Here is a 115,343-nt window from a genome sequence, read left to right as displayed (position 1 = left end):
GACGAGGGCTGCTCCGGGATGGGCGGCCACGCCCATGCCGGAGACACGGCCCATGACGCGGACCGGGGGAACGACGGCACGGCGCCGTACGGCAGGAGCGAATCCTTCGGGGGGTACGGCGACGAGTCGGGCCCGGTGTACGGCGATGAGCCGGGCCATGGCGCGACAGAGAGCGAAGCGTGGGCGGAGGGCGGTTCGGCGCACGGCGCCGGTGCGCCCGGTGGCGGCTCACGCCGCGGTCGCGGCGAGGCTCGGGGCGCGGACGGCTCCCGTGGGCGTCGCCGGCGCGGCCGCACGGAGCCGTCCGGACAGGACGGAGGCGTCCCTGCCTCGTCGAGGGCCGAGAAGGGGGCGCCCCCAGGGGACCCGGTGGAGCAGGCGCGGGCGATCTGTCTGCGCCTGCTCACCGGGACCCCGCGCACGCGGAAGCAACTGGCGGACGCCCTGCGCAAGCGGGAGATCCCGGACGATGCCGCCGAGGAGGTGCTGTCGAGGTTCGAGGAGGTCGGCCTCATCAACGACAGTGCGTTCGCGGACGCCTGGGTGGAGTCCCGGCACCACGGCCGGGGGCTCGCCCGACGCGCGCTCGCCAGGGAACTGCGTACGAAGGGCGTCGACTCCACACTGATCGACGCGGCTGTCTCCCAGCTCGACTCCGAGCAGGAAGAGGCGACCGCACGCGAACTCGTCGACCGCAAACTGCGCTCCACACGCGGCCTCGACCGCGACAAACGCCTGCGCCGCCTCGCGGGCATGCTCGCCCGCAAGGGCTACCCCGAGGGCATGGCCCTGCGAGTGGTCCGGCAGGCACTGGAAGAAGAGGGCGAGGACACGGAGTTCCTCGAGGACGAGGGGTACTGATCCCGACGGCCGCGGAACCGCAGAGGGCCTGGCAGCGGGCGACGGCCGGTGCCGGTGGGACTCCGGCCCCGGACACGGTGGACGCGCGGGGGCGCCCATCGCGTTCGGGGCCGGGCAGTGATCACGCGCCCCTGTTGGGTCCGATGCGCGATCCGATTGCGACCCGATGCCCGATGTGCGGCACGAGACGGTCGACAAGGTCGTGGTCGCTGCGCAGGCCCTGTCCGCTGCCCGGAAGCAGTGTCTAAGCCTGAGTTCCTGCTCCGGCGCCCGACGTCACCGGAAGTCCTTCGGTCCGCCACGCCTGGAAGCCCCCGACCAGGTCGGTGGCCCGGTGCAGCCCCAGTCGCCGTAGCGACTCGGCCGCCAGGCTGGACGCGTACCCCTCGTTGCAGATCACCACGACCCGCAGGTCGTGACTCGTCGCCTCGGCGGCGCGATGGCTGCCCTGTGGATCGAGCCGCCACTCCAGTTCGTTGCGCTCGACCACGAGGGCACCCGGTATCAGACCGTCCCGCTCACGCAGGGCCGCGTACCGGATGTCGACCAGCAGAGCCTCGCCGGACCGGGCGGCCTCGTACGCTTCCTGCGGCTCGATCCGCGTGTAGCCCGCGCGTACCCGCTCCAGCAACTCGTCGATGCCGACCGGCTGTTCAGACACGTTGCCCCCGCCCTCGCTCACTTTCGGCTCATCCCCGCTGCCCGGTCGCTCGGTCAGGCCGCTCACTGCCAGTCCTCCGGGCTCTCCACCTGCTCCAAGCGCAGGATCGGCCCGCTGCGGCTGAAGCGGCGGATCCGCGGCAGGGGCGGGTAGTAGGCGTGAACGGAGATCGCATGCTGGTCGGAGGACTCGTTGAGGACCTCGTGCACATGGTGACGGCCGAAAGAGCGGCCCTTTCCCGCCGACAACCGCCGTTCCCGGTCCACGTCGTCCGTCAGTTCCAACGTCTTCCAGCCGTCGGCGGGCAGCCGGACCGCGAGCGCGTTCTCCTTGAGCTCGCCGGCCGCGGTGACGAAGGCCCCGACCGAGTCGGCATGGTCGTGCCAGCCGGTGCCCGTCCCGGGCGGCCAGCCGATCAACCAGGCCTCGCTGCCGCCGGGGCCCTCGAGCCGTACCCAGGTACGGCCCTCTGGGTCGAGCGGGAGCGAGGCGATCAGATCGGCGTCGGCGGCCGTGCGCCGTACGAAGTCGAGAAGGTCCGCCTGCGTCGGCGTGGAGCTCGACGTGGAATTCGGCGCAGCAGGCGTGGTCACGGGTTGAGAAGTGGCAACGGCGGCAGGAGAGACAGACACGGGCACCGTCCTGAAGTGAGTTCGCGAAGGGTGCGCGACAGCACAGGCGACAGGGATCAGGTGTCGGGAGTGGCGCGCGAGAAGAAAGAAGGCGAGTTCAGCAGGACGGGCGACACACGCAGCCCGCATAGCGGACGAGGTCCATATGGACCCTCCGCCACAGGCGCACACAGGTGTCGGTCACGATCCGGAGTACACCATGCCGGTGCGGGCCGGTCAACTCACTGTCACTATGCGGACCGCACAGTGACAGTGAGTGCCGCTTCGGGGTGAGGATCTGTTCACTTCGGGGTGAGAACCGGTTCCATACGACGGCATCAGCGCGACCCTGCCGGAGCCCCCGCCTCCTCGGTTGCCTCGGCAGCCTTGTCGGACCGCGTCGACTGGGCCGACTGGGCCGGTCCACCCAGCGCCGCCACGGCCGCCGCGTACAGATCGGTCGGCCGCACCCCGCTCAACGCCGTCACCAGGTGACCGTCGGGCCGCACCAACAGGACCGAATGCGCGGACGCCCCGGGGTAGCTCTCCGCGACCAGCAGTTCGGCCGGATACGGCAGCGCCGTCACCGCGGCCGCCAGCCGCGGCATGATCCCCGCGGTCGCCCAGTGCTTGCGCTCCCACACGCCCGTGCCCGGAGCGATCAGCAGGACCAGCAGCGCGCCACGCCCGAGCCGGTCCCGCAGCCGTACGAAGGAGCCGTCCTCCGCCGTGACACGCACGTCCATGATCGGCGCACCGCGCGGCGTGTCCACCGGAACCTCGCCCTCCAGGTGCCCGGGCGCGAGCGGTGAGTCGGCGTACGTCCCCGGCGCACCGATCGCTCCCTGCCCCAGATGGCCATCCATCAACAGCGCGTCATGCCCCCGTGCGGAGCCGGGGACGTAGGCGCGCAGCCCTCCGCCGCCGCGCAGCAGCGGCAGCGCCTGGTCGGCGGCGCGCAGCCGGGCGGCGACGGCCGCGCGCCGCTCCACCTGATAACTGTCGAGCAGCGCCTCGTGCGACCCGTGGTGCCAGGCGGCCGCCAGCTTCCAGGAGAGGTTGTGCGCGTCCCGCAGCCCCTCGTCGAGCCCGTGCGTACCGAGCGTGCCGAGGCAGTGCGCCGCGTCCCCGGCGAGAAAGACGCGGCCCACGCGCCAGCGGCGAGCCAGGCGGTGGTGGACCGTGTGCACTCCGGTGTCGAGGAGTTCGTACGTCGGTGTCTCTCCGCCGGTCCAGCCGGCGAGTGTCTCCCGGATGCGGGCCACCAGCAGCTCGGGCGTGACCAGGTCCTTGCCCGGCGGCAGCAGCCAGTCCAGGCGCCACACGCCGTCCGGAAGCGGCCGTCCGGTGACCTCCCCGCCCGAAGGTCCGGACGTCCGCCACGGCGGCATCCGATGAAGCAACGCCTGGCCGTCCCACGGAAGTTCCGTGCGCAGCGCGGCCACGGCGTGTCGCTCCACCGCCGTACGGCCCGGAAAGCGGATGTCCTGGAGTTTGCGCACGGTGGAACGGGGGCCGTCGCAGCCGACCACGTAACTGCCGCGCCACCAGGTGCCCTTGGGGCCGCGGGTGTGCGCGGTGACGCCGGAGGCCTCCTGCTCGATGGCGTCCAGGCGGCTGTCCACGGCGACCTTCACGAGTCGTTCGTCGGCGAGGGCCGCGCGCAGGGCGCCGGTCAGTGCGTGCTGGGCGATGTGCAGGGGGGCGGGGTTCGCGACGCCTTCGCGCCCCTCCGCGTCCTTTGCGCCATCGTCGAACGTGACCTCGCGCATCACCTGCTTGCGCCGAATCGCCCGCCATCCGGCCCAGTGGGTGCCGGCCTCGGCGAGCGGCGCACCCGTCAGGCGTTCCACGAGGGCGGTGGTGTCCTCGCGCAGGACGACGGTGCGCGCGAGGCGGGGTTCGTCCTTGCCGGGCCCCTCGTCCAGAACGACGGACGGCACCTCCTGACGGGCCAGCGCCAGGGCGAGCGTGAGCCCGACGGGCCCCGCTCCGACGATGATCACCGGGTCCACGGCGCGGCGCCCCCTGCCCGCAGCGGTGTCCCGAGGGACGCGAGTGAACAGAAAGTTGGAGCAGGGTGCACGATCACAGAACGTATGCAACCCATTGCCGGTGCTTGCGTCAAGTGACGGAGGGCAGTGGCGATCATGCCACTGCCCTCCGTATCGTTCATACCACTTGACTGCTCATCAGATGGCAGCCCTCGGGCCGCTCATCACATGGAGGCGCCGCCCGCGCCGGCCCCGTAGGTGCCGCCCGTCGCCGCCGGGTTCAGCTCCTCCATGTCCTCGGCGCTGAGCACCGCGCCCGTGCTCTTCTTGCTGCGCCGCAGCCGCTTCTCCAGCCAGCTCGCGAAGCTGGTGAGGATGAAGTTGAGCACGATGTAGATGAGCGCCACCACCACGAAGCTGGCGATGGGGTTGCCGTAGAAGGCTGCCAGCGTGGCGCGCGAGTTGAGCAGCTCGGTGAACCCGATCATGACGCCGCCCAGGGCGGTGTCCTTCACGATGACCACGAGCTGGCTGACGATGGCCGGCAGCATGGCCGTGACGGCCTGCGGAAGCAGGATGGTCCGCATCGTCTGGTTCTTGCGCAGGCCGATCGCCATGGCAGCTTCCGACTGCCCCTTGGGCAGGGCGAGGATGCCGGCCCGGACGACCTCGGCGAGGACGGACGCGTTGTAGAGCACCAGGCCGGTGACGACCGCGTAGAGCTGCCGCTGTTCAGTGGTGACGTCCGCCCAGCGTTCGTAGGCCTCGTTGGCGAACAGCATCAGAAGCAGGACCGGGATCGCCCGGAAGAACTCGATCACCGAGGCGGCCGGCCCGCGCACCCAGCGGTGGTCGGAGAGTCGTGAGATACCGAAGATCGCGCCCAGCGGCAGGGCGATCACCATGGCCAGTGCCGCGGCCGTCAGTGTGTCGGCCAGACCCGGCAGTAGGTAGGTCGTCCAGGCCTCGGACTGGGTGAACGGCTTCCACAGGGCCCACTCGAGCTGCTTCTTCTCGTCCATGGCGTCCCAGGCGAACCACACGAGGAGGCCAAGCAGGGCGAAGAAGATCACCGAGATGAGCACATTGCGCCGCTTGGCGCGGGGGCCTGGAGCGTCGTAGAGAACGGAGCTCATCGCTTCACCGCCAGTCGCTTGCTCAGCCAGCCGAGGAAGAGGCCGGTGGGCAGGGTCAGTACCACGAAACCGAAGGCGAAGACGGCGCCGATGAGCAGCACCTGAGCCTCGTTCTCGATCATTTGCTTCATCAGGTAGGCGGCTTCGGCCACGCCGATCGCGGCCGCCACCGTGGTGTTCTTGGTCAGGGCGATCAACACGTTGGCCAGCGGGCCGATGACCGCGCGGAAAGCCTGGGGCAGGATGATGAGCCGAAGGGTCTGACTGAAGGTCAGCCCGATGGCGCGGGCCGCCTCGGCCTGGCCCATCGGCACGGTGTTGATGCCGGAACGAATCGCCTCACAGACGAAGGCCGCGGTGTAGGCGACGAGACCGAGGATCGCCAGTCGGAAGCCCCGGACCTGGAAGTCGGAGGCGCCCATCGTGACGCCGAAGACATCGGCGAGGCCGAGCGAGGTGAAGATGATGATGACCGTCAGGGGGATGTTCCGGACGATGTTCACATAGGCGGTGCCGAACCCACGCATGAGCGGGACCGGGCTGACTCGCATCGCGGCCAAGAGGGTGCCCCAGATCAGGGAACCGAGGCCCGAGACGACGGTGAGCTTCACCGTCATCCAGAAGGCACCCAACAGGGTTGGGTTGTGATAGTCAGAAAGAAAGTCGAACACGATCTCCCGCGCTTCCGGGTGGGTGGCGTATGTGGATAGCGCGGCGCGCCGCCGCCCTGATCGCGGTGGACGGCGGCGCGCCGGTGGATCCTTGCGCTACTTGACGATGACGCCGATCTTCGGCGCGGGCTCGTTCTTGTACTCGGCCGGACCGAAGTTGTCCTGGACCGCCTTGTCCCAGGCCTTCGAGCTGACCATCTTCTCGAGGGCGGCGTTGATCTTGTTCAGGGTCTCGGTGTCACCCTTCTGCACACCGATGCCGTAGTTCTCGTTGCTCAGCTTGAGGCCGGCGAGCTTGAACTGACCCTTGTACTGCTCCTGCGACGCGAAGCCGGCGAGGATCGAGTCGTCCGTCGTCAGGGCGTCCACGGCGCCGCTCTGCAGCGAGGAGATGCACTCCGAGTAGCCGCTCCGCTCCTGAAGGTTGGCCTTCGGCGCGAAGTCGTTCTTGACGTTCTGCGCCGAGGTGGAGCCGGTCACCGAACACAGGTTCTTGCCGTTGAGGTCGGTGGCCTCGGTGATGTCGGAGTCCGACTTGACCAGCAGGTCCTGGTGGGCCAGCAGGTACGGGCCGGCGAAGTCGACGGACTTCTTGCGCTCGTCGTTGATCGAGTACGTGGCCGCGATGAACTTGACGTCGCCGCGCTTCAGGGCGTTCTCGCGGTCCGGGGTCTTCGTCTCGACGAACTCGATCTGGTTCGCGTCGTAGCCGAGCTCCTTGGCCACGTACGTCGCCACGTCCACGTCGAAGCCGGAGAAGGAACCGTCGGGCTCCTTGAGACCGAGGCCCGGCTGGTCGTACTTGATGCCGATCTTGATCTTGTCGCCGCCACCGGAGCCGGAGTTGCTGTCGCTGCCGCCGTCACCACCACAAGCGGTGGCGGTGACGGAGAGGACGATTGCAGCGGCGGCCGCGGCGGAGACCTTGCGGAGCTTCATGGTGAACATCCTTTGTGTGAAGAAGAGATGCGTGCCGTCAGGAACGGCGGGTGACGCAGGTCGTCGGGTGCGTGAAGCAGTCCGTCGGAGGTGCGACCCCGTACCCCGTCAGTGGTGCGGGATCGCGCCCCGTCAGTGGTGCAGGATCTTGGACAGGAAGTCCTTCGCGCGGTCGCTGCGCGGATTGCTGAAGAACTGGTCCGGCACAGCTTCTTCGACGATCTTGCCGTCCGCCATGAACACCACCCGGTTGGCGGCCGAACGAGCGAAGCCCATCTCGTGGGTGACGACGATCATGGTCATGCCGTCGCGGGCGAGCTGCTGCATGACCTCCAGGACCTCGTTGATCATCTCCGGGTCGAGCGCCGACGTGGGCTCGTCGAAGAGCATGACCTTGGGGTCCATGGCCAGCGCACGGGCGATGGCCACACGCTGCTGCTGGCCGCCGGAGAGCTGGGCGGGGTACTTCTCCGCCTGGCTGCCCACGCCCACCCGGTCGAGCAGGGAGCGGGCCTTCTCCTCGGCCTTCTTCTTGTCGGTCTTGCGGACCTTCATCTGGCCCAGCATCACGTTCTCGAGCACGGTCTTGTGCGCGAAAAGGTTGAAGGACTGGAAGACCATTCCGACGTCGGCACGCAGCTTGGCCAGCGCCTTACCCTCTGCGGGCAGGGGCTTGCCGTCGATCGTGATAGCGCCGGAGTCGATCGTCTCCAGGCGGTTGATGGTGCGGCACAGGGTGGACTTCCCGGACCCAGAGGGTCCGATGACCACGACGACCTCGCCGCGGGCGATCGTCAGATCGATGTCCTGGAGCACGTGCAACGCGCCGAAGTGCTTGTTCACGTTCTTCAGGACGACCAGCTCGCCGGTCGCGGCCACATCTTCCTTGGCCACCGATACTTCGGTCATCGCTCTCAGGCTCCGTCCTCCTCGGTTTCGGAGGACAGTAATAACCGTATCCGACCTGCGTCATCAGTTCTGAGGGGAATCTGAGCATCACGATCCGATAGCAATCGGACACGTGTCGTAGCACTTGGGACCGGGCGCGTACCGGCTGGATAACGGAAGCCGTCGGCAACCGGAACCCACTTGACGGCGTCCTCGTCCATCAGCGTGACTTCCTTGATGCACGCGCGCGTGTGCACGCACTGTGTACCTACCTGAATCGTACGGCCGATGAACCGAAGGAGGCCGGGGTGAGACTGCTCCTCGTCGAGGACGACAACCATGTCGCCGCCGCGCTGTCCGCGGTCCTGGCGCGGCACGGTTTCGACGTCACGCACGCGCGTAGCGGCGAGGAGGCCCTCCAGGCGCTCGTCCCCGAGGGCAACGGCTTCGGTGTCGTCCTCCTCGACCTCGGCCTCCCCGACCAGGACGGATACGAGGTCTGCGGCAAGATCCGCAAGCGCACCAGCACGCCGGTGATCATGGTCACCGCGCGCTCTGACGTCCGTTCCCGCATTCATGGCCTCAACCTAGGGGCCGACGACTATGTGGTGAAGCCGTACGACACCGGAGAGCTGCTCGCCCGGATCCACGCCGTCAGCCGGCGCAACGTGCCGGAGGACGCGGGGTCGGGCAGCGACGGTGTGCTGCGTCTGGGCGCGGTACACATCGAACTGCCGACCCGCCAGGTCAGCGTGGACGGTTCGGTTGTCCAACTGACCCGTAAGGAGTTCGATCTCCTCGCCCTGCTCGCCCAGCGACCGGGAGTGGTCTTCCGCAGGGAGCAGATCATCAGCGAGGTGTGGCGCACGAGTTGGGAGGGGACGGGGCGCACTCTTGAGGTGCATGTGGCGTCCCTGCGCGCCAAGCTGCGCATGCCGGCGCTGATCGAGACCGTACGCGGCGTCGGCTACCGACTCGTCGCCCCGGCCGCGTAGCGGGTACGGGTGCGCACTCGTCTCCTCCCGCTGCTCATCGTCCTGATGGCGGCTGTGCTGCTCGCCCTCGGCGTACCGCTCGCCATCAGCCTGGCCTCGGCCCAGCAGCAGAAGGTGGTCGTCGACCGGATCGACGACACGGCGTACTTCGCGGCCATCGCGCGGCCCGCCGCCGACGCCGCGACCGGATCCCGCGACGACCTGCGCATCCTCAGCCGGGAACTCGAGAGCTACTACGAGGTCTACGGCATCCGGGCCGGTGTCTTCCTGCCCAACGACACGCCTCTGGCCAGCGGTCCCACGACCTGGCTCCTGCCCGCCACCGGCGAAGCGCGGGACGCCTTCAAGGAGTCGCTGCTCAGCCGGCGCAGCCACGACCCCAAGCAGGTGTGGCCCTGGCAGCGCAACCGCCTCGTCATCGCCTCGCCGGTCATCCGGGACGGTGACGTCGTCGCGGTCGTCGTCACCGACTCGCCCACCGGGCAGATGCGCTCGAAGATCCTGCACGGCTGGCTGATCGTCGGCGCGGGTCTGACGGCTGCGATGCTGGTGGCCGTCGGGGCCGCACTCAGGCTGACCGGCTGGGTGCTCAAGCCGGTGCGGGTGCTGGACGTCACCACGCACGAGATCGCGAGCGGCCGCCTCAAGTCGCGGGTCGCGGTGGCCAGCGGCCCGCCGGAACTCAGACGGCTGGCCCGGTCGTTCAACGAGATGGCGGACAACGTCGAGGACGTGCTGGAGCAGCAGCGCGCCTTCGTCGCCGACGCCTCCCACCAGCTGCGCAACCCGCTCGCGGCGCTGCTGCTGCGCATCGAGCTGCTCGCCTTCGAACTCCCCGAGGGAAATGCGGAGATCGCCTCGGTGCAGGCCGAGGGCAAGCGCCTGGCGCAGGTCCTGGACGACCTGCTCGACCTCGCACTGGCCGAGCACACCGAGGCCGACCTCCGGCTGACCGACGTGGGCGCGCTGACCGCCGAGCGCGTCGCGGCCTGGGCGCCGACCGCCGAGGCCAAGGGCGTACGGCTGGTGGCGGCCTGTCCGCCCACCACGGCCTGGGTCGACCCGGTGGCACTGTCCAGCGCGCTGGACGCGGTGATCGACAACGCGGTCAAGTTCACGCCGCAGGACGAGTGCGTCGAGGTGACCGTCACCTCCAACGGCAGGACGTCGACGATCGAGGTGGCCGACAACGGCCCCGGCCTCACCGACGAGGAACTCGCCCGCATCGGCGACCGCTTCTGGCGCAGCGGCCGGCACCAGAACATCAAGGGCTCCGGGCTGGGCCTGTCGATCTCGCGGGCGCTGCTCGCACCGGGCGGCGGCTCCATCGCGTACGGCCGTCATGAGCCGCGCGGCTTGCTGGTGACGGTGACGGTGCCCAGGTCGGGGCCGACGCCGTAACGGTCGGCGGGGGGCCCGCCGTGCGCTGCGCCCTTTTCCCGCGGCCTGTCCTACGTCCGGCCCTCCTGACCTCCGGCCCTCCTGACGGCCGGCCCTCCTCGCGGCCGGCTCGTCCTACGGCTTGACCGAGCGGTAGTAGCGCTTGGCGCCGTCGTGCAGGGTCAGCGGATCCGTGTAGATCGCCGTGCGCAGGTCGACGAGTTGCGCGGAGTGGACGTGGGCGCCGATGCCGTCGCGACTCTTGATCACCGTCCGGGTCAGCCATTCGGTGAGCCGGGGATCCATGTCCTTGCGGGTGATCAGCAGGTTGGACACGGCGATCGTCGGCACCGTGTCGCCGTCCTGGATGCTGGGGTACGCCGACTCCGCCATGTTGGTCGCGCGGTAGAAGTGGGCCGCGTCACCTTGGGCGTGCACCTTGGCCACGAGGGCCGCGTCGATCGGCACGAACCGGAACGCGGAGGTCTTGGCGATGTCCTCCAGCCCGCCCGTCGGCACCCCGCCCGACCAGAAGAACGCGTCGAGCTCGTGCCCCAGCCGCTTGGGCCCGGTGTCGATGCCGTCCGACCTGGGCGTGATGTCCTTCTCCGGGTCGATACCGGCGGCCTCCAGCACGCGGGTGGCGATCAGCCGCACGCCGGAGTTGGGCAGCCCTATGGCCACCCGCTTGCCCTTCAGGTCCGCGACGGAGTGGATGTCCGAGTCCGGCGGGACGACGAGCTGCACATAGTCGTCGTACAGGCGGGCGACGCCGCGCAGCCGGTCGGTGGCGGGCTTGCCGCCGATCCTGAACGTGTCCACCGCGTCGGCGGCGGCGATCGTGAAGTCGGCCTCACCGGTCGCCACGCGCTCGACGTTCTCCTGTGACCCGGCGCTCGTCGTCAGTCGCACCTTCAGCTGAGGCATGTCCTTGGCGAGCTCCTCGCGCAGGAGTTCGCCGTACTCCTGATAGACCCCCGCACGCGTGCCCGTACTGAACGTGATGGTCCCGCTGGGCGGCTCCTCACCCAGGGGCAGCAGCCACCACAGCAGCAACCCGAGGGTCACGAGCCCGGCGGTCCCGCCCTGGAGGGCCCGGCGCCTGCTGATGCGGGTGATTGCCTTGGACATGGCCGCGATCCTGCCAGCCGTACCTGGTGCTGACCAGGGCAGGGGTCACAGGAGGGGCCGCCGGAGCCGGTCACCGCCGTCGAGGAGGACTGTCGGACCCGGCCGATACAGTCGGCGCATGAGCTCCTCTCCCGCCGGCCTGGTCCGTGAATTCCACCTCGCGTTCGGCCTCGACGCCCGCAGCACGCCGACCGAGGTCTCCCCGGAACTCGCCGCCCACCGTGGAGAGCTGCTGGCAGAGGAGGCGGCGGAGGTCGCCGAGGTCGCCGTCGCCGGCCCGCTCGACAAGCTCGCGCACGAGCTGGCGGACGTCGTCTACGTCGCGTACGGCACGGCCTTGGTCCACGGCATCGACCTCGATGCCGTACTCACCGAGATCCACCGCTCCAACATGACCAAGCTGAGCCCCGACGGCCGGGTCGCCCGCCGAGCCGACGGCAAGGTCCTCAAGGGCGAGCACTACGAGCTGCCGGACGTGTCCGGAGTGCTGCGCCGGCAGGGGTGGGCGCCCGACGGGGCGTGAGCGATGCGGCCGCTCCCGGACCGGGGCGGCGGGCTGTCACGACCGCATACCCTTGTCGCATGAGCAGCGGTGACCGGAGCCAGGCAGTGGACGTGAAGACATACGAGGTGCGCACCTACGGGTGCCAGATGAACGTCCACGATTCCGAGCGATTGTCCGGGCTGCTCGAAGACGCCGGTTACGTACGCGCTCCCGAGGGCTCGGACGGTGACGCGGATGTCGTCGTCTTCAACACCTGCGCGGTCCGTGAGAACGCCGACAACAAGCTGTACGGCAACCTCGGCCACCTCGCGCCGATGAAGACGAAGCGTCCCGGGATGCAGATCGCGGTCGGCGGCTGCCTCGCGCAGAAGGACCGCGACACCATCGTGAAGCGGGCGCCCTGGGTGGACGTCGTCTTCGGCACGCACAACATCGGCAAGCTGCCCGTCCTGCTGGAACGCGCGCGCGTGCAGGAGGAGGCACAGGTCGAGATCGCCGAGTCGCTGGAGGCGTTCCCGTCGACGCTGCCGACCCGGCGCGAGAGCGCCTACGCGGCCTGGGTGTCGATCTCCGTCGGCTGCAACAACACCTGCACCTTCTGCATCGTCCCGGCCCTGCGCGGCAAGGAGAAGGACCGACGCCCGGGCGACATCCTCGCCGAGGTCGAGGCCCTGGTCGCCGAGGGCGTCAGCGAGATCACGCTGCTCGGCCAGAACGTCAACGCGTACGGCTCCGACATCGGCGACCGCGAGGCGTTCAGCAAGCTGCTGCGGGCCTGCGGGAACATCGAGGGCCTGGAGCGAGTCCGCTTCACGTCCCCGCACCCGCGCGACTTCACGGACGACGTGATCGCGGCAATGGCGGAGACCCCGAACGCGATGCCGCAGCTGCACATGCCGCTCCAGTCCGGCTCGGACACGGTCCTGAAGGCGATGCGCCGCTCCTACCGTCAGGAGCGCTACCTGGGGATCATCGAGAAGGTCCGCGCCGCCATCCCGCACGCCGCGATCACCACCGACATCATCGTGGGCTTCCCCGGCGAGACCGAGGAGGACTTCGAGCAGACGCTGCACGTCGTCCGCGAGGCCCGCTTCGCGCAGGCCTTCACCTTCCAGTACTCCAAGCGTCCCGGCACCCCCGCGGCCACCATGGAGGACCAGATCCCCAAGAAGGTCGTCCAGGCGCGCTACGAGCGTCTCGTCGCCCTCCAGGAGGAGATCTCCTGGGCGGAGAACAAGAAGCAGGTCGGCCGCACCTTCGAGCTCATGGTCGCCGAGGGCGAGGGCCGCAAGGACGGCGCCACCCACCGCCTGTCCGGCCGGGCCCCCGACAACCGCCTGGTCCACTTCACCAAGCCGGAGCAGGAGGTACGCCCCGGCGACGTGGTGACCGTCGAGATCACGTATGCCGCTCCGCACCACCTCCTCGCCGAGGGGCCCGCCCTCGACGTGCGCCGCACGCGCGCGGGCGACGCCTGGGAGAAGCGCAACGCCGCCGAGGCGGTCAAGCCCGCGGGAGTCCTGCTCGGCCTGCCCAGGGTGGGCGTGCCGGAGCCGCTGCCGGCCGTCACCGGGGGCTGCGCCGTCGACTGACCGGCCGCGATCCGGCGAGGCCGTCCCGGGCCGCCTCGGGGCGCCCGCAGTAGGCTGCCGATCATGCTTGTCGCTGCCGCAGTCTGCCCCTGTCCGCCGCTCCTCGTGCCCCAGGTCGCGGCGGGTGCCGCGCCCGAGCTGGACGCCGCGCGGGCCGCCTGTACGGATGCGCTGGGCCTGCTCGCCGCCGCCCGACCGGACCGGCTCGTCGTCGTCGGACCGGCGGAGGAGAGCGGGCGGTGGACGTATCCGCAGGGGACCCGGGGTTCGTTCCGGGGCTTCGGTGCGGACATCGACGTACGGCTGGGCCGGGCCGAGGGCGACCCGGCCGCCGCCCCGGCGCCGCCGGAGCTCCGGCTTCCGTCCTCGCTCGCCGTAGCCGCGTGGCTGCTGGAGCGGACCGGTTGGTCGGACGCCCCGATCGAGGGACTAGGTGTGGGGGAACCTCTTGGGGTCGAGCGGTGTATCGAAATCGGAAGGGACATCGCCGCCAGGGCCGAGCGGGTGGCCCTGCTCGTGATGGGCGACGCCAGCGCCTGCCGCACGCTCAAGGCTCCCGGGTACCTCGACGAGCGGGCGGCGCCGTTCGACGCGTCCGTGGCGCGTGCGCTGGGCAACGCGGACGTGGCCGCCCTGAAGGCGCTGGACACCGGGCTCGCGCATGAGCTGAAGGCTTCGGGCCGGGCTTCTTGGCAGGTCCTCGCGGGCGCCGCCGAGAAGGCGGGTCTGTCGGGCGCCTTGCTGTACGAGGACGCGCCGTACGGGGTGGGCTACATGGTCGCCACCTGGTCGTAGAGCACGCCGGAAGCCGCAAGCCGCACGTCAAGGTCGGCGACGAAACGGCGGACGGCCGGGAGCCGTCAAGCTCCGCGGCCGTCCGTCGATGTGCCGTTCAGGTGGTCGGCGGGGGTGCGTCCGGCGGCGGTGTGCTGCTGCCGGTCGCCGTGTCGTCACCCTTGTGCGCGAGTCGGTCCATGGCGCCCTTGGCCTTGCCCGTGCCCGTGTGGATCCTGTGGCTGTACTTGCCCTTGGTCCTCTCGTCGACCACCTTCGCGGCCTTGTCGAGGCCATGGTGGATCTTTTCCTCGTGCCGCTGCGCGAGGCCGGAGACCTTGTCCTTGGCCGGGACGAGCTTGGCTTTCAAATTGTCCTTCAGACCCATCGTTCACCTTCCCGCGCGGGGCAGTTACGTGCGGGCGCCCTCACCGGCCTCGCTGTCGGCCGCCTCGTCGGCGGACTGCTGCTTGGGGATCTCGACGCCGTCGTCGCCGTCGGCCTCGACGGACTCGGCCGCCGCCGACTCGGCCGCGTCCTCGGCTTTGGTCTCAACAGATCCCTTCGTCTCCGCCGCCTCTTCCGCCGCGGGTTCGGCCGTTGGTGTGTCGGCCTGGGCCTCGACGGTTGACGCCTCCTCCGTGGTCTTCGACCTCCGGAAAATTCGTGCGAAAACGCCCATATCCACTCCATACGTTACTCGTGCGGGCGAAATCCCGCGTCGTCCGGTGCGTCCGTTTGCGCCCCCGGGCCGCCGCCTCCGCGCAACCGGCGGCGAAAACCTCGCAACAGGCAACGACCCGGCACGCGTGCCGTCACGTAGCTCGTTCGAGTCCACCCCTTGAGGTTTGCGAGACTGGGGCGGTGAGTAGTGCACCCCTCGCCCCCCGTGTCATCGCCGTAGTCGGACCCACCGCGGCCGGAAAGTCCGATCTGGGCGTCTTCCTGGCCCGGCAACTCGGAGGCGAGGTCGTCAACGCCGACTCCATGCAGCTCTACCGACAGATGGACATCGGCACCGCCAAACTGACGCCCGAGGAGCGCGCGGGAGTCCCGCACCACCTCCTGGACATCTGGGACGTGACGATCACGGCGTCCGTGGCCGAGTACCAGCGGCTCGCGCGGGAGCGGATCGACGTGCTGCTCGCCGAGGGCCGCTGGCCGATCCTGGTCGGCGGCTCGGGGCTGTACGTCCGTGGGGCCGTCGACAACCTGGAGTTCCCCGGCACCGACCCCGAGGTCAGGGCCCGGCTGGAGGAGGAGCTCGCGCTGCGCGGCTCCGGGGCGCTGCACGCCCGCCTGGCCGCCGCCGACCCCGAGGCCGCTCAGGCGATCCTGCCCAGCAACGGCCGCCGTATCGTCCGGGCTCTCGAGGTGATCGAGATCACCGGCAAGCCCTTCACCGCCAACCTCCCCGGCCATGACTCGATCTACGACACGGTGCAGATCGGCGTCGACGTGGCCCGTCCGGAGCTGGACGAGCGCATCGCGCGCCGGGTCGACCGGATGTGGGACGCCGGGCTCGTGGACGAGGTCCGGGCGCTGGAGGCGCAAGGGTTGCGCGACGGGCGTACGGCCTCGCGCGCGCTCGGCTACCAGCAGGTGCTCGCGGCGCTCGCCGGGGAATGCACCCTCGAAGAGGCGCGGTCAGAGACCGTGCGCGCCACCAAGCGCTTCGCGCGCCGGCAGGATTCATGGTTCAGGCGCGACCCGCGGGTGCACTGGTTGAGTGGGGCTGCGGCGGATCTCACAGAACTTCCGCATCTCGCACTGGCGTTGGTCGAACGACCGGTTACAGCCTGATCACGTGATGGCATCGGGACGCTCCGGCCGTCATCCCGGCCTCCGGTGCCATGCCATCATCGAGCTTCGATCGACCAAGTGGAGTCCGAGTTGGGAGGGCGCGTGGCGATGGAGGCCGGCCCTCGCGACACCGCACAAGGCACCGAGAACGTCACCGCTGACCGGAGCGAACCGGAGCGGGACGGCGACCGTCTGAGCCCCGACGGGCCGGACGGGATCGACGAGACCGAGGGTGGCGTCACCGACGACGGACCCGAGCCCGAGGAGATGTACGCGAGCGGCCCGGAGGTCGAGGTCGAGCTGCGTCCGCAGCGCCGGCTGCGCATCTGGCAGCTCGCCCCCATCGTGTCCCTGGCCGCGGTCGGTTCTCTGATGTTCGCGTTCCCGCTGGCCTTCGACTTCGGCGACAGCGGGGCCGTGATCGCCATGCTGGGGCTGCTGATCTGCTCCTGCGCGGCCGGCTGGGGCATGATGGCCGCCCGCCGGGTCGGCTACACCTGGCCCGGGCTGCCCCAGCGGGGCTCCGGCAGCAGACCGGACTGGCGGGTCGTGGTGGCTTACGCCCTGGTCGTCGCCGCGATTGTCGTCCTGGCCGTGTGGCGGGTCGCCCGCCTGCGCTGAGGGCTCTCTTTGCGGGTCTGTCGTAGGGGCACCGTACGATCGAGGAATGAGCACGCGGATCGCCTTCCTCAAGGGTCACGGCACCGAGAACGACTTCGTGATCGTCCCGGACCCCGAGAACGTCATCGACCTGCCCCCGGCCGCCGTCGCCGCCCTGTGCGACCGCCGCGCGGGCATCGGCGGTGACGGACTGCTGCACGTGGTGCGGTCCGCGGCGCACCCCGAGGCCAAGGGCATGGCGGCCGAGGCCGAGTGGTTCATGGACTACCGCAACGGCGACGGCTCCATCGCGGAGATGTGCGGCAACGGCGTACGTGTGTTCGCGCGCTACCTCCAGCGCGCGGGACACGCCGCCGAGGGTGATCTCGCGGTCGCCACGCGCGGGGGCGTGAAGACCGTGCACATCGCCAAGACCGCGGCCAACGGCGGCTCCGCCGAGGGCGACGTCACCGTCGGCATGGGCAAGGCGCTGCTCCCCGAGGGGGACGTCACGGTCAGCGTCGCCGAGCGCAGCTGGCCCGCGCGGAACGTGAACATGGGCAACCCGCACGCGGTCGCCTTCGTGGACGACCTCGCGCACGCCGGCGACCTGTACTCCGCACCGCCCTTCAGCCCGGCCTCGGCCTACCCGGACGGGGTCAACGTCGAGTTCGTGGTCGACCGGGGTCCCCGGCACGTGGCACTGCGCGTGCACGAGCGCGGGGCCGGCGAGACCCGGTCGTGCGGCACGGGCGCGTGTGCCGTCGCCGTGGCCGCCGCGCGGCGGGACGGGGCCGACCCGGGGGTCACCGGCGCCCCCGCGACGTACACCGTCGATGTCCCGGGCGGCACCCTGGTGATCACCGAGCGGCCCGACGGCGAGATCGAGATGACCGGTCCCGCGGTGATCGTGGCCGAGGGTGAGATCGATGCGGAGTGGCTGGAAACGTTCGTTCGCTGAACGATTCCGTGACTTGGCGTCAGAGCCTCGGGCGGGCTGTTGCCTGAGGGCGAGGCGAACGAAGCCCTGGGGTGTTCGAAATCGCGAACAGTGACCCGCCGTGTGGCGCAAAAACGTAAACCCACAAACCCTCGCTCGAATGGGTGATCCGTTTCACGCTCGGCCAGAGGCGGTCAGTCGCACGTGATGGGCTCGGTAGCATCAAGCACCGGCCCGGACGGGGGAGATGTCGCCATCCCCTGAGCCGTGTCCGCCATGGGGCACCCCGTCCGCCGGTCCACGCAGCCGGAGGTGCCCATGAGTGCGGAGGCCACGAATCCCGCGACGCCAGGCCCGGTAGCAGGCGCTGTGACGCCTGCGGTGCCTCGCAGGAAGGCCCGCGCCCGCATCGACCTGCGCCGCCTCGGCCGGGCGGCGTTGCTCGGTCCCGCCTCGCGCGGTCGGCTGCCCGATGCGATCAGCCATGTCGTCGACGCCCACCGGGCCCACCATCCCGACGCGGACCTCGAACCGCTGCGCCGCGCCTATGTGCTGGCCGAGTCCTCGCACCGCGGCCAGATGCGCAAGAGCGGTGAGCCGTACATCACGCACCCGCTCGCGGTGACCCTGATCCTCGCCGAACTGGGCGCCGAGACCACGACCTTGACGGCCTCACTCCTCCACGACACCGTCGAGGACACGGACGTGACCCTCGATCAGGTCGGGGAGCAGTTCGGCGCTGAGGTCCGCTTCCTCGTCGACGGCGTGACGAAGCTGGAGAAGGTCGACTACGGCGCCGCCGCCGAGCCCGAGACCTTCCGCAAGATGCTCGTCGCGACCGGCAACGACGTCCGCGTGATGTCGATCAAACTCGCCGACCGCCTGCACAACATGCGCACCCTCGGTGTGATGCGCCCCGAGAAGCAGGCCCGCATCGCCAAGGTGACCCGTGACGTCCTCATCCCGCTCGCCGAGCGGCTCGGCGTCCAGGCGCTCAAGACGGAGCTGGAGGACCTGGTCTTCGCGATCCTGCATCCCGAGGAGTACGCCCACACACGGGAGTTGATCGTCCAGAACGCCTCGCGCGCCGACGATCCGCTGGCGGAGATGGCCGTCGAGATGCGCACGGTCCTGCGCGAGGCCGACATCCAGGCCGAAGTCCTCATCCGGCCACGGCACTTCGTCTCCGTGCACCGCGTGTCCCGCAAGCGCGGCCGGCTGCGCGGCGCCGACTTCGGGCGGCTGCTGGTGCTGGTGAACGAGGACGCGGACTGTTACGGCGTCCTGGGCGAACTGCACACCTGTATGACGCCGGTCGTCTCGGAGTTCAAGGACTTCATCGCCGTCCCCAAGTTCAACCTGTACCAGTCGCTGCACACGGCCGTCGCCCGCGCGGAGGGCCAGGTCGCCGAAGTCCTCATCCGTACCCACCAGATGCACAAGGTCGCCGAGGCCGGTGTCGTCGCGCTCGGCAATCCCTACGCTCCTCCTTCGGAGGAGCAGGTCGCCGCGAACGACGGCGAGCGCGCCGACCCCACGCGCCCGGGCTGGCTCTCCCGCCTCCTGGACTGGCAGGAGGCCGCTCCCGACCCGGACACCTTCTGGTCCACGCTGCGCGAGGACCTCGCCCAGGACCGCGAGATCACCGTCTTCCGGCCCGACGGCGGCACCCTGGGGCTGCCCGAGGGCGCGACCTGCGTGGACGCCGCGTACGCGCAGTACGGCGAGGACGCGCACGCGTGCATCGGCGCCCGCGTCAACGGCCGCCTGGCGACCCTCAGCACGGTTCTGCGGGACGGCGACACCGTCCAGCTCCTGATGGGCCAGGACCCGGCCTCGGAGCCCTCCAGGGAGTGGCTGGAGCACGCCCACACGGCCGCTGCCCGGATCGCGATCCAGCGGTGGCTGGCCGCGCATCCCTCGCACGGCACCCCCGAGGTCAAGGACGCCGGGGTGGCCTTCCGTGGGGCGGCGGACGGGTCCGTGCACCAGGCGGCTGCCTCGGAGGGGACGGCCCTGCGGCCGGGCGCGGAGGGGCCGGTCGGCCGGTCCGCCGGCGGCGACGTGCTTGTCGACCTTCCCGGCGCGACCGTGCGCCTCGCCGGTTGTTGCACCCCCGTACCCCCCGACGAGGTCACCGGATTCGCCGTGCGCGGGGGAGTGGTGACGGTTCATCGCGTCCAGTGCTCCGCGGTGGCGCGGATGAAAGGCGCTGGGCGCGCGGAGGTCGGCGTGCGCTGGGGGGACACCACCGAGTGCCGGGTCACCCTGGTCGCCGAATCGTTCGTTCGCCCCCACCTGCTGGCGGACCTCACGGAGGCCATGGCCCTGGAGGGCGCGGAGATCGTCTCGGCGACGGTCGAACCCCCGACCCAGCAGCGCGTACGCCACACCTACACGGTCGAGCTCCCGGACGCGGCGCAGCTGCCGGGGCTCATGCGGGCCATGCGGAACGTGGCGGGCGTGTACGACGTGAGCAGGGCGCAGCCGCAGACGCAGGGGGTGTGACGGGCGCGGGGAATCGCCGGGTGCGTCGGCCCGTTCAGCCGCTGCCGGCCCGTACCCCGGGTTGTTTCCCGAAGGCTGCACCCACCTGACATACCCGTTCGAGTGTGCTGGTCGCGCGTCGTCGATGCCTCGCACGCGCGCGCTGATAGCCGTGGTGCATGCTGCTCACCCCCCGCACCGAGGCTCAGCGACCAGTCCCTGGCGCTCCTCACACCCGTCCCGGATCCCGCCGACGGGCCACGGCGTCCGCCCTGGTCGCCGTCGCCGTCTCCCTCGGCCTCCTCGCCGCGAGCGCCCCCGCCGAACCCCTGGGCGTCGGCGACCGCCTCTTCCCGCACCTGGGCAACCCCGGTTACGACGTGGCGTCGTACGACCTCTCCTTCACCTACGCCGGCACCAACAGCAAGCCCCTCCAGGCCGTCACCACGATCGACGCCTGGACGACCAGGGCCCTGGACCGCGTCAACCTGGACTTCGCCCACGGCAAGGTCGAGTCCGTCGAGGTCGACGGGGCGCCCGCGACGTTCCGCAGCGCCGGTGAGGACCTCGTCGTCACCCCCGAGAAGCCGCTGTCCGACGGCAGCTGGACGCGGATCACCGTGCGGCACACCAGCGATCCCGTGTACGGGAAGACCCGGGACGGCGGCTGGGTGCGGACCTCGGACGGCCTCGCCATGGCCAACCAGGCCGACGCCGCCCACGTGGTGTTCCCGTGCAACGACCACCCCTCCGACAAGGCGATGTTCACCATCCGGGTCACCGCGCCCAACGGCTACACCGCCGTCGCCAACGGCCTGCCGACGGACGTGGACCGCGCGGGCGGCGCGACGACATGGACGTATCGCACCCGACACCCCATGGCCACCGAACTCGCCCAGGTGTCCATCGGCCGTTCCAAGGTGGTGCACCGCACCGGCCCGCACGGACTGCCCGTCCGGGACGTCGTGCCCGCCAAGGACCGCGACCTGCTGGAACCGTGGCTGAAGAAGACGCCGGGCCAGATCTCCTGGATGGAGAGCAAGATCGGGCGGTACCCCTTCGAGACGTACGGCCTGCTCATGGCCGAGGCCTCCACGGGCTTCGAGCTCGAGACCCAGACGCTCTCCCTCTTCGAGAGAGATCTCTTCACCCAGTCCGCCTTCCCGAAGTGGTACGTCGAGTCGATCATGGTGCACGAGCTGGCGCACCAGTGGTTCGGGGACAGCGTGAGCCCGGGCACCTGGTCCGACCTCTGGCTCAGCGAAGGGCACGCCACCTGGTACGAGGCGCTGTACGCGGCGGAGAAGGCGGGCAGGCCCATGGAGGCCCGGATGAAGGCCGCGTACGCCGCCTCCGACCGCTGGCGGGCGGCCGGCGGACCTCCCGCGGCACCCAAGGCGACCGAGGCGGGCAAGAAGAACGGGATCTTCCGGCCGAACGTCTACGACGGCGCCGCCCTGGTCCTGTACGCCCTGCGCCAGGAGATCGGGGCCCCGGCCTTCGAGCGCCTGGAGCGCACCTGGGTGCACCGCCACAAGGACCGTTCCCCGACGACCGCGGACTTCGTCTCGCTCGCGGAGGACATCTCCGGACGGCAGCTCGACGGATTCATGCAGGCCTGGCTGTACGGCGAGAAGACCCCGCCGATGCCCGGTGAGCCGGAGTGGAAGTCGGCGGACCTCCAGAAGCCGGCGGGGAAGAAGGCCAGCGGAAAGCAGCCCGCTGGGAAGAAGGCGACCGGGAACAGGGCCGGGAAATAAGGCGGTGACGAGACGTGCCGTGCCGTGCGACCATCTTCAGGTCGGCACGGTACGGCACGGGGCGCGGGAATCTCGCGGCGCACTCGTGCGTTGGGAGTAGTGACGGACAGTTTCCGGTGATGCGGACTCGCTCCGAAGGGCCGGACCGAGAACCAGAGCCACTGCCACCGTCGCCGCACACGGATTCCCCATCGACGTAAGGACCCAATGACCTCCTCTTCTTCCCCTTCCCAGGACACGCAGCGCTTCGCGCACACCTATCCCGAAGGTCTTCGGGCCGATGCCCTGATGGAAGAGGACGTCGCCTGGAGCCACGAGATCGACGGAGAGCGGGACGGCGACCAGTTCGACCGCTCCGAGCGCGCGGCTCTGCGCCGCGTGGCGGGCCTCTCCACCGAGCTCGAGGACGTCACCGAGGTCGAGTACCGCCAGCTCCGCCTGGAGCGGGTCGTGCTCGTCGGTGTCTGGACCACAGGGACCGCGCAGGACGCGGACAACTCCCTCGCGGAGCTCGCGGCCCTCGCGGAGACCGCGGGCGCACTGGTGCTCGACGGCGTGATCCAGCGCCGTGACAAGCCCGACGCGGCCACCTACATCGGCTCCGGCAAGGCCAGTGAGCTGCGGGACATCGTGCTGGAGACCGGCGCCGACACCGTCATCTGCGACGGTGAGCTCAGCCCGGGCCAGCTCATCCACCTCGAAGACGTCGTCAAGGTCAAGGTCATCGACCGTACGGCCCTGATCCTCGACATCTTCGCCCAGCACGCCAAGTCCCGAGAGGGCAAGGCACAGGTCGCGCTCGCGCAGATGCAGTACATGCTGCCGAGGCTGCGAGGCTGGGGTCAGTCGCTGTCCCGGCAGATGGGCGGCGGCAAGGGCGGCGGCCTCGCCACCCGTGGCCCCGGTGAGACCAAGATCGAGACGGACCGGCGACGGATCCGCGAGAAGATGGCGAAGATGCGCCGGGAGATCGCGGAGATGAAGACCGGGCGCGACATTCAGCGCCAGGTGCGCCGCCGCAACAAGGTGCCCTCGGTCGCCATCGCCGGCTACACCAACGCCGGCAAGTCATCCCTGCTCAACCGCCTCACGGGCGCGGGTGTGCTGGTCGAGAACGCCCTGTTCGCGACCCTGGACCCGACCGTGCGCCGGGCCGAGACGCCGAGCGGCCGCATGTACACGCTGGCCGACACCGTCGGCTTTGTACGGCACCTGCCGCACCACCTGGTCGAGGCGTTCCGCTCCACCATGGAGGAGGTCGGCGCGTCCGACCTGATCCTGCACGTGGTGGACGGTTCGCACCCGAACCCGGAGGAGCAGCTGGCCGCCGTGCGCGAGGTGATCAGGGACGTCGGCGCCACCGGCGTACCGGAGATCGTCGTGATCAACAAGGCGGACGCGGCCGATCCGCTGACGTTGCAGCGGCTGATGCGGATCGAGAAGCGTTCGATCGCGGTCTCGGCGCGCACCGGCCAGGGCATGGACGAACTGCTCGCGCTGATCGACAACGAGCTGCCCCGCCCGTCCGTCGAGATCGAGGCGCTCGTGCCGTACACCCACGGCAAGCTGGTCGCCCGCGCCCACACCGAGGGCGAGGTGATCTCCGAGGAGCACACCCCGGAGGGCACGCTGCTCAAGGTGCGGGTGCATGAGGAACTGGCGGCGGATCTCACGCCGTACGTTCCGGCGCCGACCGTCTGACCGGGCGTGACCCGACCCGCCTGACCGTCCTGGAACGGCGGCCCGAGTCACCGCGGAAACGACGAAGGCCCGCCCCTGTCGCAGGGGCGGGCCTTTCGTACGTGTCAGACCACGTGCGTCATCGACCGCCGTAGGTCGCGCCGCGCGTCACCGGCCGCCGTACGTCCTGCTCATGTGCTGGTACACCGCCTCTGCGCCCGCTCCCAGCTGCGGGCCCGCGAGCCAGGTGTTGTCCTCGGGGCCGATCGACGTGTTCGACACCAGCCTGGTCTTGCCGTCCACGACCCGGAACCAGCCGCCGCCGGACGAACCGCCGGTCATGGTGCAGCCGATGCGGTACATCGTCGGCAGGGTCGGGCTGAGCGAGAACCGGCCCGGCTGGTCGAGGCACTTGAACATCTTCAGGCCGTTGTACGGAGGTGCCGCCGGGTAACCCCAGGCACCCATCGTGCCGGCCTCGCTTGCCGACGGGGCCGAGAAGTCCACGTCCAGGGCGGAGCCGACCGTCTCCTCGAGCGACTTCGAGCCCTGCTCCGGCTTCACATGCAGCACGGAGTAGTCGTACGCGGCACCCGCGCCGCCGGTCTCCGATCCGCCCTGGATCCATTCGTTCGAGGTGGAGACCCAGTCCGCCCACCAGTTGCCGTACGGGGCGATCTCCGAGGCGTTCGCGTTGCTCAGCTGCGCCGCGGACTTGCCGAGATCGTTGTAGGCCGGGACGAAGACGATGTTGCGGTACCAGCCGCCGTCGCCACCGGCGTGCACACAGTGACCGGCCGTCCATACGAGGTTGGACTTGCCGGGGTGGTTGACGTCCTTGATGACCGTGCCGGAACAGACGGCCGGGCCGTCGGGGGAGTCGAAGAAGACCTTCCCGACCGGGGCGGCGTTCTCGTGGTACGGAGTCTTCTCGGCCGTGGCCTGGACGGGCGCCGGCTCCGGGTCACTCACGCCCTGGTCGGCCGCGGCGTCCTGGGTGGTGACCGTCTTGTTGGCCTCCTTGGCGGACTGCATCCGGTCGGGCTTCCAGAGGCCCTCGATCACCGGGTTGACGAAGTCCTTGGCCTCACTGAGCCACTTGTCCTTGTCCCAGTCCTGCCAGCCACCGCTGGCCCACTTGTCGACGTCGATGCCGTGCTCCTTGAGCTTGTCGGCGATGTCGGTGGGAATCTCGATCTTGCCGTTGCCGTTGCCGTTGCCGAGGTCGGCGGCCTGGGACGCGGCAGCGTCGGCCTTGTCGTTCGCCGCGTCCGCGACCGAGCCGCCACAGGCGGTCGCGGTGAGCGACACAGCGGCGACGAGGCCGGCGGCGGCGAGGGCGGAGCGCCGCCTGCGGCGTGGAGCTGTGGGCATGTGTGCGGAACGCATGGTGCGGTAACCCCCGTTGGAGCGTGCTGTGCCGTCATGCCTGACGTCAGGTGATGTCAGAGGCCGGCTGTGAAATGCAAGGTGCTGCCAGGTGTGCCAGTGCTGGTCACAAAGGGGGCGCGCACACTCTCGTGCGGCCCCCTCGGACGCGACACCCCACTATGCCCGTGGAGTTGAGGGCGAACGGCGGTGAGGCGGTGAAGGTTTCTCCCGCTCTCCACCGCCACCGCCGCCTATGGTGTTGTCACTGACCGGTATCCGGTGGACCTCACCGACCGGCGAACTTCTTGCTCACCCCGTCGAAGATGACCTTGGCCTCCTTGCCGAGCCGCGGACCTGCCAGCCAGCCCGACTTCACCGGTCCGATGGAGGTGTTGGACACGAGGGCCGGCTTGCCGTCCGTGCCCGTCGCGAGCCAGCCGCCGCCGGATGAACCGCCGGTCATGGTGCAGCCGATGCGGTACATCGTCGGGTCCGACGTCTTGAGCGACAGCCGGCCCGGCTTGTCCTGGCACTGGTACAGCTTCTGGCCGTCGAACGGCGCCGCCGCCGGGTAGCCGATCGCCTTGATGCTGTCCACCTCGGGGACGGCGGGGGCGTTGAAGTCCACCGGGAGGGCCGAACCGACCATCTCCTCCAGGGACTTGCCGTTGCTGCCCTCCTCCGGCTTCACATGCAGCACGGCGAAGTCGTACGAGGCGCCGTCACCGCCCGTCGCGCCACCCTGCGCGATCCACTGGTCCGAGGTCTGCGCCCAGTCGGCCCACCAGACGCCGTACGGGGCGACCTTCTCCCGCGTGGCGTTCTTGATCTCAGCGGCCGTCATGCCCGCGTCGTTGTACGACGGCACGAACGCGATGTTGCGGTACCAGCCGCCGCTCTTGCCGGCGTGCACGCAGTGGCCGGCCGTCCACACCATGTTGGACTTGCCGGGGTTGGCCGGGTCCTGAACGACCGTCGCCGAGCAGACCATCGTGCCTTCGGGGGAGTCGAAGAACACCTTGCCCGCCTCGGGAGCGTTGGCGTGATACGCGGGCGCCACCGCCTGTGCGTCCACGGGATCCGGCGTCGGATCGGTCACGCCCTGGTCACCGGAGAGGTCGCTGTCGTCGACACCCCGGTCCGGATCCTCGGCGTCCCGCATACGGTCCGGGTCCCACAAGCCCTCGATGATCGGGTTGATGTAGTCCTGGGCCTCGCGGAGCCAGTCGTCCTTGTCCCACTGCTTCCAGGCGCCGCCCTTCCACTTGTCGATGTCGATCCCGTGCTCTTTGAGCTTGTCCTTGATGTCGTCCGGGATCGTGATCTTGCCTTCGCCCTCGCCCCCGGCCGCCGCGGACGCGGTGGCCTCGCCGCCCGCCTCGGCGTCGCCCGACTCACAGGCCGTCGCGGTGAAGGCCAGCGCTGCGGCGAGCGCGACCACGGGCAGTGGGGAGCTTGTGCGGCGCGCGTTCCTCCCCCGACGAGCGGTGAACGACGGCCGTATCGATCGCATGATCTGACTCCCCCTGAGGTGGCGGTACTTGGCGCTGCGGCCGTGAACTTCCCCGGATCATTCGCTGATTCGGCGGGATGCCACGACACGTTGGAACGGCACCACACACTATGCGCTCGCTGTGGGGGAGTTCCGACGGAACGGCAACGGTTTCGCTACGGGCTGTCTGACCTGGCAATTCATCCAGGGAGATGCCGATTTGACGTCCTGTTGCGATCCGTGGCCGACAGGAGATCATTGACGGGGACCACCGCTCACCCACTCCGCGGGCACTTTGCCCGTACGGCTCAGCATCTGGGTCGCCACCACCCGCAGCGCTCCAGCGAAGATCGCCGGATGCCGCAGGAACTCCATGTGGATGCCGGGGAACTCCACCCAAGGCACACCGATCCGGCGGGCGATCTCGACCGAGGGCCGTGCGTAGTACGCACCGCGGTCGGCGGCGCCGGCGGCGAGCACGATCGGGAAGGGCACCGCCTTCAGCACCTCGCTGTCGGGACGGAAGCCCGCGAATCCGGGCCACTCCGTGCCGAACAGGTGGTCCTGGTTCCCCAGGAACCGCTTCCAGAGGTCGTCGGGCCAGCGGTACGTCCCCTCGCCGCGTGTCGTCTCCGCGAAACGGCGCCCCGCCGCCGGAGCGCCGCCCTCGGCGTACAGCGCGGCCATGTCGGCGAAGAAACCGCGGTCGGGGTCGTCGTCCGGCAAGACGTTCACGGCCGGCGGCTCGTGCGCGACGAGCCCGGTCAGTACCTGAGGGTGCAGTGCGGCCAGTGTGAGACCGATGATCGCGCCGCCACTGTTGCCGAACACAAGCGCACGTCCGCCCGCCACCGACTCGATCAGCCGGCGGGCGTCGGCCGCCTGCTGGGCGAGCTCCATCGGTCCGACGGAGCGGCCGGTGCTGCGGGAGTTGCCTCGCCGGTCGTATGTGATCACGGTGAAGGCATCGGCCAGTTCCTCGGCGACCCCCGAGTAGTATCCGGCGTCCCCTCCGGCCCCGCTGATCATCAGCAAGGCAGGCCCGCTACCGCGCACTTCGTGGTACAGCCGCGCTCCGTCGGCCTCGAAAACGTCGCTGCGCATCGCAGGGCTCCGTCTCATCGTGAAGTGTCGTTTCGTGTTCCTGGACGCGGTCGGCTCGTCGAACGCCCTCGACCTCACCCAGCCTGACAGCCGTGCCGCCGCCGTGTGACCGTCCCGGAGTCAGGACCGGGCCAGGCGAGGCATGAGGAGTTCGGCGTTGCCACGGTTGACGGCGTGGAGCTGTTCGGGCTCCCAGTGCGGGTAGTCGTCCAGTCCGCTGTCGAAGTCGGTGGCCCACTCCTCGGGAAGCATGGGGAAGTCGCTGCCGTACAGGACGTGTCCGGGCGCGGCGAAGGCGAGCAGTGACGGGAGGGCGGCCGGGCCGGCGGAGATGGCGGTGTCGAAGTAGAAGCGCCGAAGGCCGCTCAGCAGCCTCTCGGGTGTGGAGTCGGGGTGGAGCCTGGCGGCGACCGCGAAGCGGTGGGCGGCGTACGGCAGGAAGCCGCCGGCGTGCGGAAGGATCATCTTGATCCGGGGGTACCGCCCTGGCACACCGTTCAGGGCCAGGTGAAGGGCAGTGCGGGCGGTGTCGTAGGGGAAGTCCACCAGAGGGCTGGGAAGGCCGGGGATCGGAGCGACCGGCGGCGCGGTGGGGTGGACGAGGACGACAGCCGCACGGGTGTCCAGCTCGGCCCAGAGCGGTTCGAACGCCGGGTCGCCGAGGTAGCTGCCCTGGACGTTGGACAGAACCATCAGCCCGTCCGCGTTCAACTCGTCCAGCGCGTAGGCGGCCTCGGCGAGCGCGGCGTCCACGTCGGGCAGGGGGAGAGCGGCGAAGTGACCGAAGCGATCGGGCCGGTCCTTGACGACTTCGGCGGTGTATTCGTTCACACTCCGGGCGCCGGCGCGGGCCGCGGCGGGGTCGTCCGGGGCTGCGACCGGAGCGGGAAACGACAGGAGGCCAGTGGCAATCGACCGGCGGTCCATCATCGCGATCGCGCTCTGAACATCCCATACGGGAGCGGGCCAGCCCAGGGCCGTGGCTCGGTCGGCCATCGCACGGCTGCGGTCCGGTGGGACCAGGTGCTGGTGTACATCGATCCGCGCCGGGTCCGTCATGTCTGTCCGAGCCTCCTCGGGTCCGGGGTAGGGAGCATGGGGATGGGATGCGGGCAGCAGGCAGCGGCGGGGCCGCCCGCCTCCAAGAGGTACCCCCCCTGGGAGGGGCTGCGGGGGCGGGAGCTCGGTCTGGCCCCGGACAGCGGGTGTGGCCGACCGGGGAATCACCCGCGTGGGCGAGCCCGGGTCCGTGGTGGAGCCGTCGACCGCGTGGCCGGTAAGGATCTTGAAGCAACCCGTAACCCGGTGAACGGTCCGGGGTTGGTAGCGGTGGGGGGCCTGCTGTCTGTGTGCGGTCCTCCGAGCCCAGTTCCCCGGAGTTTCGAGTGGACGCTCGCGGGGCTTCGTATGTCGGGTCGGGCGAGGCTGCGAGAGACCTGCTCGCCCCTGGACAGCGGGAGGACAGGGAGCCATGGCCGTGACCGAATCTGTGCGTGGGGATACGTCCGAGTCGGCGGGTGCGCGCGCTGTGCACGAGGGGATCCTGCGGCGGCAGTCGGCGCGTGAGTCGGCGGCGCGCACCTACGCGCGTGCTCTGCCGATCGTGCCGGTGCGGGCGCGGGGATTGACCATCGAGGGAGCCGACGGCCGCCGCTACCTGGACTGCCTCTCCGGCGCCGGGACCTTGGCGCTCGGGCACAACCACCCCGTGGTCCTGGAGGCCATCCGCAAGGTCCTGGACTCGGGCGCCCCGCTGCACGTCCTCGACCTGGCGACCCCCGTCAAGGACGCCTTCATCACCGAGCTGTTCCGCACACTGCCGCCCGGCCTCGCCGACCACGCGCGCGTGCAGTTCTGCGGACCGGCCGGTACCGACGCGGTGGAGGCCGCCTTCAAGCTCGTCCGGGCCGCGACGGGGCGGACCGGAATCCTCGCTTTCAGCGGCGCCTACCACGGGATGACCGCCGGAGCGCTCGAAGCGTCCGGGGGCGCCTTCGACGTACGGGTCGCGCGCCTTCCCTACCCGCAGGACTACCGCTGCCCCTTCGGCGTCGGCGGCGAACACGGTGCCGAACTCGCCGCCCGCTGGACCGAGTCCGTCCTTGAAGACCCCAAGTCAGGAGTGCCGCATCCCTCGGGGATGATCCTCGAACCCGTCCAAGGCGAGGGCGGCGTGATTCCCGCGCCGGACGCCTGGCTGCGGCGCATGCGGCAGATCACGGCCGACCGTGCCATCCCACTCATCGCCGACGAGGTCCAGACAGGGGTCGGGCGTACCGGCGCCTTCTGGGCCGTGGAGCACAGCGGCGTCACCCCCGACGTCATGGTCCTCTCCAAGGCCATCGGCGGCAGCCTGCCCCTGGCGGTGATCGTCTACCGCGACGAACTCGACGCCTGGCAACCCGGGGCTCACGCCGGAACGTTCCGTGGCAACCAGCTCGCCATGGCCGCCGGAGCAGCGACCCTCGCGTACGTCCGCGAGAACCAGCTCGCCGAGCGGGCGGCCGAACTGGGCTCGCGGATGCTTCGCCGACTTCAGGGACTCGCAGGGGAGTACCCGTGCATCGGTGATGTACGGGGACGGGGGCTGATGATCGGGGTCGAGGTGGTGGAGCCTCAGGCCCCATCCGCGCGCGACCAGGGAAGCTCGGCGGGGCCGGCGGCGCCTGAGAGGGCAGGGAGCGAGCTGGGTGCCCTGGCTCCGGCGGGACCCGGGGGTGTTCCCGGCCGGCACGAACCGGGTGCCCAGGCCGATCGCGCTCGGCCTGGAGACGGTGGGGCCGGCGATCTCGTGAGTCGCGACCCTGCGCGCATCGCCGGCGCCTTCTCGGGCGTCGTGCCCGGCGGCGGAGGAGCAAGGGCGGCGGCAGTGCGGGAACCCGACAGTCACCCACGCCCAGCTGCGCCCGAACTCGCGGCCGCAATCCAGCGCGAGTGCCTTCGACGGGGCCTGATCGTCGAACTCGGCGGCCGCCACTCCAGCGTCGTACGGCTGCTCCCGCCGCTGACCATCAGCGACGAGCAGGCCGACGCGGTGCTGGACCGGCTCGCCGACGCGGTGGACGCGGTGTCCCGTGGCCGCACCGGTCACACCGGCCACGTCCAGGTTCACCAGCGGCACCCGGGCCACCGAGGACACGGCGATCGGGCCGGCAGGGCCGGATAGCGCGGCAGCCGGTGGGGGCGCGCCACCACCCACCCCGCCCCTTGCCGTCGCGTGGGTGTCCGTCGACCGACTCACTCCCGAACGCCCCCTCACTTCCCATCGAATCCTCACCGCCACCTGACACACCCCCTCCGAGCGCACCTTGGAACGCGGGCCGATCAAGGCCACGCCCCCACACACCGCAGCACGGCGGCTGTCGCCGTACAGCCGGGACCACTTCAAGAGGACCAGCCTTGACGACCACCCCCACAGCCGACGGCCGTACCGACACCCGCACACGGATCTCCTCCGCCCCACAGATCTCCCAACAGGAGCCGCCCGCGCCGGTACCGAAGACCGCCGCTGCTCGGATGCCGGTACTCGCGCCGATGAAGAGCGGTGCCACGGACACCGAATGCCTGCCCGGCGCCGCCCCCGACTTCCTGGAGCATCCCGACGCGCACATCGCAGCCCAGGCCGCCGCGGTGGAGAACCTGCTCCGCTGTTGGGTACGCGAGACCCACGTCCAGGCACCCGACAACGGGCTCCTCCGCATCGCCCTGCCCGCCACCGGCACCACCCTGCTGGTCCCGGTCCACTACTGGTCCCCGACGGGTTGGCACCGCTTCGGCCTCCCGTACCTGGCCGACGCCCCGGCTCAGTCCCCGCCGACCGACGCGGTCACCCTCGCCGCACTGCTCCTCAGGGAGACGCCCGGGAACGGCAACCCTTTCTCCTCCGTCTGCGACTCCTCTGCCGCCACCCGCGTCCCTGGCCTGTCCGTCTCGTCGGCAGCCGCCGGACCCCCGAAATCCGTCGTACCTCCGCCACGTCCCGTATCCGAATCGCCCGCTTCTCCGACGTCCGCAAACCTGGCCGCCACCGGGATCTCCGCCGCGTCCAACGACCTCGTCGCCCGCGTCGCCGACTCTGTCCGACGTACCGTCACGTTCATCAGCGAGCGCCGTGAGAACCCCGTCGACTGCGCCGACCGCTTCCTCGCGGCCGAGCAGGCACTCTTGCTGGGGCACCCGCTTCACCCGACGCCGAAGAGCCGCGAGGGTCTCTCCGAGGCCGAGGCACGGCGCTTCTCACCCGAGTTGCGCGGCTCCTTCCCCTTGCACTGGCTGGCTGTCGCTCCCTCCTTGCTCGCCACTGACTCGGCTTGGACAGAACGTGGCCGTGTCGTCCCCGCCGCCCGGCTCACGGCCCGACTCGCAGGCCCGCAGCTGCCGTTGCCCGACGGGTACGCGGCCCTGCCCCTGCACCCCTGGCAACAGCGCGAGGTCCTGCACCACCCCGACATCGCCGCCCTGGCCGAGGCCGGACTGCTCCGGGACCTCGGAGCTCACGGCGCCGCGTGGCATCCCACCTCCTCCGTACGAACCGTCCACGCATCCGGTGCCACCGCCATGCTCAAGCTCTCGCTGGGCCTGCGGATCACCAACTCCCGCCGTGAGAACCTCCGCAAGGAGCTCCACCGCGGCGTCGAGGTGCACCGACTCCTGCGCAGCGGCCTTTCGACCCGGTGGCAGGCCGCGCACCCGGGGTTCGACATCATTCGCGACCCGGCGTGGCTCGCCGTCGACGGACCCGATGGCGTTCCTCTGCCCGGCCTTGACGTGGTGATCAGGCACAACCCGTTCAAGCCTTCCGACAACGTTTCCTGCGTAGCCGGGCTCGTATCGCCCCTTCCTCGCGCAGAACCCGGCACGGCCTCCGATCAGCCTCGGTCCGGCAAGGAGTTCCTCAGGTCCCGCCTTGCCGAAGCCGTCACGCGTCTCGCCGGCCGAACGGGCCGCTCTCGCGGAGCCGTTGCCGCCGAGTGGTTTCTGCGCTACCTCCAACAGGTCGTCCGCCCAGTGCTGTGGCTGGACGCCGAAGCAGGAATCGCCCTGGAAGCGCACCAGCAGAACACGCTGCTCCTGCTGGACGGTGACGGCTGGCCCTCGGGCGGCCGGTACCGCGACAACCAGGGCTACTACTTCCGTGAGTCCCGCCGCGCGGAGCTCGACGCCCGGCTTCCCGGCATCGGTGAGCACAGTGACACCTTCGTCTCGGACGAGGTCACCGACGAGCGTTTCGCGTACTACCTCGCGATCAACAACGTGCTGGGCCTCATCGGCGCGTTCGGTTCCCAGGGCCTTGCCGACGAACAGCTGCTGCTGGCCGCCTTCCGCCGCTTCCTCGGCGACCTGGCCTCTGGTCCCACCCGGCTGAGCACATCACTGCCCGCGCGACTGCTCGATTCACCTGTGCTGCGGTGCAAGGCGAATCTGCTGACCCGCGTACATGGCCTCGACGAACTCGTCGGTCCGGTCGACACCCAGTCCGTCTACGTCACCATCGCCAACCCCCTGCACAGCTGAACGTCGCTGTCGCCTTGCCTCTCGTCACCCCGCGCTTTCGGGCCCGGTCACCGCGGTCGCTCGCCTCCGTCCCCCCGCTTCCTCGCCGCCTTCGGCATCCGCCGACTCCCTTCAGCGACCCCCTGCATCCCTGAGGAACATGACCCACCCCGCCTCCCGAGAGGAGCGTCACTGTGCCTCCCACCGACGCGAGTGCCGACGCCGGTACCGCCCCAGTCACCGACCACGACCCCAGCGCAGACAGCGAGGACACGCTGGACATGCCCCTGCCTGATGAGCTCGTCGCGCTCCTCGCGGAGGACGCCGCTGCCGGCAGGGAGGGGAACCCGGGCGCAGGCGCGGCCCCAACCTCAGCGCCCCGAGTCGTAGTCGCAACCCCGGCCGTCTCCGACCTGCCGCTCGCCGACGATCTGCTTGACCACATTGCCGACTGGGGGCCGATCAGCACCCCCGCAGGAGTGCTTCACCTCGTCCCCGTGCGGATCGAACGAGACCTTCCGATCATCGACCGGTGGATGAACGACCCCGCCGTAGCGGCGTTCTGGGGGCTCGCCGGACCCCAGAACGCGACTGAGGAGCACCTCCGGTCGCATCTCACCAGTGACGGACGCAGCGTCCCGTGCCTGGGTCTGTTGGAAGGCACGCCGATGAGCTACTGGGAGATCTACCGAGCCGATCTCGACCCGCTGGCCCGGCACTACCCGGCTCGGCCCCATGACACCGGTGTCCATCTCCTCATCGGCGCCGTCGGCGACCGGGGGAGAGGACTCGGCGGAAGTCTCCTGCGAGCCGTCGCCGACCTCGCGCTCGACAAGCGTCCCGCCTGCGCTCGCATCATCGCCGAACCCGATATTCGCAACACCCCTTCTGTCGCTGCTTTCCTGGACGCCGGTTTCCGGTTCTCCGCCGAGATCGACCTGCCCGCCAAGCGGGCTGCCCTCATGGTCAGGGACCGGACTCTGCGCCACCTGCTGTGACGCCATGTCGCAGCGTCATCACTTCTGGTACACCGCTCGGGCCGATCGGGGTTCCGCTGCCGACGAGAAGCCGGATTCAGGTCCCGGCGACAAAAGACTGGATTCAGGTCCCGACGAGAGAGACTGGACTCAGGTCCGGGCGGCAAACCTGATTCAGGCCGAGTCGATCCCGCCCGCGGCCAGGGCTGATGGTCCGAGACGAGGCGCTCAGAACCGGGCCCGCGGAATCCGTACCTGCCGACCCCTGCCACAGCCGAAACAGCCCCGCCACATCCCATCCGCCGGCCCCGTCCGAACCGACCTGGATCACAGGCGTACACCTCGTGACCTCAATCGATCCGATCCCACACCCACCCGAGCCGATCCGATCCCCAACCGAGGAATGCCGGGTCTTGATCCCGCCGCTCGTCCCCACCGTGAGGGCCCGATTGTCAGTGCCGGGCCGTAGGGTGGTCGCGCTATGACGAAGCCCTCACTCCCCGAACTCCTGCATGCTGCTGTCACTGCCGTCGGCGGTACGGAGCGCCCCGGCCAGGTGACCATGGCCGAATCCGTCGCGGAGGCGATCGACGGTGATTCCCATCTGCTGGTCCAGGCCGGCACCGGCACCGGAAAGTCGCTGGGCTACCTCGTGCCCGCGCTCGCGCAGGGGGAACGCGTCGTCGTGGCGACAGCCACCCTGGCCCTCCAGCGGCAACTCGTGGAGCGGGACCTGCCGCGCACCGTTGACGCACTGCACCCTCTGCTGCGCCGTCGCCCCGAGTTCGCGATGCTCAAGGGCAGGTCGAACTACCTGTGTCTGCACCGCCTGCACGAGGGTGTCCCGCAGGACGAGGAGGAGGGACTCTTCGACCAGTTCGAGGCGGCCGCACCCACCAGCAAGCTGGGGCAGGACCTGCTGCGGCTGCGTGACTGGTCGGACGAGACGGAGACGGGCGATCGCGACGACCTGACGCCCGGTGTGTCCGACCGGGCCTGGGCCCAGGTGTCGGTGTCGTCGCGCGAGTGCCTGGGTGCTTCGAAGTGCGCGTACGGCGCCGAGTGCTTTGCCGAGATGGCCCGTGAGCGCGCCAAGCTCGCGGAGGTCGTCGTCACGAATCACGCGCTGCTGGCGATCGATGCCATCGAGGGCGCCCCCGTCCTGCCGCAGCACGAGGTCCTGATCGTCGACGAGGCGCACGAACTGGTCTCCCGGGTCACCGGAGTCGCCACCGGCGAACTCACGCCCGGCCAGGTCAACCGTGCGGTGCGCCGCGCCGCGAAGCTCGTCAACGAGAAGGCCGCCGACCAGCTCCAGACCGCCGCCGAGGGCTTCGAACGGCTGATGGAGCTGGCCCTGCCGGGACGGCTGGAGGAGATCCCGGAGGATCTCGGCTACGCGCTCATGGCGCTGCGCGACGCCTGCCGCACCGTCATCTCCGGGATCGGTGCGACGCGCGACAAGTCCGTGCAGGACGAGGACGCGGTCCGTAAGCAGGCGCTGGCGTCGGTCGAGACTGTGCACGACGTGGCGGAGCGGATCACGAACGGTTCCGAGTGGGACGTCGTCTGGTACGAGCGTCACGACCGTTTCGGAGCGTCCTTGCGGGTGGCTCCCATGTCCGTGTCGGGTCTGTTGCGGGAGAAGCTCTTCACGGACCGTTCCGTCGTTCTGACCTCCGCGACCTTGAAGCTCGGCGGCGACTTCAACGGCGTCGGTGCGTCCCTGGGGCTCGCTCCCGAGGGCACGGAGGGCGATGACCTTCCGCAGTGGAAGGGGGTGGACGTCGGCTCCCCCTTCGAGTACCGCAAGCAGGGCATTCTGTATGTCGCCAAGCATCTGTCGCGCCCCGCGCGGGACGGCGACCGCGTGGACATGCTCGACGAGCTGACCGAACTGATCCAGGCGGCAGGCGGCCGCACGCTCGGTCTCTTCTCCTCGATGCGAGGCGCGCAGCTGGCCGCCGAGGAGCTTCGTTCGCGCATCCCTGAGTTCCCGATCCTCCTTCAGGGCGAGGAGACGCTCGGGGAACTGATCAAGAACTTCGCCGGCGACCCGAAGACGTGCCTGTTCGGCACGCTCTCCTTGTGGCAGGGCGTCGATGTCCCCGGCCCCAGCTGTCAGCTGGTCGTCATGGACAAGATCCCGTTCCCGCGCCCGGACGACCCGCTGATGAGCGCCCGCCAGAAGGCGGTGGAGGACGCAGGCGGCAACGGCTTCATGGCGGTCGCCGCCACTCATGCCGCGCTGCTCATGGCCCAGGGCGCCGGCCGTCTCGTACGGGCGTCGGGGGACCGCGGCGTGGTCGCCGTACTGGACCAGCGACTGGCCACGGCCCGGTACGGGAGCTATCTGAAGGCGTCACTGCCCGACTTCTGGTACACCACGGACCGTAACCAGGTTCGAAAGTCGCTGTCCGCGATCGACGCAGTGGCGACGAAGGCAGAGGCCGAGGCTGAACAGTGATTGGGGGAGCCTGTCGCGGCGCCGCGACAGGCTCCCCCAATCTTGCATCCGCTGATTTCGGGTTCTGTGCACCGCACAGAACCCGAACAGCACAGGGCCCCGGAACCGGCGCAGGGGTCCCGGGGCCCGGTCAGAGGGCGCCGCCTTCGGCTTCGCCCGCAGCGGCCGTCACACGCGCCGCAGCACCGCCACCACCTTGCCCAGGATGGTCGCGTCGTCACCGGGAATCGGCTCGTACGCGGAGTTGTGCGGGAGGAGCCAGACGTGGCCGTCCTCGCGCTTGAAACGCTTGACGGTGGCCTCGCCGTCGAGCATCGCGGCCACGATGTCGCCGTTCTCGGCGACCGGCTGACGCCGGACCGTGACCCAGTCGCCGTCGCAGATCGCGGCCTCGATCATCGAGTCACCGACGACCTTCAGGACGAACAGCTCGCCGTCGCCGACCAACTGGCGGGGGAGGGGGAAGACGTCCTCGACCGACTCCTCCGCGAGGATGGGGCCACCGGCGGCGATACGGCCGATCAGCGGAACGTACGACGCGGCGGGCTTGCCGGTGGTGTCCGTGGGCTGCACGGAGGCGGCCTGGTCGGAGCCGCGCACCTCGTACGCGCGCGGGCGGTGCGGGTCACGGCGGAGGAAGCCCTTGCGCTCCAGTGCCATCAGCTGGTGTGCCACGGATGAGGTGCTGGACAGGCCGACCGCCTGGCCGATCTCCCGCATCGACGGCGGATAGCCACGCCGCTGCACCGAATCCCTGATGACCTCGATCACACGGCGCTGCCGATCCGTAAGCCCTGAGCTGTCTGCCCGGATGCCGGGAGGTCGCCCCGGCAGGGAGCGCTTGTGCGCCTCGGGATTCATGGCTTCGTTCATCGCATGCACCGGCTCGAGTCGGCCCTGGGAGCGGTCCTGGGCAGTGATGGTGGCACTGTCTGCGGTGGTGGTCACGTCGGCCCCTCTCGATGGTCTCCCTGCTGCACAACGGTAGTTGCTTTCGAAAGGTTGCGCCAAACACACGTTCGAGTGAAAAATCGCGAATCACCTGACGTGATCGTGTGTCCAGGTGTATGGCTGACGCGATGCCCGACGGGCAAAAGGGCTCATTGTTGTACCCTTCACCGCCGGGGTGACGACCTCGTAGGTTGCCGCCCCAGTCTGCCATCCGAGATCGGATCAGCCGGGAAGCGACCCCCCATCTGTGCGGGAGTCCCACGTCCCCTCCGTGCGGCGCTCACGGTATCTCCGTATGTGCCGTGGCGGTACGGCCGTGCACCAAAGTGTGCGGCGCGCCGGTGCGGACGCGTCGCGCGCGCCAGGGTCTGTGCGACACGCGGGGGCGGTGTCGATGTATGAGCCAATCCCCACATCTAGTGGTTGGATTGCGGCAGCAGCCCAGAAGTTGTGGTCCCCCGGGTCTTCGACCGCTCAGAGATCGCCTATGCTTGGGGCTGCTTCGAGGGGCCCATGAGGCCCAGCGAGGCTATTGAGTCTGCTGTGAGGAGGGTTGGAGTTATGCACTGCCCCTTCTGCAGGCACCCCGACAGCCGCGTCGTCGACAGTCGTACGACCGACGACGGCACGTCGATCCGCAGGCGCCGCCAGTGTCCTGACTGCTCCCGTCGTTTCACGACGGTGGAGACATGCTCACTGATGGTGATCAAGCGGTCCGGAGTCACCGAGCCATTCAGTCGTACCAAGGTCATCAACGGCGTCCGCAAGGCATGCCAGGGACGACCGGTCACCGAGGACGCGCTCGCCCAGCTCGGCCAACGGGTCGAGGAGGCGGTGCGAGCCACCGGAAGTGCCGAGCTGACCACCCACGACGTGGGGCTGGCCATACTCGGCCCGTTGCAGGAGCTCGACCTCGTCGCCTTTCTGCGATTCGCCTCCGTCTACCGGGCGTTCGACTCGCTCGAGGACTTCGAGGCCGCGATCGCGGAACTGAGGGAGGCGACGGGACGCCCCGCCGCGGACGACGACGACCGCGAGGACGACCCAGACGCAGTCACGGGGGGCCAGGAAGACGAGCGCGGGTCCGGAGGGACTGCACAGGTCCCCGTGCCCGCCAACGCCGCCGACTAGGGCGGGCCGGATCCGGTCTTCGGACCTCCGGATCCGGCCGAGGAGCGGCGACAGAAGACCTGCTGCGGGCGGCAATCGAACGGTGCCCGCAGCACCAGACAGAACACGTGCCACGGGGAACATCGGGGCACTTCAGGGCGTTTTAGCCCGTAGAGGGAGGCGGCATGACAGAGACGGCGAGCGGTCCGGCACGGAGTTCCCGCGCCAAGGGCACCAAGGCGACCAAGGGACTGCGTATCGAGCGCATCCACACCACCCCCGGCGTGCACCCGTACGACGAGGTGGCCTGGGAGCGCCGTGACGTCGTCATGACCAACTGGCGCGACGGCTCGGTCAACTTCGAGCAGCGCGGCGTCGAGTTCCCCGACTTCTGGTCGGTGAACGCGGTCAACATCGTCACCAGCAAGTACTTCCGCGGTGCCGTCGGCACCCCGCAGCGCGAGGTGAGCCTCAAGCAGCTCATCGACCGCATCGTGAAGACGTATCGGAAGGCCGGCGAGGACTACAAGTACTTCGCCTCGCCCGCCGACGCCGAGATCTTCGAGCACGAGCTGGCCTACGCCCTCCTGCACCAGATCTTCAGCTTCAACAGCCCTGTGTGGTTCAACGTCGGTACGCCCCAGCCGCAGCAGGTCTCCGCCTGCTTCATCCTGGCGGTCGACGACTCCATGGAGTCGATCCTCGACTGGTACAAGGAAGAGGGCATGATCTTCAAGGGCGGCTCCGGCGCCGGCCTGAACCTCTCCCGCATCCGCTCCTCCAAGGAGCTGCTGTCCTCCGGCGGCAACGCCTCCGGTCCCGTTTCCTTCATGCGTGGTGCCGACGCCTCCGCAGGAACGATCAAGTCGGGTGGCGCCACGCGCCGCGCCGCCAAGATGGTCATCCTCGATGTCGACCACCCCGACATCGAGGACTTCATCGAGACCAAGGTGAAGGAAGAGGAGAAGATCCGCGCCCTGCGCGACGCGGGCTTCGACATGGACCTGGGCGGCGACGACATCACGTCCGTCCAGTACCAGAACGCCAACAACTCGGTCCGTGTGAACGACACGTTCATGAAGGCCGTCGAGTCGGGCGGCAAGTTCGGCCTGACGTCCCGCATGACCGGCGAGGTCATCGAAGAGGTCGACGCCAAGGCGCTGTTCCGCAAGATGGCCGAGGCCGCCTGGGCCTGCGCCGACCCCGGCATCCAGTACGACGACACCATCAACCACTGGCACACCTGCCCGGAGTCCGGCCGTATCAACGGCTCGAACCCGTGCAGCGAGTACATGCACCTGGACAACACGTCCTGCAACCTCGCCTCGCTGAACCTGATGAAGTTCCTGAAGGACGACGGCAAGGGCAACCAGTCCTTCGACGTCGAGCGCTTCGCGAAGGTCGTCGAGCTGGTCATCACCGCGATGGACATCTCCATCTGCTTCGCGGACTTCCCGACGCAGAAGATCGGTGAGAACACGCGCGCGTTCCGCCAGCTCGGCATCGGCTACGCCAACCTCGGCGCCCTGCTGATGGCGACGGGGCACGCGTACGACTCCGACGGCGGCCGTGCCCTCGCCGGTGCCATCACCTCCCTGATGACCGGCACCTCGTACAAGCGTTCCGCCGAACTCGCCGCGGTCGTCGGCGCGTACGACGGCTACGCCCGCAACGCCCAGCCGCACCAGCGCGTCATGAAGCAGCACTCCGACGCCAATGCCGTGGCCGTCCGCATGGACGACCTGGACACGCCGATCTGGGCCGCCGCCACGGAGGCCTGGCAGGACGTGCTGCGCCTCGGCGAGAAGAACGGTTTCCGTAACGCCCAGGCGTCGGTCATCGCCCCGACCGGCACCATCGGTCTCGCGATGTCCTGCGACACCACCGGTCTTGAGCCCGACCTCGCGCTGGTCAAGTTCAAGAAGCTGGTCGGCGGCGGCTCGATGCAGATCGTCAACGGCACCGTCCCGCAGGCCCTGCGCCGCCTGGGCTACCAGGAGGAGCAGATCGAGGCGATCGTCGCCCACATCGCCGACCACGGCAATGTCGTCGACGCCCCGGGCCTCAAGCACGAGCACTACGAGGTGTTCGACTGCGCCATGGGCGAGCGCTCCATCTCCGCGATGGGCCACGTCCGCATGATGGCCGCGATCCAGCCGTGGATCTCCGGCGCGCTCTCCAAGACGGTCAACCTGCCGGAGACGGCGACCGTCGAGGACGTCGAAGAGGTCTACTTCGAGGCCTGGAAGATGGGCGTCAAGGCGCTCGCGATCTACCGCGACAACTGCAAGGTCGGTCAGCCCCTCTCCGCCAAGACCAAGGAGAAGGAGAAGACCGAGATCACGGAGAAGGCCGAGGCCGCCATCCGTGAGACGGTCGAGAAGGTCGTCGAGTACCGCCCGGTCCGCAAGCGCCTCCCCAAGGGTCGTCCCGGCATCACGACGTCCTTCACGGTCGGCGGGGCCGAGGGTTACATGACCGCCAACTCCTACCCGGACGACGGTCTCGGCGAGGTCTTCCTGAAGATGTCCAAGCAGGGCTCGACTCTCGCGGGCATGATGGACGCCTTCTCGATCGCCGTCTCGGTGGGTCTGCAGTACGGCGTGCCGCTCGAGACGTACGTCTCGAAGTTCACCAACATGCGCTTCGAGCCGGCCGGCATGACGGACGACCCGGACGTGCGGATGGCCCAGTCGATCGTCGACTACATCTTCCGCCGCCTGGCGCTGGACTTCCTGCCCTTCGAGACGCGCTCGGCGCTCGGCATTCACTCGGCCGAGGAGCGTCAGCGCCACCTGGAGACCGGTTCGTACGAGCCGTCCGAGGACGAGGTCGACGTCGAGGGACTGGCCCAGTCGGCGCCGCGCGCCCAGGAACTGAAGGCCGTCGTCGCCACTCCGAAGGCGGACACCGTGGCGGCCAAGCCTGTCCCGCAGCAGGCCCACACCAGCGCCGAGCTGGTGGAGATGCAGCTGGGCATCCAGGCCGACGCCCCGCTGTGCTTCTCCTGCGGTACCAAGATGCAGCGGGCCGGCTCCTGCTACATCTGCGAGGGCTGCGGCTCGACGAGCGGCTGCAGCTGACGCCGGGCAGGGGCGTGGCCCCGACGTCGGGTAGTCGTTGAGCTGCCCTGACGAGGCCCTTGATGAGGGGCGCCGACCAAGTGTCGGCGCCCCTCATTGCCGTATGCCCGGCGCACGTATGAGTCAGCTCAAGGCCGGCCAGTCGCGCCCATGGTCGCTGTGAACGTCGTCGGGTCGTCCTCGAAACCGTGGATGCCCGGGTGGAAGTCCCACGTGCCCGATCCCTCGCGCACGAACTCCGCGACCGTCGCAGCCGTCGACCCGAGGACACCGCCGAAGTCGTCCTCGGCCATGACGGTGTAGCCCTCGCGGATGCGCAGGGCCGGATTGACGACGCTGACGAAGGTGCGGGTCGCGGGGTTCTGCTGGATCACGACTCCGACCATCACGCGCGCGTACCGGCTGTCGAGGCGGTCGAGCTCCACGGTCAGGACCTCGTCCCAGCCGAAGCCCTTGCCGTCCTGGCTGTCCCGGTTGAGATAGATGGTGCCGTCGGGAGAGCGACTGTCGAAGTGCACGACGTATGCGGGATCGCCGTACGGATCGCTCGCCAGGTAGGTCGCGGCGACGAGGTCCAGATCGGTGGGCGGCTGCCCCACAGTACTGGGATCCCACTTGAGTGAGATCTCTACCTTCCGGATCCCCTTGTTGATGGCGTTCACCAGGCGTCCCCTTCCCCGTTCCGCTTATGTCCCGGCCTGAACTGCCCAGCAGAGAAGGCCGGTTGTCCATCCTGCCACGCGTGCGGGCGCGTACGCGGGGGAGCACTCCGGCCGAGCGTGACCGGCGCCACGTTCCATGGCCTTACGATGGCGCGGTGCTGGTCAAGTGGATTCGCTGCACCGTGGTGGACCGCCGCGGCTTCGAGCGGGGGCAGCGAAAGTGGGCGGGGCTTCTGGGGGAGCCGGGGTTTCGGGGGCAGGGTGGTGGCTGGAGTCGGGGGCGGCAGGGGGTGGCACACATCTTCTCCTTCTGGGAGAGCCGTTCCTTCTACGACTCCTTCATGGCGCGCTCCCACGACCGACTGGCGACGGCGCAGTCGGGCACCTACAAAGACATGCAGGTCAGACTCTTCGACTACCGCTTCGACGTGAAGACCGGCTTCGAGCCGCGCTTCACTGACGCGGATCTGGTCCGGGTGGCTCACTGTCGTGTCCATGAAGAACGGGCCGAACACTTCACGCTCATGCAGGAGAAGGTCTGGAACCCCGCCATGGCCGGTTCCCCGGGCATGATCCGCGGACTGTTCGGCGAGGCGCCCGGCCATGAGTTCCTGGTGTTGTCGATGTGGCGGTCGGCCGCTGAACACGGCAAGTACCGGACGGAGCGCGTGGAGCGACTGGCGCTGCGCGCCCAGATCGAGGCGGACGTCGCGGCCCTTACGGGTGACATCGTGGAACTCGAACCGACGTGGATAGTTTGATTTCCGGACCCGCTGGTGGTGCGTCTTGATGTGGCTGATGGTGCAGGAGATGTGTGACCTGCGCCGTATAGAGCCCTTACGAGTGCTCCATGTGCCGTGATCCGATCTAGGGTTTTGGCATGGCACGACCACGGCGCATCGTCCTTGTCCGGCACGGCGAGTCAACGGGCAATGTTGATGACACCGTCTACGAGCGTGAGCCCGACCATGCGCTCGCCCTCACCGAGAGGGGCCGGCTTCAGGCCGAGGGGACGGGCAAGCGGTTGCGGGACGTGTTCGGCCGTGAGCCTGTCAGCGTGTACGTCTCGCCCTATCGCCGGACGCACGAAACACTGCGCGCCTTTCACATGGATCCCGAGCTCATACGGGTGCGCGAGGAGCCCCGGCTGCGCGAGCAGGACTGGGGGAACTGGCAGGACCGCGATGAGGTACGCCTCCAGAAGTCCTATCGGGACGCGTACGGCCACTTCTTCTACCGGTTCGCCCAGGGCGAGTCCGGCGCTGACGTGTACGACCGGGTCGGTAACTTCCTGGAGAGCCTGTTCCGCAGCTTCGAGGCGCCCGACCACCCGCCGAACGTGCTGCTGGTGACCCACGGTCTGGCGATGCGACTGTTCTGCATGCGCTGGTTCCACTGGACGGTCGCGGAATTCGAGTCTCTTTCGAACCCGGGGAACGCGGAGATGCGGATGCTCGTTCTCGGGGACGACGGTAAGTACACGCTCGACCGTCCTTTCGAACGCTGGCGAGATCCGGAAACCGTACGGGATCACCGGATAGAGTGGCAGGGCGATGACCGCTGACTCCTCTCCCCAAGGGCGCCTGGACCGCGCCCTGGCAAGCCTGCGCGGACTCGCGGTGGGGGACGCGCTGGGCTCGCAGTTCTTCGTCCCGGTGAACTATCCGCTGCTGAAGCGCCGAGAGCTGCCGTCCGGGCCCTGGCAGTGGACGGACGACACGGAGATGGCCTGCTCCGTCGTCGCCGTCCTGGCCGCCCACCACCGCATCGACCAGGACGTCCTGGCCCGCTCCTTCGCCGAACACCATGACTTCGACCGGGGCTACGGGCCTGCGGTCAACCGGCTGCTGCGCCTGGTTCGGGAGGGCGGGGACTGGCGTGAGCTGTCGGCCGCGCTCTTCAACGGACAGGGCTCCTGGGGCAACGGCGCCGCGATGCGGATCGCCCCCCTCGGCGCTTGGTACGCGGACGACCCGGAGCAGGCGACCCACCAGGCCGAGATCTCGGCCTACCCCACGCATCAGCACCGCGAGGCCGTCGTCGGTGCCATGGCCGTCGCCGCTGCCGCCGCGCTGGCCGCCGCACCCGGGGGCCCGCCAAGCCCTGAGTCGCTCCTCGACGACGTTGTCGCTCTCGTCCCGAAGAGCGCGGTCGGAGCAGGTCTGCGGCGCGCCCGGGACATGCTCGACTACGCCGACGCCGGCACCGTCGCGGCGGTCCTGGGCTGTGGACGACGTACGACGGCTCACGACACCGTGCCCTTCGCGCTCTGGTCCGCGGCGCGGGCCCTCGGCGACTATGAGCGGGCTTTCTGGACGACCGCGCAGGTCGGCGGCGATGTGGACACCACATGCGCCATCGTGGGCGGTGTGATCGCTTCCGGGAAGGCAGGATCGGCGCCGGCCGCATGGGCGGAGCGGACCGAGGCGTTCCCCGCGTGGATGCCCACATCGGCGTAGCGCAGTACCGCTGCCCGGCCGAACTGCTCAATGACTATCTGTGTATGCCAGGAACTCTGCGTAACCAGTCGTCCGTTGTCGTGGCAGATGGTGTGCGCCCCGCTGGGGTCGCATGCGCAGACGGCATACGGGCGGGCCCAGGGGGTGGAGTCGTGGAGTTCATGTCGGTGCTGGGCGTGCTGGGCGTGCTGGGCGTGCTGGGCGCCGCGGCGGCTGCCGCGTGGGGCGGCCTTCGGTTTCCGTGTCGCGACGGGGCTTGCCTGTCGTCGGTCGGCACGAGGGTGGTGCGGATGGCCGGCTCGTCATCCTCGCGGTCGGTCCCCCGGACGCGCCCCGGCCATCCGCAGCCCTTCGCGGGCCCGGCCGGATCAGCCGGCCATCGGGCCCGCCGTCCCGGAGAGGGCGTCCAGATCGCTCTTGCGGACCCGGATCACGAACCATGCGGTGGCCAGGGCGATTACCGCCATCGCTGCGGCCGCCACGAACCCAGTCGATATGCCCTGGGTGAGCACTTCGTGCCCCCACGGGCCGGGCAGCTGCTGCGTCTTGGCGAACTCCGCCTTCTGTTCGGCCGATCCCTCCGCCATGAACTTCGGAAGCTGCTTCTCCGCCTCGTCCCTGCTGGCCGAGCCGAACACCGTCGTCAGGATGGAGAGGCCCAGCGAACCGCCCACCTGCTGCGTGGCGTTGAGCAGCCCCGACGCCGCACCGGCCTCGTGCTGGGCGACGCCCGAGACCGCGGTGATCGTCAGGGTCACGAAGTTCAGACCCATGCCGAAGCCGAAGGCCAGCATCGGGCCGAGGACTCCGCCGACATACGAGCTGTCGGCGCTGATGAGCGTCTGCCAGGCCAACCCGATCGCCGTGAGCGCCGAGCCCACGAGCATGAACGGCTTGGGGCCGAGCACCGGCAGGAAGCGCTGCGACAGCCCGGCGCCGAGCGCGATGACGAACGTCACCGGAAGGAAGGCGAGGCCGGCCTCGATCGGGCTGTACTGGAGCACGTTCTGCACGAACAGCACGATGTAGAAGAACATGCCGAACATCGCCGCGGCCAGGCTGAGCATGATGACGTACGTGCCCGAGCGGTTGCGGTCGGCGAACATCCTGAGCGGCGTGATGGGCTCCTTGGCCCGCGACTCTATGAACGCGAAGGCCAGCAACAGGACCACCGCGGCGCCGAAGGACCCGATGGTCAGACTGTCCCGCCATCCTTCGTCCGCGGCGCGGATGAACCCGTATACCAGAGAAGCCATGCCCGTCGTCGAGGTCAGCGCGCCCGCGATGTCGAAGCGGCCGGTGTGCCGTTCGGACTCGCTGATGTACAGCGGCGTGAGCACAGCGATCACGATGCCTATCGGCACGTTGACGAAGAGCACCCATCGCCAGTCGAGCCATTCGGTGAGCATGCCGCCCGCGAGCAGTCCGATGGCGCCACCGCCGGCGGAGACGGCAGCGAAGACGCCGAACGCCCGGTTGCGCTCCGGGCCTTCGGGGAACGTCGTGGTGATGAGTGCCAGCGAGGTGGGCGACGCGATCGCGCCTCCCACGCCCTGGAGCACGCGCGCGGCCAGCAACTGCCAGGGCTCCTGCGCCAGTCCGCCGAGCAGCGAGGCGACCGTGAACAGCAGGATGCCGGACATGAAGACCCGGCGGCGGCCCAGGATGTCACCGGCCCGGCCGCCGAGAAGCAGCAGACCGCCGAAGGTGAGCGTGTAGGCGCTGACGACCCAGGTGAGGTCGGTGGTACTGAAGTTGAGGGCGTCTTGAATGTGCGGGAGCGCGATGTTCACAATCGTCGCGTCCGGTGGCGTTCCAACGGGCGTTATCAGGTTCCGAATTCGGGCCGCGGCGTGACGGCGGGAGTTGCCTGGTCACGGGGCACCGCACGGCGTCCGTAGGGCCGACGTACCCGTGGCGGACGGGGCGATCGGTTACGGACGCCGTGATCCGGGGGACGCGCGGAGCTTACGCGGCCGGGGCGCCGCCGCCCGCGCCGCTGAGGGCTTCCAAGTCGCTCTTGCGGACCCGTACGACGACCGTGGCGACTACGAATGCGAGGATGGCCATGGCGGCGGCCGGCATGAAGGCCGTGGAGATCCCCTGGGCGAGGACTTCGTGGCTCCACGGGGCGGGCAGCTGGTGGGTCTCGGCGAACGCGGCCTTCTGCTCCGGCGTGGCCTGGGCCATGAACGACGCGACTTGCTTGGTTGCCTCGTCGCGGCTGGCCGAGCCGAAGACCGTGGTGAGGATGGACAGACCGAGTGCACCGCCCACCTGCTGTGTCGTGTTGAGAAGGGCGGAGGCCGCCCCCGCCTCGTGCGAGGCGACGCCGGATACGGCGGTCACGGTGAGGGTGACGAAGTTGAGTCCCATGCCGAAGCCGAAGACCAGCATCGGTCCGAGCACCCCGCCGACGTAGGAGCTGCCCGAGTCGACCAAGGACTGCCAGGCCAAGCCGATGGCGACGAGGGTGGTTCCGGCTATTAGGAACGGCTTGGGGCCGAGCACCGGCAGCAGCCGCTGTGATATCCCCGCGCCCACCGCAATAACCACGGTGACGGGCAGGAAGGCCAGGCCGGCGCTGATGGGGGAGTAGCCCAGCACGTTCTGCACGAACAGCACGATGTAGAAGAACATGCCGAACATCGCCGCCGCGAGACTGATCATGATCACGTAGGTACCCGAGCGATTGCGGTCGGCGAACATCCGCAGGGGGGTGATCGGTTCCTTGGCACGGCTCTCGATGAACATGAACGCGGCGAGCAGCACCACGGCTGCACCGAACGCGCCGAGCGTCAGCGAGTCCCGCCAGCCGTCGGATGCCGCCCTGATGAACCCATAGACCAGCGCGACCATGCCGAGCGTCGAGGTGAGTGCTCCGGTGAGGTCGAAGCGGCCGGGGTGACGCTCGGACTCGTTGATGTAGCGCGGTGCGAGTGCGGCGATGAGGATGCCGATGGGCACGTTGACGAAGAGCACCCAGCGCCAGTCGAGCCAGTCGGTGAGCAGTCCGCCGGCCAGGAGTCCGATGGCGCCGCCACCCGCGGAGACGGCTGCGAAGATGCCGAATGCCCGGTTGCGCTCGGGGCCTTCGGGAAACGTGGTGGTGATGAGCGCGAGTGAGGTGGGTGATGCGATGGCGCCACCCATGCCCTGGAGCACGCGCGCGGCCAGCAACTGCCAGGGTTCTTGGGCGAGTCCGCCGAGCAGCGAGGCGAAGGTGAACAGCAGGATGCCGGCGATGAAGACCCTGCGGCGCCCGAGGATGTCCCCGGCTCGCCCGCCGAGCAGCAGCAGGCCGCCGAAGGTGAGGGTGTAGGCGCTGACCACCCACGTCAGGTTGGTCGTGGAGAAGTTCAGCGCGGTCTGGATGTCGGGCAGGGCAATGTTGACGATCGTGGCATCGAGCACCACCATCAGCTGGCACGCAGCGATGACCGTGAGTGCGATGCCCGGGTGTGACGGGCGTGAAGCCGGACCCGGTGGGACGGGCACGGGTGGCTGTGTCTGTATCTGATCGTGCGTCACAGAATGTCCCCCCAGAAACGAAGTAGTGAACGTGTGCGTTCACTACTCGCGACGATAGCGAGTCGGCCGTAGTGAACACAAGCGTTCCCTAAGGTGGTTGGCCGTGAAGCGGTGCCGTGGGTTGAGAGCGTCGGTGAGCCCGGCGGCATGCAGTCGACCGAATAGGTGTGATGGCGGGGAGGTGATCCCGGAGCAGGCGGGAGTGCCCGCCGCGCTGTCGCAGAGGGCTCCCGCGTGATCGTGCAACGGTTGTGAAAATGGGGGAGCGGCTGGCGGGGCGCGACTTGGCTCGTCAGCCGGGGTGCCGAGGGAGTGCTGTGCGCATTCGAGTCCCCGACGGAGGTCTGGGCGCGTGGGGGCGCCGGGAGGGGGAAGGTCGTGAATCAGGCGGTTGTCTGCTTGAGCCGGTAGCTGGCAATGCCTAGCAGCAGCTTCGAGTCCTTGGCGGGAGCCGCAAAACATGGGAAGCCGGATCGGCGCCGGTCGGGGGTGGGTCGTTGGTGGTGACGGCGACCGTTTCGCTCTGAGCTCGAAGCGTGCCCGGGTGCCAGAAGACGGGCGTTGCGCAGGTTCGAACCCTCGGCGGGGGACCCAGAACATGGGAACGGGGGAAGCCGCCGGTCGGGGGTGGGCATCTGGTGATCCAGACGGTCGTCCAGCTGAAGCGGTAGGCCGATGATGCTTGGCCGCGGGTCGGGGTCCTGGGCGGGAGCCGCAATCAAGAGCAGTTCTTGATGTAGCCCGGTGACCTGCGTAGATTCGGTTATCGGCTTCAAAGTCGAGGAACGGCATCTTGCTCCGGTTGTGCCTGAAGGGCATCTGCCGCAGTTGGTGCCAGTTCTGGACCGGCAGCATGCGGAGCCCGTCACCCGGCTCCGCATGCTGTTTCGTCAGGCCGTGTTGGGAGTCCGGGCCGGGTATTCGCTGCACGCAGTGTGTCCGCGAGAGATCGCTGTCAGGTAGCGAGCGCGTTCCGCCTCCGTGAGGCGGCGGCCCACGCGTTCGCACACCTCTTTGATCCAGGTGTTGACCGAGGTGTCCCAGGACAGGACTTCACCTCCTTCGGTGATGGACCACAGGCGCTTCCCGTCGGGAGAGAAGACGAGGTTGCTTTGTGCACCGAGCCCCTCGGCCCCACCATATGATCGGGACACTGGGAGGACGGTGCTGGCGAGCCGATCACCGCTCTCGGCGTCCCACAGCCATACGGTGCCGTCTCCGGCCAGTGTTGCCGCCCACTGGCCGCTGGAGTCTGCCGTGACGGCCATAGGTCCTGCGCCGTCCGACCGCCACCGCAGTTTTCCCGTCCGCACGTCCCAGCGTTGCAGCACGCCACGGTCGGTGACGGCGAACAGGGAGTGGCTCTTCTCCGACAGTGCCAGAACGTCGAGCGTGCGGCCGTCGAGCTTGAGGCGGTGCACCCGGCGGCCGGATGGGAGTTCGTAGACGTCGACACGGCCGCCAGACGTCGCCACGGCGGCAAGGCCGCCCTTTTCGCTGACCGCCGTCCGGTACTCGGTCAGGCCGGACGTCTTGCGGTCCCTGTCCGTCAGGTGGGGGGCTGTCCGCTCGACCGGTGTGGAGAGCTCCTCCGTCTTGGGGTTGTAGAGGAGGACGGAGCCGTCGGAGAGCACGACCACGACACTGTCGTCCGGTCTGGTGGCGATGCGGGGTGGCACGGAGATGGTGTCCGTGCTGGCGGGCAAGGCGAAGACCCGCTTCCCGCCGAGTATTTCCTCTCTCCACGTCCACGCCTCCACCGCGTTCTGTGAGGCGGCGTACAGGGTGTTGCCATTCTGCGCGAAAGCGAGTCCCTCGTAGAACGTCTGCCCTCCTGCGCTCATGTCCGTGCCCTTCGGGGGCCGCAGGTCCAGCGTGGAGGGGACATCGGGGTCCCACTCGTGGCTCCACGCGATGTGCCCGTCTGGTGTCATGGCGAGTGGAAGCTGGGACGGGATCGTCGCGCCGTCGGGCACGGAGACGCCGAGTCGGTGCATGGTGGGCGCCGTGTTCCCCAGGGACCACAGGGCAACGGTGCTGCCGTCGGCTGAGGCCAGGCGATCGCCCGCACCCGGCGAAAAGGCGAGCACCGACGGTGTCTCGACTCCGGGGAGCGTCTCGATGACCGTCCTCTCCGGATCTCCCTGTGCTGTGGCTAGGAGGAGGCCCTGGCTTGTGCCCACCGCCGCACGGTCGCCGTCGGAGATGGCCAGACTCGACGACTGCTTGCCGGAAAGGATCGGCTGGGCTCCGCAGCCGTTCTCTCCGGAGGTGTCCCCGGGGAACTGTCCCTGGAGCAGTTGCGCGATCGACTCCAGCTCGACCGCCCCGAATCTGGAAAATCCGAAGCAGTTCCCGTTCGGCGACGCGGCGGAGACGTAGCCGTTGTGGGGATAGAGGCTGTCGTCGGACGACTTGATCGTGCGGAGCCTGTCGTCGTAAAGGCGCCAGCCCTCGGCTGTGACCACGGCCAGTTCGCGCCCCTTGTTTCGAAAGGCAAGGTTCAGTACGCCAGCACGCAGGGCGGTGACGACCTGCGCGTACGGCTCGTCGGTCCCGGCCCGGTACAGCCTGAGCGTTCCGCCACCGTTGGCTGCCAAGTCGTGGCTCGACGTGCGGAACCCAACCGCGTCCACCGGACCCTTTCCGGCAGACAGCTGGCGCGTATCGCCGGAGCGCAGGTCGTGCAGGACGGTCTCACCCGAGTCGGTGCCGACGGCCAGTAGCTGGTCGTCGTCGCTGAACTCCAGTGCGCTGACCTCGCCCTTGACGGAGACGTGCCCTACCTTGCGTGTGCCGTCGGATGTCCAGACGGTGACCGAGCCCTTGTCGGTGCCGGCGGCGACGTAGCGGGGCGAGGTGGTGAGAGCCAGGGCGGTCACTGTTCCCCCGCCTCGCACGAAGCGGACCAGGCGGGGGCTATGGGTCGTCAGCTGATACAGCGCCGACAGGGTCTCCGGGGTCTCCTGCACCTGGTACGCCTGGAGAGCCAGGAGAGAGGCCACCTCCAGGTCGTCATCTCTCAGGTTCAGCGCGGTGGCTGCCAGTTCGCGGGCGGTCGCGAGGCGGGCCTGGTCCTGGGCGGTGTTCCGCTGCGCGAAGGCGATCACCGTCGCAGCGATGAGTCCTAGACCCAGCATGATCGCCAGCCCCTGCATGATCCAGCGGAAGTTCCGTAACTTACGGCGCTGGGACACGTCCTCCCCGATCAGCTCGTCCTTGGGACGAGCGTGCAGGGTTGCGGCAAGGTCGGCCACGCAGTCCTGGAATCGCGGGTCGCGTGGGTCGTCCGGGTGGTCTTCGCCCATCCAGCGCAGGTCCAGCCAACGCGGCTCCTCGGGGAAGTGAGCCCGAAGAGCGCGGGGGAGACAGGTGGTCCGGTCCCAGTCGAAGTCTCCCGCCGCGCGGTCCCAGTGGAGCTCGCCTCCCGTGACGACGAGCAACAGATTGCTCGCCCGGGGACCCTGCCGCCACCAGGAGATCTCCTTGTTTACCCAGTGAGACTGCGCAGACTCGGGTGATGCCAGCAGGATGAGGTATTCGGATTCGCCGAGCGCCTGCTCCAACCTGCTCCAGAGACCCGGATCAGCCGACAGGGCGGCATTGTCGAGAAAGATTCGGAGTGCGCGCACCATCCTCCATGGATTTGCGAAGCGGTGCAGGGCGTGGCGCAGTTGCCGGGCCCGGTGACTGTCCGCTCTGCTGCTGTACGAGATGAATGCCGCGTAGCCCATTGGGAGCCTCTCCCGCCCTTCCGCACGGATCGTCGGACGCCATCGGCCATTGTTGTCGGGTGCGTGTCAATCTGGCAGCAGTAATCAAGCTCAAGAGAGCTCGTTGTCACCTCATGCCGAATGCAAGACTTCGTGCCTGCACCCGGCACCACGGCGACTCTGGCCCGCGACGCCGGCTCAGCAGCGCATCTATTTGCAAGTCTGCGGTAGTTCGCTACGCCGCGGGGCGAACTCCTGCCATTCGCGGGTCGTCAAACCACCGTCCGCGATCCGGCACAGGGCGGTGCGCCAGCGCTCGGGATTCAGATCCCACAGTGTCGTTCCCTCGGCTGTGACGACGGCCGCTTGATGTCCGGATCGGCTGCCGGCAACCGCCAGAGGGGTCCCGCTGTCCCAGGGAGACGTCCACCTGGGTGCGGGCCCGCCGCGGTCGACATAATGGAAGGTGACGCCCTCGGGGGCGAACGACACCAGCCGGGAGGCCGCGCCATCCGCCACCCAACCCTGGGAGCCAGTCGGCCAGTTGCCTCCAATGACCGACTTCTGCTGCCCGGTCTGGGGATCCCACAGCTCCATTCCCCTGGATCTCTCACCGTCTCTCTCGGCGCCATCGGCCGTGAACTTCCAGTGGACCACGTAGAGAATCAGTGTCGAACCGTCAGGGCTCATCGCAAGATCTGCGACGTGGGCGTCGGGAAGGCGCAGGGGGACTGGTGCGGAGAGTTGCCCCTTCTCGCTGGGCTCCCTGACCTCGACCACGGCCTCGGGGGTCCTGGGGGCCTCGTAGCCGCTGACGGTCAGGGTTGCCAGGCGACGGCCGTGCGGATCTGCGGCGAGCGTCCCTTCGCCCTTGAGGAAGGATCCCGGTCGGCCGCCCCGGCTGACCAGCCGAACTCCCTTGTCCGTGGCTACTGCCAGCGTTCCGGAAGACAACTCGGCGACGCTGTGCAGCTCCCGGGCCCCGAGTCGATCGGCCGTTATCTGCCACACGGGAGTCAGAGGATCGCGGCGCCAGTGGACGAGGCGGTATGCATCTCCTGACACACCGATGGTCGTCAGGCGGTGCCCGTCCGGAGAGAAGGCCAGGTCCAGCCAGTTAGTGCCCCGCCCATCGCCGGGTGAAGAACGGTCGACAGGTTTCAGATTCTTCGAATCGTAGACGGCGATGCGGTCCTGTTCTAGGACGCCGAGTCGGCCCCCGTCGTCCCACTCGGCCTGGGAGGCAGATGCGCCCCACGGGAGTCGGCGAAACCGGTTGTCGTGCCCGGGAGTCGTCAGAGCCAGCTGCTGTTCGTCTGTGGACAGCACCCGCCTGCCGTCGCTGCTGATGGCCAGGTTACCGATGCGCTCGGCGTGTCGGAACAGCGCGGTGTGCGAACCGGACCTCAGATCCAGGGCGAACACCCGGCCGTCGCTGCAGCCGACAACCGCAGTACGGCCGTCCGCCGCGGCCTTCAGGCCGTAGACGTCGCATTCGGCCGGCAGAGACACTCTGCCGTGGCGCGACCCGTTCCTGGTGTCGACGAATTCCACACGGGTGTCTCGGACGGTGGCGATACGGCTGCCGTCTGGGGAGAAAGCGGTCGGCGTGCCGGGGAGAGCGATCGCCTCGTCCGGCGGTAACCATTGCCGACGACGAAGGTCCCACGCGCGCAGGGCCGCGCGGTCACGGTCGATGTCCGTCGCCAGTGCAAGCACACGTCGGCCATCGGTGGAGAAGGCGACGTCGTCGATCCTCAGCCGGGGGCCGAGAGACGGCGCCGTGGTGACCGACCCTCGCTCGGGATCCCACAATTCCAGGCCGTTGCCGCCGACGGGCTCCGCCAGCACGGGGCCTTCGTCTGCGATATCGATGCCGCCGGGCGCCGCAATGAGGGATGTGTCCGCCGCGACAGCGAAGGTGGACCCGATCCTGTCGGTGTGCGGGCCTTCCCGGCCGCCATCGGCGAGGTTCCAGCTCCGCATTCCGTGGCCGCTCTGCGAGGCAAACAGCCATCGCCCGTCGGCGCTGAAGGCCAGCTGGTCGATGTCGCCCCATCCTTCCCCGCCGGCACCCGGTGGGGCGTCCTCGGAAACCGGTGCGGTCAGCAGGTGCTCTCGACGCGACGGGTCCGCGTCCCGCACCTCGATGGTCGAGCCGTCACGCCCGCTGAATGCGAAGAGGTTGTCCGGGCCGACGGCCGCGGCAACGAAGGAGACCGTCCCGTCCACCTGGTGGTCCTGGATCAACTGAACGTGCCGCATCTGGTCCATACGCTGGATCATGGCGGTCGTGGACTCTGGTGTCGGCTCCATGGCGTAGGCGGCGACGGCGAGCCGGGCCGCCAGCACCGGGTCCTGGTCGGCCTCTTCGGCCGAGCGGTGCGCCAGGGCCCGGGAGATCGCCAGCTGTTCCTGCGCATCCGCCTCGTTCCTGGCGCCCTTCCACACCGCCCACCCGACAAACACCACCATCGCCATAAAGAGGGCGAACAGCGAGGAGTTCCAGCGGCGCCGGCGTCGCTCCTCCTTGATGAGAACCTCGACCTTCTCGCCGTACACAGGCGCCGCTAGCTGGCAGACGGCGTTGTGGGCGGGCGACAGTAGAAGCGCGATTCTGGGGTGGACCAGCCAGCGACGCTTGTAGGGTCGCAGATCCACCCATTTCGGCTCCTGTTCGAAGAACCCGTACAGGGCAGGAGGTACGGTGTCGGACTCCACCCTCTTGAAGTCGCTTGCCTCCTTGTCCCACCTCAATTTCCCGCCTGTGTGGGCGATCAGGACGGGACGGCTGGCGTTCCTCTCACGCCACCACTCGATCTCGTGGTTGATCCATGCGGATTCGGCGGCCTGGGGCGAGGCGAGCAGGATCAGCGTGCGGGACGCGTCAAGGGCCCGCTTCAGCTCGTCGGAGAGCTCGCCGCTGGCCGGAGTGGACCGCTGGTCAAGGTAGATGCGGAGCTGTGGCCGTCTCCGCCGTCGATTGGTCCCGGGTAGCCCCGAACCGACACTCCGCAGCTTGTACCGCAGGGCGGGCGCGAGCGCTCGGTCGGCTGCAGTTGCGTAGGAGATGAAGGCGTCGTAATGCTCGTAGTCCTCGGACCGTTCGGACTCTCTGAGCCTCATACGCCAATTCACGCGGCCCCCTCCCGACACTCGGAATCCGGTTCTTCCCCACCTTGTCGCCCGCCACACGAAGATCGCCGCGGACGCTTCGAGCGCAGGTGACTACGGATGAAAGCGAGGGACGGGTACTTGGGACGCGGTCAGGCGGTTGCGGAGCGCTGCGCCGCATCCTGCCCTGGCACGCCGCCCGTGTGACGAGCCGCGTGCCAGGCGGATCTGCGTAAATGGCGTTCGGGGTCACGGATGCCCGCGATCTCACCCAGGCCGACGACATACGGCCGCAGACTGCGCTGGAGTTCGCGCAGGGCCTGCCGGAACTCCGCGTTGTCGGGCCAGGCCGACTCGTCCTGGTCGGGGTGGGCCTCCTCGAAGGCGCGCAGCCGGGGATGCCAGGTGGCCAGGAAGGGTGCGAGTTCGAAGTTGAGGATGTCCAGGACCAGTTCGTGGACGGAGTCGCCGTCCGCGGGGGGAGGCGGAGCGCTGCCGGACTCCAGGGGCTCGCGGTACATGTCGAACAGCGTCTTGAGGGACGTGAGGGCTTCGCGCAGATTGCCGCTTCCGTCGTCCAACGGGCGGGTTGCCACGCGCGTCGATGCTTGGAAGAACATGCGCAGCGCCGCCTGCCGCATGTCCGTGTTTGCCTTGAACGTCATCTCGCTGCCGGGCAGGACGAGCCGCACCTCGGTCAACTGGACCGATCTGCGGTAGACATCGGCGCCGAGCACAAGGGCGATGCCGACCACACCGCCGACCACGACGGAGAGCAACTGGCCCCCCGTCTGGCTGATGGAGTACGCGGCGACGCCGACCACACCGCCGACCACAGCGGCCAGCACCGCCCGCCCCGCTGTGCCTACCGCAGCAGCGATGGTCCACCCCCGACGCACCGTCACCTCTTGATGTCCTTTCCCCGGTCATTGCATCGCACGGAGACCCATCCGTGCTGGTGGGGAACTTACCGGGTCAGGTGCTCTGGCGCAGTCGCCCCAGTCCGCGGCTTGCCAGGGCGGCGATCTCCTGGGGGTAGTGGGAACCGGCCAGCTGCTGGTTCTCCTCGTCGGTCAGGCCGTTGTGCAGGCCCGCCCACGTGGGAGCGTCACTGAGTGCCCGAAGCCGCTCCAGGCCGTCGAGGAAGCGAGGATCGGGCGGAATGGCGTCCGAGGGATGGGGTACCTCCGGTGCACCGGTGAGGCCGAGCGTCTTGGCGATCTCGGAAGTGACTCCGCCGTAGCCGGCCGCGAGATAGACGGGCAGCCCGACTTCCAAGGCCAGCAGAGCTTCTTCCACGAGCCCCGGCAGGGTCCCGAGGAACCCTCCTCGCTTGCCACCGAGGAGCAGGTGCGCGTCCACGTGGCGCATGAGGTGGCGACGCATGCCAGTGAGCGCGCGGTGCCTGATCTCGGGGTCGGTCTCGGGCACAGGTGCCTCACCCCGGTCGGCGGCGGGGTCGACCGGCTCGCCGTCGATGCTCAGGCAGACGATCTCGCCATAGCGTCCGAACTGTTCTCGATGGAGATCGAGTTCCGACAGCGGCAGTTTGCGGTGCTCGGTCCAGGCCAGGCAGTTGAGCAGCGGGCGAGACGAGGGCGCGTACTGCCGCATCTGCTCGATCAAGAAGAGGGTGTAGCCGTCTGGCCGCAGGTTTCCTCCGTAGGCCAGCTTGCCGCCCGCCGTCACGACGAGCTGCGCGAGTTCACCGAGGACCGTGCGGAACTGGGTTTCGGCCAGGCCCAGCCGGTCCAGGTCTGCACTGGTCGCGACCGAGATACCGATCCGCATTCCCTTCAGGGCATCGGTCGGCAGTACGTCGGACATGTACGTCCCTCCGTTCTCGCGCATACGGTCCCGGTCCAGGGCGACGAACTGCTGAGGGGTCATGGACTCGAAGACCAGCCCCCTCAATGACGCGACATCCCGCAGCTGCGCGGCCTCGGTCGGCCGGACCGGGGCGCCGGCGTGCAGGACGCTGAACCGGTGGGTCGTAGACGGGGCTTTGGCGGTCTGAGTGTGTCTCTTCAGTTCCGCCGTGAGCGTTTCCGCTTCCGGCGGGTGGAAACTCATCCGGGTCGTCGACTCGTCGATGTACCGGCGCAAGGACGTGCTCTGGTGCCGCCACAGAGCGTACGACAGGTAGTCGTCCACTAGGAGGTTCACCCCCCGGAAGACGTCCGGCTCCGACCAGCCGTCCTCCAGCATGCGTACGCGTACCCGGCGCGCGTTCCCGGCGAGCGACGAGGCTCGCTCCTCGCCGTGGGTGAGGGCGTCCAGCATGACGATGGGGATGCCCTCCCGTTTCGCGGTCCACAGCTCCTCCAGACACCAGTGGCGTGTGGAGTACAGGTCGGTGACGACGGCCAGGAAGGCGCCGCGCCCGGCGTTCTCGTAGAGCCGCTGGGCGAAGTCCTCGCCCGGCTGGAGGGAGACGGCGTCCAGGAAGGCGTGCACACGTGTTCGTGCGATGACGGACATGACGAGGTCGGCGAGGGCGCCGGGGCCGACCGGGTCGTCGGGGGTTCGTGTCTGTCGGGTGTGGCTGACGAACACCTGGAGGCGGCCGTCCTGATCCGCGGCGACGAGCTGTGCGATGCCCTGCGCCAGCTCGCGGCAGAGCGCCTGCAACCACGGTTCGGGCGCAGCTCCCTCCGGCGTGCGGGGCACGCCGATCCGCTGCTGAGGGAAGAGGCTCTCGAGCGCCGTGGGTCTGCCGCCCTGTTTGGCCGTGGACACAGGGAACACGCCCACATGACGTGGGCTGTCCGCCCACGCGTCCGCAATGGCTCGGGCGTATGCGCACCACGGACCCGAGGTGTCCTCCGCGGCGACCATCCACTCGTCGTCCAGCACCGGGACGACCACGGTGAAGTGTCCCTGCTCGGGTCTTCGGGAGCCCGGCCCTGGGAACGGTATGGGCCGGGGGATGTCACCCGGCCCGCGGAACCCCGCCGACCGGATGTAGGTCTCCACGGGGTTGCTGATCAAGCCGGTGCCCACTCCGCCGCGGAAGTGTGCGCTCACCCGTTCCGCGATCTTGGGGCCCGACCGGTCGCCCGGATGCCACACGACGTAGATCTCGACGACGGGCGCGAGCACCTGTGTCCCCTTTCTGTCAGGCCGCACGGCAACAATGCCTGGTGCGGGGCGAGTTGGCCAACAAAATGCCCCGGTCCGGCTTCGCTCGATCGTCATGACCGCCAGGTTTCCTTCATCCGGACGAGGGAACAGGACGTACAACATGTGACCGACGGTCACTTGGTACGGACGCGGCGGGGGAGCGGACGAGCGGATGAGCGGACAGTGGGGTCGCCCTGTCTTGGGTGACCAGTGAGCCGCAGGCGCAGCGAGGCAATCGAAAGCCAGGGAGTCACATACGACGCCTTCATCTCCTACAGCCATGCGTGGGACAAGGACGTCGCGAAGGCCTTCCAGAGCGCGTTGCAGGGCTTCGACCGCCCCTGGTACAGGCCGAGAAGCCTGAAGCTGTTCCGAGACGAGACCAACCTCGCGGCAAGTCCGCATTTGTGGCGGGAGATCGAACAGGGGCTCACCCGGTCCCGGTGGCTCGTGGTGATGGCGTGCCCCTCGGCCGCCCTGTCTCCGTGGGTGAGGCAGGAGATCCGCTGGTGGCTCACCCACCGGTCGGCGGACACCCTGCTCATCGGGTGGACCGACGGCACGCTGGTCTGGGACGCCGAGCGGGTGTCGTTCGACTGGTTGCTGACCGACGCCCTGCCGCAGGAGGAGATGGCCCAGGCCTTCGATGAGGAGCCGCGCTGGGTCGACCTGCGCTGGTTACGCAGCCCGGAACAGGCCAATTCGGACCCGCGGCTGATCGAGTGCGTGGCAGAGTTCGTCGCGCCCCTAACGGGCAAGTCGAAGGACGAGCTGATCGGCGACCATGTGCGCCAGCGCCGTCGGACCCGCCACTGGGTGCAGGCCACGGTCGCCGTTCTCACGACGCTGCTCCTCCTCGCCGCGGCCGGCGGAATCACCGCCTACAACCAGCGCAACACCGCCCGCGCCCAAACCCTGGTCGCGCAGTCCCGGCAACTCGTCGCCGAGGCATCGTCAATCAGGGACAGCCAGCCCGAACTGGCACGCCAACTGATGGTGCAGGCCTACCGACTCGCGCCCACGGCCGAAGCGATCGGGGCGCTCGTCGAGAGCTACTCGATGCCCCGCGTCATCCACGGGCGCGGCGACTTACAGGCCGCCGCGTACAGCAGCCGAGGACTGCTGGCCGTGGCCGACGACGACGGCGTCCGCCTGTTCGACCCCGCCCGCGGAACACATCCGGTCTCCGTGGACTCCACGAAGCGCCCGGTGACCGCAGTCGCTTTCAGCAGGAACGGCAGGCTGCTGGCTCTCGGCGGCGCCGATGGCAAGGTGCGGCTGCTGGACGTGACGGACGGCAGCCGCCCCAGGACCCTGGGGGAGTCGGCCACGGTGGTGGCCGACCGCACGGAGGTCGGCGTTCTCGTCTTCACCTCCGGCGGGTGGCTGGTCGCCCTGACGTGGAAGGGCGGTGCGTTCCTCGACATCCAGGACCCTGCGCGCCCGAGGTCCCTCAACTCCCTGCCCGCCGGCACGGTCGCGGCGAGCCCGAAGGGCGATCTGATCGCCACGGAGGAGTCGCTAGGGCAAGGAGAGCAAGGGGAACCAGGAGAACAAGGAGCACGTCTGCGGCTGTGGGCCGTGTCCGACTCGGCTCGGCTGCGCCTGGTTGCCACGGTCGCCTCAGCGCCCGGCGACGTCTCCAGTGCGCCGCAGCACGTGGCGTTCAGCCCGAACGGCCAGGCCCTCGCTGTCGCTGGCGGAGACGGCCGGGTGCTTCTGTGGGACATCGCGGACCCCGCCAAGCCAGTCGCCCGACCGGATCTGTACACGCAGAGCCGCTTCGGTCTCCATGCCGTGGCGTTCTCCCCGGACGCGACCACCCTGGCCGCCGGGGACAGCGACGGCACGGTCACGCTGTGGGACGTCTCCGACCCCCTTCGCCCCCGTTCCGGCGCCCGGTTGAGCGGCCACACGACGTCGGTGGGCGGCCTGGGTTTCAGCCCGGACGGGAACACCGTGGCCTCTGTCGGCATCGCCGACTTCACCGACCTCGGCGACGACAAGGGCACCGTGCGGCTGTGGGCCGTCTCGGGAAGCGAGCGGACCTCCGCGGCCGCCAAGCTGCCGGCCGAGGGAACCTTCCCGCCCTCCTTCAGTCCCGACAGCCGCCTGTTGGCCGCCGGCGGCCAACCCACCACGGTGTGGCGGGTGGACGGCACACGGCCGCCGCGTCTCCTGGCCACCTTGGAGCCGTTCAACAACGACGGCCAGGTCGCGGCCTTCGGCACCAGCGGGCACACGCTGTTCTCCGGCCTGCCGGTGCGGGCATGGGAGATGACCGATCCGGCGAACCCGCGCGAGCTGGCCCCGGGGGCGACCGGCACGGGCGGAGCCAATAACTTCAGCGTGAACCCGGTCCTTCCCCTGGCAGCCGCAGGCGCGGGACCCGGCGAGGCGGTGCAGCTGTGGGACATCAGCAGCAGGACGCGGCCCACCCTGCTGGGCACCCTCGGCGAATCCGACACCGTAATCCAGGCCCTCGCCTTCAGCCCGGACGGCGCGCTGCTTGCGGCACCGACCCAAAAGGGCGGCGTACGGCTCTGGCGGGTCGCGCAGAACGCCCGGCCCACGCCTGCCGGAGACCTCCCGAATGCAGGAGGGAAGGCCACCGCACTGGCCTTCGGCCCGGACGACCGTACGCTGCTCGTCGGCGACGAGACCGGGACGATCACCACGTGGGACGTTTCGCATCCCGACCGGCCGGTGCGAAAGGGCACTTCCACCCGGCACACCGGATCCATCACTGGACTAGCCTTCCACCCGGGCGGAGAGCTTGCGGCCACCGCCGGTGTGGACGGCCGCATCCGCCTGTGGAACCTCGGCGACCCGGCCCGCCCCGTCGAGGTGAACTCGCTGAGCGGTGGCGGCCTCTACCCCCTCGCGACCGTGGGCTTCAGCCCGGATAGCCGCCTGCTGGCGGTCAGCGGTGACAGCGGCCTGCGGCTGTGGATCGTGGACCGGGCCGGCATCCTCCGGCGTCTGTGCGCGGAGTCCCCCCGCATCACCCGCAACCAGTGGATGCAATACCTCCCGGACCGGCCCTACGACCCACCCTGCGCCTGACGCATAAGACGGAGGACACAGTGGCAACCGGCTTGCAGCGCATCAACCCGCTCACCGCGTTCCTGGCGATTTTGCTGACCACCAGCGCGTGCGACACACCGAGCCCCGCGCCCCCTGTCAAACCATCGACCCAGGGAACCGCCGCATCCGACGCCGAGTCCTCGGACGCGTCTGCCACCACGTCGTCGGCCGGTCCCGAGGTCGTCGGGCCGGCGCCGGTGGATCTGCACGACGTGGACTGGACGAATACACCCGCCCCGGGCGAGTTCTGTGGCGTGAAGGGGCTCGTGCGATTCGACGCCCAGAGCGAGGCCAGGGCCAAGTCCACAGTGTGGGGACCGGTTCGTGTCCGCCGTGGGACGGAAGTCCTTTACGGCGACACGGACGGCGACAACCGCGACGAGGCCGTCGTCTATGTCGGCTGCGACGACAACGGTAAGACGCAGAACGCACAGATCGCCGCCGGGTATGTGGTGTACGGGCGCGCGGGGAAAAACCTCGTCGTCATCGGTTCGATCACCCCGCGGCAGTCCGGACAGTACAGCACGGCACTAGTGGGTGCGGAGTTCGCACCGGGCCGGATTGTCGTGCACGAGAAGTGGTACCGCACCAACGACCCACACTGCTGCCCCACCGGTGACGCCACCACCGTCTGGACTCGTGAGGACAACCGGCTGACCCCGGGCGACCCCCGCATCACCTCATGATTTCAGGGCGCGAGAGGGCAGAGGGCCACTACGACCTCTTCATCTCGTACAGCCAGAATCTGGACGGCGAAGTCGCGACCGTCTTCCAGCGGAGCACGGAGAACTTCGGGCGCCCGTGGTACCGGCCGACGCAGTTGCGGGTGTTCCGCGGATTCAAAGGATCTCGTCCCAGTACCGGTCGAAAGCATTGTCCGGGCGCGCGGCCGTGACGGACAGCAGCCTGTCGCCGATCGCCAGCTGGTGCTCCCGGCAGTCGTCCATGAGCGACGGCTCTCGCACACTTCCTGGTCTGTCTAACTCATACGGATTCATCATTGAACCGATGGGATCAGCGCGCAGGCCAATCGGGTGCGTGCGCGCACCGTTTGAATCTCCCAAGAAGTTCTGCGAGCACCCATGTTGACGCCCACAGGCACTGCACAGCGCCGTTGACGGGTCTTCGAACTTGAGCGGTGCGTCTCGTCGGGCGCGCTGACTGTTCGTCACGATGTGTGATGTGCATGGCGGGAGTGGCCCCTGGACGCAGGACGCCCGTGGTCCTGAGTGATCAGTTCTGTTCTCTACGCAGAATGATCATTGGGGAGCCACGGGCTTGGTCAACGATACGACGTTGCTGCTCGGCCTCGACGGGGTGTCCGTCGTGCGGGTCGAGTCGCTGGCCGACGGGACGCGTCGGGTGCACCTGATCACGGCGGATGATGCGGCGCGGGCCTGCCCGTCCTGCGGGGTCTTCGCCTCCCGGGTGAAGGGGCTGGCGGTGACCCGGCCGCGTGATCTGCCCTACGGCGAACGGGGGTTGGAGCTCTTCTGGCACAGGCGCCGCTGGTGGTGCCGCGAGCCGGCATGCCCGAGGAAGTCGTTCACCGAGAGCATTGCCCAGATACCGGCCGGTGCGCGGATCACCGCCCGGCTGCGCCAGGCGGCCGGACACCGGGTAGGGGATGCGGGCTCCACGGTCATCCAGGCCGCCCGTGACCTGCGTCTGTCCTGGCCGACGGTGATGGGCGCCTTCCGTACAACGGCGCGCGAGGTGGTCGACGCCCCGCTGCCCGAGGTGACGGGTGCTGGGCATCGACTAGACCCGCCGGGGCAAGACGAAGTGGGAGCAGGACCCCGAGTCCGGCAAGTGGCGTCTGACCCGGGATCGGTGGCACACCGGGTTCGTCGACGCGGCCGGCCACGGCGGGCTGCTCGGCCAGGGCGAGGGCCGCACCGTCGCCGACGTCCTGGCCTGGCTGTCCACCACACCGCTGACCTGGCGCAAGAACATCCGCCACGTCGCCATCGACATGTCGGCCACCTACCGCGCCGCGATCCGCACCGGCCTGCCCGACACCACCGTCGTGGTCGACCACTTCCACGTCGTCCAACTCGCCAACAAGATGCTCTCCATGATCCGCCGCCGCACCACCGCCGAGATCCGCGGACGGCGCGGACGCGCCAGCGACCCAGAGTGGAAGGCGAGGCGACGCCTGCTGCGCAACCGCGAGGACCTTACCGACGAGCAGTTCGCCACCATGTGGAACCCGCTGCTGGCCGAAGGGAAGATCGGCCGCACCCTGCTGACCGCGTGGATCGCCAAGGAGTCCCTGCGTAACCTCCTCGCCCTGGCCCGCACCGGCGCCGACCGCCACCGCATCGGCCACGCACGGTGGAAGTTCCTGACCTGGTGCGCGGACGCCGACATCCCCGAAGTCCGCCAGCTCGCCACCACCGTCGACCGCTGGTGGACCGAGATCTCCGTTCATCGACACCGGCCACACCAACGCCAAGAGCGAAGGGATCAACCGCGTGATCAAGCTCGTCGCCCGCGCCGCCTTCGGCTTCCGCAACGCCGACAGCCAACGCCTACGCACACGCTGCGTCACCACCCGCCGAGCCCGCGGCCGCCTCCGCACCGCTCAACTTTGAAGACCCCCGTTGACAGGCGTCAAGTCGGGGCAGAGCTGAACCCGTGCCACTGACGGCAGGTGGCTGCGGCCCTGCCTCAGCGGGCCTCGGAGGGTGCCGTCACGAGCGGGTCCAGGTCTCCGGTGTAGTCGATCGGCGGAGTTGCTCACGCATCGGCGGATGCCGTAGCGGCGTCCCAGCCACGAGTCAGCTCGGGCGACAGACCCCGTTCGCCCCGCCCGGCCGCGACCGGCACAGCGCGATCGTGCCCTAATCAAGACTTCGGGCAGAGTGAGCGAGAAGCGGGGCCCGGCGGCACGTAGTCGCGCCACCGGTCAGAGGTAAAGGCACCTTTCGCCCATCTGCACAGTGAACGCACTGGGTCCACCGTCGCTTCGACGTTCCACACCCGTGCTGTGCCGTCTCCGCCCCAGCTGACCATCGTTCTGCCGTCGGGGTCGAAGGCCACACCGGAGACATCGGCACTGTGTCCTTCAAGCGGATTGCCGATCTGGCGCCCGGTAGCGACGTCCCAGAGCCTGACCGCATGATCCATGCTGCCGGTGGCGAGGGTTCTCCCGTTGGGGCTGAACGCTACGGAGATGACGCCGCTGCGGTGACCGGTCAGCGGCTCCCCGATCTGCTCACGTGTGGCCGCGCTCCAGAGCCGGACGGTGTTGTCGCGGCCCGCAGTCGCCAGCGTCGTGCCGTCGGGGCTGAACACCACCGCCGTGATCTGCGCGGTGTGGCTGGCCGAGGTTTCGCCGATACGACGGTGCGTGGCAACGTCCCAGAGCGCCACAGTGTTGTTCTCCGTATTGGTGGCAAGGGTGCGGCCGTCAGGGCTGAATGCGACGCTCGTTGCCCGGACATCGAGTGCTGTGCCGGTCTGGCGATGTGCCGCCAGGTCCCATACGTGTACGGAGTCCAGGTCGGCACTGACGAGGGTCCTACCGTCCGGACTGAAAGCCAGCGCATTGACGTTGCTTGTGCCGAGGAGTGGCTTGCCGATGAGGCGGCGGGCTGCGACGTCCCAGAGTCGTATTTCTCGGGAGGCGATCGCCAGCACAGCACTATCGGGGCTGACGGAAACGACTAAGGGCAGGCTTTCGTCACCATTTACCAGAGGATCGCCAGCCCAGCGACGTGCGGCGATGTTCCAGAAGCGCACGGTGGCATCAGAGCTCACAGCCAGGGTCTGGCCATTTGGGCTGAGTGCTGCCGTTTGGTCACCGATGCCGATCGCTGCTCCGACCTGTCGTTGCGTGCGGATGTCCCAGAGACGGACTGTGGTGTCGTCACTCGAACTGGCCAAGACCGATCCGTCCGGGCTGAAAGCAACGGCCGTGACCGTACTGGTGTGGCCGATAAACGGCTCCCCCACCTGGCTGTGCCGCACGACATCCCAAAGACGCACGCTGCCGTCCTCGTGGCCGGCGGCGAGCACCGCGCTGTCGGAGCTGAAGGCCACCGACTCAATCCCCGTGGAGGTGGAGGCAAACGGTTTCCCGATCGGGGTCCGGGTGGTGGTGTCCCAGAGCCGGATGCTGCCGTCGAGGTCGGCGGAGGCGAGAGTCCTGCCGTCGGGGCTGAAGGAAACCGAGGTGATGATCCTGTCAGCTTCCCTCAGAACCCCGCCGATCGGCGCACGCGACGTCGTGTCCCAGAGTTGTAAGCCATCGCCGGACGAAGAAGCGAAAGTTTTGCCGTCGGGGCTGAAGACCACTGGGGCGGCGTAGGTGGAACCGCTGAGCGGCTTGCCGATCTGGCGGTGGGTCGCCACGTCCCATACCTGTACGGACCAGGAGTCGCTCGTGCTGGCGGTGAAGAGTGTCCTGCCGTCGGGGCTGAACGCAGTCGAAGTGATGCTGCCGACGTGGGCGTTGAACGGGGGACCGATGGGTGTGCGACGGGCGACGTCCCAAAGCCGGACGGTGCCGTCGTGGCTTGAGCTGGCCAGCGTCTTACCGCCCGGGCCGAAGGCCACTGACGTGATGCCTCCGTGGTGCCCGATGAGTGAGTTACCTGCTTTCTGCTGTGTTGCTGTGTTCCAGAGCCGTACCACGCCGTCGCCACCGCCGGTCACAACGGTCCTGCCGTCAGGGCTGAAAGCTACTGACATCACGTACCAGGAGTGAGGGAACAGGCCGGATTGTGGATTGATGGAGGCGTTGAGAACGGCGAGACGGGTTTCCGGAGAGGGGTCGATACGCAACGCTGCCAATGCTTTGAGCCGGGCGCCGAACGGGTCCTTATGTGCGAGCAAAGAACTCTGGGTGATCAGTTGTTGCGCGACAGCATGGTCACGCTGGCGGGTGGCCTCTGCACGTGAGACCACCGCGATCACCGACACCGTGCTCGCGACCAGGAGCAGAAAGCCCAAGATAGCCGCGACGATCCTGGCTGTTCGCAGGTTGCGTCTTGTTTCGCGGAGCCCTTCCGATCTGAGCTCGTCCTCTGGAAGGCCGCGCACGACGGACGCAATACCGAATGCGACACCATCGACATCGGGTGGGAAGCCCGCTTCCCTGCCGGGGCGGAGATCCACGGATTTCCAGACCGGTTGCTGCTCGAATTTTCCCGACAACCGGGTGGGCAGAGCCGTTGACAGTTCCGGATTCCAGTCGCCCCGCTGCTCGTCCCACACCAACTGTCCGGCGGTGACAACGAGCAGGATGTTGTCCACCGCTTTGTGCTCCAGCCACCACTCGATCTCCCGGTCAACCCACACCGAGGCCTTCGACTCCGGCGAGGCCAGGACCACGAGCCAGTCAGAGCGGTCAAGACCGGCTTCGATCTTGCCCCAGAGTTGCGGCCCGATCGACACACTGCTGTCGTCGAGAAAGACCCTGATGCGCGGTGGCTTGTACCAGGGCCGGGACTGCTTTTCGATCACACGCTGCAGATGCGGCAGCCATCGCCGGTCGCGCTCACCGCTGTAGGAGAGGAAAACGCCGTACCCGAGCTCCGTCCTGACCCGCGCGCGGCGGGCCAAGGAGGAACGCAGCCGTGCAAACGCCGTACCGTGCCCCCAAATCCGCGCCAACAAGTACCTCGGCATCATTCTGTCGGCAGGTAATCGTGACCGTTCCAACGTAACGTCACCTGCGCGGTGGCGCCTTGAGCGCAAGTGGGATTGCACGAGTTACTAGAATGGATGATCGTGTATCTACCGTCGTTGGCAGGACCGGCGAGCCTTGCACCGTAATAGGCGAACCTTCCGCCGGAGTAGTGTTCCGCCGGGTCATTCCAGCCGATGTCCTCGAATCCGTCCGTGTTGGGTACGAGCACCAGTACCCCGTCGTAGCGCCCGGGATTGTAGATCACGAAGGTGTTCTTGGTGGCGTCGGTTGCAGGCTCGGCGAAGTGCAGGGAGTCTTCGTAGACATCCACGTCAACGGAGGCCAGCGCGCGCCCGCGGCCGGTAACGGCCGCGACGCACCCGGTGGGCTCGTTGGAGGCGGACCGCCGGACCAGGTACACGCGGACCTCCCCCAGATCCGGGTGCTGGATGTCTCGGTGATCGAGCACCTTGCCGGCACACTGCGCGGCCTCTGGCGGGCTCGGTGGAAATGAGGCCTCCGGCGGGCTCGGTGGAAAAGAGGCGGGCGAGGACTCAGCCCGGGATGACCCGCTTGATCCCCTTGTGTTGTCGCATCCGCCGGTGAACGCCATCGCCAGAGCCGAGACCAGCAGTGCGGTCCGGGCGGCGGCCGATCCGGGTGGACGTGAGAAGCACTGTCGACGTAAATGAGGGGATCCGCTAGGAAGCATGGGCATTTCCCTCTGCGCCGGAGTGGGGTCGATCGCTGGGCCGGACAACTCTGAACTTTACCGCGCGGATGTCCGCGCGTGTACGTGTTTGGGTGGGGTCCGTCACCGGGCAAGGGCCAGACCGTGGCCGGCAGGAACGGGCGCGCAGGGTCGCGGGGAGGCGGGGGCACAATCAAGGGCTGACCGTGTGCACCCGCTGTGAGCTGTGAAGATTCGCTCGTTGTGGCCATGTCGGCGCATCTCCCAAAGACGCGTGTCGGCCTATGCGCGATCTTGTTTCTCCGAGCTGTTGCGCGCTGCGCAAGTTGGTGCCCTCGGCGGGGGACCCAGAACATGGGAACGAGGGAAGCCGCCGGTCGGGGGTGGGCAGCTGGTGCTCCAGACGGTCGTCCAGTTGAAGAGGTAGGCCGATGTCGCTTGGCCGACAGTTCGAGTCCCCGGGGTCATGCACGCGCCGTGTGCGGGGTGCCGTGTGCTCCGCTTTTCCGCTCGGGATCACGCCTCCGTGGCCGCGGACATCGCCACCGCGTCGACTCTGGAGTGGAAACCTGTACAGGTGGCCGCCCGCCGCCCTGCTGCTGTCGGTGGCAACGGGTGAAACGGGTTCAGGCACAGATTCCGTGAAGTTGATCGTGCATCTGTGCGCCGGTGACGCTCCTTCACCTCTCCTTGGGTGCTGGCCGCGTGTGAAGGCCTCTTGCTTCTGCTTCCGCATCTCGCGGAGATGCGGGGCGAGGGCATGGAGGTGCGGGGCGGCCGTGTGGTGATCGGGCAGTGGCAGTCGAGGGCTGCGCCCGAGAAGGCGTTCAGTAGTGGCTCGTTGACAGTGGCGGGTTTAGGGTGACGCGGAAGGCCGTTCCATGCCGGGGGATTTCATGAATAGGGCATTGGAACCTCTCTTTTGGGGACAGAGTGGATCATTCGTATGAGGCGTGGCAGGAAGTGCTGGCCGAGGAGTTCTTCGGACGGCAGCACGCCGGCCACCCGACGTTGTTCTACGTTGACGACGACGTGGAGCAGGAGCTCAGGCACGGATACGGCATAGAGGAGCCTCTCGCCCAGTGTGTGGGCAAGTTCCTGCGGTTGGGGACCGCGGAACCGTACAGCGCGCTTGAGGACTACCGCTGGCGCAAGCGACAGCAGGACAAGAACGGCGTGCCCGCTTTCCTTCCGTTGCTGGCCTGCTCGGTGATGGCCGCGTCCCGGATGGTGAACGACCAGAACCACCGCGCCACGGCCTACCATGCCCGCTTTTCCGAGCTGTTGACCGGCGCTGAGAAGCAGCTGGGCAGCCAGCACTACGAGCCCATCTCCCGCATGTGGCAGGTGCTGGCCTCCTGGCAGTTCAGCCAGAGGGGCGCGCGGGGTCTCTGCACCATTCCCGCCCCCGCCGACCTGCCCTCCAACCGCAGCATGATCGGGTTCGCTCAGTCCCAGGCGCTCATCAGCGGCGCGGACCGGTCCTTCATGCCGAGGTTCTTCCGGTCGTTGCGGGAGTACGGCACGACCTGGCCGCTGCCGGGGGAGACGCTGCTGGCCCAGATCGAGATCCGGGGCATGGGGCAGCACTTCTCCGAGGGCTTCCGCAACGCTCTGCAGGAGGAGGAGTTCCGCCCCTTCCTCGCCAGGCTGATCGGCAACTACGCGGCATCCTGGGATGGTTCGGACGAGCTGGTGCCCACCGGTGTCACCCGGGCCGAACTCCTGGTGCGGCTGGACGCGGGGCGTCTCAGCTGGGTGGCCCGCCTGCGGGCTGCGGAGCGGAAGAAGCGCATCGAGCTCAACGGCGGCGTCTTCCTCGAACAGCTTGGCGACACCGCCTATTACGAGGTGACAGGCATGGCCGCCGCGAGCGCGGACACCCTCGCCAGGGGCGTCCGCCACGACGGGGACAACCTGGTGCTCAGCCGCCCCGCCTGCTCCGTCCTGGTGCTCGCACGGGACGACGTGCTCGGCGTCTGGGCCGGCACCGACGGCTTCCGCCCGGGAGAGGCACACGTGGTGCTCGCCGCCCCGACCGCGCAGCGGGACGTGCAACGGCTGCTGGACAAGGCCGCGACCACGGGCCGGAGCGCCGACACCAGCAAGCTGGCCTGGGTGCCGCAGGGCTGGTCCATGCACAAGCCCGTCACCTTCGACGACGCGGTCACCCTGCGCCGGGCGCTGAAGGAGGTCCAGGGCGCGGTCGGCCTCCTGCAGCCCCCGGCCCAGTTCAAGCTCCGCCTCGAGGGCGGACTGAAGCTCGCGCCATGGCTCGATCCCCATTTGTATCTGCGGGGAGGCGAGCCCCAGGTGGTCCTCCCGGACGCCATGGAGGGCATGGGCACCCTCCTGGTCGACGGGAAAGAGCGGCCCGAGGTCAGGAAGGCGGTCGCCGCGGGCCGTCCCGTTCCCCTGGCCGTTCTCCGGTTGGAGCCTGGCCGCCACACGGTGAGCTACGCAGGCGTGGAGATCGGCTTCGCCACCGCGGACCAGGCCGTCGTCGAGCCGAAGATGACCAAGGTCTGCGGCTTCACCGTCGTGGACGGCAAGGCCTCGGAGTCGCCCTCCCTCCTCGTCGAGCAGACCCTGCCGACCGGCATCACCGGCGCCGACTGCACGGGCGCCACCACCCAGGATGCGGCAGCCGTCATGGAGCTGTGCCGTCGAGACGCGGACGAGGCGCTGTTCGCGGCGGCCGACGGACGGCTGTGGACGTTGGAGGCCCCGGAGCGACCGGACTGGTGGACAGAACGTCTGCCCGATACCCCCGCCCCGCTCCGCTTCGAGGCCGACTTCCACGGCATCGGCGGCTGGCTCCTGGAGCGTCGGAGCGGACGCTGGAAGGGCCGCCCGGTGAACCCCGGAACGCCGAAGCCGAAGAGCGCCGGCAACCCGCGGGCCTGGGCCCGCGCCGTCCTCAACGCCCAGCAGGCGTCCTCCGAGCCCTCATGGGCCGCGTACGTGCAGGCAGCGAAGGAGCTGGACCGATGACGGGGCCGATGAGCAGCACCGAGTTCGGTGGGATCCTCCTGCGCTGGCTGAGCGAGAGCCGCAGCGGCAAGGCGTCCGCACTGCGCGACGGGATCCGTAGCCAGGCTCGGGCATGGGGCCTGGAGCTGAAGGAGTACGCCGACTGGGACTGGATGCGTAAGGCCGCCGCTCTCGGCTTCATCGACGTGGACCTGCGCGCCGACCGCTGGTCGTTGGCCCCGCCGGTGCTGACCCGGCTGCCCCACGCCGACGGCCTTGCGTTGCTGACCGGTGCGCGCACCGCGCGGATCAGCACGCGCGTCGAGGAGGCGGCACAGGAGTGGATGGAGCTGATTACCGTCCCTCACCGGCCGGAGGCCGGTGAGGCCCCGCTGCCCGACACCCTCTTGTTTCAGTACGAGGACCTGCGGACGCTGTCGGAAGCCGCGGGGTTCCTCGGGGCCCGCTACGTCCCTTGCGCGGCCCTGCAGTTGATGGAGCTGCTTCCGCAGGCGGCGCTGGGCCCCGAGTCCGCTCCGCCCGGTGGGAGCACCGCCAACACGCTGGAGAGGTACGAGCTGCGCCTCCAGCGGTTCGTTTCCGTGGCAAGGGACGACGAGGACGGCCTGTACCGGTGGCGCGGAGCCGACTACGCACGCCTGACCCGTGTCCGCTGCAACGGCGTCTTCCACGCGGTGGAACGCGAGACGGGCATCTACCTGGAGCTCGCCCGCCATCGCACAGGCGCGATGCGCTGGCAGCCGGAATCCGTCAAGGGCCGCGCCGGCATCGGTCGGCTCTTCGTCGACCGGTACGCGCCTTTGCCCGCCCTTCACGAGCGCGCGGCCGTCCTGTGTAGCGGCTTTCCGCCCTCGGCGGGCAGGCAGACGCAGACCCGCGCGTACGACAACGTGCCGAGGGCACTCGCCGAGGCGGTCGCGGCCTCGCTGCAGCAGAACCTGGAGACCATGCCGCGACCGGTGACGGCCACCGGCGGGAGGGCCAAGTGAGCGTGGAACAGCAGACAACGGCGGCGACGGACACCGATGTCCAGGACGTCATGGGCACTTTCGACGACCTGCGCAGCGCACTCTTCCGCTACTACGACACCCCGTTCAGCGTCGACGATCGTTCCGTCATGGACGAACGGCGCAACCTCCTGGATCGGGACAACGGGGCCTGGCGCGACCCGCTGATCGAGCTGCGCCCGCAGTACGCCTCCCGGGGCGTCAGCATCGCGGAGTCATTCGCCGAAGCAGGGGCGCACCCCGACGCGGCCGAGTTCGCCCGCTTCACGCTCCCCGACGGCGTGACAAGCCTCTACCAGCATCAGCACGACGCCCTGGTCGCCGCCTGCGAGGGCAAGGACTTCGTGGTCACCGCAGGCACCGGTTCCGGCAAGACGGAGTCCTTTCTCCTGCCGGTCCTCGCCGACCTGGTCGCCGAGTCCGCCCACTGGCAGGGCACACGTGTGGCGCAGCGGGAATGGTGGCAGCTAGACGGCGACCACGTGCCCAGCCGACAGAACGAGCACGGGCACCCCGCCGCCCTGCGCGTGCTGATCCTCTACCCCACCAACGCCCTCGCCGACGACCAGCTGGTCCGGCTCCGCAAGTCGCTGGACAGCCGCGAGGCCCACGCATGGCTGGACCGCAAGCGCAACGGACACCGCTTCTACTTCGGCCGCTACACCGGAGCCACCCCCGTCTCCGGCAGCCGCGACTCCGAGCCGGCGAACTTCCGTCTCCGGCAGTACCTGCGGGAGGTCCAGGAACGGCAGCGCAAGGCCGACGAGAAGCTCGACGAGGAGCTACGGCCCTTCATCCCGCGCCTCGGCGGAGCGGAGATGCACGCCCGCTGGGACATGCAGGCCGCACCGCCGGACATCATGGTCACCAACTACTCGATGCTCAACATCATGCTGCTCCGCAAGCAGGAGGAGCACATCTTCAGCGCCACGAGGAAGTGGCTGGAGGAAACCCCGGACGCCCGCCTCACCCTGATCCTCGACGAGCTCCACATGTACCGCGGCACGGCCGGCACCGAGGTGGCCTACCTGCTGCGCAACCTCCGCCACCGCCTCGGCCTCGACAAGAACCCCGAGAAGCTGCGAGTGCTCGCCGCCTCCGCCTCCCTGGAGGCCGGCAGGGACGACGACTTCCTCGACGGGTTCTTCGCCCTGCCCGGCTCCCGGCGCGCGATCATCCCCGGAAAGGCGAAGGCGATCCACGGCGAGGGCGACCTGGCGGCACACACCGCACGCCTCGCGCAGGCTGCGAAGGCCCCCGTCACCCAGGTCGGAGCCGTCGCCTTGGCCCGGGAGACCGGCCTCGGCCCGGCGCTCCAGCGCGCACTCACTCCCGGCGGCAAGCCTCGTGCTCTGCCCGCTCCCGAATTGGCGAAGAACCTCTTCCCGGACGTCCCCGAGGAACAGCGTCAGGACGCACTCCACGGCGTTCTGCGCATACTCGGCTCCGCCCAGGACCCCGAACTTCCCCAGCTCCGCGCCCACTTCTTCTTCCGGAACATCGAGGGCATCTGGGCCTGCTCCGACCCGCAGTGCCAAGACATCCCCGTGGAGCACGGCCCCGAACGGCGGGTAGGCCGGCTCTTCGCCGAGCCCACGTCCCGCTGCACCTGCGGCTCCCGCGTACTGGAGCTTCTCTCTTGCCAAGCCTGCGGCGACCTCATGCTCGGCGGGTACGCCAGCCCCCAGGACACCCAGCGGCGCAAGTTCACCGGTGCCCTCCACACCGACTTCCCGGACATGGACCTGCTCCCCGACGAGGCCAGCGGCGCACCCACCGCGGCGAACTACCTCGTGTACTGGCCGCGCACCAAGGGCCTCGGCCTCGACGACCCCGGCTGGCACGCGGGCCTGTCCGACGGCGGGCCGCAGGTCGGGTTCGAGTTCCGCCGAAGCGCCTACCAGCCCGCCACCGGCCGCCTGGAGAACCGGGACGTCCAGCACACCGGATGGTCGTTCCACATCTCCGTGCCCCTGGACAAGGAGGGCAAGAAGGCGGCCTACGACCCGGCCCGGCTGCAGGCCTTCCCCACCCGCTGCCCCGCCTGCGGCGACGACTGGGAGATCAAGTACGACCGGGACGGCCGTTTCGTCCCGCTGGAATCTCCTGACCGGCTGCGCAACGCGCCGGTCCGGCGGATGCGCACCGGTTTCTACAAGATCAACCAAGTGCTGGTGACCGAAGCCCTCGGCCACCTTCCCGACGGCCGGCGCAAGGCGATCGCCTTCTCCGACAGCCGCGACGATGCTTCCGAGCTCGCCAGCGGTCTGGCTCTCCGCCACCACCAGGACCTTCTCCGCCTGCTCAGCGCCCAGGCCGTCGAGAACCAGGGGGATCCGTTCGGAGACCTTCAGCTGGTGAAGGCCCACTACGTCGGGGAGCCGGTCGATCGTGCGGGCGCCCGTGCCGCCATGGAACGGCTGAGGGACCGCAACCCAGCGGACTGGGGGCGCCTGAAGGCGATCCTTGCCGACGACCTCGACGCGGAACCGGAACTCCTGCCCGACCTGGAGCGGAAGTTCTCCGAACTGCCCTCCCTGGACGACCTCGCCTCCGACCTCGAGGGCATGCTGCTGAAGTACGGCACCAACCCGGCCGGTCCCGCGGCCTCGCTCCAGCAGACCTCGGCCGGACAGCCCTGGACCGCGCTCTACAACTGGGAGCGAGACCGGGAAGCGGTGGCGGAGACCCAGGCACAGGAGGAACTCCTCAACCGCATCCGCTCCCGCCTCCGCCTCGAGACCATCGGAAGCCTCTTCTCCGGCGGCGGCCGAGACTTCGAATCGCTCGGACTCGGCTGGCTCTGCCTGCGCGATGACCGCTCGCCTGTAGAGATCGGTCCGGACAGCGATCAGGCCGTGGCGCGTGCCAGTCTGCGAATTCTCGGCTTGATGCGGCGCTTCACCCGGATACGTGCCTCTCTGCAGAGGCCGCCTGCGCCTCTGAAGCGTTTCTGGAAGCAGGTCGCCGAACGTCAGGGCACCGATGTGCAGACGATCGAGGACCGGGTGCTCGGCGTCTGGAAGGACGCCGTGGTCGACTACGTCATCAAGCCGGAGAAGGTGGCGCTCCGCCCCGGCGAGAACAAGACCTGGACATGCCCTTCCTGCCACCGGCCGCACCTTCACCCGGGCACGGGGTTGTGCACCAAGTGCCTGACCCCGCTGCCTGCCGTGCCCCAGCAATACAGCGGAGTCCTTGAAGACGACTACTACGCGTGGAAGGCCGCCCACCGCACCGGCGACTTCCCCCTGCGCACGGCGGAGCTGACCGGCCAGACGGACCGGCTGGAGGCCCAGCGTCGGCAGAGCCTCTTCCAGGACGTCTTCCTCGGCGACAACGACGTCCCGCAGGCGGACGGCCTGGAACTGCTCTCCGTGACCACGACCATGGAGGCCGGCGTCGACATCGGCCCCCTCAACACCGTGATCATGGCCAACATGCCGCCCACCCGCTTCAACTACCAGCAGCGGGTGGGGCGCGCAGGCCGACGCAACAGCCCGGTCGCCGTGGCCCTCACCGTCTGCCGCGGCCGCAGTCACGACGAGCACTACTTCGCCCGCCCGGAAGCCATCACCAACGACCCGACCCCGCCGCCCTACCTGGTCCTCGGCATGGTCTCCGTCTTCCGGCGGGTCCTGCTGGGAGAGGTCCTCCGCCAGGCCTTCGAGCCCCTGCAGCCGGAGGACCGCCGGAAGGGGCCGGACATGACGACCAACGTCCACGGGCAGTTCGGCCTCGCCGCCGACTGGCCGACGCATCGGGGCGCCGTCCACCGCTGGATCGCCGAGCACCCGGAACGCATCAGAGCCGCTGCCTCCGCCCTCCAGGCCGGAACACCGGAGAGTATCGCCGCCATCGGTCCGGTCGTCGCTATCGACGAACTCCTCGGCCAGGTCGACGAGGTGGCAGCCCGGACGGTTGGCCACTCCGACCTCAGCCAGCGTCTGGCAGAGGCGGGTCTCCTGCCCATGTTCGGCTTCCCGACCCGCTCCCGCCTCCTCTACCGGAGCATCCCGCAGAAGACCTTCCCCTGGCCGCCGGCCGACTCCGTCAACCGCGACCTGGCCGTCGCCCTCAGCAAGTTCGCACCGGGCAGCGAAACCCCGCAGGACGGCCGTCTGCTCCGCTCCAGGGGAGTAGTCTCCCTCGTCCCGAGCGGTCGCGGAGTACAGGCTGCCGAGGACCCGTTCGGACCGGAACAATTGGTCGCCATGTGCCGGATCTGTTCCCACGTGGACCCACAGGCCGTCGTCGACCCGGAAACCGGGAGCGCCGGCACCTGCCCCGCCTGCGGCGCGGAGAGCAAGTATTACAGGGCCGTTCCCTTCCGGGAGCCCGCAGGCTTTCGGGCCGCCCACGAAGCACGGGACTACGACGGCTACCGGGAGCTCGGCTCTAACGCCACCAGCGCACGAACCGCTACCGACCTGGAGAAGACCGCCCCCCGCATCCACCGTGCCGCCGACGACTGGATGGTCGTCCACACCGGCAGCGGCGACCGCTACATCGTCAACACCAACGCCGGAAAGCTTTTCCGGTTCGTCAAGAACACCGGCCCGTGGCGCGGATACCTCGGTCTGGACAACCCCAAGGCGGAAGCCGACCTGGAGATCGCCCTCGGCGCGACCCAGCACACAGACATGCTCTTCATCGGGGCCAAGAGCGCCCTCGACACGAACCGGGGCCTCCGCTTCGACATCTCGAAGTCCCAGCAGATCGACGGCTTCCCCGAGGCCTACCACGGCCGGCGCGCCGCCTGGTACTCGCTGGCGGCCCTGTTGCGCCGTGCCGCCGCCCCGCACCTGGACGTTCAGCCGGAGGAACTCCTCAGCGGCATCCACGGCTCGGACGCCCCGGTGGCCGCTCCCGTCATGGCCTACCTGGCGGACAGCCTCGACAACGGCGCAGGCTTCAGCACCTACCTCGGTTCAGAGAAACACATCGAGGAGTTCCTCCAAACGGTCGACAGCTACGTGCACGACCTGGAGGCTGACCATCATGCGCAGAACTGCCGCAGCTCCTGCTACGCCTGCCTGCGCGACTACTCCAACATGCGCCTCCACCCGCTGTACGACTGGCGGCTCGCCCGCGACCTGACCGACGCCCTGCGCGGCAGGAAACTGCAGATCGATCCGGACGAGCACGTCGTCCTGCTGAGGGGTTGGGCGGACGAGGAGCCTACCGTCAGCCTGAAGGAGACCGCCGCCGGACCGGTGGCGCTCTTCACCTCGGACTTCACTGGCGAGCCCGTCGCGGTCGCCGTCAAGCATCCGCTGGAGTCCGCCACCGAGGAGTGCGGGAACCAACGGCTCCAGGCCCTTCGTAACGAGGTCCGTGACGGTGGCCTCGCCACCAGGATCGCCTTCGCCGACTCCTACGGCCTGGACCGGACCCCTGCCGCTGTGATCGAGCAGGTGCACATCTTCGCGGAGGAGCTCCTATGACGGCAGGAATCCCGCCGGGAGCGGGCCAGAACGAGCAGGCCCGACTGGAGGAGCTGCGGCAGCGCGAGATCGCCCGCCGCCTCGCCCTCCGCCGGGCCCGCGCCCAAGGCCGGACCATCGGGGAAGCTCCGCAGGCCGCGGAAGCCGCCGACGGCCCTACTCTGGTCGTTCCGCCGCAGAAACAGCCGGAGCCGGAACTGGCCATGCCCCAACCGGTCCCCGAAGGATTCGCCGACCGGGAGGCCTGGAAGCGCGCACGCTCCTTCGCCGAAATCGTGCTGCCCGACGCACTGAAGGCGGAGACCGGAACGCTCTCCGCGCAGAAGCTGGCCCGGGCCGCGGCCGATGCAGCGTCCCGGCAGGACGACGCGGTCAAGGGCGTCTCCCTGCTCGTCACGGCACAGGACCATGGGCTGGACGTCTTCAACGGCCGGCTCAACGACCGCGCCCGCGCCCTGCTGGAAGACAAGCCGCTGCCACTCCTGGGGGAGCCGGACAGCATGTGGCAGATCTACCAGGACGACCGTCGCCTGATGGAGACCAACCTGTCGGCCCCCCGCCAGAGGGCGCTCCTGACGAAGCTTCCCTGGCCGCTTCTCGACGACTACATCGACGAGGAGTGGATCGGCGCGGCCCCTGAGCGCGACGGCACCTCCCGTGCCGCCTACTTCCGCGCTCGCCTGGACCCGGCGTCCCTCACCGACGAGGAGATGGACCTGCTGGCCTGGCCCCTGGAACGGGAGCGCCGGGAGGCAGGCCCGGAAACGGAACCCGGCCGTGACTGGCCGCAGGACTGGCGCCTGCTGGTGAGACTGCAGGCCAACGACGCCAAGGCCATCGCCGAGGAGTGGACCGACCTCCTGCCGCCGACACAGAAGCTCCTCGACGCGCTGCGCGAGGTGCGGGGGACCGGAGAGGCCTCGGACGAACTCGTCGCCGACGAGCGGTTGTGGAGCCTGTTGGAGCGGATCTACCCCAGCGTGCGCAGCGCGAGCAACAAGAGGTTCAACGGCTGGATCGGTGTGCGGACTCTGATCAGGGCCGTGCGGCAGATGCACCGTGCCCTCCTTCGCGAGGACGACGAGACGGCGGAACAGCGGAGGAAGGCGGCGCTCACCATGGCCGCGAGGCTCCGGCACCACTCGCAGCCGGTGCGCTGGGAGGCCCAGAACGTCCACGCCTACCTGCGTGCCGGCCAGGAGATCACAGAGTCCCTCAAACTCCTGGAGCAGGACGCCGAAGGCCGTCCCCCGGTGCGGGACCAGCTCGGCGGAGGTGCCATGGCCACGCTTTGGAAAAATCGGAGCTTCCTGGAGGACCGGCCCCCCGGAGAACGGGACCAGCCGCTCAACCCGTATCTGGTGCTCGGCGTGCCCGACGGGGCGGACGACTGGAAGAAGGCCTGGCGCGCCCTGAGGAAGGAACTCGACGACAGCGGCCGCGTCCGGATCAACCGCGCCAAGGACATGATCGAGAAGGCCGAGCGCGAGCGGCAGGAAGTACCCCGGTTCGCCGTCCCGCTCGCCCCGCACCGCTGGAAGGACCCCACCGGCACGAGCCACCGGCTGGAACTCCCGCCCGAACCTTTGCAGAGGCTCACCGCGCCGCCCACGGAGAGCGACCGCGCGTGGTCTCGCACCGAGGCGGCCCGAGAAATAATCACCAAGGCGACGGAACGCCTTTCCCCGGCTGCTGAAGACACCGCAGCCCTTGAAGATCCAGAGGCAGCACATCGTGAGCAACAGAGCCGGTAAAGGCGACAGCGGTTCTGGCCGTCGTGACGGATCCCGGCAGAACCGGGGACGCGGGCCGAACAGCGGAAGCGTGCGGAATCGTGGGGAGCGCAGGGCGGCCGAGGCTGCTCCCTGGCGGTTCACCGAGAGCCACCTACCCGAGTTCACCCCGGGGACCCTGGACGCCGCCGCGATCCTGAAATCGGTCAACGAGACGCTCCTTCCCGTGGTGGAGAAGGAGTTGGAGGAGGCGACGGAGAAACTGGGCGCAGCTCTGGCCGACAAGGAGACTGAGGCCGATCTGGTCTCCGCCCTCCGGGCCGAGCTGATGCGCCGAGTGCTTCCCCAGTTCACCGAAGCAGTACGCAAGGGTGTGCTGGAGAGTATCCGCACACGCCAGATGCACCTGGCCCAGCTGGCCGTCCTGCACCGGCAGGCGCTGGACGCGAAGACCCTGAAGGTGGTGCTGACCCGCCTTGACCACGAGGCGGCGAAGGCCGGCCTGCAGATCGTCGGCGACACCGGCGATCAGTCGCTGTTCAACGTCGTGGAGGACCAGCCCGGCGTGATGAAGAGAGGCCCGGTCACCTTTGAAGTCGTCGCGCCCGCCTACGTCGACAAGGAGTCGGGGAAGCTCGTCGAGCGCGGCTGGCTGCGGGCCGTTGCCAAGGTCCCGCCCGAGGATATGACGCCCCGACAGAGGCGGAGAGCGACCCATGCCAATCTTGAGAAGAAGCAGCCGGAGAAGGAAGCTCCTGCACAGCCTGGGACAAAGAAGTATCACCGGGGTCAGGACCCTGAGAAGCAACAGAACAGAGGCAACGGAGCATCGCGTCCCCGTCCTGCAGTAAACGGAGACCGCCGGGCGATGCGGAAGGGAACGCGATGACTTTCGGTATCGACTTCGGCACCAGCAACTCCGTGGTGGCCCACTGGAACGGGCACGCCACCGAATTGCTGCCGGTCGACGGTGACAACGTGCCCGCCCAGTGGCAGATGTCGGAGTTCGAGCAGCTCTTCCCCTCCGTGCTGTCCGTCCGCGACCTCCAGCGGACCCTCTGCTTCGGCTGGGAGGCGAAGACCGGCACTAGTGAGCCGCTCGACGCCGTGAAGCGCATGCTCGGCACCCGCTCCGGTGCCGAGAAGGACAGCGACATCGACGGCCTCGAGGTCGCAGCCCAGCTCGAGGAACACCACGTCTGGGTCGGCTCGGAGAAGTTCCACAGCACCGTCGCGGCCGCCGCCCTCTTCAGCCGGATGAAGGAAGGCGTCTCCGCCCAGCTGCTCGACCTCTCCGACGCGGTCGTCACCGTCCCCGCCAATGCCACGGGTGGCGCCCGCTACCGCACCCGTGCCGCGGCAGCGCTCGGCGGGGTGAAGGTCCGGGCCCTGCTCAACGAGCCCACCGCGGCTGCGATCTCGTACGCCCACGATGTCCCGATCCCCGGCCGTTTCCTCGTCTTCGACTGGGGCGGCGGCACTATCGATGTCACCGTCCTCGAATACGACGACGGTCTCTTCGAGGAGCAGACCTCCCGCGGCATCACCGCCCTCGGAGGCCTGGAGTTCGACAACGCGCTGGCAAAGCTGATCCAGCAAAAGATCGGCCTGACCGCGGACCAGCTCACCAAGGCCGAACGACGCCGGTGGCGCCGGTCGGTTGAGCTGACGAAGATCGCCCTGTCCTCCGTGCCGATGGATGGCACGCTCTTCTTCGACCTCCCGGTCGGCCTCGCCCCCTCAATCTCGAGGCGTGAGGTGAGGATCAGCGCGGCCGAGTACACCGCGGCGATCACCCCACTCATCACCCGCGCGTTGGAGCCGGTCCAGCAGGCCTTGGAAGACCTGGCCATCGCTGCGGACGACATCGACTCCGTTCTGATGATCGGCGGCACCTCGCAGATCCCGCAGGTGCGTCACGCCCTGGGCGAGCTCCTCGGCCACGACCGTATCGTTGACAGCGGCCTGTGCCGGCCCATGACCGCCGTTGCCCGAGGTGCAGCCATCTACGCGGCCTCCCTCGACGGGGAACTCGGCGACGACAGCGACTTCTCCTTGGTGACCAGCTACGACCTGGGTACGGCCGTGAGCGCGGGCGAACAGAAGGGCTTCCGCGCCATCATCCGACGCAATGCCACGCTCCCTGCGGAGGGTTCGGCCAACTTCTACCCGGACACGCCGGGTGCTTCCTTCGTGCGCGTGCCGGTGATCGAGGGCGAGGTTGGCTACCCGGCGGACAGCGACCGTGCCTTTCCCTTGGCCAACATCGAGGTGGATCTCCCGACCCGCGAACAGGACATCCGCCGGAACACGATCGAGATCAAGTTTCGCTACAACGAGAGCGGCATCCTGCGCTTCACCGCCACCCACGTGGCCACCGGCAAGCAACTCGCCGAGCGCGAGATCGATTCCTTCGGCCCCGACGGCACCCCACTGCAGCACGGCATTGGCGATGAACTGACCCGCCTTTTGGCCCACACCGTCCGCCCGTTCGCCGACGGCTCCTCCAACGTCCGACACCTCTCGGCAGCCGAAACAGCCAACGCCCACCCCGCACCGATCGACATGGCTGTTCGCGTGGTGGAGGCCGACCCTGCGGTGACGGTCAACGGTGAGCCGCAGGGAGTGGTGACGGGGGGACTGTGACCAGCCTCTGGATCGCGTCCCGCGAAGTTGTGTAGCCGATCAAGCAAGCGGAACGCCCAAGTTGCGGCCTTGGTTACCCTGGCCGGTGGCCTCGTTGGAGCTGATGGGGGCCTGACCGGCGACGATCGCCGATGCGCCCGCGGCGGGGCGAGTACGACGGTCCCGGGCTGGAGGTGGCGGGCCATGGTCGACTACATCACGAGAGGGGGTACGACCTATCTTGATGCTGAAACGATGATCGCGGCACTCAAACATACGCCCGTTCTGACGGTGCGCCACCTGGCTGATCGCGCAGGTCGTGCTGGGCGGGAGGCGCGGCGGGCGCTCAGTAGGTGGGTCCGTAAGGGCTCCAGCCGCGCATGAACGGTTTGAGATCCTCGGCGCGGGGGTCAGGGATTTCCGGAAGCAGCGGTGAACCGTTGAGGGGGTTCAGGCGTTGCACGTAGCTCTCGGCCCATGCGATCCATGCCTCGGCTTCGTCCCTGGCCGGTCCGGTGGGCAGACTCTCTGCGTGGAGGCGGAGGGCGCTGACGTACTCGGTCAAGCCCGCTGCGTGCCGCCACGCTTCTTCTTGCGCTTCGAGGTGCCTGACACGGTATGCCTCTGCGTATTCGGTCGTTGCCCGCTGCTTCGCGGCTTCCCAGCGCAGGCGCCGCTGCTGTGCTTCTTCTAGGTCGGCCTGACGCTTGCGTTCGGCCGCCTCTCCGCGGAGACCAACCTCTTGCACGATCTCGGCGAGCTGGTCCTCAAGGGAGCGTGCGGCGGTGTCGGCCCACTCGTCGGCCCGGTGCGGCTGGCCGCCACTGAGCACGATGCGGAGACGTTCGGACGGGGTGTAGTCGAAGCGGGGGATCCTGACCCAGGAGTACTGCTTGGCTTCGGCGAGTTCCTTGTCGGTGGCGATGTGCTCTTTCCGGTCCTGTTCCTGGAGGACAAGGAACCCCACGGTCTGTCCCTGCGCGGTGATGGTGAAGTGGGGAGATGCCCTGCGTCGGCGATGGTGCGGGGGCGCGGTGCCGGTCGTTCCAACCGAGGATGAGAGTCCTTGTGCCTCGGTGGCGGTGATCAGTGCCTGGATGAACCGGAGGGCGCGCCCTTGGACGGGTTTGGTCAGGCCGAGTGGCTGGGGACTGTCCTGCATGGCCTTGACCACGGTGTGCGGGCGAGTGAGCCGGGAAGGGACAGGGACGGGTTCGAGGACGGCGAGGCGCCAGGCGGGGATGTCGACGAGCTTGATTTCGTACCCGTCTCGGCACCAGCCTCCGTAGAGATCCTTCGTCTTCGGGATCCTTCCGGACCTGCGTGCCGCAGCGATGCGGGACGGCCAGTTCACGGAGTCCGGACCGCCGTCGCGCTTGACGATCCGGCCACCGGCATCCGAGAGCTCTTGCAGCAGCTGCTCCGTGAACGTCATGCGCTTCTGTGGCGGAGGGCTTGTCTTTCGCCTGGCGGTCGGGGTTCCTTGCGCTCGGGTGGAAGGCGGCTGTGGCGCGGCCTGGGCCTTCCGCGGGCGTGACCTGGCAGGGGGATACGTGCCATGCGCCAGATAATGCTGGCCGGCGCTCGTCAGGGCGACGCTCCACAGTCCGCCTTTCCGGGAGACCGTGACCAGGCCCCGGTTCTGCAGTGCCTGGCAGGTGGTCTTGTAGGAGCTGGTCTCCCATATGCCGGCAGGGCACCCGGCTCCCACCCACTGCAGCACCGAGAGCTGCCGCTCATTGACCTGCCGTTCCAATGGCCTGCCTTCGACTCGAGGTTGACGTACAACGGCGGCATGTTGTCAGGTCCGCTTGTCGGCGACGGGTGTTTTGCGACAATTCGCTCGAACGAGCGGACGGACGTGGCTGCGCGCAGCCGAAGCAGCGCACGGTGCTCTGTCTGGCGTGACTACTCTCTTCGCCCCGCCCACCTGCTCTGAACCACTACCCCTCGGATGCTGTCCTCGTTCCCCCGCCGTGTTTCGTCACCCGAGGACGGCACTGGATTCGAACAGCACCGTACGTGAACGCCTGGTCGGTGGCCTTGCTCGACCAGATGTACGCCTCGCCTGGGCGGAGCTGAGCGAGTTTCTCGGCGGTGAGGCCGGACAGGGCCGCGTTCGCCTTCTGCAGGTGCTTGAGCCAGGCCGGGGAGGTGAACTTGTGCAGGATGATGTGGTTGGAGAGCTCGATCAGCTGTACGGGGACGGACGGCGGGTCCTGGCTCGCAACCAGGATGCTCATGCCTTTGTGACGCATTTCGCGGACGGACTCGACCAGGCCGGCCACGAGGTCGGGGCTGTCGATGTACTTGTGGGCTTCGTCGAAGACGACGAGTTTGTTGAAGCGGCGGTCGCCGTCGCGGGCGTCGGCGAAGAGCTGCATCAGGACGACGAACAGGCCGAGGGCGTCGTCCTTTTGGATCAGGTTGTCGCGCAGGTCGACGATGACGAGGCGGCCGGGCCGGATGAGGCTGGTGAGCCGGACGTTGTCGTCGATGTACTCCGCGGCCAGACCCAGGCGGTCCTCGGCGAGGTCCTTGATGTGGTCCGGCATTCGGGAGTTGGCGAGTTCCTGGCGGATCGCGTCGAGCGTCAGGTTGTTGCGGTGCTTGCGGATGGCCCTGGCGATCTGCTTGATGTACGTGGACCGGTTTCCGACGGCGCCGAGCAGGAATGTCCAGTGCTCAGCCTTGAGTTCGGCGGAGGAGAACGCCAGGGGGCGCACTTCGATCCCTGGGTATTGCTCTCGGCGATCGTCGACCTGAGCCTCCGGCGTGAGGAGGAGGACGTCGGTCAGGGCGTGCGGCTCGGCGCCGTAACGTTCTTTGAGGGCCGCGAGTTGGGCGCTGTCGTCGTTGGGGTGCACCATCGAGGTGAACTCGGGCGCGTAGTCCTGGGACTTGCTGTAGTGGAAGACCACCGTGGCCAGCGGGTGGGGCAGAACATTGACGGGCGGGGTCGGGAGCGACGCCGCTTCGATGATGCTGCCCAGGGTGTAGCTCTTGCCGCCGCCCTGGACGCCGAAAAGGCTGATGGTGTGGGTTTCGTCGAGGTCGAGGGAGACGGTGCGGCCGGCGGCTTTCCCCAGCACGCCGTGCTGGGGTGAGGGACGGGTGACGCCCAGGTAGATGTCCGGTTGGTGGGTGCCGGGGGCGCCTGGACTGGAGGGTGGCGGGGCGGGGGCCGGAGCGTCCGTGGCAGGGGCGTCGTGGAAGTCCTGCGGGTCGGGTGCGGTGGCCTCGGGGGATGGTGTGTCGGGCACCGTCGCCTCCGGGGTGGGGGGAGCGGCGGGCGGTCCGGGGTTGCTTTGCTCGTCGGCAGGGGGATCGGGATTCGGCTGCGGTGGCGCCGGTGCTTTGCCCGTGCGAGGTTCGGGTTCTTGCTCCGGTGTCGGCTGCTCTGGTGCGGCGGCTTGCGCGTCGTCCGCGCGGAAGGCCGCGTCGGCGACTCGCGGGACGGAGAGTGTGAGCAGGGCCAGCGTCGGAGCGGTGGCGGCGTCGTCCGGTGTCGGGGTGTCCGCGTCGCTTCCCGTGGGCTCGGCGGGTTCGGCGTCGTCCTGCGGTTGCGATCCGCCCGGTCGTACCGTCGGGATCGCGTCGATGAGTTCGGTGATGAGGTCGTGGCCGATGCGATGGAACTCCACCTCGCCGTCGGTTTCCTGGTCGGTGCCGGGGCGGGCCAGGTCGAAGATCAAGCCGCTCTGGGTGAAGCGGAGCTGGTAGCCGTCGTCGAGGCTGTCGAGGAGCTGGTGGGCTGCCGTGCGGCTGCTCCGGTTCAGGGTGCCGTGGCGGGCGGCGCGCTCCAGGTAGAAGCGGAGCATGGAGGCCAGGGTGAGGTTCTTGACGGGGCGGTCGACACGGTCAGGGGTGGTGAGGTTCGGGTCGAAGGACTCGGCGAGCACGGACTGGCTGCGGGCCAGTTGTTGGGTGACCTTGGTCTTGAGGCGCTCGTACGCGCCGACGTCGTCGAGCGCGGTGTAGCACTTCACCTCCACAAGGCGGCAGGTGAGGGTCTGTTGCTGCGCGTCGAGATGGAACAGCGCGAGGTCGCTGCGCTGGAAGGAAAGGGCGTCGCCCAGTTCACGGGCGTGGCGGCGGGCCTCCGCGTACAGCTCGGGATGGGCGTCGAGGGGTACGACGATCTGGTTGTGCAGCACACCCTGGTAGTCGAGGTAGAGACGGGCCAGGGACAGGCCGAGGACTTCGGTGCGCTGGTTGGGGGCGGTAGATGCGAGCTTGAAAGCCAGGTTGCCCGACAGGAGTCGAAGCTGGTCGAAGAACGTGTTGAGGTGACGTTCCGCGATATCGAGCCCGTGCTGCTGCGCCGTCGGGCCGAGAAGGGTGCGCAGTTCGTCGACCGAATTGGAGCTCACCATCATCTGGTGGGCGAGTGCGCTGCCTTGCGGGGGTGCGTAGTCGATGACGTACTCGGGCCTGCCGTGTCGTCCGGCGTTGTCGAAGTACTCCAGTCCCAGCGTGCGGTCGATGGTGACGACCCAGTCGCCGGACTGGTGTGCCCGGTAGAGGAGATCGCGGGCGTCGGTGTCGAGGGACAGGACGGTGCAGGGGACGTTGCGCAGGGCCTGGCCGGCGGTGGCCACGCAGGCCGCGGCGGTGGCGAGTAGGGCGGGCAGGCGGCCCATGAGGTTGGTGAGGTCTTCGGCGTCCTCTATGGCGAGGGCCGTGCCGTGGCGTGGGGCGGTGCGCCAGACGATCTGTTGGTCGTCGTCCTCGTACGTGGAAGCGGTGGCCTGCACCAGGCCGTGGACCGGCGCGTGAGTGATGGGCCGCCGTGGTGCGGAGGCGTGTTGCTCGCCGCCGAAGGCGTCGATGAGGACGGTGAGGTGGGCATCGAACTCTGTCGGCCGTCGGGTGAACTCGCCCATCGAGCGTACGGAGTGGACGAGTTTGGCGGTGCGTGCCGGGCCTGTGGTGTGCAGGAAGGCTTCGGCCTCGGCGGAGGAGATCTGACTCTGCGCGTTTTGCAGTTCCGTCAGGGCGGCGCCGGCCTCGGGTGCCTCGGGGTCGGTGACGCACAGGCGGATGTCGTAGGTGAGGTCCCTGGTCGTGGAGCGGCGCTGCAGTTCGAGCAGGGCATCGGCGACGATCTCGGCTCGGCCCGCGTTGACGACGTTCATGACGAGGGCGGTGACGTACGGGTGCAGACGGACGTAGCGCTCTATGCGATCGGCCAGCGCGATGCCGGACAGCGCGCCGCTGCCACTGGTGGCGGCGCGGGCGCTTTCGGGAGGCAGATTCAGGGCAGTGGTGAGCCGGCCGAGCACCCCGCGGGGATCGGCGGTTTCACTGGGTAGGTACGCGCCCCAGTACGGGGTGAGATTGTCGGCTGCGGCCATGAGCCGCCCGTCCTGTCGCGGGACGGCGAACGGGAAGCCGAGCGGTGCCAGCGAGGTGAGCAGGGACTCCCGTACCGACAGGACGGTCTTCTTGTCCCCGGCGGCGAGTCGGCTTGTCCAGGCCAGGCCGAGGGCCGACCAAGTGGCCAGCCACAGTGCCCGCAGGGGGTGGGTGGGGGCGACGAGTAGAACGGTGTCACGTCGGCCGGTGCCGTCGGTGAGGGTCGCCGCCACGCAGTCGATCTGCTGGATTCGGGCGAGTGCCTCAAGTGCGCTGCCTCTGGCGGTATCCGTTGCCCTTTCGACCTGGAGGGCCGCCGCGTCGACGAGTTCGGCGTACGCCTCGGCGTAGGCGGCGAGTTCATCGCGCACCCGCTCGAAGTCGACCGCTTCGCTGACCAGGAGCTCGGCGGTTTCGGTGGGGCTGGTCGCCGTGCCGGTGATGGCGCTGAAGTACACCCGCCGTGCGGCGACGAAAGCCTCGTAGGCCTCGCTTGCTCGGCCGCTCAGTGTGTGTCCGAGATTCGCGTCATCGCCTTCGCACAGCTGTGAGCGGCCGTCCGGGTGCAGCAGCATCCGGCGCAGACCGGTGTCGTCGGGGTGGGCGAGGAGGTGCTGCTGGGCCTGGACGAGCAGTGGGGACAACCGGATCTCACCGGTTCCCGCGGCGTGAACCTTTGTGCTGAGTGTGCGGTGTGGGCTGCGGGCGCTGAACGCCTTCCAACGAATATCGGTGGCGGCGACCAGAGCCGGGTCGTCTCCCGCCGCGAGCGCGTCCAGCTGAAGGGAGCGCAGGGCCTGGGTGAGGCCGGGGAAGCGTCCAGCGCTGCGCTCCGGGGGTTCCTCTGCCTCGGCGTCGGGGACGACGTAGAAGCGCTCGCTCTCACCGCCGGGTAGGTCGTGGGCGCCGGGGGCGACGCCGAGAGGTTCACCCTGCGCATCCAGAGGGACGACGCGGATGTAGTGCCATCCCTCCTCCCAGTCGATTCTGTTGAGGCGTTCGAGTGCCTTCTTGTACTCGGGCTTGGCGGTCTTGCCCTTGCCGACGTGGGCGGCCCGGCCGATGGGGCCGCCGCTCTCGGAGACGATCTCCACACGGAACTTCTCCAGCCCTTCCACCTTGCGAGGGTCTGGATGCACGGCGAAGCGTGCGGTGATGCTACGGACTCCCTTCTCCCCGGTGAGCAGATACGGCTGGCCTGCCATGGCGGCCAGCGCCGGATAGTCCTTGAGATGCTGGGGGTTGTCGCCCGCCGAGGGCAGGCCGAGCTCGCGGACGTCGATGGAGACGGTGGCGCGGCGTCGCTCATCGATGCGCCAGTTACCGAAGGACAGGCCCCAGTTCTCCCTGTCGACGACGATGCGACGCGTCCAGGCGGTGGGTTCTTCCAGGCCGCACCGGGTGGCGAAGGCGGCGAGCCGGGTGGCGAAGGCGCTGTCGCTGAGGCCGAGGTCCAGGACGCGCTGCCGTTCGGAACGCGGCGAGTCGGTGAGCCTACGCACCAGGCCGTGGTTCCTGTCGACCCGTTCCCGTACCAGGGCGGGGTCGGCGAACAGGTCGAAGTCCGGTACGAGGCCGAAGTGGTAGACCGCAGCCCCGGCGACCTGGTCGCGGTATGTGTTGGCCTGCAGGGTAAGGAGGTACTGGGCGACGGCGCGATCGCTTGCGCGCCATCCCTCCGCACGGTCGCGGACCGAGGCGAGCAGTTCGTCGACGGCGGGACGCAGCCGCTCGGGTACCTGGTCGAGGAGGTAGTCGGCGAGAGAGGTGTACGCGTCGCCGAGCGGGACTTCTTCGAACGTGGCGATTCCGAAGGAGTCCTCGGCACTGACCCGGGTACCGGGCGGCACGAAGACCAGGAGCGGGCCGGGCAGGGAACCTTCGCCCTCGCTGCGGTTGCGGAGCTCGACCAGCTTGGTGCTGCTGACTCCCACGTCGTGCAAGGGACCGTCAGGGGTGAGGTCGTCAGCAGGGCAGAGCAGGCAGACCGTGGCGTCGGGACCGAGCGCACCGCGCAGTCGGCGTACGAGAGAGGTGGCGAGCTCGGGTTCGACCTCGGTGACCCGCATGCAGTGCCCGGCGCCGCGCTCGCCGACGAGCTTGGCCAGCCGGGGCACGAGGACGCCTTCGAGGGCCTCACGCAGATCCTTGGCGGTGGTCTCGACCAGGCCCGTCGTGCCGGTCGGGGTGCTGCTCATCGGGTGCTGACTCCCGTCCGTGCGGTGGCGCCGATGGCGTACCTGGGGGTGATGGTCTGCGTCAGGTAGGCGTCGGACATGTCCTGGTAGTAGCCGATCTCGCGCAGCCTGTTGAGGAAGGCGGCGGAGTTGGCGCGCAGCGCCGCCTGGTCGTCCAGGTGAGCGCCAGTGAAGCCGTCGCCGTCGGGCAGCCGGTCGATGTACAGCCCGTACCGGGTGCGCAACAGGGCGAGGAACGCGTCCACCCGCATCGGGGCGGTGGCCAGATTGCCGCTGCCGTCGGTGCTTTCGCGCAGGAGCGACACCTGCAGGAGCACTTCGAGAAGCCGTCCGTCGAGGACGAACCGGCGTGCTGCGTCTGCGCCACCCCCGCGCGGCTGGACCAGCAGAGCGCCAGGACGGTGCTTGAGCAGCATCGAGTCGAGGCACTTCACGAATTGACCCCGGTAGTAACGGCCGCGATAGTGCATGAGCATCTCGGTGTACTCGTCGAACGGATCAAGTCCGAGCTGGATGATCTGCTTGAGCTCGGGCGGGAGTTCCTCTTCCTCGTCGCGCACCCGGTTGACACGCTGGAGGAAGAAGGCGTCGCGGTCCTTGCGGCGCTTGTTGTCCAGGAGCCGCAGCGCCTCCTCCGGGGTGAAGTGGTTCCGGCCGGCGGGTCGGCTCAACGTGCCGGCCTTGGCCAGGGACTCAGCGAAGTCGTCGAGCTTCTTCACCTGGTAGGTCGCCTGGATGAAGCGGGGGATGCGCCGGTACCAGATGTCCGCGCTGTGCTCGGCGAGGGCGGCGGATGCGGTACCGGGCGTGCCGTCTGTGTCGAGGAAGAGCCGCACCCGGTACGGGCAGCGGTCCGCCGCGGCCTGCGAGCTGTGGCCATTCCGGCAGGCGGCCGGCACCGCAGCCGTTTCGACGGCCGCGGGCAGCAGCTTCATCATCCGCAGGTGGTACAGCGCCAGATGGAAGGCGAACAGCGTCTTGAGGTAGTCCACCAGCACGGTGCGCGGCATACGGTCCTGGTGGTAGAGAAGCCGCATCACGTCTTGGCAGAGCAACTGTGCGGGCTCGGCACACAGCGGCGGATAGGGAGTCCGGGGCTTGCTCGTGTCCGCCTGGTCCCGGACCTTGCCGCCCGCGAGCTCGACCAGGTGCAGCAGCGCCTGCGTCTCCACGTCAGTGTCCGGCCCGGGGGTGATGGTGCCGGTCGCACGGTCGACGTCGGAGAAGAAGAACTCGCGCAGTCCCTTCAGCGCGCCCTCGTCCGCGCAGAGCATTTCGTACAGCTGCTCATCGGCCCCGTACGGACGGGATTTGCGGCTGTTGCGGAACCGATAGGTAAAGCCATGCAGCGGCCTTGGCGCGGCCACCGCTTCATCGGCCCGGCCACGGTTGACCATGTCCATGAGATGGGTGATGGTCCAGCGGGTGGTGGTCTCCCGGTCGAAGCCGTCGAACACCTCGGGATGCTCCAGGAACAGCTTGACGAACACATCGACGTCGAGCGTCGACGTACGGCTGATCTTGCTGGGCATGCCGTGGTGCCACAGCCGGGCGAGCAGCGCGGTCAGGACCCTGTCCATGTCCAGCGGCTTGTAGTCGATCCGGCTGACACCCGGGTGGTGAAAAGTACCAAGCGATCCCGTCAGCGCCATGCCGTCTCCTCCGCCCCGTCGGCGTGTACCTCGTCGTCCGGCTCGCGCGCTGCGTCCACCCCGTTCGGCGCGACGGACGCCAGGTCTTCCATGTGCAGGACACCGTCCTCGGTGCGGTGGACACGGCGCAGGTCATGCCCGTGCGTGGTCAGGAGCACCTCCTGATACGGGACTGCGGCCAGCCGGTTCTTGAACACGGCCAAGGCGAGCTGCTGGCCCTGGATGTCGGCCACGGAGGGCCGGTACCCCTGGCCGAAGCGCTGCAGCAGCTCGAAGAGATCGAGCCGGATGTCCAGCTCCGCAGTGCCACCCTGTCTGCCCGCGGGGTCCCGGTAGCTCAGCCGCAGCGCCGTGCGGCCGGATTCGACATACGAAGGGGCGGGCGGATCCGCGGGCCTCAGCTGGAACCCTTCGGCGGGGAAGCGCCGGTAGCTGCGGATGAGACCGCCCGTCACCTCACGGACCTTCAGGGCGAGACCCTCCCCGATGCGGTCCGGAGCCGTCAGCCCTTCACCCCGGTTGAATGCGTGCAGCACCATGTCGCGCGCGGCGTCGATGGAGGCATCAGTGCTCAGCAGTTCCACGAAACGCAGCACCGAGGCGTACGGCAGCATTCGCTGGGCCCGCTCCTCGTCGTGGAGCTCGAAATACAGCAAACGGCGCGCCGCGTTGAGGTAGCTGCGGTGGTCGGCCCCCTGGCCCTGCTGTCCTTGTCCACCCCGGCTCGCCCGGCCCAGCGCCGCGAATTGCTGCTCCAGCAGCACCCGATCCCGGTTTCCGCGCCCGTCCACGGTAACCAGTGCGCCGTCCTCCAGCAGCCCGGCATAGTCGAGGCGGCGATCGAGGCGCGGCTGCGGTACGGCGGCGACATCCGCCTCGCGTAGCAGGGACAGCAGCCGGTCACGTTCCCTCGGACTGCCGTCCTCGGCCGGGGGAGTGCCGAGATGTGCGGAGAAGTAGAAGCTGTCCAGGACGCTCTGGGCGTCACCGGCCGCGTACAGCCGCTGGATTTCGGCGCAGTCGCGGCCCGAGGTGAGGGTGTACGCCAGCGCCGAGCGCAGGTCACGCAGCGTGATGTGCAACTTGCCGCGCAGCTGGGTGAGTTCGTAGAGCCGACGCAGCCGGCGCATCGCCTGAGGGCCGGCGGAGGGGTGTTGGAAGGTCTGTGCGTTGTGCCGGGCGTAGCAGGTGGCGGCGAGGTCGCAGGACGCGCAGTCCTCCCAGAACCTCTCGTGTGTCATCCGCGTGAGCATCCGCTCGAGCAGCGACTCACCGTCCTGCGGAACGCCGTCCGTATCCTTCGGCCGGGCCGTTACATCACGGGCGTTCAGGTTGACGACGGCGACGGTCTGCCCCGTGTCCCGCCCGTCCAGGCCCAGGTTGACGAGTCTGGCGAGGTACGGATAGCGGTCGTGGTGGTGGCTGAGAAAATCGATCAGCCGCCCTTCGTTGACGGCGATCAGCCGCGTCTCGCTCCCGATGCCCACCCATCCGGACTCGTCCGGCCCGGCGAAGGGCGCGAAGAACTCCTCCAGGACGTCGTCCCCGCTCACTTCGCCCTCGTCCTGGCTGCCGTCGTGGTTGGTACGGAACCGGCGGCCGCCCAGCGTGAAGTCGCTGCCGTTGGACCGCCGGGGCCCGAAGTCGGCGCCCAGCTCTCGGGCGTGGCGCTCGAACCGCTCCAGGAACGCGGTCTTTCCGTCGCCCGCGTTCCCAGTGACGATGACGAGCGCGTGCTCCCCCCGCCGCAGCGCGGGCACGAGATCACTGTCCAGGGCGGTCTCGACGTACACCGACATGGCATGCGGGTCGAGGCCCCGCGTGCCGCGGTTGCTGCGCCGACTCTGGCTGTACAGGGTCTGCAGATGGGCGACGAACGGGTTGGTGTTGGGCTCAGGCGAGGACGGCTCCTCGGGGCCGCCGCCGGACGGCGGCGCGGGAGGCAGCTCCGGGAGCTCGGGCAACGGCGGAGGGGGCACCGGCACATCCCTCGCCGACTCCAACGCCCGCAGCGCGTCCAGCAGTTCCTCGGCGGTGGTGAACCGCTCACCACGGTACGGAGAGATCGACCGGAGCAGGATGTCGGCGAACTCGGGGGCGAGATCGCCGAAGCCGCTGTATGCGATCCGCGGATCGATCGGCGGGACACCGGGCAGCGGAGACCTCGCATCCCAGGGGTACTGCCCGCCGGTGAGCGCCTCATACAGGGTGACCCCCAGCCCGAACAGATCACGGTCGACGTATCCGGAGGCGTTGGCCGGTACCTGGTCCAGGTCGGGCGGGCTGTAGCGGGCGCTGGTGTAGGTGTGGCCCTCGGAGGAGTCGGCGGTTTTGGCGATGCCGAAGTCGATCAGCTTGACGCCGTCGTCGGTCCACAGCAGGTTGCTCGGTTTGATGTCGCAGTGCCACACCCCGAGGTCGTGAATGTGCCGCAGCCCGCGGGCGGTGTCCGCGGCCAGCCGCAGCACGTCCGCCGCACCCATCCGCCCGCCGCGGATCACTTCGGCGACGTCCTTGCCGTCGACGAACTCGAAGACGAGATACGGATACGGATCGGGGGCGGGCAGCCGGTCCGCGTCCACCATGGACACCACGTTGGGGTGCGGTGCGCTCTGCAGCCGCTGCAGAACGTCGGCCTCGCGCTTGAGCCGCTCAAGGACGGAGTCGCGGTCCCTGAGGACCAGCTTCACCGCCCGGTCCATGCTCCTTATCGTGTCGTACACCCGGTAGGCCACGCCGAATCCGCCGGGTCGGCCCAGCCGGTGGCGCACCAGGTACTTGGTGCCGAGCTGGAAGTCGGCGGGCAGGTTCTTGAAGAAGTCCGCCCCACGTGGCCCATCTGGGCCGCCGGGTCGGTCGGCGGCGGGTTGCAGTGCGGGTCGAGCGGCGGAGGAACCGATCCGCCGGGCAGGGGCCTGGCCCGCGCCGATCGCCAGGTCAAGGCGGCGCAGCGCCTCCAAGGCACTCGGCCTGGCGGTGGGATCGCTCGCGCACAGCGTGCGCAGCCAGTGCGCCAGCTCCACTCTGACCCCGGCCAGTTCAAGCCCGGCGTCCGGCAGCCGGCCGGCTGCCTCGGCCTGCTCGGTCACCGAACCGAACGGCAGCTCCCCGGTGAGCAGTTGATAGCCGATGACACCGACCGCGTACACATCTGAGGCCATCCCCATGGCGGCCGCGTCGGCCTGGCATTCCGGAGCGAGATACGCCGGGTCGGCGACCTGCCACGCTTCGTCCAGTACGGTGTGCCCGCGCCGTTGCGCGGTCTTGGCGTACTCGAAGCCGGTCAGCATCGCCCGACCGTTCTGCGCGATCAGGACCGTGGACGGATTCAGCTCGCGGTGCGCGATCCGCCGGCTGTGGGCGTGCGCGAGTCCCTGCAGGACATGCCGAATGGTACGCAGTTTGGCGTCGGCGGTCAGCGGGTCTGCGGCCCCGGTCAGATGCAGCTTCAGCGCATGCCCGGGGACATCGTCGAAGACGGTGACGTACGCACCCCGGTCCTCGACGGCGAAGAAGTCCCGCACCCCGACGATGTTCGGATGCGCGGGCAGCTTGCCCAGCGCCTCGTAGGCGATCCCGATCCGCTTCTGCTGCCGCAGCCGCTCCGCCTCTGGTGCGTACGGGTCGGCCTGGCGCACCTGCAGCCGCACCGTGCCCGAACCCTGCACGGCCAGGGCGTTCTTCGCCCGGTACTCGTCCAGTACGTCGGCGCCGTCGGCGTACTGGGACTCACTGAGCCGCTCGATCACCTCCCAGCTGCCGAACCTGAGTGGCCCGGAGGGGGCGCGAGACGATCCTCGTACCGTCTCCGCAATCGCTGCGTGATGCGCGGAGATGTCCGCGTCGAACCGCCCGGACGACACGGGGATTTGGGTGGTGTCCGCCAACCGCCCGATCAGGTCGGCCAAGGTAACGGTCGCCTTCGCGTCACGCTGGGCGGGTGTGCTGTCCAGCAGGACCGCGTCCGGGGCCGGGAGGACGACCAGGGCGTCGGTCCAGAGGCGGGACAGCGGCAGATGCGCGGTTTCCAGGATCGTCTTGAGCTGCTTGGCGTGGCTCTGCAACTTGGGCACCGGGCTGCGGAACGGGGCCCGCCGCGCCGGATACCAGCGGCTGCCGTCTACCTCGATACGGCCGCGGGTGCCCTTGACGTCTATGACGTACACCGCGTGCCCGGTGACCACGACGAGGTCGACCTCGAACAGGCGGTTCCCATGCGGGATTTCGACGGAGTGCAGGACCGTCCAGTCGTCTGGCGCGTGATCTCTCAGGTGCGCGATCACGCGCCGCTCGGCATCGTTGACGGCCTCCCCAACAGCAACGATCCTGGCACCCATCAGCCAGCGGCCTCCTCGATGGCAGCGGTGAGCAGCGCGAGCGCCCTGTCCTCAAGGATGTCGGCGCGGTCGCGGCATTGGTAGGCGGAGCGGACTGTGGTGGCGATGCGGTCGCGGTCGGCGGGAGAGGCCATGGGGATCGGCAGCGAAGCGACCAGGCCCACGTGGATGCTTTGCTGCCCCCCACCGGTCAGCATGCTGCGAATCAATCGCAGTGCAACCGTCGACCGGAAGAAGGCCAGCAGATAGGCTCCCGTGATTTCGCTGGTGCCCGACGTGACTCGCAGGAAGTCCTGGCTATAGGCGTGCTGAAGCCAGCGTCCGGTCACGAGAGTGGCTCTGCCGAACAATCCACTCTCGCTTGGCATGCCATGACCGCCGATCATGACGGTCTCGTCTGGGACGAACACTCCCGCAGGGGCATGATTCGGGCTGATGACGCGACCGTCCTCCGGGCGGATCCACCAGCCTTGACGCTGTCCCACGAGCAGCCGTCCGCCGTGTTCGTAGTTGGCATCGACGCGCTTGAAGATCGGCCCGTAGCGCAATTGCCCATGCGAGCAGATTTCCCCCAAAAGGCCATGTGGGACTGAAGTGAGTTGGTCCTGGAGCTGGCGTGACCTTTCCCCGTGGTTGATGGCACGAAGCGTGACTGGTGACAACTGTTCCACGACGAAGCCAAGGTCGCGGGGCTGCTTGTGCCAGTCGAATTCCGTCAGTTCGGGCAGCCCATTGCTGTCGAAGAAGTCCTCGGTTGCCGCGACGAGTTCGGCCTGGTGCCGGGCCCGCAGCGTCGCGCTTTCCTCCACAAGTTCGTGGATCTCGGACTCCACCTGCTCACCGAAGCGCGGCACCGGCAGCCCCGTAAGGTGGTGCGGCTCGATGTGCTTAACGGCCGAGCCGTACACCGACCCGCGTACGAGCGCTTCGCCGAACCGGCTGAGTAGGAAGGCGTAGAGGTAGCCCGACTTGATTTTCTCGGGATCGGGCTGGACCTTGAGTGTGTCCTGCGAAGACCACATGCCGCCCATGTCTGGACGGACGTACGCCCGTCTGCCGGCATTGAACCCTGAGCAAGAAATCAGCGTCATGCCCGGTTGGAGTTCCAAGTACGATAGCGCCGCCGAGTGGGCGTCCTTTTTCCTGAGCCGGGGAAGCCCGGTCAAGTCGGCGACCATCATGTCCTTCGTCCCGAGGAACGGCACGCTGTGCTCGGGGTCGGTGAGGTAGACCCGCCGGAACATGGGGCCGTTGAAGATTCCCCCGTTGTGCCCCGCTGTCAGGCTCGCCAAGGGCACCTTCTCCGGAAGCCCTTCCAACAGCTTCTTCACCTTCAGCGCGTCCGAGACGTACGGCGAGGCATCAAGCCGGAGGCCCTGATCCCGGAACCAGGCGGACGTCACCGGGTTCGACAGCTCGGCGATCTTCACGCGCCCGCCTCCGTGCCCTGGCGTGGGTCGGCACCCGGCTCCGGGTACTTCGCCCGGAACTCCCGGTATTTCTCCGCGATGATCGGCAGATCATTGTCGATGACCGGCTTGCTGCGACGCAGCGGACGTACGACCTTCTTGCCGCGGATGCGCAGGCGCTCCTGCTCGACCGAGGTCTCCACCACGATCTTTCCGTCGGGCTCGCGCTTGAACAGGTCGTTCCCGCGCCGGTCAAAGCCGACCTTCTCGGCGACGGCCATGAAAACCGGGTAGTCCTTCTCTGTGCGGAGCCGGTGGTTGCGGACCTCCTGGTCCGTCTTGCGCTTGAGAAAGAGCAGCGTGGTGAGGATGTTGACGTTGGCGTCGACGACGAATGTCTCCACCGGGAGTTCGACGCTTGCGAGGACCCAGCAGCGCTCCAGGATGTAGCGGCGGATCGCCTCGTCGGTCGGGCCAGGGTTCGACAGGATGCCGTTGGGCAGGACGATGCCGATCCGGCCACCGGGCTTGACCCACTCGATGGCACGCTGGATGAACAGCTGCTCGGGGGCCATGCTGCCCGGCCGGCTGGTCAGGCTCTCCTCGATCTCGCCGCTCTCCTTGTTGCGGCCCCAGGACTTGGCGATGCCGTCACGGAAGGAACCCAGGACCGACTCGTCGCTGACCGGGATGTCCGCGCCGAACGGAGGATTCGTCAGCAGGACGTCCACGGTCTCGCCGAGCGGGATCTTCTTCTTCGCCTCTTCGACGCCCGAGAGGTGCCCGCGCGGGAAACCGAGGGAGTCCATGTGGAAGACGTTCCCTGTGGTCTCCGCAAGCGTCATGATCGCCATGGTGGTGGCGCGGACAAGGAAGGGGTCGAAGTCCGCACCCATCAGGTGCTTCTCCGCGTACTCCTTGAGCTTGTCCCGGTAGCGCTCCCTCTCCTCGTCGGTGTCCGGGAAGCCGTAGGTGCCAGCCTCCTTCTTCCACGTGTCGCGCAGATGCTTGAGCGTGGCCTGCAGGAAACCGCCGGTGCCGCAGGTCGGGTCGAGGACGGTCTCGTGGTCCTTCGGGTCGAGGATCTCGACCATTAGATTGACCGCCCCGCGCGGGGTGAAGTACTGGCCACGATCGCCGCGCAGATTCGTGCCGACAAGCTCCTGGTAGGCGATTCCCTTGGCGTCGACATCAGTGGCGCTCAGGTCGTACGAGGCGATCTCGCTGACGATGAAGGCCAACGCTCGATCGGACAAGGTGATCTCGTCCGTGGGTTTGAAGACGTCCTTGTACTCGCGCTTGACGTCCTCGAAGAGCTCCCGGATGCGGGTGCTGATCGCTGCCCGGCCATCTGGCTCGAACATCTCCTTCAGGCCAGTGCGAAACCGGCCGTGACCGGTGCCCCGGCTGACCCGCTCGTCGTACATCTTGGCGAAGAGCAGATAGAGGAACTGCCAGAACGCGGCGTCCTTCGGCATGCCCTCGTTGCCGTGGATGTAGTTGTGGCAACGGCGGAACGCAATCTTGAGGCGCTCCGGATCGGCTCGGCGCAGCCGCTGGTGGGAGGCGACAGTGCGGCTGCCGAGAGTACCGTCGGCGACGGCCCAGTCACTGCGGTCCTCAAAGTCCGCGCCGAAGTCGCTGACCACCTTCTTGAGGAAGAAGTAGTCGACTCCGTCCGTCCACATCCCGTCCGCGCACAGCGGACGGTCCTCGTTGCCCATCAGCTCCTGGAGGGCTTCGAGGTCCTTGCGTGCCTGGTCTGGCTCCCGCAGCTTGACGACGTTCTTGCCCTTGCCCTTGGGCTCCGGCTTACAGATCACCACTCGGCGCAGATTGGCGGTGTTGTGTACAGCACCGGACTCGAAGATCGCGATGTCGGCCGTCTTGGTCCGCTTGCGCTTGGCGCCCTCTTCACTGACGGTGACGCGGAAGTCACGCGCCATGTCGGCGGGGTCGATCCCGTGCTCGTGGACGAGGGCGCGGGCGGTGCGCTGGCGGACCTTCTCCTTCTCGGTCTCTTTGATCGCCTCACCGGTGATGTAGTCGACGATCTGCCCCTCTTCCAGGGCCGTGACCTGGGGCTGGGTCTCCTCCGCCGTGGCTGCCCGGCCTGCACCGTCTTCCGGCTGCTGTGGGATGCCCAGGTCCAAGGTCAGTTCCTCCATCGACGTACGACTTCTTCCCTGTGCTCGGTGGTGCGTGTGATGCCCGCCGCTCTGGGCCGTGTCCGCTCCACAGGCCCCTCCGGTAACGGCTGGCACCTGCGATCTTACGGCCCCGGAGCCGACCGGTCGGAGCTTCCACGGAGCCTTCCGGGGGCTTCCTGGAGGGAGCCCAACTGGTCCCGCAAGCGCGTCGACAGTACCGCCGAGCACTGACAATCACCGGACTGGGGCGGACGGCCGTGCGTCTGCGGTTCCCTGCCGGTCACTGCTCGGTGGGCCCAGTGTCCGTGTCGGTCCCCTCGCTCTGCCGCACCTCGTACGCCAGCTCTTCGAGCGAGCCCTGGTCGGGTACGAACCACCGGATCGTGCCCTGCGCCGAGGTGTCCACCCCAGAGGCCTCGGCGCGCATCTTCCGGGCTAGGCCGCTTGGCGAATACCACTCTCCGTCCGCGGCCCATCGCAGCGGGTTCCTGGTGCCACGCTCATTCGACCAGGTCGCGCGGGCACGATCCGGATTCGCGGCCAGCCACTCGGTCATCTCCCGCCGCTCCGGCCGGGAGAAGGGGCGGAACTCCAGGTCCGTGCCCTCTTCGATGCGGTCGGCCGCGATTAGGGTGATGACGGCGTTGACCTGTCGTCCGCGCTGCTCGGCACCGGCGACCTGGTAGTCGTCCTGCAGGGCGGGAGCCGTCGTGTCGGAGTCGAGGCCGCGCATCGCGGCCCGCACCACACGCTGCATGCGTTCCGCGTTGCGGACCGCGGCGATGATGTGGCTGCTCTTGCCGTACTCGTCGTCGATCGCGCGCAGCACCCAAGCGAAGGTGTCGCGCACCAGCTGGGGCACCTTGGCGAGCTCGCCCACCCAGTCGAAGTCCGGGCTTTCGATGGCGGTGGTGCTCAGCCGCCGGAAGACGATATGGGTGACAAGGAGATCGCCGTGCGAGGCCGCGGCGTCGGCACGCCAGAGCAGGCCGTCGCGGAGCGCCTGGAGCTCCGCACGGACCGCGCGGAGCAGTTCGACCGAGCGCCAGACGCGGTACACGTTCGGAGTCGCCCCGAAGATCTGCTCGTAGACGCTGTCCTCCCAGAGTCCCGCGAGATTCTGGTCACGCTTGGCGATCGCCGCGAGCTGGGCATTGGGGTGGACAGCAGCCAGGGCCTCGGCGGCCTCCGTGAGGGAGCAGCCGTGCTGTGGGTCCGGCAGACGCTCCCCGCGCTTGATGACGTAGCTGCGGTGGAGCAACAGAGCGAAGTCGTCGCGCAGCTGGATCTGTCCTTGATCCAGAGATTTGAAGTCCCGCTCCTCGATCGGGTTCTGCGTGTTTGTCGTGGTGGTGACCTGGTCGCCAAACCCCTCCGGGCAGTCCTCCAGCGAGATCAGTCGCACCGTGACTCTGCCGATCTGCGCTGTGTCGGGGTCCTTGACGAAGGCCCGGTGCAGAGCGCTCACGGTCTGTGCGCCGTTGACCACGCTGATGCCGCTCAGCTTGAAGTCGCCGACCTTTCCGGGGACGGCCCGCCCGACCGGCTTGATCGTCTCGCACAGCATGGTGATGCCGTTACTGAAGTACCAGAAGTGCTCCGGCTGTTCGAGCAGAGTGTTCTGGATCTTGACGTTGACGTCGGTCAGGTCGAGGGAATCACGGATGTTGCGGGCGAAGAGTCCCCGCCGGTGCTCGCTGTACAGGTCCGCTAGGTCGGGGACGGTCATGGTGCCGTAGAGCGCCTTGTACGGCGTCGACTCCTGTACGAACCCGTCGAGCCTGACCGTGGCGTCGATCTTGGGCGTCGCTGCGTCACCCAGGATCGCCCGGTGGAAGTCACGCAGATCGAGAACCTTGTAGTCGACGATCTCGTCGACCTCATTCTGCGCGGCAACCTTCTCCTCAAGGAGCTCACGCACCTTGGGGTCGAGGGGAGCGGTCCGCATCAGCGCCAGGACGATGGTGACCTTCGGCAGACCCAGGTCGAAAGCCTGCTGAAGATCTGGCACCAGCGGCTGGAAACGACTGTTGAACTTTGAGTAGGCCCGGTCGAAGAGCAGATCGAGGCCGCGAAACAGCTTGTGCACCGCCTCCTCGTCAAACCCGCCTTTGCCGGCGTCGCTCCACTTCGCCTGCACCAGACAGATACGCGGCTGCGGAGCACTGAGCTCCACCGATATCGCGTCTATCCCGCGGTCGTCAGCACCGTCGAATATGCAAGCAGCGGCGGCCCGTGGGCCGACCTGGTGCTCGTTCTGCACAGCGAGCGCCGCGATCCCGCGACTGAGGAACGCCTGCCGCCGCCCATGCTCCCCGGCCGACTTCGGCAGGTCCGTCAGGTCCAGCAGACCGGTGTACCGCTCGTCGATGGCGTTGCGGACGTACTCGATGTGCAGCTTGCTCATGGCCTGCCCCTGTCCCGTAACTCACTTATCGAACAAGGGTATAGGGCGAAGATCGACCTCAAGGTGCATGGATGGTGCGAGCGGCGCGCTCCAGGGCCGGTCCCAGGTCGCCGGTGGCAGGGAGTGCCGAGCCATCAGTGCAGAGTTTCCTCTCCCATGAGGCCCGTCTGCACCAGCAGGTTCCCCCGCTTCCGCGAGACGAAGATCCCCCGCCCGGCCGGCATAGGGCGCGGGCGTACGTTGCCGAGGATGTCGCCCTCGTTCGGGTCGCCGGAGAGCACGACGCCCTGCGCGCCCAGCTCCTTGATCCGTTGCATGAAGGGTTCGTAGGAGGACCGGCCGGCGCCTGCGGTGTTGCGGGCGACGATGAAGCGGATGCCGACGTCGCGCGCGAACGGGAGGAGTTCCGTGAGCGGGGCGAGCGGGTTGCCGCCGGAAGTCGACACCAGGTCGTAGTCGTCCACGACGACGTAGATCGTCGGGCCGCTCCACCAGTTGCGCGCCCGCAGTTGGTCGGCGGTGACGTCGGGCGAGGGAGTGCGGCGTCGCATGAGGTCGGCCAGGGCCTCGACGTGGTGGTCCATGGCGTTGGACATGGGCACGTACTCGGCGAGGTGGGTGGCCGGGGCCGCGTCCAGGAGCGAGCGGCGGTTGTCGATGACGAAGAGCTTGCAGGAGGCCCCGTCGTGCAGATCGGTGATCTGCTTGATGAGGAGGCGCAGCAGGTTGGATTTACCGGATTCGCTTTCGCCGAAGACGAGGAAGAAGGGGTCCTGTTCGAAGTTGACGTGGACGGGTTCGAGGTTGTTCTCGTCGAGGGCGAAGGCGACGCCACGGCCTGGCTCCGCAAGGGCTGCGGGCAGGTCGGCGAAGGGGAGGTGCCGGGGCAGCAGCCGGACTGCCGGCGCGCCGGGGACTGTCCAGTGGCGGTCCACGTCCCGGCTCATGGCGGCGGTCGCCTCGGACAGGTTGTCGGCGGAGTGGATGCCGTCGATGCGGGGAACCGCCGCCATGAAGTGCAGTGCTTCTGGAGTCACTCCCCGGCCGGGCACACCGGTGGGAACGTTTCCGGCCGCCTTGCGGTCCAGTTCGGAGTCCATGGGGTCGCCGAGCCGCAGTTCGAGGCGGTTCATCAGCAGGTCCTTGAGGTTGGCGCGGACCTCCATGGCGCGGGACGCGGTGAGAACGAGGTGGATGCCGTAGCCGAGGCCGCGCGCGGCGATGTCGAGGACAACCGATTCGAGGGCTTCGTACTCGGTGCGGAAGTTCCCCCAGCCGTCGATGGCCAGGAAGACGTCGCCCCACGGCTGGTCCGCGACCGAGATGTCGCCGCGGGCCCGCAGCTTGCGGAAGGTGGCGATGGAGTCGATGCCGGAGCTGCGGAAGTACTCCTCGCGGCGCGTCATGATGCCGTACACCTCGGCGACCGTGCGGCGTACCCGCTCCGGGTCCAGGCGTGAGGCGATACCGCCGACGTGCGGCAGCGTGGAGACGGCGGACATGCCGCCACCGCCGAAGTCCAGGCCGTAGAACTGGACCTCGTGCGGGGTGTGGGTCAGCGCGAACGCGGAGATGATCGTCCGCAGGAGCGTCGATTTACCTGACTGCGGGCCGCCGACGATCTGCATGTGGCCCGCGGCGCCGGAGAAGTCCCGGTACAGAGTGTCGCGCCGTTGCTCGAAGGGCTTGTCGGCGACACCGAGCGGGACGATGAGGCGGCCGGCGCCCTCGTAGCCGGGCTGGGCCAGGCCCCTACCCTGCTCGGCAGCAAGTCCGGGGAGCAGGGCGTCCAGCGAGGGTGGGTTGTCCAGCGGGGGCAGCCATACCTGGTGTGCGGCCGGGCCCTGCGCGGTGAGCCGGCGGACGATGACGTCGAGCACCGTGTCGGCCAGGGCGTCGTCCCCGCCCGCCCGCGGGTCGGGAACCTGGGCCCGGGGGTCGGTCTGCGCGTACTGGACCGGCACGGGGGCCGCGGTGAAGGGCACGGGACGGCGGTCCACCGGCAGCGGGCCGTCCCCGGTCGTGGCTCGGGCGGAGACGGGTCGGTGCGCGCCCGAGACGTAGGCCGCCTTGAAACGGGCCATTTCGTCGGTGCCGTGCTTCAGATAGCCCGAGCCGGGGACGTTCGGCAGGTGGTACGCGTCCGTCACACCGAGGGCGGCACGTGACTCGGCCTCGGAGAAGGTCCGCAGTCCGATGCGGTAGGACAGGTAGGTCTCCAGGCCGCGCAGCCGGCCCTCTTCGAGCCGCTGAGATGCCAGGAGCAGGTGGACGCCCAGGGAGCGGCCGATGCGGCCGATCTGGACGAACATGTCGATGAAATCGGGCTTGGCGGCGAGGAGTTCGCTGAACTCGTCGATGACCAGGACGAGGGAGGGGACGGGCTCCAGGGCGGCGCCGGCCGAGCGGGCCTTCTCGTAGTCGTGGATGTTGGCGTAATTACCCGCCTTGCGGAGCAGTTCCTGGCGGCGGTTGAGTTCACCGCGAATCGAATCCCCCATGCGGTCCACGAGGGTCAGGTCGTCCGCGAGGTTGGTGATCACGGCGGCGACATGCGGGAGGTCCGCCATGCCGGCGAAGGTGGCACCGCCCTTGAAGTCCGCGAGGACGAAGTTGAGGGTCTCCGAGGAGTGGGTCACCGCGAGGCCGAGCACGAGGGTGCGCAGTAGTTCGGACTTGCCGGATCCGGTGGCGCCGACGCACAGGCCGTGCGGGCCCATGCCGTCCTGCGCGGCCTCCTTCAGGTCCAGCATCACCGGGGTGCCGTCCTCGCCGACCCCGATCGGCACACGCAGGCGCTCGGCACGGGAGCGCGGGCGCCACGTGCGGCCGACATCCACAGATTCCGCGTCGTCCAGATCGAGGAGATCCGTGAACTCCAGGTTGGCGAGCAGCGGTTCGTCGGAGTCGCCGCCGGACGCCATGTACAGGGGTGCGAGCTGGAGGGCGAGTGCCTCGGCAGCCTCATGACTCAGGCGGTCTGGCGACCCTTCATAGACCAGACCGTCGCTGGGCTCCAGACGCAGCGACTGGGGATGCACCACGACCGAGAGACCGCCACGTGCCCCGGTGAGACGGCCCGGCACAACCTCGACGATCGTGACACCTTGCAGCCCTTCGGCCGCCGCCAGCGCTGACAACGGCGACAGCGCCTCCTGGTCGAGTACGACGACGATGTGCGGCTGTTCCAGGAGGGGCTGCCCGCCGGCCTGGAACCGGGGGCGGCCTTCGAGCTGCTCCTTGAGCAGCAGCTCCAGATCCTGCGCACTCGTGGTGATCAGACGGCGGCTGCCCGCCCCGTCGTTCCCATCGGTCTGGACGTGGGGCAGCCACTTGGCCCACTCCCACTGCGGGGCCGCGTCCTGCCCGGCAGCGACGGCCACGATCAGGTCGTCGGGAGAATGCAGAGAGGCCAGGGAGGCCACCATCGCGCGTGCCGTCGCGCGGACGTGGTTCTCGTGATCCCCGCTGATGGTGAGGTGGTAGAAGGAGCGCAGTGAGATCGCCATGGGCAGGCTCTCGATGGTGCTGTGCGCGGTGAGGAACTGCTTCATGGCGCCGGCGGTGAGCGGCTCCAGCTCGTCCACCGGAGCGGTCTCGGGTGCGATCAGAGGGGTAGCGAGCTGCTGGCTGCCCAGTCCGATCCGCACCTGCCCGAAGTCGTCGTCGCTGATCCGCCGCTCCCACACGCGGCTGCCCTCGGCGACCAGGGCCCACAACTGCTCGGGCGCCGGGTGTAGATAGAACTGGGCGTCCCGTTGCAGCCGCGCCGTACGAAGCACCGCACGGCGGGTTTTGGCCAAGTACTTCAGGTAGTCCCGCCGCATATCGGCGAGCTGTCCCTGGGTGCCCCGCCGATACCGAACGAGCATGGCGATGCCCATTCCGACCGTAGACGCGATCATCACCATGCCCATGATGCGCATGACCGGGTTCGGCGTCATGAAGAAGAAGACGACCGAACCGCCCATGCCCAGCATGGGCAGCAGCTGCATCAGCGCGCCTTCCTGCTGCCCTCTGGGCAACTCGGGCGGGGATTGCAACTGCACTGGATCGGCGGGCACATCGCTGGGCAAGGCCCTCGGTGGCCGTTTGACGACGATCTGGCTCAAAGCTGACCCGTCCCCCTCGCGGACTGAAGAGGCCTTGTCCGCACCCCCGTGGCGCTGACTTCATCCGGACCGGATCCTACTGGCGGGCACTGACCTTGCGGACGGTAGGGTGGCGCCACGCGTGTGCGCACCCGCGAATAATCAATGGATTCAGGGTTATTCAGGTCATTCGGAACCGGAATGAGAGCGGACGGGCGAACAGGACAGGGGCGCGGCCCGCGAGTTGAGAAGCACCGCGAGGGGGAGCAGTACGTGCCTGCGACAGTTCGAGCGGCGGGAAGCACCGGCGGTTACCCGGGACCAGGGGGCCATCCGGGGCCGGGGCACCATTGGGGACCGGGGGTGCCGACCACGCGCAGCACCGGCTTCCGCCGGATCATCGTGGCGGCACCCGACAGCCGAATCGATGTGGCGCTGCCCGACGACATTCCACTCGCGCACCTCTTCCCGGAGATCCTGCGCCTGTCCGGACAGACTCCGCCCCCCGGCGCCCCGGTCGGATACCACCTCGTGCGCCGCGACGGCACGGTGCTCGACGAGGCACGTTCACTGGCCGCACAGCGCATCGCCGACGGCGACTTCCTCCTCCTGCGCCCTTTCTCCGACTCCCTCCCGCCCGCGGTGTTCGACGACGTCTCGCACGCCACGGCCAGCGCCGTAACCCGCGACCGCGCACTGTGGAACGACGAACTCCTGCGCACCGCAGGACTCTTCGGTACCTGTGTGCTGCTGATGCTGCTCGCCTTCGTCGCCTGGAGTTCCGACGTTCGCCATGACATGCACGGGCCGGCGGGCATCGTGGCCGCGGTCTCGGGCGTGGCGTTCCTGGCGATCGCCGCGGTGCGCGCCCGTGTGTACGGCGACCGCGGATCGTCGGTGGCCTTCGGCATCGGCGCCCTGGCGAATCTGGGAGTGGCGGGCAGCGGACTGGTTGCGCTGCCGGACGGAGAGGGCATCGGCAGGCTGCAGTTCCTGCTCGCCTGCGCCGCTGTACTCGTGGGATCAGTGGTGCTGGTGTTCCTCACACCGAGCGGCGACGGCCCCTTCGTCGCCTTCGCATTCGCCTCGGCTGTCGGCATGCTGCTGATGTTCGTCGCGATCCTTACCGAGATGAGCCCGGCGGAGACCGCAGCGGTCTGCTCCCCGCTCGCCCTGGGCACGCTCGCCTTCCTGCCGGGCCTCGCCACGCGTTTCGCCCGCCTGCCCATCGGCTTCGACCCGCCGCGCACCGCTGTCGGCAGCGACTACGGCGACACCGATGACGAGGGCGACGGCAATGCGGCATCGGCCGCGATTGACGCCGAACGCATCACTGCTCAGGCCCGGCGCGGCCACGAGCTGCTGCTTGGTCTGGTCGGCGGCTGCGCACTCGTCGCGACGGCGGGGGCCGCGGTGCTCGGGTTCTCTGACGGCCTGTGGGCCCAACTCCTCGCTCTGGCAACGGGTCTGGCCATGCTGATGCGCGCCCATCTGTTCCGGCACACCGCCCAGGTGGCCTGCACGCTCGCGACAGGGCTTGCCTCACTGGTGCTTCTGGGGCTCGGCCTCTCCCTCAACCCGCCCGGCCGGATGGTCCTGGAGGCACTGCGGGGTGACGGCTCGGCGCTCGACATCAGGCTGGTCTGGCTGTCAGTCGCGGTGGCCGTCGTCGCCGGGGCGATCGCCGCGATCGCGCTGGTCGTGCCCAGCAAGGGAGTCACACCGTTCTGGGGCCGATTCCTGGAGATCGCCGAGAGCTTCGTACTGCTGACGCTGCTGCCGCTGTGTCTGGCGGTGTTCGGCGCCTACCAGCAGATGCGCTCGCTTTCTTCGTGAGAGCCAACGGGGCCTTGGCGAGCTGAGCCAGGCCACAACGACGTACGGGACCGGCTCCTCGTACGAGACCAGAACAACCAGATCAATCAGCGGGGGAAGAGGCAGCAAAACGATGGCATCACGACGGGATGAGCTGAACGCCTACACCTTCGCGCGACGGCGCCTGGTCGGGCAGTTTCTCCAGCCCAGCCCGAACGGCACGGAGGAGGGCTGGCCACGGCCCCTGCGTGCGGTCGTGCCGGGTGCGATCGTCACCGCGGTCGTCCTGGCCGGCTTCGGGGCGTGGGGCATGTTCAAGCCCGCCGCACCGCAGGGCTGGGACAAGCCCGGGGAGAACGTCATCATCTCCAGCAAGTCGACCACCCGGTACGTGATCCTCAAGACCGACGGCAAGACGCAACTGCACCCGGTGCTGAACATGTCCTCGGCCAAGCTCCTCCTGCAGCCCGACAAGGGCAAGGTCATCAACGTAGACGAATCGGTCCTCGACAACGGCAAGATCCCGCACGGCCCCACCCTCGGCATCCCCTACGCCCCCGACCGTCTGCCCGACGCCGACGAAGCCGGCTCGAAGAAGCGCTGGGTGGTCTGCGAGCGCCCCGGTGAAGGCGGCCGAGCCATCCAGAAGGCTGCGTTCATCCTCGCCCAGCGGGACATGGACCGGACCGAGGGCGCGGAGCGGCTGCGCGGCGGTGAGCTGATGTACGTGGAAGGCCCGGGCCCCGACCGCACACGCTACGTCGTCGACGCCAGCGGAACGGCGTACCCCGTCCAGAACGAGGAACTGCTGCTGCGCACAGTCGTCGGCGAGGACCGGGAGCCCCAGCGGGTGTCGGCCGGCTGGCTGGCAACCTTGCACAAGGGTGACCCCATCACCTTCCCGGAGATCCCGGGCCGGCCCGGCGCCGACGCCGGGATCCAGGGTCAGCTGCCGGCGGCGGCCAACAAGGTGGGCATGGTCCTCCAGGCCCCCTCCGGCACCAGGATCCAGCAGTACGTCGTCCTGCAGGGACGGGTCGCCCCGGTCTCCGACTTCACAGCGAAGCTCCTGCTCAGCAGCAAAGCTCTGACGGGCCTCGGACAGGCGAGCCGAGCGATGCCCGTCAGCGCCGGCAGCTTCACACCCGGGGCACCCTTCGGCGCCGAGAAGACCTGGCCCCAGCAGAAGCCCGAGCCGGTCAACTCGGCGAGCACCGACGAGGGCAACCGCAACACCGTGTGCAACATCCTGCGCGACGTGGACCAGGACAACGGCACCACGACCCTCAGCACCTGGGCGGGCAAAGACTTCCCGGCCACCCTCCCCACCGGTTCAAGCAGCGCCTACGTCACGCCCGGCTCCGGCCAGTTCTTCCGCCAGTTCACCGGGTCCTCGACCAACTCCGGCTTCTTCTTCCTGGTCACCGACACCGGCCTGCGCTACGCGATGCAGTCCAACGGCGACAGCGAGACCGACGACGCCGGCATCGGCTCCTCCGGCTCGGCCACAGAGCGACGGGAACAGCGCGAGGCGGCACTGCAGGAGGCCCAGCAGGCACAGAACCGCCTCGGCTACAAGGACGTGACACCGGCCCCGATCCCGGCCGCCTGGTCGGCGTTCCTGCCTACGGGACCGCGGCTGTCGACGGGCGCGGCACGACAGCCGCAGGGCTCGTGAGCGGGCGGGCGGTACGAGCAATGCGTACGCATCGCCACTCACGTCGCCTCGCCGCTGCGGCAGCCGCCACCCTCGCGTTCGCGGCAGCGCCTCTGGCTCCTACCGCCGCCGCCGACCAATGCACCTACGACGGCTCGATGTACGAGGGCCGCCCCTGGGCGCTGCAACGGGTCATGCTGGACGAGCTGTGGCAGCAGTCCACGGGCGAGGGCGTGCGCGTCGCGGTCATCGACACCGGAGTGGACGTCAAGAACCGCCAACTCACCTCCGCAGTGGACGTCAAAAGCGGCCGCAACTTCCTGCCGAAGAACCTCAAGGACGACAACGGCAACAAGATCGAGCGCGGCAGCGAGAACGGCACCACCGACGTGGTCGGCCACGGCACGAAGGTCGCCGGAATCATCGCCGCCAGACCGGCGAAGGGCACGGGCTTCGTCGGCCTGGCCCCCAAGGCGACGATCATCCCGATCCAGCAGAACGACGCGGAGGGCCACGGCGACACGGACACCTTGGCCGCTGCCGTCAACTACGCGGTCGACAACGCGAAGGCCGACATCATCAACATCTCCCAGGACACGGTCAACCCGATCGCGCGCAGCTCGAAGCTGGAGCAGGCGGTGGAGAACGCCCTGTCCAAGGAGATCGTCGTCGTCGCCTCAGCTGGCAACGACGGCCTCGGGGGCGACGTGAAGGAGACGTACCCGGCTTCGTACGACGGCGTCCTGGCGGTGGCCGCCGCGGACCGCAACAACGAGCGCGCCGCCTTCTCCCAGTCCGGCGACTTCGTCGACGTCGCCGCCCCCGGCGTCGACATGGTCTCCACCGTCCCTGGCGGCGGACACTGCGCCGACAACGGCACCAGCTTCTCCGCCCCGTACGTCGCTGGCGTCGCCGCCCTCATCAAAGCCAAGCACCGCAACTGGACGCAGAAGCAGATCGCCGCGCAGATCATGCAGACCGCGGAACGCTCCATTCCCGGCCACGACCGCCTGGTCGGCTGGGGTGTCGTCGACCCCGTCCGCGCCCTGACGGAGGACGACAAACCGATCGACCACCCGGTGCCGAGCAACGAAGGCGCAGGGCAGGCCGAGGCCCCCACTGTGGCCCAACTCCCGCTCGGCGAAACCCCGCAGGAACGGGCGGCCCGCCTCGGCACCTACGTGGTGGTGGGCAGCCTGGTGCTGGTGGCGGTCATCGCAGGCGGGGCGGTGGCGATGCGCGACGGCCGCAGGAAGACGCCCTCCGGCTAGCCGAGAAGGCCGTTGGTCCTGTCACTGGTAGTGGCTAGAGTGACACGCATGCAATCGGTGATGTTCACGTCACCGCGATCGCAATGACCCGCGGTCGTAGCTAACGGGGAGAACGGGGAGGGTGAGCGTCATGGCGCGCGCCGACGATGTTCGCAGCGGTGAGGGGCAGCCACGGGGCTGCAACGCTTCATGAGAGGGCCGGCCCCTCGGCCTGACAAGGAACGCGAACGCCTCACCACAGCCCACCGCGGCGGATCACACCGGGGACGCACCACGCGCGTTCGCCATGCAGCCTCTCCAAGCCGCCGGGCCCACCACTGAACCGGAAATCGGGAAGGAAGAACAGATGGCAGGAACCCAGAAGGTCACAGACGACGTACTGCGGCAGTTCGAGCAGGAACTCAACGAGCGCTTCGGCTCGGTGAAGCAGCAGCTGCAGCAGTTGCACGCCGTGATCGACAGTGTCGAAGGCAAGTGGCAGGGCCAGGGCGCCGTGTCCTTCGACCGCAAGCAGACCGAGATCAACGAGCGCATGGCCAACATCGGCAACCTGCTCGTCCGCTTCCAGAACGCGGTCAACGACAACCGCCGCATCGCCGGCAGCACCGACGAAGAGATCTACCAGGCCCTGGCGGGCATCGACACCGGCAGCTCCGGCTCGACCGGCGGCAGTGCCCCGTCCGGGAAGACCTCTGCCTTCTCCGGCATGTAGCTCGTGCGCGATCGAGCGACGGCCCATCTGTGGCCGCAGCAAACCTTCAGTTCGAACCCTCAGCACAGCAGGCATGGAAGGCAGTTGGAGAAGAAATGGCAGTAGACAACGGCACAATGCTCGTCACCTACGCGGAACTTGAACGAGCCGCAGGGGACATCACCGCCCAGGCCAAGAAGCTCGACACGGACCTCGAAGCGCTCCAGAAGCGGATGAAGGACCTCTCCGCCTACTTCGAGGGCGAGGCCAAGACCGCGGCGGACGGCCTCCACCGCGAATGGGATATCAAGGCCCGGGAGATCCACCAGGCCCTGAACTCCATCGCGAGCGCGATCCGCGAGGCGAGCGCGGCGTACAGCGCGGCCGACCGCAAGGCCGCCGCCAACTACTAACAGCGGTCGACGGAACGGGGGTGGGCACGCACGGGAGGTGTCCACCCCACCTCCGGAACAGAAGAAGGCCGCAGGAGAGGAATCGGAAAGTCCGGGCACTCTCCGATGGCTTCCTTTGCTGCTGTCAACAGATGATTACACTCCTGGTCAAGATCCGCCGGTATCCACTCGGACGTGCAGGGCGTGCGCTGTTTGGTGTGCCCGCGGGTGAGTGTGTAGTTACGGCAAGGGCGCACGTGGGGGACCGGTTCGCGACGCCTGCCTGCGCCGGAGGGGGATTACGGGGTGAGTGAGACAGACGAGGCGTCCGCGGTGCCGGGTCGGCTGCGCCGGGCGCTTCCACGCAGCAGGCGCGGCCGGTTGTTGCTGATATCCGCGCTGGTGCTCGCGCTTGCGGGCAGTGGGCTCGGCAGCTGGGCGGCGGACATCTGGCTGTGGCCGAAGGACCGCTATTGCTGGGGTGCATGGGAAGAGGACAGCGGTCCGGAGTTCCTCGGCGATGATGCCTTCGGTGACGATGACGACGGGTCACGCACCGGTGAGGAGACGGCGCCCACCCGCAAGCGCCCGAGCGGCAGGTGCAAGGTCACCATCGCCGGCGACTACAAGAGCAGTCACGACGGCGACGAGGTCTCCATCCGCCAGCAGGTGTCCGTCGAGTACGGCCCGGTACCCAAGGCCGCGGAGGCCCGCCTGGCGATGGTCCAGGACGGTTTTCTGGGCGGTGACATGGTCCCGCTTCCGGACGGCCTGCCGGGCACGGTGAACGGGGGTGGCGGTCTGCTGGTGCTCCCCAAGTCCTGCGATACGTCTGATGGCCGGCCGACCGTCGTCACCATGGACGCGTCCGGCACATACGCCAGCGGCCCCTCGTACAGCCAGAACGATCCGGCGGATCTGGGCGGCGCCCAACAGGCGGCGGTGCTGCTCGTCGCGGCGGCCAACCGTGGGATGGAGGCGGCCGGTTGCGCGCCGGACAAGCCGCTGAAGGTCAGCTCGCCCCTCTACGACCTGCCGGGCAAGCCGGACAGTATCTACAGTGCCTCTGAAGACGTCTGCGGGATCCGTGGCCTGAGCCTCGGCATGGAGGACATCACGGACCAGACCGGCGCGGTCACCCACGACCTGCAGACGTGCAGCGTCCGTGGCGATGGCGTGCCGTACCTGGAGCTGGCCATGGTCGCGCAGCCCAGGCTGGCCGCGGTGTTCGACGGCATCGCGGGCGAGCGCCCTGTCGCCCGCGGCTGGCGCGGCAGGGGCAGCATCGGCGAGGACCATGCGATCGTACGAGCCGACTGCGCCGGCCGGCCCGCCACCTTCCTGATGGGCGCCTCCACCGACCCCGACCACCTTGCCGCGTTCGTCAACGCGGCCGCCGCCCGCCTGGGCTGCGCCCCCATCGCCCCCGAGGGAGCCGCCCGGTGAGCAGCACCGCGGACGAGTCGAACCGATACGAACAGCCGCTGCCCGCCGACCGGGAGTCGCTCAGCGAGCGGCATCGGCGCCTGCGCCGGGAGCGCTGGCGCCGACGCCGCCAGCGTTTGCACTGGCGCCACCTGCTGCGCGGCCGGGTCCGGCCGCTGCTGGCCGCAGGGCTCGCCGGGGTGCTGCTCGGCGCCGGCGGCACGCCCTGGCAGGCGCAGGCCGGGCCGTTCGCGCCGGACGAGGTGTGCTGGGGCGCGCTGTCCCGCGACGACCTCGCCCCGATCTTCCGCGAGCCGGAGAACGTCAAGGCGGTCGAGGCGCCCGTGCTGCACGGCGGGAACTCCATGGACGGCCCAGCCGGCAGTTGCCAGCTGACGAACAGCGACGGCGACGTATGGGCGCTCACCGCCCGGGTGCACCGGCTGGACGACCGGGCCGGCGACGACGGCAAGTGGGCCGATGAGTTCCTCTCCGCCCGTCTCACCCCGCTCGGCGGCGGGCTGCTGGGCATGGCCTCGGACAACCGCGCCTGGCTCGCCATCCCGGACGGCTGCCTGGGCCGCCCCGACGACCTCGACGGGCCGGCCGTCGTGGATATCGCCCAGGGGACGTGGATCGGCGACATGGAGCCGCGCACCGAGGAGCGGAACGCGATGGCCCGCATGGTCGTGAAGCTCGTCAACAAGGTCAGCGCGCACCTGGGCTGCACCGGCACGATCGCCGATCCGGTCGAACGCCTGCCGAAAGCCGCCCGCTACACCCGTACGGAGAAGCCGGACGCGCTCTGCGGCATCAAGGGGCTGACCCTGGGCAAGAAACGCAAGCCGAACAAGTACCCCATGATCACCGACGGGCACGGCCCGGTACGCACCTGCGACCGGGACATCACCGGCTCGCAGTGGAAGCAGCGCCTGATGACCGTCGAGGACCCGCGGCTGGCCGCGATCTTCATGAGGATGACGCTGGACGACGGCGACCGGGTGAGCTCCGCCGTCGGCTACGGTGGTCTCGGCCCCAACCTCGGTGTTTTCCGGGCCCGTTGCCAGGCGGGCGCGACCGTGTTCCTCGTACAGGCCAACGACGCCGGGATGAGCGCGGACGTGCGCACCCTCTTCCCCCGCTACGTCGAGGCCGAGGCCGCCCGCCTCGGCTGCGGCCCGCTGAAGCTGAAACTGTCATAGCCGGGCGGGAGCCTCTGACTCCGCCCAGCCGTCGTGCCGCAATGATGCGAAACGCCACGCCCTCGGCAGCTCGAATGCCAGGGCGTGGCGTCCTCGTAGGTGGCTGTCTCGGCGACGCCTGAATTCTGACCCTCTGACGGCGGATCAAAAGTGACCCTCTCGGTGGTCTTCGCCTGAACCTGATCTTGATCGGAAGGTCAGGAGGGAAGGGTGATCCGCGTGGAGGACTGGGCAGAGATCCGCAGGCTGCACCGGGCCGAGCAGATGCCGATCCGGGCGATCGCCCGGCATCTGGGCATCTCGAAGAACACGGTGAAGCGTGCACTGGCGAGTGACCGGCCGCCGAAGTACGAGCGGCCGGCCAAAGGCTCGGTGGTCGACGCGGTCGAGGTGCAGATCCGTGAGCTGTTGCGGGAGACCCCGACGATGCCCGCCACCGTGATCGCCGAGCGGATCGGATGGGAGCGCGGGATGACGGTCCTCAAGGAGCGGGTGCGGGAACTGCGGCCCGCCTACGTTCCCGTCGATCCGGTCTCCCGCACGACCTATCAGCCGGGCGAGCTGGCCCAGTGCGACCTGTGGTTTCCCGACGCGGAGGTCCCGCTCGGCTACGGGCAGACGGGGCGACCGCCGGTGCTGGTGATGGTGTCCGGCTACTCGCGGGTGATCGCCGCGCGGATGCTGCCCTCCCGCACGACCGGCGACCTGATCGACGGGCACTGGCGGCTGCTGAACGGGTGGGGCGCCGTGCCCAAAACGCTGGTCTGGGACAACGAGGCCGGGGTCGGCCGCGGCAAGCTCACCGCGGAGTTCGCCGCGTTCGCGGGCCTGCTCGCCACCAAGATCTACCTCTGCAGGCCCCGTGACCCCGAGGCGAAAGGACTGGTCGAACGCGCCAACGGTTATCTCGAGACCTCGTTCCTGCCCGGCCGCACGTTCAGCGGCCCCGGCGACTTCAACACCCAGCTGACCACCTGGCTGGCGGTCGCCAACCGGCGCCTGCACCGCACCCTTAAGGCCCGTCCCGCCGACCGCTGGGAGGCCGACCGGGCCGGGATGCTCACCCTGCCGCCCGTCGACCCGCCCGCCTGGTGGCGGATGCAGGCCCGCATCGGGCGTGACCACTACGTCCGCGTCGACACCAACGACTACTCCGTGCACCCCGAGGCGATCGGACGCACCGTCACCGTGCTCACCGACAACGACGAAGTCATCGCGCTGTCGCCCGGCAGCGTGATCGTCGCCCGCCACCCCCGCTGCTGGGCCCGCCACCAGACCCTCACCGATCCCGATCACGCCGCTGCGGGCCAGACGATGCGCGGGCAGGCCCGCCATCAGCAGGCCGCCCAGGCCGAGGCCGGCCCGCTCGTCGAGGTCGAGCAACGCGAACTCGGCGCCTACGACCGGCTGTTCACCGTCATCGAAGGCGGCGGCGACAGGGAGGCCGGCTGATGCCCCGCACCACCACCGCCCCGGCCGAAAACACCACAGCGGGCCGCAGGACCGGCTCCCAGACCGTCGCCGACCTCGCTTTCCTCGCCCGCGCAATGAAGGCCCCGGCCCTGCTGGACGCCGCCGACCGGCTCGCCGAACGCGCCCGCAAGGAGTCCTGGACCCACGCCGAATACCTCGTCGCCTGCCTCCAACGCGAGGTCTCCGCCCGCGAATCACACGGCGGCGAGGCGAGAGTACGTGCCGCCCGCTTCCCCGCGATCAAGACGATCGAGGAACTCGACGTCACCCATCTGCGCGGCATGACGCGACAACAGCTCGCGCATCTGGGCACGTTGGACTTCATCGCCGGCAAGGAGAACGCCGTCTTTCTGGGCCCGCCGGGCACGGGGAAGACACACCTGGCGATCGGCCTCGCGGTCCGCGCCTGCCAGGCTGGACACCGCGTCGCCTTCGCCACCTGTCAACGGCCATTTGTTTGCCCCGGTGGCGGCCAGATGTTCCATGCACTCATGGCCGACTCGGCGTCCCCAGTGGCGGCCAGATATCTCCCCGC

At 68.8% G+C, this 115,343-nt stretch carries 71 protein-coding genes and 5 pseudogenes (1 of these 76 running past the window's edge); 41 read left to right on the top strand and 35 right to left on the bottom strand.

Features of this window, described 5'->3' with window-relative positions; translation table 11 throughout:
- Positions 1 to 861, top strand: partial view of a recombination regulator RecX gene (gene recX / locus ACFU95_RS21925; RefSeq protein ID WP_383830059.1) — the 3' portion only. It extends 72 nt beyond the left edge of the window; the window shows 861 of its 933 coding nt (coding positions 73-933); its start codon lies beyond the left edge, outside the window; its stop codon occupies positions 859 to 861.
- 244 nt (positions 862 to 1,105) lie between these two features.
- Here the strand turns inward: recX and ACFU95_RS21920 are convergent, their stop codons facing one another.
- The 8 genes from ACFU95_RS21920 to ACFU95_RS21885 form a co-directional block, all read right to left on the bottom strand.
- Complete coding sequence (locus ACFU95_RS21920; protein ID WP_383830115.1) at positions 1,106 to 1,543, bottom strand: rhodanese-like domain-containing protein; 438 nt, start codon at positions 1,541 to 1,543, stop codon at positions 1,106 to 1,108.
- 41 nt (positions 1,544 to 1,584) lie between these two features.
- Positions 1,585 to 2,115, bottom strand: a complete 531-nt coding sequence (locus tag ACFU95_RS21915) for a cysteine dioxygenase (protein ID WP_383830056.1) — start codon at positions 2,113 to 2,115, stop codon at positions 1,585 to 1,587.
- Between the two features lie 136 nt (positions 2,116 to 2,251).
- The gene (locus ACFU95_RS21910) at positions 2,252 to 2,323 is read right to left on the bottom strand and encodes a putative leader peptide (protein WP_309544753.1); all 72 of its coding nucleotides are present in this window, start codon (positions 2,321 to 2,323) and stop codon (positions 2,252 to 2,254) included.
- A 148-nt stretch (positions 2,324 to 2,471) separates the two neighbouring features.
- Positions 2,472 to 4,148, bottom strand: coding sequence for an FAD-dependent monooxygenase (locus tag ACFU95_RS21905; RefSeq protein ID WP_383830053.1), 1,677 nt, complete (start codon positions 4,146 to 4,148; stop codon positions 2,472 to 2,474).
- Between the two features lie 203 nt (positions 4,149 to 4,351).
- Positions 4,352 to 5,263, bottom strand: coding sequence for an amino acid ABC transporter permease (locus ACFU95_RS21900; protein WP_383830050.1), 912 nt, complete (start codon positions 5,261 to 5,263; stop codon positions 4,352 to 4,354).
- On the bottom strand, positions 5,260 to 5,934 hold the full coding sequence (locus ACFU95_RS21895) for an amino acid ABC transporter permease (RefSeq protein WP_383830047.1): 675 nt from the start codon (positions 5,932 to 5,934) through the stop codon (positions 5,260 to 5,262). The genes ACFU95_RS21900 and ACFU95_RS21895 overlap by 4 nt, the downstream gene beginning before the upstream one ends.
- A gap of 96 nt (positions 5,935 to 6,030) precedes the next feature.
- Entirely contained in the window at positions 6,031 to 6,873 is an 843-nt protein-coding gene (locus ACFU95_RS21890; RefSeq protein WP_383830044.1) for a glutamate ABC transporter substrate-binding protein, read from the bottom strand.
- 132 nt (positions 6,874 to 7,005) lie between these two features.
- Positions 7,006 to 7,782, bottom strand: a complete 777-nt coding sequence (locus tag ACFU95_RS21885; protein WP_383830041.1) for an amino acid ABC transporter ATP-binding protein — start codon at positions 7,780 to 7,782, stop codon at positions 7,006 to 7,008.
- Between the two features lie 287 nt (positions 7,783 to 8,069).
- On the opposite strand from ACFU95_RS21885, the gene ACFU95_RS21880 reads away from it, so the two are divergent.
- Positions 8,070 to 8,756 (top strand): response regulator transcription factor, encoded by a 687-nt coding sequence (locus tag ACFU95_RS21880; protein ID WP_383830038.1) that lies wholly within the window; start codon positions 8,070 to 8,072, stop codon positions 8,754 to 8,756.
- Between the two features lie 9 nt (positions 8,757 to 8,765).
- Complete coding sequence (locus ACFU95_RS21875; RefSeq protein ID WP_383830035.1) at positions 8,766 to 10,157, top strand: sensor histidine kinase; 1,392 nt, start codon at positions 8,766 to 8,768, stop codon at positions 10,155 to 10,157.
- Between the two features lie 114 nt (positions 10,158 to 10,271).
- Here ACFU95_RS21875 and ACFU95_RS21870 read toward each other — a convergent pair whose 3' ends face one another.
- Positions 10,272 to 11,267, bottom strand: coding sequence for a TAXI family TRAP transporter solute-binding subunit (locus tag ACFU95_RS21870; RefSeq protein WP_383830032.1), 996 nt, complete (start codon positions 11,265 to 11,267; stop codon positions 10,272 to 10,274).
- Between the two features lie 118 nt (positions 11,268 to 11,385).
- Here ACFU95_RS21870 and ACFU95_RS21865 point away from each other — a divergent pair, with 118 nt between their 5' ends.
- The 3 genes from ACFU95_RS21865 to ACFU95_RS21855 all read left to right on the top strand — a co-directional run bounded on the left by ACFU95_RS21865 (position 11,386) and on the right by ACFU95_RS21855 (position 14,159).
- Positions 11,386 to 11,790: a MazG nucleotide pyrophosphohydrolase domain-containing protein gene (locus ACFU95_RS21865; RefSeq protein ID WP_383830029.1), complete on the top strand. Its 405-nt coding sequence runs from the start codon at positions 11,386 to 11,388 to the stop codon at positions 11,788 to 11,790.
- 59 nt (positions 11,791 to 11,849) lie between these two features.
- Positions 11,850 to 13,364, top strand: a complete 1,515-nt coding sequence (gene miaB / locus ACFU95_RS21860; RefSeq protein WP_383830026.1) for a tRNA (N6-isopentenyl adenosine(37)-C2)-methylthiotransferase MiaB — start codon at positions 11,850 to 11,852, stop codon at positions 13,362 to 13,364.
- A gap of 63 nt (positions 13,365 to 13,427) precedes the next feature.
- Complete coding sequence (locus ACFU95_RS21855) at positions 13,428 to 14,159, top strand: class III extradiol dioxygenase subunit B-like domain-containing protein (protein ID WP_383830023.1); 732 nt, start codon at positions 13,428 to 13,430, stop codon at positions 14,157 to 14,159.
- A 97-nt stretch (positions 14,160 to 14,256) separates the two neighbouring features.
- Here ACFU95_RS21855 and ACFU95_RS21850 read toward each other — a convergent pair whose 3' ends face one another.
- Both ACFU95_RS21850 and ACFU95_RS21845 read right to left on the bottom strand, forming a co-directional pair.
- Positions 14,257 to 14,526, bottom strand: coding sequence for an antitoxin (locus ACFU95_RS21850; RefSeq protein WP_383830020.1), 270 nt, complete (start codon positions 14,524 to 14,526; stop codon positions 14,257 to 14,259).
- Positions 14,527 to 14,550: 24 nt separating this feature from the next.
- Positions 14,551 to 14,820: a hypothetical protein gene (locus tag ACFU95_RS21845; protein ID WP_383830017.1), complete on the bottom strand. Its 270-nt coding sequence runs from the start codon at positions 14,818 to 14,820 to the stop codon at positions 14,551 to 14,553.
- 182 nt (positions 14,821 to 15,002) lie between these two features.
- On the opposite strand from ACFU95_RS21845, the gene miaA reads away from it, so the two are divergent.
- The 6 genes from miaA to hflX all read left to right on the top strand — a co-directional run bounded on the left by miaA (position 15,003) and on the right by hflX (position 23,429).
- Complete coding sequence (gene miaA, locus ACFU95_RS21840) at positions 15,003 to 15,941, top strand: tRNA (adenosine(37)-N6)-dimethylallyltransferase MiaA (protein WP_383830014.1); 939 nt, start codon at positions 15,003 to 15,005, stop codon at positions 15,939 to 15,941.
- A 108-nt stretch (positions 15,942 to 16,049) separates the two neighbouring features.
- A complete protein-coding gene (locus ACFU95_RS21835; RefSeq protein WP_383830112.1) occupies positions 16,050 to 16,562 on the top strand; it encodes a hypothetical protein in 513 nt (170 codons plus the stop codon).
- Between the two features lie 46 nt (positions 16,563 to 16,608).
- Positions 16,609 to 17,502, top strand: coding sequence for a diaminopimelate epimerase (dapF, locus tag ACFU95_RS21830; protein ID WP_383830011.1), 894 nt, complete (start codon positions 16,609 to 16,611; stop codon positions 17,500 to 17,502).
- 297 nt (positions 17,503 to 17,799) lie between these two features.
- Positions 17,800 to 19,989: a RelA/SpoT family protein gene (locus ACFU95_RS21825; protein ID WP_383830008.1), complete on the top strand. Its 2,190-nt coding sequence runs from the start codon at positions 17,800 to 17,802 to the stop codon at positions 19,987 to 19,989.
- Between the two features lie 158 nt (positions 19,990 to 20,147).
- Positions 20,148 to 21,728 carry a M1 family metallopeptidase gene (locus tag ACFU95_RS21820; RefSeq protein ID WP_383830005.1) on the top strand — a complete coding sequence of 527 codons (1,581 nt, stop codon included), beginning with the start codon at positions 20,148 to 20,150 and terminating at the stop codon, positions 21,726 to 21,728.
- Positions 21,729 to 21,935: 207 nt separating this feature from the next.
- A complete protein-coding gene (hflX, locus tag ACFU95_RS21815) occupies positions 21,936 to 23,429 on the top strand; it encodes a GTPase HflX (RefSeq protein ID WP_383830002.1) in 1,494 nt (497 codons plus the stop codon).
- Positions 23,430 to 23,576: 147 nt separating this feature from the next.
- Here the strand turns inward: hflX and ACFU95_RS21810 are convergent, their stop codons facing one another.
- From ACFU95_RS21810 to ACFU95_RS21795, 4 genes are all read right to left on the bottom strand, one after another.
- Positions 23,577 to 24,782: a trypsin-like serine peptidase gene (locus ACFU95_RS21810; RefSeq protein ID WP_383829999.1), complete on the bottom strand. Its 1,206-nt coding sequence runs from the start codon at positions 24,780 to 24,782 to the stop codon at positions 23,577 to 23,579.
- Positions 24,783 to 25,065: 283 nt separating this feature from the next.
- Positions 25,066 to 26,292 (bottom strand): trypsin-like serine peptidase, encoded by a 1,227-nt coding sequence (locus ACFU95_RS21805; protein WP_383829996.1) that lies wholly within the window; start codon positions 26,290 to 26,292, stop codon positions 25,066 to 25,068.
- Between the two features lie 234 nt (positions 26,293 to 26,526).
- Positions 26,527 to 27,375: an alpha/beta fold hydrolase gene (locus ACFU95_RS21800; protein ID WP_383829993.1), complete on the bottom strand. Its 849-nt coding sequence runs from the start codon at positions 27,373 to 27,375 to the stop codon at positions 26,527 to 26,529.
- Positions 27,376 to 27,495: 120 nt separating this feature from the next.
- Complete coding sequence (locus tag ACFU95_RS21795) at positions 27,496 to 28,434, bottom strand: amidohydrolase family protein (RefSeq protein ID WP_383829990.1); 939 nt, start codon at positions 28,432 to 28,434, stop codon at positions 27,496 to 27,498.
- Positions 28,435 to 28,846: 412 nt separating this feature from the next.
- On the opposite strand from ACFU95_RS21795, the gene ACFU95_RS21790 reads away from it, so the two are divergent.
- From ACFU95_RS21790 to ACFU95_RS21775, 4 genes are all read left to right on the top strand, one after another.
- Positions 28,847 to 30,541: a diaminobutyrate--2-oxoglutarate transaminase family protein gene (locus ACFU95_RS21790; RefSeq protein ID WP_383829987.1), complete on the top strand. Its 1,695-nt coding sequence runs from the start codon at positions 28,847 to 28,849 to the stop codon at positions 30,539 to 30,541.
- A 368-nt stretch (positions 30,542 to 30,909) separates the two neighbouring features.
- Positions 30,910 to 32,889, top strand: coding sequence for an IucA/IucC family protein (locus tag ACFU95_RS21785; RefSeq protein ID WP_383830110.1), 1,980 nt, complete (start codon positions 30,910 to 30,912; stop codon positions 32,887 to 32,889).
- 173 nt (positions 32,890 to 33,062) lie between these two features.
- Positions 33,063 to 33,866: a GNAT family N-acetyltransferase gene (locus ACFU95_RS21780; protein ID WP_383829984.1), complete on the top strand. Its 804-nt coding sequence runs from the start codon at positions 33,063 to 33,065 to the stop codon at positions 33,864 to 33,866.
- A 460-nt stretch (positions 33,867 to 34,326) separates the two neighbouring features.
- The gene (locus ACFU95_RS21775) at positions 34,327 to 36,312 is read left to right on the top strand and encodes an ATP-dependent DNA helicase (RefSeq protein WP_383829981.1); all 1,986 of its coding nucleotides are present in this window, start codon (positions 34,327 to 34,329) and stop codon (positions 36,310 to 36,312) included.
- A gap of 168 nt (positions 36,313 to 36,480) precedes the next feature.
- Here the strand turns inward: ACFU95_RS21775 and lexA are convergent, their stop codons facing one another.
- A complete protein-coding gene (gene lexA, locus ACFU95_RS21770) occupies positions 36,481 to 37,260 on the bottom strand; it encodes a transcriptional repressor LexA (protein WP_383829978.1) in 780 nt (259 codons plus the stop codon).
- A gap of 564 nt (positions 37,261 to 37,824) precedes the next feature.
- Here lexA and nrdR point away from each other — a divergent pair.
- Positions 37,825 to 38,394 (top strand): transcriptional regulator NrdR, encoded by a 570-nt coding sequence (nrdR, locus tag ACFU95_RS21765; RefSeq protein WP_383829975.1) that lies wholly within the window; start codon positions 37,825 to 37,827, stop codon positions 38,392 to 38,394.
- A gap of 164 nt (positions 38,395 to 38,558) precedes the next feature.
- Positions 38,559 to 41,456, top strand: coding sequence for a vitamin B12-dependent ribonucleotide reductase (locus ACFU95_RS21760; protein ID WP_383829972.1), 2,898 nt, complete (start codon positions 38,559 to 38,561; stop codon positions 41,454 to 41,456).
- Positions 41,457 to 41,584: 128 nt separating this feature from the next.
- On the opposite strand, the gene ACFU95_RS21755 is transcribed toward ACFU95_RS21760, so the two are convergent.
- Complete coding sequence (locus ACFU95_RS21755; RefSeq protein ID WP_383829969.1) at positions 41,585 to 42,118, bottom strand: TerD family protein; 534 nt, start codon at positions 42,116 to 42,118, stop codon at positions 41,585 to 41,587.
- Positions 42,119 to 42,273: 155 nt separating this feature from the next.
- Here ACFU95_RS21755 and ACFU95_RS21750 point away from each other — a divergent pair, with 155 nt between their 5' ends.
- From ACFU95_RS21750 to ACFU95_RS21740, 3 genes and pseudogenes are all read left to right on the top strand, one after another.
- Complete coding sequence (locus ACFU95_RS21750) at positions 42,274 to 42,879, top strand: YdbC family protein (RefSeq protein WP_383829966.1); 606 nt, start codon at positions 42,274 to 42,276, stop codon at positions 42,877 to 42,879.
- Positions 42,880 to 42,998: 119 nt separating this feature from the next.
- Positions 42,999 to 43,659 (top strand): annotated as a pseudogene (locus tag ACFU95_RS21745) (histidine phosphatase family protein).
- Positions 43,660 to 43,671: 12 nt separating this feature from the next.
- Complete coding sequence (locus tag ACFU95_RS21740) at positions 43,672 to 44,577, top strand: ADP-ribosylglycohydrolase family protein (protein ID WP_383829963.1); 906 nt, start codon at positions 43,672 to 43,674, stop codon at positions 44,575 to 44,577.
- Between the two features lie 368 nt (positions 44,578 to 44,945).
- Here ACFU95_RS21740 and ACFU95_RS21735 read toward each other — a convergent pair.
- The 7 genes and pseudogenes from ACFU95_RS21735 to ACFU95_RS21705 form a co-directional block, all read right to left on the bottom strand.
- A pseudogene (locus ACFU95_RS21735) lies at positions 44,946 to 46,382 on the bottom strand (MFS transporter); the annotation flags it as partial.
- Positions 46,383 to 46,545: 163 nt separating this feature from the next.
- A complete protein-coding gene (locus ACFU95_RS21730; RefSeq protein WP_383829960.1) occupies positions 46,546 to 48,075 on the bottom strand; it encodes an MFS transporter in 1,530 nt (509 codons plus the stop codon).
- A gap of 923 nt (positions 48,076 to 48,998) precedes the next feature.
- Positions 48,999 to 51,551 carry a WD40 repeat domain-containing protein gene (locus tag ACFU95_RS21725; RefSeq protein ID WP_383830121.1) on the bottom strand — a complete coding sequence of 851 codons (2,553 nt, stop codon included), beginning with the start codon at positions 51,549 to 51,551 and terminating at the stop codon, positions 48,999 to 49,001.
- Positions 51,552 to 51,563: 12 nt separating this feature from the next.
- Positions 51,564 to 51,842 (bottom strand): annotated as a pseudogene (locus tag ACFU95_RS21720) (toll/interleukin-1 receptor domain-containing protein); the annotation flags it as partial.
- A 189-nt stretch (positions 51,843 to 52,031) separates the two neighbouring features.
- Positions 52,032 to 54,947, bottom strand: coding sequence for a toll/interleukin-1 receptor domain-containing protein (locus tag ACFU95_RS21715; RefSeq protein ID WP_383829957.1), 2,916 nt, complete (start codon positions 54,945 to 54,947; stop codon positions 52,032 to 52,034).
- Positions 54,948 to 55,087: 140 nt separating this feature from the next.
- Positions 55,088 to 55,840: a hypothetical protein gene (locus tag ACFU95_RS21710; RefSeq protein ID WP_383829954.1), complete on the bottom strand. Its 753-nt coding sequence runs from the start codon at positions 55,838 to 55,840 to the stop codon at positions 55,088 to 55,090.
- A 70-nt stretch (positions 55,841 to 55,910) separates the two neighbouring features.
- A complete protein-coding gene (locus ACFU95_RS21705) occupies positions 55,911 to 58,037 on the bottom strand; it encodes a hypothetical protein (RefSeq protein WP_383829951.1) in 2,127 nt (708 codons plus the stop codon).
- 231 nt (positions 58,038 to 58,268) lie between these two features.
- Between ACFU95_RS21705 and ACFU95_RS21700 the strand changes: the two genes are divergently transcribed.
- Both ACFU95_RS21700 and ACFU95_RS21695 read left to right on the top strand, forming a co-directional pair.
- Entirely contained in the window at positions 58,269 to 61,124 is a 2,856-nt protein-coding gene (locus ACFU95_RS21700) for a TIR domain-containing protein (RefSeq protein WP_383829948.1), read from the top strand.
- Positions 61,125 to 61,144: 20 nt separating this feature from the next.
- The gene (locus ACFU95_RS21695; protein WP_383829945.1) at positions 61,145 to 61,831 is read left to right on the top strand and encodes a hypothetical protein; all 687 of its coding nucleotides are present in this window, start codon (positions 61,145 to 61,147) and stop codon (positions 61,829 to 61,831) included.
- 153 nt (positions 61,832 to 61,984) lie between these two features.
- On the opposite strand, the gene ACFU95_RS21690 is transcribed toward ACFU95_RS21695, so the two are convergent.
- Positions 61,985 to 62,110, bottom strand: coding sequence for a hypothetical protein (locus ACFU95_RS21690; protein ID WP_383829942.1), 126 nt, complete (start codon positions 62,108 to 62,110; stop codon positions 61,985 to 61,987).
- A gap of 352 nt (positions 62,111 to 62,462) precedes the next feature.
- On the opposite strand from ACFU95_RS21690, the pseudogene ACFU95_RS21685 reads away from it, so the two are divergent.
- From ACFU95_RS21685 to ACFU95_RS21675, 3 genes and pseudogenes are all read left to right on the top strand, one after another.
- Positions 62,463 to 62,834 (top strand): annotated as a pseudogene (locus ACFU95_RS21685) (transposase family protein); the annotation flags it as partial.
- 130 nt (positions 62,835 to 62,964) lie between these two features.
- Positions 62,965 to 63,561 (top strand): annotated as a pseudogene (locus ACFU95_RS21680) (transposase); the annotation flags it as partial.
- Between the two features lie 61 nt (positions 63,562 to 63,622).
- Positions 63,623 to 63,742, top strand: a complete 120-nt coding sequence (locus ACFU95_RS21675) for a hypothetical protein (protein WP_383829939.1) — start codon at positions 63,623 to 63,625, stop codon at positions 63,740 to 63,742.
- Positions 63,743 to 63,995: 253 nt separating this feature from the next.
- On the opposite strand, the gene ACFU95_RS21670 is transcribed toward ACFU95_RS21675, so the two are convergent.
- Together ACFU95_RS21670 and ACFU95_RS21665 are read right to left on the bottom strand one after the other, a co-directional pair.
- Complete coding sequence (locus ACFU95_RS21670; protein ID WP_383829936.1) at positions 63,996 to 66,716, bottom strand: toll/interleukin-1 receptor domain-containing protein; 2,721 nt, start codon at positions 66,714 to 66,716, stop codon at positions 63,996 to 63,998.
- Between the two features lie 65 nt (positions 66,717 to 66,781).
- Positions 66,782 to 67,252: a hypothetical protein gene (locus ACFU95_RS21665; RefSeq protein WP_383829933.1), complete on the bottom strand. Its 471-nt coding sequence runs from the start codon at positions 67,250 to 67,252 to the stop codon at positions 66,782 to 66,784.
- A 1,155-nt stretch (positions 67,253 to 68,407) separates the two neighbouring features.
- On the opposite strand from ACFU95_RS21665, the gene ACFU95_RS21660 reads away from it, so the two are divergent.
- From ACFU95_RS21660 to ACFU95_RS21635, 6 genes are all read left to right on the top strand, one after another.
- Positions 68,408 to 70,468: a hypothetical protein gene (locus ACFU95_RS21660; RefSeq protein ID WP_383829930.1), complete on the top strand. Its 2,061-nt coding sequence runs from the start codon at positions 68,408 to 68,410 to the stop codon at positions 70,466 to 70,468.
- Positions 70,465 to 71,457, top strand: a complete 993-nt coding sequence (locus ACFU95_RS21655; protein ID WP_383829928.1) for a hypothetical protein — start codon at positions 70,465 to 70,467, stop codon at positions 71,455 to 71,457. Before ACFU95_RS21660 ends, ACFU95_RS21655 begins: the two co-directional genes overlap by 4 nt.
- Positions 71,454 to 76,922 (top strand): DEAD/DEAH box helicase, encoded by a 5,469-nt coding sequence (locus ACFU95_RS21650; RefSeq protein ID WP_383829925.1) that lies wholly within the window; start codon positions 71,454 to 71,456, stop codon positions 76,920 to 76,922. The genes ACFU95_RS21655 and ACFU95_RS21650 overlap by 4 nt, the downstream gene beginning before the upstream one ends.
- Positions 76,919 to 78,676: a hypothetical protein gene (locus ACFU95_RS21645; RefSeq protein ID WP_383829922.1), complete on the top strand. Its 1,758-nt coding sequence runs from the start codon at positions 76,919 to 76,921 to the stop codon at positions 78,674 to 78,676. The genes ACFU95_RS21650 and ACFU95_RS21645 overlap by 4 nt, the downstream gene beginning before the upstream one ends.
- Before the next feature lie 70 nt (positions 78,677 to 78,746).
- A complete protein-coding gene (locus ACFU95_RS21640; protein WP_383829920.1) occupies positions 78,747 to 79,544 on the top strand; it encodes a hypothetical protein in 798 nt (265 codons plus the stop codon).
- A complete protein-coding gene (locus tag ACFU95_RS21635; RefSeq protein WP_383829917.1) occupies positions 79,541 to 81,301 on the top strand; it encodes an Hsp70 family protein in 1,761 nt (586 codons plus the stop codon). Before ACFU95_RS21640 ends, ACFU95_RS21635 begins: the two co-directional genes overlap by 4 nt.
- Positions 81,302 to 81,626: 325 nt before the next feature.
- Here the strand turns inward: ACFU95_RS21635 and ACFU95_RS21630 are convergent, their stop codons facing one another.
- The 8 genes from ACFU95_RS21630 to eccCa all read right to left on the bottom strand — a co-directional run bounded on the left by ACFU95_RS21630 (position 81,627) and on the right by eccCa (position 104,903).
- Positions 81,627 to 82,715 carry a hypothetical protein gene (locus ACFU95_RS21630; RefSeq protein ID WP_383829914.1) on the bottom strand — a complete coding sequence of 363 codons (1,089 nt, stop codon included), beginning with the start codon at positions 82,713 to 82,715 and terminating at the stop codon, positions 81,627 to 81,629.
- A gap of 508 nt (positions 82,716 to 83,223) precedes the next feature.
- On the bottom strand, positions 83,224 to 88,836 hold the full coding sequence (locus tag ACFU95_RS21625) for an ATP-binding protein (RefSeq protein WP_383829911.1): 5,613 nt from the start codon (positions 88,834 to 88,836) through the stop codon (positions 83,224 to 83,226).
- A complete protein-coding gene (locus ACFU95_RS21620) occupies positions 88,833 to 90,488 on the bottom strand; it encodes a hypothetical protein (protein WP_383829908.1) in 1,656 nt (551 codons plus the stop codon). The genes ACFU95_RS21625 and ACFU95_RS21620 overlap by 4 nt, the downstream gene beginning before the upstream one ends.
- Positions 90,479 to 94,825: a protein kinase gene (locus ACFU95_RS21615; protein ID WP_383829905.1), complete on the bottom strand. Its 4,347-nt coding sequence runs from the start codon at positions 94,823 to 94,825 to the stop codon at positions 90,479 to 90,481. Before ACFU95_RS21615 ends, ACFU95_RS21620 begins: the two co-directional genes overlap by 10 nt.
- Complete coding sequence (locus tag ACFU95_RS21610) at positions 94,825 to 96,255, bottom strand: restriction endonuclease subunit S (RefSeq protein ID WP_383829902.1); 1,431 nt, start codon at positions 96,253 to 96,255, stop codon at positions 94,825 to 94,827. The genes ACFU95_RS21615 and ACFU95_RS21610 overlap by 1 nt, the downstream gene beginning before the upstream one ends.
- A complete protein-coding gene (locus ACFU95_RS21605) occupies positions 96,252 to 98,402 on the bottom strand; it encodes a restriction endonuclease subunit M (protein ID WP_383829900.1) in 2,151 nt (716 codons plus the stop codon). The genes ACFU95_RS21610 and ACFU95_RS21605 overlap by 4 nt, the downstream gene beginning before the upstream one ends.
- A 262-nt stretch (positions 98,403 to 98,664) precedes the next feature.
- Complete coding sequence (locus ACFU95_RS21600; protein ID WP_383829897.1) at positions 98,665 to 100,791, bottom strand: AIPR family protein; 2,127 nt, start codon at positions 100,789 to 100,791, stop codon at positions 98,665 to 98,667.
- A gap of 134 nt (positions 100,792 to 100,925) precedes the next feature.
- Positions 100,926 to 104,903, bottom strand: a complete 3,978-nt coding sequence (eccCa, locus tag ACFU95_RS21595; RefSeq protein ID WP_383829895.1) for a type VII secretion protein EccCa — start codon at positions 104,901 to 104,903, stop codon at positions 100,926 to 100,928.
- Positions 104,904 to 105,083: 180 nt separating this feature from the next.
- Between eccCa and eccD the strand changes: the two genes are divergently transcribed.
- From eccD to ACFU95_RS21550, 9 genes are all read left to right on the top strand, one after another.
- The gene (gene eccD / locus ACFU95_RS21590; RefSeq protein ID WP_383829893.1) at positions 105,084 to 106,718 is read left to right on the top strand and encodes a type VII secretion integral membrane protein EccD; all 1,635 of its coding nucleotides are present in this window, start codon (positions 105,084 to 105,086) and stop codon (positions 106,716 to 106,718) included.
- Positions 106,719 to 106,830: 112 nt separating this feature from the next.
- A complete protein-coding gene (gene eccB / locus ACFU95_RS21585; protein WP_383829890.1) occupies positions 106,831 to 108,375 on the top strand; it encodes a type VII secretion protein EccB in 1,545 nt (514 codons plus the stop codon).
- Between the two features lie 20 nt (positions 108,376 to 108,395).
- Positions 108,396 to 109,625: a type VII secretion-associated serine protease mycosin gene (gene mycP, locus ACFU95_RS21580; protein WP_383829887.1), complete on the top strand. Its 1,230-nt coding sequence runs from the start codon at positions 108,396 to 108,398 to the stop codon at positions 109,623 to 109,625.
- A 346-nt stretch (positions 109,626 to 109,971) separates the two neighbouring features.
- The gene (locus tag ACFU95_RS21575; RefSeq protein ID WP_383829884.1) at positions 109,972 to 110,337 is read left to right on the top strand and encodes a WXG100 family type VII secretion target; all 366 of its coding nucleotides are present in this window, start codon (positions 109,972 to 109,974) and stop codon (positions 110,335 to 110,337) included.
- Positions 110,338 to 110,432: 95 nt separating this feature from the next.
- The gene (locus tag ACFU95_RS21570; RefSeq protein WP_369168940.1) at positions 110,433 to 110,729 is read left to right on the top strand and encodes a WXG100 family type VII secretion target; all 297 of its coding nucleotides are present in this window, start codon (positions 110,433 to 110,435) and stop codon (positions 110,727 to 110,729) included.
- Positions 110,730 to 111,014: 285 nt separating this feature from the next.
- Positions 111,015 to 112,154, top strand: coding sequence for a hypothetical protein (locus ACFU95_RS21565; protein ID WP_383829881.1), 1,140 nt, complete (start codon positions 111,015 to 111,017; stop codon positions 112,152 to 112,154).
- On the top strand, positions 112,151 to 113,335 hold the full coding sequence (locus tag ACFU95_RS21560) for a hypothetical protein (RefSeq protein WP_383829878.1): 1,185 nt from the start codon (positions 112,151 to 112,153) through the stop codon (positions 113,333 to 113,335). The genes ACFU95_RS21565 and ACFU95_RS21560 overlap by 4 nt, the downstream gene beginning before the upstream one ends.
- Before the next feature lie 210 nt (positions 113,336 to 113,545).
- The gene (istA, locus tag ACFU95_RS21555; RefSeq protein ID WP_383829875.1) at positions 113,546 to 114,787 is read left to right on the top strand and encodes an IS21 family transposase; all 1,242 of its coding nucleotides are present in this window, start codon (positions 113,546 to 113,548) and stop codon (positions 114,785 to 114,787) included.
- Positions 114,787 to 115,343, top strand: a 557-nt coding sequence (locus ACFU95_RS21550) for an ATP-binding protein (RefSeq protein ID WP_383829872.1), incomplete at its 3' end; no start/stop codon positions are given. The genes istA and ACFU95_RS21550, both read left to right, overlap by 1 nt.

This window comes from Streptomyces sp. NPDC057623, assembly GCF_042800355.1.
In the GTDB taxonomy this organism is placed as follows: Bacteria; Actinomycetota; Actinomycetes; order Streptomycetales; family Streptomycetaceae; genus Streptomyces.
This window is presented reverse-complemented; position numbering and strand designations above follow the sequence as displayed.

Bases quoted from the DNA above. Each gene is read 5' to 3' on its own strand.
- ACFU95_RS21570 (WP_369168940.1), top strand. From the start codon at position 110,433: ATGGCAGTAGACAACGGCACAATGCTCGTCACCTACGCGGAACTTGAA.
- dapF (WP_383830011.1), top strand. From the start codon at position 16,609: ATGAGCACGCGGATCGCCTTCCTCAAGGGTCACGGCACCGAGAACGAC.
- ACFU95_RS21825 (WP_383830008.1), top strand. From the start codon at position 17,800: ATGAGTGCGGAGGCCACGAATCCCGCGACGCCAGGCCCGGTAGCAGGC.
- ACFU95_RS21625 (WP_383829911.1), bottom strand. From the start codon at position 88,836: ATGAGCAGCACCCCGACCGGCACGACGGGCCTGGTCGAGACCACCGCC.
- ACFU95_RS21635 (WP_383829917.1), top strand. From the start codon at position 79,541: ATGACTTTCGGTATCGACTTCGGCACCAGCAACTCCGTGGTGGCCCAC.
- ACFU95_RS21795 (WP_383829990.1), bottom strand. From the start codon at position 28,434: ATGACGGACCCGGCGCGGATCGATGTACACCAGCACCTGGTCCCACCG.
- miaB (WP_383830026.1), top strand. From the start codon at position 11,850: ATGAGCAGCGGTGACCGGAGCCAGGCAGTGGACGTGAAGACATACGAG.
- ACFU95_RS21600 (WP_383829897.1), bottom strand. From the start codon at position 100,791: ATGAGCAAGCTGCACATCGAGTACGTCCGCAACGCCATCGACGAGCGG.
- ACFU95_RS21645 (WP_383829922.1), top strand. From the start codon at position 76,919: ATGACGGCAGGAATCCCGCCGGGAGCGGGCCAGAACGAGCAGGCCCGA.
- eccB (WP_383829890.1), top strand. From the start codon at position 106,831: ATGGCATCACGACGGGATGAGCTGAACGCCTACACCTTCGCGCGACGG.
- ACFU95_RS21845 (WP_383830017.1), bottom strand. From the start codon at position 14,820: ATGGGCGTTTTCGCACGAATTTTCCGGAGGTCGAAGACCACGGAGGAG.
- ACFU95_RS21820 (WP_383830005.1), top strand. From the start codon at position 20,148: ATGCTGCTCACCCCCCGCACCGAGGCTCAGCGACCAGTCCCTGGCGCT.
- ACFU95_RS21575 (WP_383829884.1), top strand. From the start codon at position 109,972: ATGGCAGGAACCCAGAAGGTCACAGACGACGTACTGCGGCAGTTCGAG.
- ACFU95_RS21620 (WP_383829908.1), bottom strand. From the start codon at position 90,488: ATGGCGCTGACGGGATCGCTTGGTACTTTTCACCACCCGGGTGTCAGC.
- ACFU95_RS21800 (WP_383829993.1), bottom strand. From the start codon at position 27,375: ATGCGCAGCGACGTTTTCGAGGCCGACGGAGCGCGGCTGTACCACGAA.
- ACFU95_RS21715 (WP_383829957.1), bottom strand. From the start codon at position 54,947: ATGAGGCTCAGAGAGTCCGAACGGTCCGAGGACTACGAGCATTACGAC.
- ACFU95_RS21655 (WP_383829928.1), top strand. From the start codon at position 70,465: ATGACGGGGCCGATGAGCAGCACCGAGTTCGGTGGGATCCTCCTGCGC.
- ACFU95_RS21885 (WP_383830041.1), bottom strand. From the start codon at position 7,782: ATGACCGAAGTATCGGTGGCCAAGGAAGATGTGGCCGCGACCGGCGAG.
- ACFU95_RS21900 (WP_383830050.1), bottom strand. From the start codon at position 5,263: ATGAGCTCCGTTCTCTACGACGCTCCAGGCCCCCGCGCCAAGCGGCGC.
- ACFU95_RS21855 (WP_383830023.1), top strand. From the start codon at position 13,428: ATGCTTGTCGCTGCCGCAGTCTGCCCCTGTCCGCCGCTCCTCGTGCCC.
- ACFU95_RS21850 (WP_383830020.1), bottom strand. From the start codon at position 14,526: ATGGGTCTGAAGGACAATTTGAAAGCCAAGCTCGTCCCGGCCAAGGAC.
- ACFU95_RS21870 (WP_383830032.1), bottom strand. From the start codon at position 11,267: ATGTCCAAGGCAATCACCCGCATCAGCAGGCGCCGGGCCCTCCAGGGC.
- hflX (WP_383830002.1), top strand. From the start codon at position 21,936: ATGACCTCCTCTTCTTCCCCTTCCCAGGACACGCAGCGCTTCGCGCAC.
- ACFU95_RS21740 (WP_383829963.1), top strand. From the start codon at position 43,672: ATGACCGCTGACTCCTCTCCCCAAGGGCGCCTGGACCGCGCCCTGGCA.
- ACFU95_RS21790 (WP_383829987.1), top strand. From the start codon at position 28,847: ATGGCCGTGACCGAATCTGTGCGTGGGGATACGTCCGAGTCGGCGGGT.
- ACFU95_RS21760 (WP_383829972.1), top strand. From the start codon at position 38,559: ATGACAGAGACGGCGAGCGGTCCGGCACGGAGTTCCCGCGCCAAGGGC.
- ACFU95_RS21630 (WP_383829914.1), bottom strand. From the start codon at position 82,715: ATGACGTTCACGGAGCAGCTGCTGCAAGAGCTCTCGGATGCCGGTGGC.
- nrdR (WP_383829975.1), top strand. From the start codon at position 37,825: ATGCACTGCCCCTTCTGCAGGCACCCCGACAGCCGCGTCGTCGACAGT.
- mycP (WP_383829887.1), top strand. From the start codon at position 108,396: ATGCGTACGCATCGCCACTCACGTCGCCTCGCCGCTGCGGCAGCCGCC.
- ACFU95_RS21615 (WP_383829905.1), bottom strand. From the start codon at position 94,825: ATGGGTGCCAGGATCGTTGCTGTTGGGGAGGCCGTCAACGATGCCGAG.
- ACFU95_RS21810 (WP_383829999.1), bottom strand. From the start codon at position 24,782: ATGCCCACAGCTCCACGCCGCAGGCGGCGCTCCGCCCTCGCCGCCGCC.
- ACFU95_RS21865 (WP_383830029.1), top strand. From the start codon at position 11,386: ATGAGCTCCTCTCCCGCCGGCCTGGTCCGTGAATTCCACCTCGCGTTC.
- ACFU95_RS21835 (WP_383830112.1), top strand. From the start codon at position 16,050: ATGGAGGCCGGCCCTCGCGACACCGCACAAGGCACCGAGAACGTCACC.
- ACFU95_RS21605 (WP_383829900.1), bottom strand. From the start codon at position 98,402: ATGGAGGAACTGACCTTGGACCTGGGCATCCCACAGCAGCCGGAAGAC.
- ACFU95_RS21890 (WP_383830044.1), bottom strand. From the start codon at position 6,873: ATGAAGCTCCGCAAGGTCTCCGCCGCGGCCGCCGCTGCAATCGTCCTC.
- ACFU95_RS21775 (WP_383829981.1), top strand. From the start codon at position 34,327: ATGACGAAGCCCTCACTCCCCGAACTCCTGCATGCTGCTGTCACTGCC.
- ACFU95_RS21805 (WP_383829996.1), bottom strand. From the start codon at position 26,292: ATGCGATCGATACGGCCGTCGTTCACCGCTCGTCGGGGGAGGAACGCG.
- eccD (WP_383829893.1), top strand. From the start codon at position 105,084: ATGAGAGCGGACGGGCGAACAGGACAGGGGCGCGGCCCGCGAGTTGAG.
- ACFU95_RS21785 (WP_383830110.1), top strand. From the start codon at position 30,910: ATGAAGAGCGGTGCCACGGACACCGAATGCCTGCCCGGCGCCGCCCCC.